The organism is Streptacidiphilus cavernicola (genome assembly GCF_042510955.1).
Taxonomy (GTDB): Bacteria; Actinomycetota; Actinomycetes; order Streptomycetales; family Streptomycetaceae; genus Streptacidiphilus; species Streptacidiphilus cavernicola.
On the sequence record NZ_JBHFAB010000005.1, the window covers coordinates 247,473 to 337,122 of the forward strand.

At 72.0% G+C, this 89,650-nt stretch carries 80 protein-coding genes, 1 tRNA gene and 1 pseudogene (1 of these 82 running past the window's edge); 56 read left to right on the plus strand and 26 right to left on the minus strand.

Going from position 1 to position 89,650, the window contains the following annotated elements:
• The 12 genes from ACEZDE_RS09300 to ACEZDE_RS09355 all read left to right on the plus strand — a co-directional run.
• A protein-coding gene (locus ACEZDE_RS09300; RefSeq protein WP_380534407.1) for a UDP-N-acetylmuramoyl-tripeptide--D-alanyl-D-alanine ligase crosses the window boundary here: on the plus strand, nt 1-378 show its final stretch. The gene continues 1,038 nt to the left of window position 1, outside the view; 378 of the gene's 1,416 nt are visible here — the last part of the coding sequence; its start codon lies beyond the left edge, outside the window; its stop codon occupies nt 376-378.
• Between the two features lie 59 nt (nt 379-437).
• Nucleotides 438-1,499 (plus strand): phospho-N-acetylmuramoyl-pentapeptide-transferase, encoded by a 1,062-nt coding sequence (gene mraY / locus ACEZDE_RS09305; protein WP_380534571.1) that lies wholly within the window; start codon nt 438-440, stop codon nt 1,497-1,499.
• The gene (gene murD / locus ACEZDE_RS09310; RefSeq protein ID WP_380534410.1) at nt 1,484-3,001 is read left to right on the plus strand and encodes a UDP-N-acetylmuramoyl-L-alanine--D-glutamate ligase; all 1,518 of its coding nucleotides are present in this window, start codon (nt 1,484-1,486) and stop codon (nt 2,999-3,001) included. Before mraY ends, murD begins: the two co-directional genes overlap by 16 nt.
• A gap of 74 nt (nt 3,002-3,075) precedes the next feature.
• Nucleotides 3,076-4,434 carry a putative lipid II flippase FtsW gene (ftsW, locus tag ACEZDE_RS09315; RefSeq protein WP_380534411.1) on the plus strand — a complete coding sequence of 453 codons (1,359 nt, stop codon included), beginning with the start codon at nt 3,076-3,078 and terminating at the stop codon, nt 4,432-4,434.
• 6 nt (nt 4,435-4,440) lie between these two features.
• Entirely contained in the window at nt 4,441-5,535 is a 1,095-nt protein-coding gene (murG, locus tag ACEZDE_RS09320) for an undecaprenyldiphospho-muramoylpentapeptide beta-N-acetylglucosaminyltransferase (protein WP_380534413.1), read from the plus strand.
• Nucleotides 5,528-6,343, plus strand: coding sequence for a cell division protein FtsQ/DivIB (locus tag ACEZDE_RS09325; protein WP_380534415.1), 816 nt, complete (start codon nt 5,528-5,530; stop codon nt 6,341-6,343). The genes murG and ACEZDE_RS09325 overlap by 8 nt, the downstream gene beginning before the upstream one ends.
• A 263-nt stretch (nt 6,344-6,606) precedes the next feature.
• Nucleotides 6,607-7,845 (plus strand): cell division protein FtsZ, encoded by a 1,239-nt coding sequence (ftsZ, locus tag ACEZDE_RS09330; protein WP_380534417.1) that lies wholly within the window; start codon nt 6,607-6,609, stop codon nt 7,843-7,845.
• A 21-nt stretch (nt 7,846-7,866) separates the two neighbouring features.
• The gene (gene pgeF / locus ACEZDE_RS09335; protein WP_380534419.1) at nt 7,867-8,613 is read left to right on the plus strand and encodes a peptidoglycan editing factor PgeF; all 747 of its coding nucleotides are present in this window, start codon (nt 7,867-7,869) and stop codon (nt 8,611-8,613) included.
• A complete protein-coding gene (locus tag ACEZDE_RS09340) occupies nt 8,610-9,359 on the plus strand; it encodes a YggS family pyridoxal phosphate-dependent enzyme (RefSeq protein ID WP_380534421.1) in 750 nt (249 codons plus the stop codon). The genes pgeF and ACEZDE_RS09340 overlap by 4 nt, the downstream gene beginning before the upstream one ends.
• 156 nt (nt 9,360-9,515) lie before the next feature.
• Entirely contained in the window at nt 9,516-10,097 is a 582-nt protein-coding gene (locus ACEZDE_RS09345; protein ID WP_380513064.1) for a cell division protein SepF, read from the plus strand.
• Nucleotides 10,098-10,221: 124 nt separating this feature from the next.
• Nucleotides 10,222-10,509, plus strand: a complete 288-nt coding sequence (locus tag ACEZDE_RS09350; protein ID WP_380534423.1) for a YggT family protein — start codon at nt 10,222-10,224, stop codon at nt 10,507-10,509.
• A gap of 46 nt (nt 10,510-10,555) precedes the next feature.
• Nucleotides 10,556-11,800, plus strand: a complete 1,245-nt coding sequence (locus ACEZDE_RS09355; RefSeq protein ID WP_380534425.1) for a DivIVA domain-containing protein — start codon at nt 10,556-10,558, stop codon at nt 11,798-11,800.
• 103 nt (nt 11,801-11,903) lie between these two features.
• Here the strand turns inward: ACEZDE_RS09355 and ACEZDE_RS09360 are convergent, their stop codons facing one another.
• Nucleotides 11,904-12,449, minus strand: coding sequence for a Uma2 family endonuclease (locus ACEZDE_RS09360; RefSeq protein ID WP_380534427.1), 546 nt, complete (start codon nt 12,447-12,449; stop codon nt 11,904-11,906).
• Nucleotides 12,450-12,564: 115 nt separating this feature from the next.
• Nucleotides 12,565-15,699, minus strand: a complete 3,135-nt coding sequence (gene ileS / locus ACEZDE_RS09365) for an isoleucine--tRNA ligase (RefSeq protein WP_380534429.1) — start codon at nt 15,697-15,699, stop codon at nt 12,565-12,567.
• 614 nt (nt 15,700-16,313) lie between these two features.
• Between ileS and ACEZDE_RS09370 the strand changes: the two genes are divergently transcribed.
• The 8 genes from ACEZDE_RS09370 to ACEZDE_RS09405 all read left to right on the plus strand — a co-directional run bounded on the left by ACEZDE_RS09370 (nt 16,314) and on the right by ACEZDE_RS09405 (nt 26,860).
• Nucleotides 16,314-16,823 (plus strand): TraR/DksA family transcriptional regulator, encoded by a 510-nt coding sequence (locus ACEZDE_RS09370; RefSeq protein ID WP_380534431.1) that lies wholly within the window; start codon nt 16,314-16,316, stop codon nt 16,821-16,823.
• Nucleotides 16,824-16,930: 107 nt separating this feature from the next.
• The gene (lspA, locus tag ACEZDE_RS09375) at nt 16,931-17,647 is read left to right on the plus strand and encodes a signal peptidase II (RefSeq protein ID WP_380534573.1); all 717 of its coding nucleotides are present in this window, start codon (nt 16,931-16,933) and stop codon (nt 17,645-17,647) included.
• A gap of 39 nt (nt 17,648-17,686) precedes the next feature.
• Nucleotides 17,687-18,625 carry an RluA family pseudouridine synthase gene (locus ACEZDE_RS09380; RefSeq protein WP_380534432.1) on the plus strand — a complete coding sequence of 313 codons (939 nt, stop codon included), beginning with the start codon at nt 17,687-17,689 and terminating at the stop codon, nt 18,623-18,625.
• Complete coding sequence (locus ACEZDE_RS09385) at nt 18,612-19,103, plus strand: GNAT family N-acetyltransferase (protein ID WP_380534433.1); 492 nt, start codon at nt 18,612-18,614, stop codon at nt 19,101-19,103. The genes ACEZDE_RS09380 and ACEZDE_RS09385 overlap by 14 nt, the downstream gene beginning before the upstream one ends.
• A gap of 48 nt (nt 19,104-19,151) precedes the next feature.
• The gene (locus tag ACEZDE_RS09390; protein WP_380534435.1) at nt 19,152-20,744 is read left to right on the plus strand and encodes a Na+/H+ antiporter; all 1,593 of its coding nucleotides are present in this window, start codon (nt 19,152-19,154) and stop codon (nt 20,742-20,744) included.
• Nucleotides 20,745-20,997: 253 nt separating this feature from the next.
• The gene (locus ACEZDE_RS09395; RefSeq protein WP_380534437.1) at nt 20,998-24,912 is read left to right on the plus strand and encodes a Pls/PosA family non-ribosomal peptide synthetase; all 3,915 of its coding nucleotides are present in this window, start codon (nt 20,998-21,000) and stop codon (nt 24,910-24,912) included.
• A gap of 42 nt (nt 24,913-24,954) precedes the next feature.
• A complete protein-coding gene (locus ACEZDE_RS09400; RefSeq protein WP_380534439.1) occupies nt 24,955-26,286 on the plus strand; it encodes a M1 family metallopeptidase in 1,332 nt (443 codons plus the stop codon).
• Nucleotides 26,287-26,296: 10 nt separating this feature from the next.
• The gene (locus ACEZDE_RS09405) at nt 26,297-26,860 is read left to right on the plus strand and encodes a Uma2 family endonuclease (RefSeq protein WP_380534441.1); all 564 of its coding nucleotides are present in this window, start codon (nt 26,297-26,299) and stop codon (nt 26,858-26,860) included.
• A 7-nt stretch (nt 26,861-26,867) separates the two neighbouring features.
• Here ACEZDE_RS09405 and dnaE read toward each other — a convergent pair whose 3' ends face one another.
• From dnaE to ACEZDE_RS09430, 5 genes are all read right to left on the minus strand, one after another.
• Nucleotides 26,868-30,422 carry a DNA polymerase III subunit alpha gene (dnaE, locus tag ACEZDE_RS09410; protein WP_380534443.1) on the minus strand — a complete coding sequence of 1,185 codons (3,555 nt, stop codon included), beginning with the start codon at nt 30,420-30,422 and terminating at the stop codon, nt 26,868-26,870.
• 59 nt (nt 30,423-30,481) lie between these two features.
• Nucleotides 30,482-31,246: a hypothetical protein gene (locus ACEZDE_RS09415; RefSeq protein ID WP_380534445.1), complete on the minus strand. Its 765-nt coding sequence runs from the start codon at nt 31,244-31,246 to the stop codon at nt 30,482-30,484.
• Between the two features lie 24 nt (nt 31,247-31,270).
• The gene (locus ACEZDE_RS09420; protein WP_380534447.1) at nt 31,271-32,044 is read right to left on the minus strand and encodes an ABC transporter permease; all 774 of its coding nucleotides are present in this window, start codon (nt 32,042-32,044) and stop codon (nt 31,271-31,273) included.
• Nucleotides 32,041-33,018 carry an ABC transporter ATP-binding protein gene (locus ACEZDE_RS09425; protein WP_380534449.1) on the minus strand — a complete coding sequence of 326 codons (978 nt, stop codon included), beginning with the start codon at nt 33,016-33,018 and terminating at the stop codon, nt 32,041-32,043. The genes ACEZDE_RS09420 and ACEZDE_RS09425 overlap by 4 nt, the downstream gene beginning before the upstream one ends.
• 109 nt (nt 33,019-33,127) lie before the next feature.
• Nucleotides 33,128-34,315, minus strand: coding sequence for an NYN domain-containing protein (locus tag ACEZDE_RS09430; RefSeq protein ID WP_380534451.1), 1,188 nt, complete (start codon nt 34,313-34,315; stop codon nt 33,128-33,130).
• Between the two features lie 149 nt (nt 34,316-34,464).
• Here ACEZDE_RS09430 and ACEZDE_RS09435 point away from each other — a divergent pair, with 149 nt between their 5' ends.
• Nucleotides 34,465-35,223, plus strand: coding sequence for a hypothetical protein (locus ACEZDE_RS09435; protein ID WP_380534453.1), 759 nt, complete (start codon nt 34,465-34,467; stop codon nt 35,221-35,223).
• An 8-nt stretch (nt 35,224-35,231) separates the two neighbouring features.
• Here ACEZDE_RS09435 and ACEZDE_RS09440 read toward each other — a convergent pair whose 3' ends face one another.
• Nucleotides 35,232-35,942 carry an LON peptidase substrate-binding domain-containing protein gene (locus ACEZDE_RS09440; RefSeq protein ID WP_380534455.1) on the minus strand — a complete coding sequence of 237 codons (711 nt, stop codon included), beginning with the start codon at nt 35,940-35,942 and terminating at the stop codon, nt 35,232-35,234.
• 215 nt (nt 35,943-36,157) lie between these two features.
• On the opposite strand from ACEZDE_RS09440, the gene hisD reads away from it, so the two are divergent.
• The 8 genes from hisD to hisF are packed head-to-tail and all read left to right on the plus strand — an operon-like array spanning nt 36,158 to nt 41,977.
• Complete coding sequence (gene hisD / locus ACEZDE_RS09445; RefSeq protein ID WP_380534457.1) at nt 36,158-37,477, plus strand: histidinol dehydrogenase; 1,320 nt, start codon at nt 36,158-36,160, stop codon at nt 37,475-37,477.
• Complete coding sequence (locus ACEZDE_RS09450; protein ID WP_380534459.1) at nt 37,474-38,580, plus strand: histidinol-phosphate transaminase; 1,107 nt, start codon at nt 37,474-37,476, stop codon at nt 38,578-38,580. Before hisD ends, ACEZDE_RS09450 begins: the two co-directional genes overlap by 4 nt.
• A complete protein-coding gene (gene hisB, locus ACEZDE_RS09455) occupies nt 38,577-39,170 on the plus strand; it encodes an imidazoleglycerol-phosphate dehydratase HisB (RefSeq protein WP_380534461.1) in 594 nt (197 codons plus the stop codon). The genes ACEZDE_RS09450 and hisB overlap by 4 nt, the downstream gene beginning before the upstream one ends.
• A gap of 3 nt (nt 39,171-39,173) precedes the next feature.
• On the plus strand, nt 39,174-39,329 hold the full coding sequence (locus ACEZDE_RS09460) for a hypothetical protein (RefSeq protein ID WP_380534463.1): 156 nt from the start codon (nt 39,174-39,176) through the stop codon (nt 39,327-39,329).
• A gap of 46 nt (nt 39,330-39,375) precedes the next feature.
• The gene (hisH, locus tag ACEZDE_RS09465) at nt 39,376-40,008 is read left to right on the plus strand and encodes an imidazole glycerol phosphate synthase subunit HisH (protein WP_380534464.1); all 633 of its coding nucleotides are present in this window, start codon (nt 39,376-39,378) and stop codon (nt 40,006-40,008) included.
• On the plus strand, nt 40,005-40,742 hold the full coding sequence (gene priA / locus ACEZDE_RS09470; protein ID WP_380534466.1) for a bifunctional 1-(5-phosphoribosyl)-5-((5-phosphoribosylamino)methylideneamino)imidazole-4-carboxamide isomerase/phosphoribosylanthranilate isomerase PriA: 738 nt from the start codon (nt 40,005-40,007) through the stop codon (nt 40,740-40,742). The genes hisH and priA overlap by 4 nt, the downstream gene beginning before the upstream one ends.
• Before the next feature lie 27 nt (nt 40,743-40,769).
• Nucleotides 40,770-41,189 carry a RidA family protein gene (locus tag ACEZDE_RS09475; protein WP_380534468.1) on the plus strand — a complete coding sequence of 140 codons (420 nt, stop codon included), beginning with the start codon at nt 40,770-40,772 and terminating at the stop codon, nt 41,187-41,189.
• Nucleotides 41,186-41,977 (plus strand): imidazole glycerol phosphate synthase subunit HisF, encoded by a 792-nt coding sequence (hisF, locus tag ACEZDE_RS09480; RefSeq protein WP_380534470.1) that lies wholly within the window; start codon nt 41,186-41,188, stop codon nt 41,975-41,977. Before ACEZDE_RS09475 ends, hisF begins: the two co-directional genes overlap by 4 nt.
• 21 nt (nt 41,978-41,998) lie before the next feature.
• On the opposite strand, the gene ACEZDE_RS09485 is transcribed toward hisF, so the two are convergent.
• Nucleotides 41,999-42,631, minus strand: a complete 633-nt coding sequence (locus tag ACEZDE_RS09485; protein ID WP_380534472.1) for a TIGR03085 family metal-binding protein — start codon at nt 42,629-42,631, stop codon at nt 41,999-42,001.
• A 27-nt stretch (nt 42,632-42,658) separates the two neighbouring features.
• Entirely contained in the window at nt 42,659-43,234 is a 576-nt protein-coding gene (locus tag ACEZDE_RS09490; protein WP_380534474.1) for a hypothetical protein, read from the minus strand.
• A gap of 143 nt (nt 43,235-43,377) precedes the next feature.
• Here ACEZDE_RS09490 and hisI point away from each other — a divergent pair, with 143 nt between their 5' ends.
• The 12 genes from hisI to ACEZDE_RS09550 all read left to right on the plus strand — a co-directional run bounded on the left by hisI (nt 43,378) and on the right by ACEZDE_RS09550 (nt 52,651).
• Nucleotides 43,378-43,785: a phosphoribosyl-AMP cyclohydrolase gene (gene hisI / locus ACEZDE_RS09495; RefSeq protein WP_380534476.1), complete on the plus strand. Its 408-nt coding sequence runs from the start codon at nt 43,378-43,380 to the stop codon at nt 43,783-43,785.
• Between the two features lie 11 nt (nt 43,786-43,796).
• Nucleotides 43,797-45,374, plus strand: a complete 1,578-nt coding sequence (locus ACEZDE_RS09500) for an anthranilate synthase component I (protein WP_380534478.1) — start codon at nt 43,797-43,799, stop codon at nt 45,372-45,374.
• Nucleotides 45,371-46,048 (plus strand): TIGR02234 family membrane protein, encoded by a 678-nt coding sequence (locus tag ACEZDE_RS09505; RefSeq protein ID WP_380534480.1) that lies wholly within the window; start codon nt 45,371-45,373, stop codon nt 46,046-46,048. The genes ACEZDE_RS09500 and ACEZDE_RS09505 overlap by 4 nt, the downstream gene beginning before the upstream one ends.
• 87 nt (nt 46,049-46,135) lie before the next feature.
• Entirely contained in the window at nt 46,136-46,390 is a 255-nt protein-coding gene (locus ACEZDE_RS09510; protein ID WP_380534482.1) for an HGxxPAAW family protein, read from the plus strand.
• A 34-nt stretch (nt 46,391-46,424) separates the two neighbouring features.
• The gene (locus tag ACEZDE_RS09515; protein ID WP_380534484.1) at nt 46,425-46,856 is read left to right on the plus strand and encodes a DUF2752 domain-containing protein; all 432 of its coding nucleotides are present in this window, start codon (nt 46,425-46,427) and stop codon (nt 46,854-46,856) included.
• Between the two features lie 161 nt (nt 46,857-47,017).
• A complete protein-coding gene (gene trpC, locus ACEZDE_RS09520) occupies nt 47,018-47,827 on the plus strand; it encodes an indole-3-glycerol phosphate synthase TrpC (RefSeq protein ID WP_380534486.1) in 810 nt (269 codons plus the stop codon).
• A 17-nt stretch (nt 47,828-47,844) separates the two neighbouring features.
• Nucleotides 47,845-47,991, plus strand: a complete 147-nt coding sequence (trpM, locus tag ACEZDE_RS09525) for a tryptophan biosynthesis modulator TrpM (protein WP_380534488.1) — start codon at nt 47,845-47,847, stop codon at nt 47,989-47,991.
• Nucleotides 47,992-48,043: 52 nt separating this feature from the next.
• Nucleotides 48,044-49,282: a tryptophan synthase subunit beta gene (trpB, locus tag ACEZDE_RS09530; protein ID WP_380534490.1), complete on the plus strand. Its 1,239-nt coding sequence runs from the start codon at nt 48,044-48,046 to the stop codon at nt 49,280-49,282.
• Nucleotides 49,279-50,082, plus strand: a complete 804-nt coding sequence (gene trpA / locus ACEZDE_RS09535) for a tryptophan synthase subunit alpha (RefSeq protein ID WP_380534492.1) — start codon at nt 49,279-49,281, stop codon at nt 50,080-50,082. The genes trpB and trpA overlap by 4 nt, the downstream gene beginning before the upstream one ends.
• Nucleotides 50,083-50,266: 184 nt before the next feature.
• Nucleotides 50,267-51,175 carry a DsbA family protein gene (locus ACEZDE_RS09540; RefSeq protein WP_380534497.1) on the plus strand — a complete coding sequence of 303 codons (909 nt, stop codon included), beginning with the start codon at nt 50,267-50,269 and terminating at the stop codon, nt 51,173-51,175.
• A 52-nt stretch (nt 51,176-51,227) separates the two neighbouring features.
• Complete coding sequence (locus tag ACEZDE_RS09545) at nt 51,228-51,749, plus strand: MauE/DoxX family redox-associated membrane protein (protein ID WP_380534499.1); 522 nt, start codon at nt 51,228-51,230, stop codon at nt 51,747-51,749.
• Nucleotides 51,750-51,802: 53 nt separating this feature from the next.
• The gene (locus ACEZDE_RS09550) at nt 51,803-52,651 is read left to right on the plus strand and encodes a DsbA family protein (RefSeq protein ID WP_380534501.1); all 849 of its coding nucleotides are present in this window, start codon (nt 51,803-51,805) and stop codon (nt 52,649-52,651) included.
• Nucleotides 52,652-52,684: 33 nt separating this feature from the next.
• Here ACEZDE_RS09550 and ACEZDE_RS09555 read toward each other — a convergent pair whose 3' ends face one another.
• Both ACEZDE_RS09555 and ACEZDE_RS09560 read right to left on the minus strand, forming a co-directional pair.
• Complete coding sequence (locus tag ACEZDE_RS09555; RefSeq protein ID WP_380534503.1) at nt 52,685-53,329, minus strand: response regulator; 645 nt, start codon at nt 53,327-53,329, stop codon at nt 52,685-52,687.
• On the minus strand, nt 53,326-54,522 hold the full coding sequence (locus ACEZDE_RS09560; RefSeq protein ID WP_380534505.1) for a sensor histidine kinase: 1,197 nt from the start codon (nt 54,520-54,522) through the stop codon (nt 53,326-53,328). The genes ACEZDE_RS09555 and ACEZDE_RS09560 overlap by 4 nt, the downstream gene beginning before the upstream one ends.
• Nucleotides 54,523-54,676: 154 nt before the next feature.
• On the opposite strand from ACEZDE_RS09560, the gene ACEZDE_RS09565 reads away from it, so the two are divergent.
• The 7 genes from ACEZDE_RS09565 (at nt 54,677) to ACEZDE_RS09595 (ending at nt 64,933) form a co-directional block, all read left to right on the plus strand.
• Nucleotides 54,677-55,738, plus strand: a complete 1,062-nt coding sequence (locus ACEZDE_RS09565; RefSeq protein WP_380534507.1) for an FtsX-like permease family protein — start codon at nt 54,677-54,679, stop codon at nt 55,736-55,738.
• Nucleotides 55,735-56,427 carry an ABC transporter ATP-binding protein gene (locus tag ACEZDE_RS09570; RefSeq protein WP_380534509.1) on the plus strand — a complete coding sequence of 231 codons (693 nt, stop codon included), beginning with the start codon at nt 55,735-55,737 and terminating at the stop codon, nt 56,425-56,427. Before ACEZDE_RS09565 ends, ACEZDE_RS09570 begins: the two co-directional genes overlap by 4 nt.
• A 38-nt stretch (nt 56,428-56,465) precedes the next feature.
• Nucleotides 56,466-57,029, plus strand: a complete 564-nt coding sequence (locus ACEZDE_RS09575) for a Uma2 family endonuclease (RefSeq protein ID WP_380534511.1) — start codon at nt 56,466-56,468, stop codon at nt 57,027-57,029.
• A gap of 6 nt (nt 57,030-57,035) precedes the next feature.
• The gene (locus tag ACEZDE_RS09580) at nt 57,036-57,722 is read left to right on the plus strand and encodes a nucleotidyltransferase domain-containing protein (RefSeq protein ID WP_380534514.1); all 687 of its coding nucleotides are present in this window, start codon (nt 57,036-57,038) and stop codon (nt 57,720-57,722) included.
• Nucleotides 57,723-57,864: 142 nt separating this feature from the next.
• Nucleotides 57,865-58,572 carry a VIT1/CCC1 transporter family protein gene (locus ACEZDE_RS09585; RefSeq protein WP_380534575.1) on the plus strand — a complete coding sequence of 236 codons (708 nt, stop codon included), beginning with the start codon at nt 57,865-57,867 and terminating at the stop codon, nt 58,570-58,572.
• Between the two features lie 285 nt (nt 58,573-58,857).
• Complete coding sequence (gene gltB / locus ACEZDE_RS09590) at nt 58,858-63,477, plus strand: glutamate synthase large subunit (RefSeq protein ID WP_380534516.1); 4,620 nt, start codon at nt 58,858-58,860, stop codon at nt 63,475-63,477.
• Nucleotides 63,470-64,933 carry a glutamate synthase subunit beta gene (locus tag ACEZDE_RS09595; RefSeq protein ID WP_380534518.1) on the plus strand — a complete coding sequence of 488 codons (1,464 nt, stop codon included), beginning with the start codon at nt 63,470-63,472 and terminating at the stop codon, nt 64,931-64,933. The genes gltB and ACEZDE_RS09595 overlap by 8 nt, the downstream gene beginning before the upstream one ends.
• Before the next feature lie 181 nt (nt 64,934-65,114).
• Here ACEZDE_RS09595 and ACEZDE_RS09600 read toward each other — a convergent pair whose 3' ends face one another.
• The 4 genes from ACEZDE_RS09600 to ACEZDE_RS09615 all read right to left on the minus strand — a co-directional run bounded on the left by ACEZDE_RS09600 (nt 65,115) and on the right by ACEZDE_RS09615 (nt 69,949).
• Nucleotides 65,115-65,309, minus strand: coding sequence for a hypothetical protein (locus tag ACEZDE_RS09600; protein WP_380534520.1), 195 nt, complete (start codon nt 65,307-65,309; stop codon nt 65,115-65,117).
• A 115-nt stretch (nt 65,310-65,424) separates the two neighbouring features.
• Nucleotides 65,425-67,317 carry a phospholipase C gene (locus ACEZDE_RS09605; protein WP_380534522.1) on the minus strand — a complete coding sequence of 631 codons (1,893 nt, stop codon included), beginning with the start codon at nt 67,315-67,317 and terminating at the stop codon, nt 65,425-65,427.
• 146 nt (nt 67,318-67,463) lie between these two features.
• Entirely contained in the window at nt 67,464-68,723 is a 1,260-nt protein-coding gene (gene efeB / locus ACEZDE_RS09610; RefSeq protein WP_380534524.1) for an iron uptake transporter deferrochelatase/peroxidase subunit, read from the minus strand.
• The gene (locus tag ACEZDE_RS09615; RefSeq protein ID WP_380534525.1) at nt 68,720-69,949 is read right to left on the minus strand and encodes an EfeM/EfeO family lipoprotein; all 1,230 of its coding nucleotides are present in this window, start codon (nt 69,947-69,949) and stop codon (nt 68,720-68,722) included. Before ACEZDE_RS09615 ends, efeB begins: the two co-directional genes overlap by 4 nt.
• Before the next feature lie 243 nt (nt 69,950-70,192).
• Here ACEZDE_RS09615 and pyk point away from each other — a divergent pair, with 243 nt between their 5' ends.
• On the plus strand, nt 70,193-71,644 hold the full coding sequence (gene pyk, locus ACEZDE_RS09620; protein WP_380534526.1) for a pyruvate kinase: 1,452 nt from the start codon (nt 70,193-70,195) through the stop codon (nt 71,642-71,644).
• A gap of 70 nt (nt 71,645-71,714) precedes the next feature.
• Here the strand turns inward: pyk and ACEZDE_RS09625 are convergent, their stop codons facing one another.
• Nucleotides 71,715-73,373 carry an APC family permease gene (locus tag ACEZDE_RS09625; RefSeq protein WP_380534528.1) on the minus strand — a complete coding sequence of 553 codons (1,659 nt, stop codon included), beginning with the start codon at nt 73,371-73,373 and terminating at the stop codon, nt 71,715-71,717.
• A 193-nt stretch (nt 73,374-73,566) separates the two neighbouring features.
• Between ACEZDE_RS09625 and ACEZDE_RS09630 the strand changes: the two genes are divergently transcribed.
• Both ACEZDE_RS09630 and ACEZDE_RS09635 read left to right on the plus strand, forming a co-directional pair.
• Nucleotides 73,567-73,989 (plus strand): helix-turn-helix transcriptional regulator, encoded by a 423-nt coding sequence (locus ACEZDE_RS09630; protein WP_380534529.1) that lies wholly within the window; start codon nt 73,567-73,569, stop codon nt 73,987-73,989.
• 5 nt (nt 73,990-73,994) lie between these two features.
• Entirely contained in the window at nt 73,995-74,408 is a 414-nt protein-coding gene (locus tag ACEZDE_RS09635) for a VOC family protein (protein WP_380534531.1), read from the plus strand.
• 36 nt (nt 74,409-74,444) lie between these two features.
• On the opposite strand, the gene ACEZDE_RS09640 is transcribed toward ACEZDE_RS09635, so the two are convergent.
• Nucleotides 74,445-74,519: transfer RNA gene (locus tag ACEZDE_RS09640), tRNA-Leu, on the minus strand.
• A gap of 95 nt (nt 74,520-74,614) precedes the next feature.
• Between ACEZDE_RS09640 and ACEZDE_RS09645 the strand changes: the two genes are divergently transcribed.
• Nucleotides 74,615-75,286, plus strand: a complete 672-nt coding sequence (locus tag ACEZDE_RS09645) for an ANTAR domain-containing response regulator (protein ID WP_380534533.1) — start codon at nt 74,615-74,617, stop codon at nt 75,284-75,286.
• Nucleotides 75,287-75,345: 59 nt separating this feature from the next.
• On the opposite strand, the gene ACEZDE_RS09650 is transcribed toward ACEZDE_RS09645, so the two are convergent.
• The 7 genes from ACEZDE_RS09650 to ACEZDE_RS09680 all read right to left on the minus strand — a co-directional run bounded on the left by ACEZDE_RS09650 (nt 75,346) and on the right by ACEZDE_RS09680 (nt 82,622).
• Nucleotides 75,346-76,062: an ABC transporter ATP-binding protein gene (locus ACEZDE_RS09650; RefSeq protein ID WP_380534536.1), complete on the minus strand. Its 717-nt coding sequence runs from the start codon at nt 76,060-76,062 to the stop codon at nt 75,346-75,348.
• Nucleotides 76,059-76,925: an ABC transporter ATP-binding protein gene (locus ACEZDE_RS09655; RefSeq protein WP_380534537.1), complete on the minus strand. Its 867-nt coding sequence runs from the start codon at nt 76,923-76,925 to the stop codon at nt 76,059-76,061. The genes ACEZDE_RS09650 and ACEZDE_RS09655 overlap by 4 nt, the downstream gene beginning before the upstream one ends.
• 5 nt (nt 76,926-76,930) lie before the next feature.
• Nucleotides 76,931-78,784 carry a branched-chain amino acid ABC transporter permease gene (locus tag ACEZDE_RS09660; RefSeq protein WP_380534539.1) on the minus strand — a complete coding sequence of 618 codons (1,854 nt, stop codon included), beginning with the start codon at nt 78,782-78,784 and terminating at the stop codon, nt 76,931-76,933.
• 5 nt (nt 78,785-78,789) lie between these two features.
• Nucleotides 78,790-79,719 carry a branched-chain amino acid ABC transporter permease gene (locus tag ACEZDE_RS09665; RefSeq protein ID WP_380534540.1) on the minus strand — a complete coding sequence of 310 codons (930 nt, stop codon included), beginning with the start codon at nt 79,717-79,719 and terminating at the stop codon, nt 78,790-78,792.
• 137 nt (nt 79,720-79,856) lie between these two features.
• Nucleotides 79,857-81,092 carry a branched-chain amino acid ABC transporter substrate-binding protein gene (locus tag ACEZDE_RS09670; RefSeq protein ID WP_380534542.1) on the minus strand — a complete coding sequence of 412 codons (1,236 nt, stop codon included), beginning with the start codon at nt 81,090-81,092 and terminating at the stop codon, nt 79,857-79,859.
• A gap of 243 nt (nt 81,093-81,335) precedes the next feature.
• Complete coding sequence (locus tag ACEZDE_RS09675) at nt 81,336-82,067, minus strand: hypothetical protein (protein ID WP_380534544.1); 732 nt, start codon at nt 82,065-82,067, stop codon at nt 81,336-81,338.
• Between the two features lie 90 nt (nt 82,068-82,157).
• Nucleotides 82,158-82,622: a PaaI family thioesterase gene (locus ACEZDE_RS09680; RefSeq protein ID WP_380534546.1), complete on the minus strand. Its 465-nt coding sequence runs from the start codon at nt 82,620-82,622 to the stop codon at nt 82,158-82,160.
• 147 nt (nt 82,623-82,769) lie between these two features.
• Here ACEZDE_RS09680 and polA point away from each other — a divergent pair, with 147 nt between their 5' ends.
• From polA to ACEZDE_RS09695, 3 genes and pseudogenes are all read left to right on the plus strand, one after another.
• On the plus strand, nt 82,770-85,520 hold the full coding sequence (polA, locus tag ACEZDE_RS09685) for a DNA polymerase I (RefSeq protein ID WP_380534548.1): 2,751 nt from the start codon (nt 82,770-82,772) through the stop codon (nt 85,518-85,520).
• Between the two features lie 102 nt (nt 85,521-85,622).
• The gene (locus tag ACEZDE_RS09690; RefSeq protein ID WP_380534550.1) at nt 85,623-85,757 is read left to right on the plus strand and encodes an SPW_0924 family protein; all 135 of its coding nucleotides are present in this window, start codon (nt 85,623-85,625) and stop codon (nt 85,755-85,757) included.
• 11 nt (nt 85,758-85,768) lie between these two features.
• Nucleotides 85,769-86,626 (plus strand): annotated as a pseudogene (locus ACEZDE_RS09695) (DUF3068 domain-containing protein); the annotation flags it as partial.
• Nucleotides 86,627-86,734: 108 nt separating this feature from the next.
• Here the strand turns inward: ACEZDE_RS09695 and ACEZDE_RS09700 are convergent.
• On the minus strand, nt 86,735-87,631 hold the full coding sequence (locus ACEZDE_RS09700; protein ID WP_380534552.1) for a class I SAM-dependent methyltransferase: 897 nt from the start codon (nt 87,629-87,631) through the stop codon (nt 86,735-86,737).
• Nucleotides 87,632-87,964: 333 nt separating this feature from the next.
• On the opposite strand from ACEZDE_RS09700, the gene rpsA reads away from it, so the two are divergent.
• Nucleotides 87,965-89,482, plus strand: a complete 1,518-nt coding sequence (rpsA, locus tag ACEZDE_RS09705) for a 30S ribosomal protein S1 (protein ID WP_380534553.1) — start codon at nt 87,965-87,967, stop codon at nt 89,480-89,482.
• The last annotated feature ends 168 nt before the right edge of the window (nt 89,483-89,650 follow it).

Below are 89,650 nucleotides of genomic sequence, written 5' to 3' on the forward strand. Positions count from 1 at the left end.
CTGCGCGCGCTCGCCGCGATCGGGGGCAGGGGGCCCGGCGCCCGCCGTACCTGGGCGGTGCTGGGGGAGATGCGGGAACTCGGCGGGGAATCCCTCGACGAGCACGATGCGGTGGGCCGGCTCGCGGTCAGGCTGAACATCGCGACCCTGGTGGCTGTCGGCGGCAGGGAAGCGGCCTGCATGGAGCTGGGCGCGAGGAACGAAGGTTCTTGGGGTGAGGAGTCGGTGCTGGTGCCCGATGTGGATACGGCGGTCGAGTTGCTGCGTGCGCGGGTCCGTCCGGGGGACGTGGTCCTGGTGAAGGCGTCCCGTTCGGTGGGCCTGGAGCGCGTCGCCGAGGCGCTGCTCGCCGATGGTGCGAACGGAGCGGCCCAGTGAGCCAGGCCCTCGCGGCTCATGCCGCGACCGTCCAGCTGGCCGTGTCCAGCGGCTCGCCGATGCGTCAGATCCTGTTCGCCGCGGCCATCGCGCTGGTGCTGTCGCTGGTCGGCACCCCGGTGCTGATCCGGATCCTGGCCCGGCACGGCTACGGCCAGATGATCCGCGACGACGGCCCCAAGGCGCACCACAGCAAGCGCGGCACGCCCACCATGGGCGGCATCGCGTTCATCCTGGCCACCCTGGTCGCCTACGGGCTGACCAAGCTGCTGGTCGGCTCCGCGCCGACGCCGTCCGGGCTGCTGGTGCTGTTCCTGATGACCGGGATGGGCCTGGTCGGCTTCCTGGACGACTACATCAAGATCGTCAAGCAGCGCTCGCTGGGCCTGCGGGCCAAGGCGAAGATGGCCGGGCAGCTGATCGTCGGCATCGTCTTCGCGGTCGGCTCGCTGCGCTTCGCGGACTCCTCCGGAGTCACCCCGGCCTCGACCAAGCTCTCCTTCGTCACCGACTTCGGCTGGTCGCTCGGCCCGGTGCTGTTCGCGCTCTGGGCCATCTTCATGATCCTGGCGATGTCCAACGGGGTGAACCTGACCGACGGCCTGGACGGCCTGGCCACCGGCGCCTCGGTGATGGTGTTCGGCGCCTACGTCTTCATCGGCATCTGGGAGTACGGCCAGACCTGCGGCTCCGCCGCCACCGCCGGACCCAACTGCTACTCGGTGGAGAACCCGCTGGACCTGGCGGTGGTCGGGGCCGCGCTGATGGGCGCCTGCTTCGGCTTCCTGTGGTGGAACACCTCGCCGGCCAAGATCTTCATGGGCGACACCGGCTCGCTGGCCCTCGGCGGCGCGCTGGCCGGTCTTGCGATCTGCTCGCACACCGAGATGCTGCTGGCGATCCTCGGCGGGCTGTTCGTGCTGATCACGCTGTCGGTGGTGATCCAGGTCGGCTCGTTCCGGATGACCGGCAAGCGGGTCTTCAAGATGGCGCCGCTGCAGCACCACTTCGAGCTCAAGGGCTGGTCCGAAGTCCTGATCGTGGTCCGGTTCTGGATCATCCAGGGGCTGTGCGTCGCGGTCGGCCTCGGCCTCTTCTACGCGGGATGGGTGACCAATTGACCCTGCCTCAGGACACCCCGGAGTGGAAGGGCCTGCGGGTCACCGTGGCCGGGCTCGGCGTGTCGGGCCCGCCCGCCGCCCGGGTGCTGCACGGCCTCGGCGCCGAGGTGACCGTGGTGGACGGCGGCGAGGGCCCGCGGCAGCAGGCCCAGGCCGCGGAGCTGCGCGGGCTCGGCGTGACGGTCCGGCTCGGCGACGGGCAGAGCCTGCCCGAGGGCGCCGACCTGGTGGTCACCTCGCCCGGCTGGCCGCCGACCGCGCCGCTGCTGGTCACCGCCGCCGCGGCCGGTATCCCGGTCTGGGGCGACGTCGAACTGGCCTGGCGGCTGCGCCGTCCGCTGGCCGCCACCGGCGAGCCGGCCCCCTGGCTGGCCGTCACCGGCACCAACGGCAAGACCACCACGGTGCAGATGCTCGCCTCGATCCTCGCCGCGGACGGAAAGCGCACGGCCGCGGTCGGCAACGTCGGGGTGTCGGTGCTGGACGCGGTGCTGGCCGAGGAGCCGTACGACGTGCTCGCGGTGGAGCTCTCCAGCTACCAGCTGCACTGGGCCCCTTCGCTGCGCCCGCACTCCGCGGTGGTGCTCAACATCGCCGCCGACCACCTGGACTGGCACGGCTCGATGGAGGCCTACGCGGCCGACAAGGGCCGGATCTACCAGGGCAACCAGGTCGCCTGCGTCTACAACACCGCCGACCCGGCCACCGAGGAGCTGGTCCGCGCGGCCGACGTGGAGGAGGGCGCGCGGGCCGTCGGCTTCACCCTCGGCCCGCCCGCGGTCTCCCAGTTCGGCGTGGTCGACGGCCTGCTGGTGGACCGCGCCTTCGTGACCGACCGTCATAAGAACGCCCGCCCGTCGCCCGCCGCCACCCCTGTCGGAGCCGCTCCGCGGCACACCGCCACGGAACTCGCGTCGGTGGACGACATCCGGCCCCCCGCCCCGCACAACATCGCCGATGCGCTGGCCGCCGCCGCGCTGGCCCGCGCCTACGGCGTGGAACCGCGCGCGGTCCGGGACGGACTGCGCGCCTTCCGCCCCGACGCGCACCGGATCGCCCTGGCGGCCGAGGTCGACGGGGTCGCCTACGTCGACGACTCCAAGGCCACCAACCCGCACGCCGCCGCTGCCTCGCTGGCCGCCTACCAGCCGGTGGTCTGGATCGCCGGCGGCCTGGCCAAGGGCGCCGACATGGACGCCCTGGTCGCCGGCGCGGCGCCGCGGCTCCGGGCCGCGGTGCTGATCGGCGCCGACCGCGGGCTGATCCGCGAGGCGCTGGCGCGACACGCGCCCCAGGTCCCGGTGATCGAGCCCGCGGACGGACAGACTGGTGCCCCGGCCATGGACGCGGTGGTGCGCGCCGCCGCCGGGCTCGCCAGGCCTGGTGACACCGTGCTGCTCGCCCCGGCCTGTGCCTCGATGGACATGTTCAGCAACTACGGTGAGCGCGGCGACCTCTTCGCCGCCGCGGCCCGCGCCCTCGCCGGGTCGGGCTCCGCGTAGCACCGGGCTCCGGGCAGTACCAGGCTTCGAGCAGCACCAGGCTCCGAGCAGCACCAGGGGAGAGGGGACCGCCCATGGCGGACGCAGCCGAGCGGCCGGGCACCCGGCAGCGTCCCGGCGTCGGCACGACCTCGGTGGCGGTCTTCCGCTCCCGCGGCCGGCTGACCGGGCCCGCCGCCGCGCTACGGCGCTTCCAGCGCGGCCTGGAGCGTCCGCTGACGCCCTATTACCTGATCCTGGGGTCGGCGGCGCTGATCCTGGTGCTCGGTCTGGTGATGGTGTTCTCCGCCTCGCAGATCGAGGCCAGGAGCGACGGCCTGCCGTTCGCGTACTTCTTCGACAAGCAGCTCACCTCGGTCTGCATCGGCGCGGTGCTGATGTACGTGGCCGCCCGGCTGCCGGTGAAGCTGCACCGGGCGCTGGCGTACCCGCTGCTGCTCGCGGTGATCGGGCTGCTGCTGCTGGTCGCCGTGCCCGGCGTCGGCACCTCGGTCAACGGCAACCAGAACTGGCTCCGGCTCGGCGGCCCGATCCAGATCCAGCCGTCCGAGTTCGCCAAGCTGGCGCTGGTGCTCTGGGGCGCCGACCTGATGGCCCGCAAGGCGCAGCTGAAGATGCTGGACCAGTGGAAGCACCTGCTGATCCCGCTGGTGCCGATGGGCGTGCTGCTGCTGACCCTGGTCCTGGCCGGCGGCGACATGGGCACCGCGATGATCATCTGCGCGCTGCTGTTCGGGCTGCTCTGGATCTCCGGGGCGCCGGTGCGGATGTTCGCCGCGGTGGGCGGCGTCGCCGCGGCCATCGGCACGCTGCTGATCGCCTTCGTGCCGCACCGGCTGAACCGGCTCTCCTGCATCGGCGTCACCACGCTGCCGTCCGACGGCTCCTGCTGGCAGGGCGTGCACGGGATCCAGGCGCTGGCGGGCGGCGGGCTGTTCGGCCGCGGACTCGGCGCAAGTGTGGAGAAATGGGGGCAACTCCCGGAGCCGCACACCGACTTCATCTTCGCGGTGACCGGTGAGGAGCTGGGCCTGGCGGGGACGCTGTCGGTGCTCGCCCTCTTCGCGGCACTAGGGTATGCGGGTATCCGCGTCGCAGGACGCACGCAGGACCCCTTCATCAGGTACGCGGCAGCAGGCGCCACCACCTGGATCATGGCCCAGTCCATGATCAACATTGGTGCGGTGCTGGGACTCCTCCCCATTGCGGGAGTCCCGCTGCCGATGTTCTCCTACGGGGGTTCGGCGCTGCTGCCGACCATGTTCGCGGTGGGGATGCTGCTCTGCTTCGCACGCAGCGAACCCGGTGCGAAGGCGGCGCTCGCGGCCCGCAGGAAGAAGACTCGCAACAAGCAGGATCGGGGCGGACTCGTCGGTCTGCCCGGACGGACCATCGCGCGGCTGGGGAAGGCCCGGCAGCGCAGGGAGCGGTGAATTTCGGTGCATGTCGTACTCGCCGGCGGGGGGACCGCCGGTCACATCGAGCCCGCGCTCGCCCTTGCGGACGCACTGCGCAGGAACGACCCCACGGTCGGGATCACCGCGCTCGGGACCGAGAGCGGCCTGGAGACCAGACTGGTCCCCGAGCGCGGCTACGAACTGGCACTGATCCCGAAGGTCGCGCTGCCGCGCAAGGCGACCCCCGAACTGATCACCCTGCCCGGCCGGCTGCGCGGCACGGTCAAGGCGGTCCAGGACGTGCTGGACCGCACCAAGGCGGACGTGGTGGTCGGCTTCGGCGGCTACGTCGCCATGTCCGCCTACCTGGCCGCCAAGCGGTCCGGGGTGCCGATCGTGGTGCACGAGGCCAACGCCCGTCCCGGCGTGGCCAACAAGATCGGGGCCCGCTACAGCGACTTCGTCGCGGTCAGCACCCCGGACAGCAAGCTGCGGGACGCCCGCTACGTCGGCATCCCGCTGCGCCGCACCATCGCCACCCTGGACCGGAACGCGGCCCGTCCGGAGGCCCGCGCCTACTTCGGCCTGGACCAGCGGCTGCCCACGCTGCTGGTGTCCGGCGGCTCCCAGGGCGCCCGCAGGCTGAACGAGACGGTGCAGACCATAGCGCCCCGGCTGCAGCAGTACGGGGTGCAGATCCTGCACGCGGTCGGCCCCAAGAACGAACTGCCGGTGATCGACGACATCCCCGGGATGCCGCCGTACCGGGTGGTCCCGTACCTGGACCGGATGGACCTCGCCTACGCCGCCGCCGACATGATGCTCTGCCGGGCCGGGGCGATGACCGTGGCCGAGCTGTCCGCGGTCGGCCTGCCCGGCGCCTACGTCCCGCTGCCGATCGGCAACGGCGAGCAGCGGCTGAACGCCCAGCCCGTGGTCAGGGCCGGCGGCGGGCTGCTGGTCGACGACGCCGAGCTGAGCCCGGAGTGGGTGCTCAGCCATCTGCTGCCGGTGCTGACGGACCCTCAGCGGCTCTGGGACATGAGCCGGGCCGCGGCCGAGTTCGGCCGCCGCGACGCCGACGAGCTGCTGGTGGCGATGGTCTACGAGGCCATCGCCGCGCACCGCCGTGCCTGAGCCCGGCGCCGCGGGCGCGGCGGGCACCGCGGCGGTCGGCGGCCCCGACCCCGACGCCGACGTCCAGGGGCCGACCGCGGAGCCGGCCCCCCGGGTCCGGCTGCGGCTGTCCCGACGCGGCGTCGCGGTGCTGAGCGGGTTCGTCGCGGTGCTGCTCGGCACGGTCTGCTGGCTGGTCTGGTTCTCCTCGGTGCTGGATGTGAGGACGGTCACGGTCAGCGGGACCCGGGTGCTGACACCGGATCAGGTGCTGGCCGCGGCGGCCGTCCCGCTCGGCGGCCCGCTGGAGCGGTTGGACACCGGCGCGGCCGAGGCCCGGGTGGCGAAGGCGCTGCCCCGGGTGGCCGAGGTGTCGGTGAGCACCTCGCTGCCGCACACGGTGCGGGTGCGGATCACCGAGCGGGTGCCGATCGCCGCGGTCAAGGGCGCGGACGGGCAGTTCACCCAGGTCGACGTGACCGGGGTGGGCTTCGCCACCGGTCCGACCGCCCCGGTCGGCGTCCCGGTGGTCCAACTCGCGCTCTCCGCCGCCGGGAAGGCCGCGCTCGGGAGCTTCCCGCAGCAGGTTCTGGTGGCGGCCGCGGTGGATGTGGCCAAAGCCCTTCCGGCGGCGGTGGCGCGGAGAACCAGTTCGGTCGTGGTGCATTCGTACGACGATCTGGAACTGCAACTCACCGATGGTTCACATGTGCTGTGGGGAAGCACGGAACGCGACTCGCGTAAAGCAGTCGTACTGAACGCCCTGCTGCGGCAGAAGGCGACGAGCTACGACGTCAGCGCCCCGGACGATCCCGCGGTAAGGCATTGACGGAAGGGCTGTTCCTCCCCGAATCTGGTGGGCCACCCCCGGTGAAAGCCCGGATGTTTGATCACATAGGCTCACAAGAAAAATGCGCGGGCCCGGCGTGTCCGTTGAATGGACAGGCCAGGAGACCTAGTGTCCTGTGACAAGTAACCGTGAAAGAGTGACACAGCATCAACCCTAAACCTCAGGGTCAGGGTTCGGGTCGGGGCCCGCTAGCGGCCCCCTGCCCCTTCGGCACCGTACATCCGAGGCGAGAGGCCTTCGACGTGGCAGCACCCCAGAACTACCTCGCAGTCATCAAAGTCGTCGGCATCGGCGGCGGTGGCGTGAACGCCATCAACCGGATGATCGAGGTCGGGCTCAAGGGCGTCGAGTTCATCGCGATCAACACCGATGCGCAGGCCCTGCTGATGAGCGACGCGGACGTCAAGCTCGACGTCGGCCGCGAACTCACCCGCGGCCTCGGCGCCGGTGCCAACCCGGACGTCGGCGCCAAGGCGGCCGAGGACCACCGCGAGGAGATCGAGGAGGTCCTCAAGGGGGCCGACATGGTCTTCGTCACCGCGGGCGAGGGCGGCGGCACCGGCACCGGCGGCGCGCCCGTGGTCGCCAACATCGCCCGCACCCTCGGCGCGCTCACCATCGGCGTGGTCACCCGGCCGTTCACCTTCGAGGGCCGCCGCCGCGCCAACCAGGCCGAGGACGGCATCGCGCAGCTGCGCGAAGAGGTCGACACCCTCATCGTCATCCCCAACGACCGGCTGCTGTCCATCTCGGACCGCCAGGTCAGCGTGCTGGACGCGTTCCGTTCCGCCGACCAGGTGCTGCTCTCCGGCGTCCAGGGGATCACCGACCTGATCACCACCCCGGGCCTGATCAACCTGGACTTCGCCGACGTCAAGTCGGTGATGTCGGACGCCGGTTCGGCGCTGATGGGGATCGGCTCCGCCCGCGGCGAGGACCGGGCCAAGGCCGCGGCGATCATGGCGATCTCCTCGCCGCTGCTGGAGGCCTCGATCGACGGCGCCCGCGGCGTGCTGCTCTCCATCTCCGGAGGCTCCGACCTCGGCCTGTTCGAGATCAACGAGTCGGCGCAGCTGGTCGCCGAGGCCGCGCACCCCGAGGCCAACATCATCTTCGGCGCGGTGATCGACGACGCGCTCGGCGACGAGGTCCGGGTCACCGTGATCGCGGCCGGCTTCGACGGCGGCGCCCCGCCCACCATCGTCCGCGACCCGGTGGTGCGTTCGACCAACGCCAACGCCGGCAGCGCGGGCGCCCCGCCGCAGCAGGCGCCGGAGCGCTCGGGCGGCGAGTACACCAACCGCGGCGACTTCAACCGGGCCGGCTCCACCGCCGCCGGGCGCAGCGTCCACACCATCGGCAGCGTCCCGCGCGCCGAGGAGCCGCCGGCCCCGCCGGTCGCCCCGCACGTTCCGCAGACCCGGCCGCCGTACGTGGACAGCCAGGCCGAGGAACTGGATGTGCCGGACTTCCTGAAGTAGCGAGCCACTAGGCTGATCACCATGATCAGCCGGCGTACCGATCTCGACGACAGTGCTCACTTCGCCTTCACCGACCGGTGGGGCGGGGTGAGCACTTCGCCGTTCCAGGAGCTGAACCTCGGCGGCGCGGTCGGCGACGACGCCGCGGCCGTCCGGGAGAACCGGCGGCTCGCCGCCTCGGCCGGGCTCGGGCTCGACCCGGCCGACGTGGTCTGGATGAACCAGGTGCACGGCAGCGCCGTCGCCGTGGTCACCGGGCGCCAGCCGGACGGCACCGCCCCGGAGGTGGACGCGCTGGTGACCGACCGGTGCGGCCTCGCGCTGGCGGTGCTCACCGCGGACTGCGTCCCGGTGCTGCTCGCGGACCCGGTGGCCGGGGTGGTCGGCGCCGCGCACGCGGGGCGGCCGGGGCTGGCCGCCGGGGTGGTCCCGGCCGCGGTCGCCGCGATGGCCGAGCTGGGCGCCCGCCCCGAGCGGATCACCGCGGCGGTCGGGCCCTCGGTCTGCGGACGGTGCTACGAAGTGCCGGCCGCGCTCCGCGACGAGATCAGTGCCCTCGAACCGGACGCCCGCTCACAGACCAGCTGGGGCACTCCGGCCCTCGACCTGCCGGCCGGGGTCCGGGCCCAACTGACCAGGGCCGGGGTGATCCGGCATGAGATGTCCCACATCTGCACCCTGGAGTCGGCCGACCACTTCTCCTACCGCCGGGACCGGCGCACCGGCCGGCTGGCCGGCTACGTCTGGCTGGACGGGGCCGCCGCGTGAACGCCCTCGGACCCGAGCCGGCCCCGGCCGAAGGGGCGCGCCTCGACGTGCTGCGCTCCAACCTCACCGCGGTGGAGCAGCGCATCGCCGCCGCGTGCGCCGCCGCCGGACGCCCGCGCTCCGACGTCACCCTGATCGTGGTCACCAAGACCTATCCCGCCGCGGACACCCGGCTCCTCTCCGCGCTCGGCGTCACCGACGTCGCCGAGAATCGTGACCAGGACGCGGCCCCGAAAGCCGAGGAATGCAAGAACCTCCCCCTTCTCTGGCATTTTGTCGGCCAATTGCAAACCAATAAGGTCCGTTCCGTTCTGAAGTACGCCGACCGAGTGCACTCGGTCGACCGGACGCGTCTGGTCTCGGCGCTCTCCGCGGAAGTCGGAAAGACCGGGCGCCCGGTATTGGGATGCCTGGTGCAGGTCGCCCTGGAGGGCGACCCGGCGGCCACTCGCGGCGGGGCCCTCCCGGCCGACGTCCCGGCCCTGGCCGAAGCGCTGGCAGCCGCGCCCGGCCTGCGACTTGACGGGGTGATGGCGGTCGCGCCGCTCACCGGGCCTTTCGCCGGGGACCCGGTCCGGGCATTCGACCGGCTCGCGGAAATCTCATCTCTGCTACGCCGGGAGCATCCTGCTGCCACGATGGTCTCCGCGGGTATGAGCGGCGATCTCGAAGCGGCGGTGGCGGCCGGGGCGACACATGTGCGCGTCGGTACGGCGGTACTGGGTGTCCGGCCGCCCCTCGGGTAACGTCACCGGTTAGAAGATCAGATCGCAGAACAAATCAGGACAAGAAGGAATATCCCCTGCATCGCGGGGTCAGACCGTGGATCGTAGAACCACTCCGCGACAAGCGGGGCTGTGCCGGTGACGGACCCGATCCACCACAGAGCGGAGGACAGGAGTATGGCCAGCGCACTGCGCAGGATGGCGGAATACCTCGGCCTCGTGGAGGACGAACGCTACGACGTTCAGGGCTACGACCCGGACGACGAGGACTACGGCCCCGAGCCCGAGCCGCTACGCAACACCGCCAGGACCGAGGAGGTGCCCCGTCCCGCGCCCGCGCCTGTTGCACAGCCGGCGGCGGTGGTCGCCCCGATGCGGGCGGAACCCAGGATGGCGCCAGTGTCGTCCATCACACCTGAACGCCGTCACGTGGAGAAGAGTGCCCCGGTGATCATGCCCAAGGCCGCCTCCGAGCGGGAGCCCTACCGCATCACCACACTTCACCCCCGAACCTACAACGAAGCCCGTACCATCGGGGAGCACTTCCGCGAGAGTACGCCCGTGATCATGAATCTGACCGAGATGGACGACACGGACGCCAAGCGCCTCGTAGACTTCGCGGCTGGGCTGGTCTTCGGTCTCCACGGCAGCATCGAGCGGGTGACGCAGAAGGTGTTCCTTCTGTCTCCTGCTAACGTCGATGTCACGGCGGAGGACAAGGCCAGGATCGCCGAGGGTGGGTTCTTCAACCAGAGCTGACCCCAGCGGGACGCAGTATGACGAAACGTGAGGATCGCGTGACGCCGGGTAGTGGGCCACCCGCTCCCGGCGGGCAGGCCGGCAGGACGAGTTCGACGTTCGAACCGAAACGAGGGGAAGCGCAGTGAACGTTGTATGGCAAGTGCTGTACATCGCGCTGGTGTGCTTCTTCATCGTGCTGCTGGCTCGCCTGGTGATGGACTGGGTGCAGCAACTGGCCCGCGAGTGGCGACCTTCCAACCGCGGGTTGATCGTCGCGCTCGAATGCGTCTACACCGTCACGGATCCGCCGCTCAAGCTGCTGCGGCGGTTCATCCCGCCGCTGCGCTTCGGAGGCGTGGCGCTCGACCTGTCCTTCCTCGTACTGATCATTATTGTTTCGATCCTGATCTCCGTCGTGGCGGGCCTGTGAACCACGCAGACGTCCGGTTGTCCGACGATCACGTTGAGGTGAAGAGATGCCATTGACCCCCGAGGACGTGCGGAACAAGCAGTTCACGACCGTCCGCCTCCGCGAAGGCTATGACGAGGACGAGGTCGATGCCTTCCTCGACGAGGTCGAAGGAGAGCTGACCCGACTGCTCCGCGAGAACGAGGACCTGCGCGCCAAGCTGGCCGCCGCGACTCGTGCGGCCGCGCAGAACCAGCAGAACATGCGCAAGGAGCAGGACCAGCACCAGCGTCCCGGCCCGCCGGTCCCGGCGGCCATATCCGGACCGCCGGTGCCCCAGCAGGGCATGCCTCCGCAGATGCAGCAGCAGGGCCAGCAGCAGATGGGCCACCCCGGCCCGCCGCAGCTGCCGAGCGGCCAGCCCCAACTCCAGGGCCCCCCGCAGCTCCAGGGCGGCGGCATGGGCACCATGGGCGGCCAGCAGTCCTTCGGCGGCCAGATGCAGCCGCAGGGCCCCGGGCCGATGCAGCAGCAGGGCCCCGGCCAGATGCAGCCCGCGCAGATGCAGCCGCAGCACATGGGCGGCCTGCAGCAGATGCAGCAGCAGCCGCACTTCCCGCAGCAGCAGCAGGCTCCCAACGATAGCGCCGCCCGGGTCCTGGCGCTCGCCCAGCAGACGGCCGACCAGGCCATCTCCGAGGCGCGCTCCGAGGCCAACAAGATCGTCGGTGAGGCCCGCAGTCGCGCCGAAGGTCTGGAGCGGGACGCCCGTGCCAAGGCCGACGCCCTGGAGCGGGACGCGCAGGAGAAGCACCGCGTCGCGATGGGCTCGCTGGAGTCCGCCCGCGCCACGCTGGAGCGCAAGGTCGAGGACCTGCGCGCCTTCGAGCGCGAGTACCGGACGCGGCTGAAGTCCTACCTGGAGACCCAGCTGCGCCAGCTGGAGTCGCAGGCGGACGACTCGCTCGCCCCGCCGCGGCAGCCCGCGACCGCGTCGCTCCCGCCGTCCTCGATGTCGCAGCCGTCGCTGTCGCAGCCCTCGATGACCCCGGTCGGCGCCTCGCCGATGGGCGGCCAGACGTTCGGCGGCCAGCAGGGCTTCGGCGGCAACGGCCAGAGCTTCGGCGGCGGCCAGAGCTTCGGCGGCAACAGCTTCAACCCCGGCGCCCAGCAGCACCAGAGCGCCGGCGGCCAGCAGCAGATGGCTCCGGCCATGACCCAGCCGATGGCCGCGGTCCGCCCGCAGCCGCCGCTGCAGCAGGCCCCGCAGCCGATGCGCGGCTTCCTGATCGACCAGGACGACGAGGGCTGAGTCTCCCTCACCGTCCTCGCATCGCCACGCTGCCCCTTGCCGGAACGTTCCGGCAAGGGGCAGCGGCATGTCCCGCACGACTCACAGTCCTCAGCTGCCCCCGCTAGTAGGGCAGCAGGGCGCCGGTCTCCAGGATGAAGTCGAACGGGGCGGGAACGTGGATGGTCTCCCCGAAGGCGGCGTCCTCGCGGCGGCGGTAGCGGCCGTTCTCCGGCTCGCTCAGCAGGGTGACGGTCTTCTGCCGCGCGTCGACCAGCAGGTAGAGCGGGATGTGCATCAGCGGATAGTCGCGGACCTTCCCCTCCCAGTCGTTCTCCGGGTTGGACGGGGAGACGATCTCCACGGCGATGAGCGCGAGCTCGGCGGGCAGCGCGCTGTCCGTGGTGGTCATCGCCTCCTCGGGCAGGTAGGTCAGGTCCGGATTCCGCAGCTTGCTGATCGCGGGTGACTCGAGGTCGGTGTTCCCCGTGTCGACATACCCGTCCGGAACATGGGCCTCGAACTGCCTCCGGACGATGCTCAGGTTCCGCTGGTGGATCGCCGAGGGCGATGCCTGCATGGTGATGGTGTCGCCGGAGAACTCCGCCTTCACATGGGAGTCGGTGATCTGCCGGAGCTGCTCGACGAGCTCGCGGTGCTGTGGCTGCATGCTTCTCATGGTAGAGCGGCGGCCACCCCTCAGGGGCGCGGGGAACTGCGCGAACAGGTGCCACCACCGAGCTGCACCCGCCCGCTGAGCAGTTGCCCGCGCCCCCGCACCGCGGCTACGCCTTCCGCAGCCAGAAGGTCAGCCCCAGGCCCTCGTCCGTGAACGCCACCGCGTCCCCCCACTCCGCCTCGCCGGAGGCGAAGTCCGTGGCGAGGACCTCGTCGGCGATCAACTCGCTGTGCGCCCAGAGCGCCTCCGCGGTGTCGTCGCTCGCCGTCCAGCGCAGTTGGATCCGGTCGGCGACGTCCAGCCCGCTGTTCTTGCGGGCCTCCTGGACCTGGCGGATGGCGTCCCTGGCGATGCCCGCGAGCCGCAGCTCCGGGGTGATGTGCAGGTCGAGCGCGACCGTCGCGCCGGACTCGTTGGCGACCGCCCAGCCCTCGCGCGGGGTCTCGGTCACGATCACCTCCTCCGGCGTCAGCTCGACCGGCTCGCCGTTCAGCAGCACCGTCGCCGTCCCGCCGCTCCGCAGCGCCGCGTTCAGCTCGGCCGCGTCGGCGGCGGCGACCGCCTTGGCGACGTCCTGCACGCCCTTGCCGAAACGCTTGCCCAGCGCCCGGAAGTTGGCCTTGGCGGTGGTGTCCACCAGCGAGCCGCCCACCTCGGACAGCGACTCCAGCGCCGAGACGTTCAGCTCCTCGGCGACCTGCGCCAGCAGCTCGTCCGGGAGTTCGGCGAAGCCCTGGGCCGCGACCAGCGCCCGCGACAGCGGCTGACGGGTCTTCACCCCGGAGTCGGCGCGGGTCGCCCGGCCCAGCTCCACCAGCCGCCGGACCAGCGCCATGTGCCGGGACAGGCCGGTGTCGATCAGCGCCTCGTCGGCCACCGGGTAGTCGGCGAGGTGCACCGACTCCGGGGCGTCGGGCGCCACCGGCACGACCAGGTCCTGCCAGACCTGCTCGGTGATGAACGGGGTCAGCGGGGCCATCAGCCGGGTGACCGTCTCCAGCGCCTCGTGCAGCGTCGCCAGCGCGGCCGGCTCGCCCTGCCAGAAGCGGCGACGGCCGCGCCGGACGTACCAGTTGGAGAGGTCGTCGACGAAGGCGGACAGCAGCTTGCCGGCCCGCTGGGTGTCGAACGCGTCCAGCGCCGCGTCGGTCTCCCGGACCAGCAGGTTCAGTTCGGACAGCAGCCACTTGTCCAGCAGCGGGCGCTCGGCCGGGGCCGGGTCGGCGGCGGACGGCGCCCATCCGGCGGTACGGGCGTAGAGGGCCTGGAAGGCCACCGTGTTCCAGTAGGTCAGCAGGGTCTTCCTGACCACCTCCTGGATGGTGTTGTGGCCGACCCGGCGCGCGGACCAGGGCGAGCCGCCGGCCGCCATGAACCAGCGCACGGCGTCGGCCCCGTGCTGGTCCATCAGCGCGATCGGCTCCAGGATGTTGCCGAGGTGCTTGGACATCTTCCGGCCGTCCTCGGCCAGGATGTGGCCCAGGCAGACCACGTTCTCGTACGCCGACTTGTCGAACACCAGGGTGCCGACCGCCATCAGCGTGTAGAACCAGCCGCGGGTCTGGTCGATCGCCTCGGAGATGAACTGGGCCGGGTAGCGCTGCTCGAACAGGTCGGCGTTCTTCAGCGGGTAGCCGTACTGCGCGAACGGCATCGAGCCCGAGTCGTACCAGGCGTCGATCACCTCGGGCACCCGCACCGCCTCCGCCGAGCAGCCCTCGGCGGTGCAGCCGAAGGTGACCTCGTCGATGAACGGCCGGTGCGGGTCCAGGTCGGAGAGGTCGCGCCCGGTCAGCTCGCTCAGCTCGGCCAGCGAGCCGACGCAGCTGAGGTGGTCCTGCTCGCAACGCCAGATCGGCAGCGGGGTGCCCCAGTAGCGGTTGCGGGAGAGCGCCCAGTCGATGTTGTTGTTGAGCCAGTCGCCGAAGCGGCCGTACTTCACGTTCTCGGGGAACCAGTTGGTGCCCTCGTTCTCGCGCAGCAGCGCGTCCTTGACCGCGGTGGTGCGGACGTACCAGGACGGCTGCGCGTAGTAGAGCAGCGCGGTGTGGCAGCGCCAGCAGTGCGGGTAGCTGTGCTCGTACGGGACGTGACGGAACAGCAGGCCGCGCGCGTCCAGGTCGGCGACCAGGGCCTCGTCCGCCTTCTTGAAGAACTGCCCGCCGACCAGCGGCAGGTCGGGCTCGAAGGTGCCGTCGGCGAGCACCGGGTTGACCATCGGCAGGCCGTAGCCGCGGCAGGTGGCGAGGTCGTCCGCGCCGAAGGCGGGGGACTGGTGCACCAGGCCCGAGCCGTCCTCGGTGGTCACGTACTCGGCGTTGACCACGTAGTGCGCGCCCTCGACCGGGACCAGCTCGAACGGCCGCTGGTAGTTCCAGCGCTCCATCTCGGCGCCGGTGAAGCGCTCGCCGGTGGCGGTCCAGCCCTCGCCCAGCGACTTCTCCAGCAGCGGTTCGGCGACCACGAGCCGCTCGTTGCCGTCCGTGGCGACCACGTAGTCCACCCCGGGGTGCGCGGCCACGGCGACGTTGGAGACCAGGGTCCACGGGGTGGTGGTCCACACCAGCAGCGAAGCCGACCCGGCCAACGGGCCCGAGGTGAGCGGGAAGCGGACGTAGACGGACGGGTCGACGATGGTCTCGTAGCCCTGCGCCAGCTCGTGGTCGGACAGGCCGGTGCCGCAGCGCGGGCACCAGGGGGCCACCCGGAAGTCCTGGACCAGCAGGCCCTTGTCGAAGATCTGCTTCAGCGACCACCAGACCGACTGGATGTAGTCCGGGTCCATGGTGCGGTAGGCGTCGTCCAGGTCGACCCAGTAGCCCATGCGCTGGGTCAGCTCCGCGAAGGCGTCGGTGTGCCGGGTCACCGAGGCGCGGCAGCGCTCGTTGAACTCGGCGATGCCGTAGGCCTCGATGTCCTGCTTGCCGGAGAAGCCGAGCTCCTTCTCCACGGCCAGCTCGACCGGCAGGCCGTGGCAGTCCCAGCCGGCCTTGCGGGCGACGTGGTGGCCCTTCATGGTCTTGTACCGGGGGAAGACGTCCTTGAAGACCCGGGCCTCGATGTGGTGCGCGCCGGGCATGCCGTTGGCGGTGGGCGGACCCTCGTAGAACACCCACTCCGGGCGGCCCTGCGACTGCTCCAGGCTGCGCTGGAAGACCTTGTTGTCGCCCCAGAAGGAGAGAATCCGTCGTTCGAGCGCCGGCAGGTCGACCTGGGCTGGGACGTGGCGGTACTGGGTCATGCGGTCCTCCGGCGGGGCGCGGTCACGGCGTGCGGCTTCCGACGGAGGGACGAGGCCGTGTGCGGGCCCCGCGGTACCACCCTCCTTGGCCGTCCGGCACCTGCGTGCGCGTCCGACCCCCTCATTAGGGGTTGCGGCCGGTTCTACCGGGCCCCCGGTACCGGCGGGCCGTTCCTCCGGCGGCTCCGGGGTGATCTTCCCGTCGCGCTCACCCCCGGGCTCACACCATCCCCGGGTCGCTCACGGCTGCGTACGGCGGTACTCGTCCCCATCCTCGCCCTGCGCGAGCAGTCTATAGCCCGGGGCAACCGGATTCCGCGCGGTCCGGGGCGGTGACGCGCCAGTAACGACGGCGGAGGGCGATTTGCCGGGTCTGGTTCTGGGCACACATCGGACGAGCCGCCGCAGCGGGCCGGAGAAACCGAAGACGCCTCGTACGGTATGTCCCATTGTGGTGGGATTCGTTACGCATTATCTTTCCGGCACCACGTTGTGCTGGCTGCAACAGCCGCAGGAAACGCGAAGGGGTCAGACGCATGGCGGACAAGGCAAGGAGCGGGGCCGCGGGTACGCGCCGCGCGGGAGCGTCCGTGGCAGACCCGGGGGAGGGGACAGTGACCCGACACAAGACCGAGGCCGCCACCAGGCCGGCCGGCGCCGCGGCCAGGAGCGCCGGCGCCCGCAGCACCGGAGCCAGGGGCCCCGGCGGCGGTAGCGGCGCGCGCGCCGCCGCGTCCTACCCGGTGCGGTCCGGCGAGGAGCCGTGGACCGACGCCGAGGTGACCGAGCTGCAGCAGGAGCTGACCGCCGAGGCGGCCGGCCTGCGGGCCGAGATCTCCGCCTCCGAGCAGGCGGTCAGCGGTCTGATGCGGGACTCCGGCGACGGCGCGGGCGACGACCAGGTCGACGCCGGGACCAAGAACATCTCCCGCGAGCACGAGCTGTCGCTGGCCGCCAACGCGCGCGACATGCTGGCCCAGACCGAGCGGGCGCTGGCGCGGATGGCGGAGGCCGGCTTCGGCCTGTGCGAGTCCTGCGGCGAGCCGATCGGCAAGGCGCGGGTCCAGGCGTTCCCCCGGGCCACCCTCTGCGTCGGCTGCAAGTCCAAGCAGGAACGCCGCTAGCGGGCTCGGCCTGCAACGATTCGGCGGCGTGGACCGGTCCGCGCCGCCGCCCTGGCGTACCGTACGCTCGACCCCGGAAGTCCACCCGACTCGGTTCAGCGGAGCGCATCATCAGTACCCCAGGTTTCCAGAAGGCCCCGGCGGACGACGCTGCCTCCGGTTCCGACGCCGCGCCCGAGACCGTCGAGCCCGGAACCGCGGCGGCCGGGGCGACCCGGGTGTCGGCGCGCAGGCGGCGGATCGGCGTGCTGCTGTCGGTCGCCCTGCTCGCCTACCTGCTGGACCTCGGCAGCAAGCTGCTGGTCGTGGCCAAGCTGGAGTACCACGACCCGATCCGGATCGCCGGTGACTGGGTGATGCTGCAGGCCACCCGCAACCCCGGCGCCGCCTTCGGCATGGGCGCGGCGATGACCATCGTGTTCACCCTGATCGCGGCGACCGTGGTGGTGGTGATCTGCCGGATCGCCCGCAAGCTCTACAGCCTGCCCTGGGCGATCGCGCTGGGCCTGCTGCTCGGCGGCGCCTTCGGCAACCTGACGGACCGTATCTTCCGCTCGCCCTCGGTCTTCCGCGGCGAGGTGGTGGACTTCATCTCGGTGAAGCACTTCGCGGTGTTCAACCTGGCCGACTCGGCGATCGTCTGCGGCGGCATCCTGGTGGTGCTGCTCTCCTTCCTGGGCACCAACCCGGACGGCACCACCATGCGCGACGCCAAGGCCGAGGCAGGCCCGAAGGACGGCGCGGACGCGACCGGCGCGGAGGGCGGCACGGACGCCGCCGACGCCCCGGCGGCCGACGGTGGGGCCCCCGAAGCAAAGGCCTGATGGCGGGCCGGACCCCGCCGGTCCGGCATACTCGTTCAGGTGAGCACCGTTCCGCAGATCCGAAACCTTCCCGTACCCGACGGCCTTGAGGGCGAGCGGGTCGACGCCGCCATCGCCCGGATGTTCGGGTTCTCCCGCACCAAGGCCGCCGAGCTGGCCGCCGACGGCAAGGTGACGCTGGACGGCTCGGTGGTCGGCAAGTCCGACCGGGTGATGGCCGGGTCCTGGATGGAGGTCGAGATCCCGGCCCCGCCCGCGCCGGTGCAGATCGTCGCCGAGCGGATCGACGACATGCGGATCGTGCACGACGACGAGCACCTGGTCGTGGTCGACAAGCCGGTCGGCGTCGCCGCGCACCCCAGCCCCGGCTGGACCGGACCCACCGTCATCGGCGGCCTGGCCGGAGCCGGCTACCGGATCTCCACCTCCGGCGCGGCCGAGCGCCAGGGCGTGGTGCACCGGCTGGACGTCGGCACCTCCGGGCTGATGGTGGTCGCCAAGTCCGAGCAGGCCTACACCCTGCTCAAGGCCCAGTTCCGGGACCGGGTGGTGGAGAAGAAGTACAACGCGCTGGTCCAGGGCCACCCCGACCCGATGTCCGGCACCGTGGACGCCCCGATCGACCGGCACCCCAGCAGCGACTGGAAGTGGGCCGTGGTCGCCGACGGCAAGCCCTCGGTGACCCACTACGACCTGATCGAGGCGTACCGGGCGGCCTCGCTGCTGGACATCAAGCTGGAGACCGGCCGCACCCACCAGATCCGGGTGCACATGTCCGCGCTGCGCCACCCCTGCGTCGGCGACCTCACCTACGGCGCGGACCCGACCCTGGCCAAGCGGCTGAAGCTGTCCCGGCAGTGGCTGCACGCGGTCGAGCTGGGCTTCGAGCACCCCTCGGACGGGCAGTGGGTGCGGTTCCGCAGCGAGTACCCGGAGGACCTCTCCCGCGCCCTGGAGATCATCAGTGCCGAAAGCTGACGCCGCGTCCGCCGACCTGGCCGGCATCCGGGTCGCCTCGTCCGCGGCGGAGCTGGGGACCGTGCACGCCATCCGGCGCGAGGTCTTCATCGAGGAGCAGGGCGTCCCGGCCGAGGAGGAGTGGGACGAGCTGGACGCCACCTCGGTCCACCTGCTGGCGCTGGACCGGGACGGCACCCCGCTCGGCACCGGCCGGCTGATCCACGGACCGCAGGCCCTGGCGATCACCGGCCGCCCCGGCGCCGTCCTGCTGGGCCGGCTGGCCGTGCTGAAGCGGGCCCGCGGCACCGGCCTGGGCGTCGCCCTGGTCCGCGCGGTCGAGGCGGAGGGCCGGGCCCGCGGCGCGACCGAGCTGGAACTGCACGCCCAGGTCCACGCGCTGGGCTTCTACACCCGCCTCGGCTACGTCGCCGAGGGCCCGGAGTACCTGGACGGCGGTATCCCGCACCGCACGATGACCCGCTCCCTGGCAGGCTGAGCTCCACAGGTCCCACAGGTTCCACGGCGACGAGGAGCGGCCGGCGGCATGGCACAGCTGATGCTCCTCTTCGTCGTGCTGCTGGCCGCGATCGTCACCACCCCGCTGGCGGGGCGGATCGGGCTGCCGCAGCCGGTGCTGATGACGCTGATCGGGATCGCGCTGGCGGTGATGCCCTGGGTGCCCAACATCGCGCTGGACCCGGACCTGATCCTGCCGCTGGTGCTGCCGCCGCTGATCTACGCGGCGGCGCAGCGCTCCACCACCCGCTACTTCCGGGCCAACGTCCGGGTGATCCTGCTGCTGGCGGTCGCCCTGGTGCTGGTCACCACGGCGGTGGTGGCGCTGGCGCTGCACTGGATCACGCCGGCCCTGCCGCTGGCGGCGGCGGTCGCGCTCGGCGTGATCATCTCCCCGCCGGACCCGATCGCCGCGGCGGCGGTGGCCGGCAGCGTCGGCCTGCCGCGCCGGCTGATGGGCATCCTGGAGACCGAGGGCCTGTTCAACGACGTCACCGCGCTGGTGGTGTACGGGCTGGCCGTGGACGCCGCGGTGAGCGGCCACTTCTCCACCCTGGAGGCGGTCGAGCGGCTGGTGCTGTCGGCGGTGCTCGCCCTGGTCATCGGGATCGGCCTGGGCTGGCTCAGCGGCCGGACGATGTCCCTGCTGGACGACCCGACGCTGCAGGTCGCGCTCAGCCTGCTGGTGCCCTTCGCCGCCTACGCCCTGGCCGAGGAGGCGCACGGCTCCGGGGTGCTGTCGGTGCTGGTCTGCTCGCTGTGGATCAACGACCGGACGGTCGGTGCGGACGACGTGGGCTACCGGCTGGTCGGCAGCGCCTTCTGGGACGTGCTGGAGCTGCTGATCTCGGGCACCGCCTTCGGCCTGATCGGTCTGGAACTGAGCGGCGTCCTCAAGGAGGCGGGCCGTTCCTGGACCTGGATGCTGGGGGACGCCGGGCTGGTCATCGTGGTGGTGGTCGGGGTCCGGCTGCTCTGGCTGCTGCCCGGGGCCTGGATCACCGCCCGCTGGGACCGCAGCCTGGGCGAGCGGGAGGAGGCGGCCCCGCTGAGCTGGCGCGAGTCCACGGTGCTGTGGTGGTCCGGGATGCGCGGCGTGGCCTCGGTCGCGCTGGCGCTGGCCATCCCGCTGACGGTCAAGGGCGGCGGCCCGTTCCCCGGCCGCGACGAGATCGTCTTCATCGCCTTCTGCGTCGTCCTGTTCACCCTGCTGGTGCAGGGCATGTCGCTGTCCTGGGTGGTCCGCAAGCTGCACCTGGGCCGGGACGAGGACGCCGAGGACGCCGCCGAGCGGCAGCTCTGGTACCGGGTCTCCAAGGCCGGGCTGCTCCGGCTCAAGGAGCTGGCCGCGGCCGAGGAGCTGCCGGAGGAGCTGGTGGACCGGCTCCGGCAGCGGCAGACCGACCGCCTGGCCCGGCAGCGCCCGGACATGTACGACGAGGACCAGCGCCGCGAGCTGAAGGAGCGGGTCCGGCAGGTGAAGGTGTTCCAGCAGGTCGAGGCGGAGATGCTGGCCGCCGGACGGGAGGAGATGCAGCTGGCCCGGATGGAGCCGGGGGCCGACCCGGAGCTGGTCGACCGGGTGATCCGGAGGCTCGACATCCGCAGTGCTCCGCAGTAGCGCCGCACGAGAAAGGGCGATTCGTTACCCTATGAAAGGATTCCCGCGTGTGTCATGGGTCTCATTTCAGAATTTTGCTGATGATCCGTCAGAAGCGACTGACTGGCCGTCAACTCCCGGGGCAATCAGTGTATTCAATAGCTGACGCAGCGTCAGATAGCCGTCCCGAAACGGGCTTTGCGCGCCTGATGCCGATTCCGTCCAGCTCCCGACAGGTCTAGCATCGGCCGGGTTGCATACGAGATGAGGATGTATGACCACGGTCGTGTTCGCCCCGCCGACGGAGGAAGCCGCCGCCCCCAGCGGGCTCGCGCTGTTCCCCGGACGCCCCGCGCACGCCCCGCGGACCCTGGTCGACATCCTGGACGCCGCGGTCGCCGCCCACCCGGACGAGCCCGCGCTCGACGACGGGCGCACCGCGCTCAGCTACCGCGCCCTCGCCGCCGAGGTGGACGCGCTGCGCCGGACCCTGGCCGCGGCCGGGGTCGGCGGCGGCGACCGGGTCGGCATCCGGGTCCCCTCCGGCAGCGCCGACCTCTACGTCTCCATCCTCGCGGTGCTCGCCGCGGGCGCCGCCTACGTCCCGGTGGACGCGGAGGACCCGGACGAGCGGGCTGCACTGGTCTTCGGCGAGGCGGGGGTCCGCGCCGTCCTCGGCGCGGACCGCGCGCTGACGCCGCACGGCGGCGAGCCCGGCGAGCCGGGGCAGGCCGCCGGGAGCCGGGCCGCCGCCGGGACCGCCGCCGCGGGCCGTCCCGGGCTGGACGACGACGCCTGGATCATCTTCACCTCCGGCTCCACCGGAAAGCCCAAGGGCGTCGCGGTCACCCACCGCAGCGCCGCCGCCTTCGTCGACGCCGAGGCCGCCCTGTTCCAGCAGGAGGAGCCGCTCGGCCCCGGCGACCGGGTGATGGCCGGGCTCTCGGTCGCCTTCGACGCCTCCTGCGAGGAGATGTGGCTGGCCTGGCGCTACGGCGCCTGCCTGGTCACCGTCCCGCGGGCGCAGGTCCGCAGCGGCGCCGACCTCGGGCCCTGGCTGGTCGAGCAGGAGATCACCGTGGTCTCCACCGTGCCGACGCTGGCCTCGCTCTGGCCCGCCGACGCGCTGGGCGACGTCCGGCTGCTGATCTTCGGCGGCGAGGCCTGCCCGCCCGAGCTGGCCGAGCGGCTGGCCACCGAGGGCCGCGAGGTCTGGAACACCTACGGCCCGACCGAGGCGACCGTGGTCGCCTGTGCCGCGCCGCTCACCGGCCGGGCCCCGGTCCGGATCGGCCTGCCGCTGGACGGCTGGGAGCTGGCTGTGGTGGACGAGCAGGGCCAGGTCGTCGCCATGGGTGAGAGCGGCCAGCTGGTCATCGGCGGCGTGGGCCTGGCCCGCTACCTGGACCCTACGATGGACGCCGCCACCTACGCCCCGCTGGAGTCCACCGGCTGGGAGCGCGCCTACCGCAGCGGCGACCTGGTGCTGGCCCAGCCCGAGGGCCTGGTCTTCCTCGGCCGCGCCGACGAGCAGATCAAGCTCGGCGGACGCCGGATCGAGCTGGGCGAGGTGGACGCCGTGCTGCAGGCGCTGCCCGGGGTGACCGGGGCCGCCGCCGCCGTCCGCACCGCGCGCAGCGGCAACCAGCTGCTGGTCGGCTACCTGGTCACCGAGCCCGGCTTCGACCAGGACGAGGCGGTGCGCCGGCTCAGGGCCGAGCTGCCGGCCGCGATGGTGCCGCTGCTGGCACCGGTCGAGGACCTGCCGGTGCGCACCTCCGGCAAGGTCGACCGGAACGCGCTGCCCTGGCCGCTGGCCCAGCTGGAGGGCAAGGGCGCGGCCGAGCAGCTCTACGGCACCGAGGCCTGGCTCGCCGAGCAGTGGGCCGAGGTGCTGGGCGTGCCGGTCGGCGGGGCCAAGGACGACTTCTTCGCGATCGGCGGCAGCAGCCTCGGCGCGGCCCGGCTGGTCACCCTGATCCGCACCCGCTACCCCGCCATCGCGGTCAGCGACCTCTACCAGGCGCCGGTGCTGCGCGAGCTGGCCCGCAGGCTGGAGACCTCGGCCCAGGGCGGCGGCCCGGTCCGCGAGATCGCGCCCACCCCGCGCCGCGCCGGAATCCTGCAGACCCTGCTCACCGTCCCGCTGCTGACCGTGGTCGGCCTGCGCTGGACCGTCGCCCTCGGCGCGCTGGGCAGCCTGTTCGGCTGGGGCCTCGGCGCCTCCTGGTGGCTGCTGGCGCCCGCCGCGCTGCTGCTGTGGAGCCCGCTCGGCCGGATCGGCATCGCCGCGGGCGGGGCCAGGCTGCTGCTGCGCGGCGTCCGGCCGGGCAGCCACCCGCGCGGCGGCGGCGTGCACCTGCGGCTGTGGACCGCGGAGCGGCTGGTCGAACTGTCCGGCGCGACCCAGCTCTCCGGCGCCTGGCTGACCCGCTACGCCCGCGCGCTGGGCGCCAAGGTCGGCCCGGACGTCGACCTGCACACCCTGCCGCCGGTCACCGGCCTGCTCAAGCTCGGCAAGGGCTGCGCGGTCGAGGCCGACGTGGACCTCAGCGGCTGGTGGCTGGACGGCGACCTGCTGCACCTCGGCCCGGTCCGGGTCGGCGCGGGCGCGACCGTCGGCACCCGCAGCATCCTGTTCCCGGGCGCCCGGGTCGGCAAGCGCGCCGAGATCGGCGCGGGCTCCGCCGTCACCGGCGCCGTCCCCACCGGCCAGCGCTGGTCCGGCGCGCCCGCCACCAAGACCGGCCGGGCCGACCACGCCTGGCCCAAGGCCCGTCCGCCGCGCACCAACGTCTGGGCCGCGATGTACGGGGCCAGCGGGATCGCGCTGACCCTGCTGCCGCTGCTCGCCGCCGTCCCCGCGGTGCTGGTGCTGGCGGCGTTCGTCGACCCGGGCACGCCCGGCGCGATGCTGGCGCAGGCGCTGCCCGCGGTCCCACTGGCCACCCTGGCCGGGTTCGCCGCATACGCGCTGCTGGTGCTGGTCGCGGTGCGGCTGCTCGGGATCGGCCTGAAGGCCGGGCACCACCCGCTGCACAGCCGTACCGCCTGGCAGGCCTGGACCGTGATACAGCTGATGGACCTGGCCCGGGGCAGCCTGTTCCCGCTCTACGCCAGCCTGTTCACCCCGGCCTGGCTGCGGGCGCTGGGGATGCGGGTCGGCCAGAACGTCGAGGCGTCCACGGTGCTGGCGCTGCCCGGCATGACCACCGTCGGCGACGGCGCCTTCCTCGCCGACGACACCCTGATCGCCCCCTACGAGCTGGGCGGCGGCTGGCTCCGGATCGACGAGGCCGAGATCGGCCGGCGCGCCTTCCTCGGCAACTCCGGGATGACCGCCCCCGGCCGCTCGGTACCGGACCGCGGGCTGGTCGGCGTGCTGTCGGCCACCCCCAAGAAGGCCAAGAAGGGCAGCTCCTACCTCGGCATGCCGCCGATGAAGCTGCCGCGCCGGGCCCAGGGCGGCGACCAGAGCCTCACCTACGCCCCGTCCGCGCGGCTGCGCCGGCTGCGCGGCACGGTGGAGCTGTTCCGGATCGTGCCGGTGATGATCTCGGTGGCGCTGGGCCTGACCGTGCTGGCGCTGCTGGCGGAGGTCTCCCGCGCGGTCGGCGGCGGCACCGCGGGGCTGCTGCTCGCCGCGGTCTGCTCCGGGGCGCTGCTGCTGGCCGCGGGCGTCGCCGCCTGCGTCGTCTCGCTGGCCGCGAAGTGGCTGCTGATCGGCCGCTTCAGCGCGGTCGAGCACCCGCTGTGGAGCGGCCACGTCTGGCGCAACGAACTGGCCGACACCTTCACCGAGGTACTGGCCGCCCCCTGGCTGCTGAACTCCGTCCCCGGCACCCCGCTGCTGAACCTCTGGCTGCGCGGCCTCGGCGCGCGGATCGGGCGCGGCGTCTGGACCGAGAGCTACTGGCTGCCGGAGGCCGACCTGGTCACCCTGGGCGAGGGCGCCAGCGTCAACCGCGGCTGCGTGATCCAGACCCACCTGTTCCACGACCGGATCATGCGGATGGACGAGGTGGTGCTGCGGGAGGGCGCGACGCTCGGCCCGCACGGTATCGTCCTGCCCGGGGCCGTCATCGGCGCCCGCACCACCCTGGGCCCCGCGTCCCTGGTGATGCGCGGCGAGTCCGTCCCGGCGGACAGCCGCTGGCTCGGCAACCCCATCGCGCCCTGGGTCCCGTAGTCCGGTACGCCCTCGCCACCACCGCAGTGGAGCAGAACAGCTTTGAGCCCCAAGTCGTCGCCCCCGCCCCACTCCCCGCAACTGCTCGCTGACCCGTACTTCCCGAGCCACGGCGACGCCCGCTACCACGTCCACCGCTACGAGCTGGCGCTCGACTACCGGCCGGGGCCGAACCGGCTCACCGGGAGCGCCCGGCTGACCTGCCTCAACGGCTCCGCCGCGCTGGCCGAGATCGTGCTCGACTTCGCCGGCTTCCGGATCTCCAAGATCCTGGTCGACGGCCGCGCCGCGCGCTGGAGCCAGCGGGCCGGAAAGCTGCGGCTGCGCCCGGCCCGCCCGCTGGCGGCCGGGGCGGCGTTCACCGTGGAGGTCGGCTACGGCGGCAACCCGCGCCCGGTCCGCAGCGAGTGGGGCACCCTGGGCTGGGAGGAGCTGGAGGACGGCTCGCTGGTGGCCAGTCAGCCGATCGGCGCGCCGTCCTGGTACCCGTGCAACGACCGGCCCGCCGACAAGGCCGCCTACCAGGTGTCGGTCACCGCGCCCAGCCCGTACACCGTGGTCGCCAACGGACGGCTGCTCACCCGCACCGTCCGGGCCGGTGCCACCACCTGGGTGTACGAGCAGACCGCGCCGACGCCCAGCTACCTGGCCACCGTCCAGGTCGGCCGCTACCAGCAGCTGCGGCTGGCCGCGGGGCCGGTCCCGCAGACCGTCCACGCCCCGTCCCGGCTGGTCGCCGCCTGCGTCACCGACTTCGCCCGGCAGCCGCGGATGATGGAGCTGTTCAGCGAGCTGTTCGGGCCCTACCCGTTCGGCGAGTACGTCGCCGTGGTCACCGACGAGGAGCTGGACGTCCCGGTGGAGGCCCAGGGGCTGTCCACCTTCGGCGCCAACCACGTGGACGGGCACCGGGGTTCGGAGCGGCTGGTGGCGCACGAGCTGGCCCACCAGTGGTTCGGAAACAGCGTCACCATCGCCGACTGGCGGCACATCTGGCTGAACGAGGGCTTCGCCAAGTACGCGGAGTGGCTCTGGTCCGAACGCTCCGGCGGGCGCAGCGCGGCCCAGCACGCGGCGCACGCCCACGCCGGGCTGAGCGCGCTGCCGCAGGACCTGGTGCTGGCCAACCCCGGCCGCGGCCTGATGTTCGACGACCGGCTCTACCAGCGCGGCGGCCTGGTCATGCACGCGCTGCGCGGTGCCCTCGGCGACCCGGCCTTCTTCGCGCTGCTGAGGGAGTGGGCCACCGAACACCGCCACGGCGTGGTCGCCACCGCCGACTTCACCACCCTGGCCCAACGCCACAGCCGCCACCCCCTGCACGACTTCTTCAGCACCTGGCTGTACGGCACGGCGCTGCCGCCGCTGGGGTGATAATTCGGGTATGGACTACGCGCGGATGGTGGAGATCGCGGACGAGCTGGCGAAGCTGCCCGAGTCATGGGCAGTGGAGATCTCCGGGGACAACGTCATCGTGATAATGGCTCCGAGCAATCCGCACGAGCTCAATGTCCGCCGTGCCCGCCAGCAGCTCGACCCGCAGGTCCAGCGAACCCGTCCGGGGTGGGTCGCGGAGAACGGTCCGGAAGTCGCCGTTCCCGGCGTCAAGCGCAAGCGCCGCCCCGACCTCGTGGTCTGCCGGGAGAGCGCGCTCGAACACGGGACGGCGCTGAACGTCGCGGACGTCCTGCTGGTCCTGGAGGTCGTCTCGCCGGGCAACCCCGAGAGCGACTACGCGGACAAGGCCGTGGACTACCCGACGATGGGCATCGGGGAGTACGTCATCCTCGACCCCCGGAAGGGCACCGTGGTCCGGCACCACGGCCCCGCCGAGGGCGAGGACGGCCCGCGCTACCAGTACTCCAGCACGGTGCCCTTCGGGGAACCGCTGCACCTCGGTGAGTGGGTGCTGGAGACCGACACCTTCCTCCGCTACAACCAGGACTGACGAAGGCTCAGGCCGCGGCCCACACCCCCGGGCCGAGGAGGCCCTTGATGTCGCTGGCGAAGCCGCTCTCCGGGTCGACGGTGAAGCCGAGTTCGAACAGGACGCTCTTGACCCGGCCCTCCATCAGCAGCCGGACCGGCACCTCGCCCGGGTGCGCCCGCATGGTGCGGCGGAGCTCGGCGACCAGCTGCGGGGTGATCTTCCGCTCCGGGATCCGCAGCTGGATCGGCGGCCGGCCGCCGTGCTCGGCGGAGGAGATGTCCAGCGGGGCCATCTCCGAGCCGAAGATCGACAGCGCGCCGTCCCGCTCGTTCAGCCGGCCCTTGACCGCGACCACGTTGTCCTCGATCAGCTCCTGCTGGATCAGCATGTAGTTCTTGGGGAAGAACAGCACCTCGACCGAGCCGTCCCGGTCGGCCAGGGTGACGATGGCCCAGGCGTTCCCCGCCTTGTTGATCCGCCGGTCCACGCCGGTGATCAGCCCGGCCAGGGTGACCTCGCCCTCGTTGCGGCCCGAGCCCAGCAGCTCGGCGATGGAGACGTCGCGCTTCCGCGACAGGATGTGCTCGGCGCCGTCCAGCGGGTGGCTGGAGACGTAGAGGCCGAGCATCTCCCGCTCCAGGCTGAGCAGGTGCTTGCGCGGCCACTCCCGGTCGGAGAGCTCGAAGTCCAGGCCGATGGAGGCGCTGCTGTCGCCGCCGGTGTCGATCGAGCCGAAGAGGTCGTCCTGGCCGATGGCCTGCTGCTTCTTCAGGCCGGTGACCGAGTCGATGGCGTTCTCGTGCACCGCGGAGAGCGACTGCCGGGTGTGGTTCAGCGAGTCGAACGCGCCCGCCTTGATCAGCGAGTCGACCGTGCGCTTGTTGCAGACCGGCAGCTCGACCTTGTCCAGGAAGTCGGCGAAGGAGGTGTACTTGCCCTTCTCGGTGCGGGTGGCGACCAGGGACTCGATCACCGGGATGCCGACGTTGCGGACCGCCTTCAGCCCGAACCGGACGTCGTCGCCGACGGCGGTGAAGTCGACCACGGACTCGTTCACGTCCGGGGACAGGATCTTGATGCCCAGTCGGCGGCACTCGGCGAGGTAGATCGCCATCTTGTCCTTGTCGTCGGACACCGACGTGAGCAGCGCGGCCATGTACTCGGCCGGGTAGTTGGCCTTGAGGAAGGCGGTCCAGTAGGAGACCAGTCCGTACGCGGCGGAGTGCGACTTGTTGAAGGCGTACCCGGCGAACGGGACCAGCACGTCCCAGACCGCCTGGATCGCCTCGTCCGAGTAGCCGCGCTCCTTGCAGCCCGCGTGGAACGGGACGAACTCCTGCTCCAGGACTTCCTTCTTCTTCTTGCCCATGGCCCGGCGGAGCAGGTCGGCCTGTCCCAGGCTGTAGCCGGCCAGCACCTGCGCGGCTCGCTGCACCTGCTCCTGGTAGACGATCAGGCCGTAGGTGGGGCCGAGCACCTCGCGCAGCGGCTCTTCCAGCTCCGGGTGGATCGGGGTGATCTCCTGGCGGGCGTTCTTGCGGTCGGCGTAGTTGTTGTGCGAGTTCATGCCCATCGGGCCGGGCCGGTACAGCGCCGAGACGGCGGAGATGTCGGCGAACTCGGACGGCTTCATCGACTTCAGCAGCGCCCGCATGGGCCCGCCGTCCAGCTGGAACACGCCCAGGGTGTCGCCGCGGGCGAGCAGCTCGTAGGTGGTGGGGTCGTCGAGCGGCATCTGCTCGGTGGCGACCTCGACGCCGCGGTTCTGCTTCACGATCTTGATGCAGTGGTCGATGATTCCCAGGTTCCGCAGACCCAGGAAGTCCATCTTGATCAGCCCCATGTTCTCGCATGAGGGGTAGTCGAACCCGGTGATGATCACGCCGTCCTTGTCACGGCGGTGCAGCGGGATCAGTTCCAGCAGCGGGGTGGACGAGAGGATCACCGCGGCGGCGTGCACGCCGGTGCCGCGGGTCAGGCCCTCGATGCCCTTGCCGGTGTCGATGATCTTCCGGACGTCGGGCTCGTTCTCGTACATCGCCCGGATCTCGGTGCCCTCGGAGTACCGCGGGTGCGACTCGTCGAACAGCGCGTACAGCGGGACGCCCTTGCCCATCACGTCCGGCGGCATCGCCTTGGTGATCCGGTCGCCCATCGAGAAGGGGTAGCCGAGGATCCGGTTGGCGTCCTTCACCGCGGCCTTGGCCTTGATCGTGCCGAAGGTGTTGACCTGCGCGGTGTAGGCCTCGCCGTACTTCTCGGTGACGTAGCGCACCATCTGGTCGCGCTGGCGGTCGTCGAAGTCGATGTCGACGTCGGGCGGGTTGATCCGCTCCGGGTTGAGGAAGCGCTCGAACAGCAGGTCGTGCTCGATCGGGTCCAGCTCGGTGATCCGGGTCAGGTAGGCGACCATCGAGCCGGCCGCGGAGCCACGGCCGGGGCCGACCGGGATGCCGTTGTCGCGGGCGTACTGGCAGATGTCGGCGACCACGAGGAAGTAGGCGTCGAAGCCCATCGGGGAGATGACGCCCATCTCCAGCTCGATCCGGTCCAGCACCTCCTGGCCCGGGTTGTCGCCGTAGCGGACCTTGAGCCCGGCCGCGATCTTCTGCCGCAGGTAGGAGGCCTGGGTCTCGCCCTCCGGCACGTCGAACTGCGGCATCCGGTCGACGTAGCTGAAGACCTCCTCGTACGACTGCACCCGCTCGCCGATGCCGAGGGTGTTGTCGCAGGCCTCGGGCAGCTCGCGGAACAGCTCGCGCATCTGCTCGGCGGTCTTGATGTAGTAGCCGGAGCCGTTGAACTTGAACCGGTTCGGGTCGTCCTTGTTCTTGCCGACGCCGATGCAGAGCAGGTTGTCGTGCGCGTCGGCCTGGTCCTCGGTGACGTAGTGCGAGTCGTTGGTGGCGAGGAGCGGGATCCGCAGCTCCTTGGCCAGCCGGAGCAGGTCCTCGCGGACGTTGCGCTCGATGTCCAGGCCGTGGTCCATCAGCTCAAGGAAGTAGTTCTCCCTGCCGAAGATGTCCTGGTAGGCGGAGGCGGCCTTGATCGCCTCGTCGTACTGGCCGAGCCGGAGCCGGGTCTGCACCTCGCCGGAGGGGCAGCCGGTGGTGGCGATGATCCCGGCGGCGTTCTCGGCGATCAGCTCGCGGTCCATCCGGGGCTTCATGTAGTAGCCCTCGATGGACGCCAGCGAGGAGAGCTTGAAGAGGTTGCGCAGCCCCTGCGCGTTCTCCGCCCACATGGTCATGTGGGTGTACCGGCCGCCGCCGGAGACGTCCTTGCCGCCCTCGCCGTCGGTGTTGGCGCTGCGCTGCCCGCCCGGGGCCCAGAACATCGGCTTCTTCTCGAACCGCGAACCGGGGGCGACGTACGCCTCGATCCCGATGATCGGCTTGACCCCGCTCTTGGCGCCGATCTGCTGGAACTCGTACGCGCCGAACATGTTGCCGTGGTCCGACATCGCCACCGCGGGCATGCCGAGGCGCTCCACCTCGCCGATCAGCTTGCCGTTCTTCGCGGCCCCGTCCAGCATCGAGTACTCGGTGTGGACATGCAGGTGAACGAAGCTGTCGGCCACGGTGCGGGCGCTCCTCGGGCAGGGGGCGGAAGCGGGAGAGGCTCCACCCTAGCGCGCCGCTAGGGCCTCTCGGGACCGTCCTGGCGAGGTGTCTGCAGAGGCGTCCGGGGTTCCTGGGGTTCCTGACCCGGCGTCGGCCGGGGATCCTGAACCGGTGCCTGCCGGGGGTCCTGGGACGGCTTCTGGAAGGGGTCCTGCGGCGGCGCCGGGGCGAACGGGTCGACCGGTTCCGGCCAGACCGGCTGGGGGGCCGCCGGGCGGGGGGTGAAGAGGCCGACCAGGGCCAGCAGCAGGAGCAGCGCCGCCATCGGCCAGATCAGCACCACGGCCTTGGTGGTCAGCTGCAGCGGCCCGTGGAAGGTGTGCCCGGTGGGCACCGACTTGGCCAGCTTCAGCACCGCGTTCTGGTACGCCTTGGCCGACTGCCCGCCGCCCCAGGCGAGGTAGGAGCCGAGCAGCCCGCCCCCGGCGAGCCCGACCGCCACGCCCACGCCGCCCTGCCTGCGCCGGGTCAGCAGATATGCGACCAGCGCGCTGACCAGGCCGAAGCCCGCGCCGAGCAGGGCGAAGGTGCCGTCCGCGCCGATCGCCTGCTCGCCCTCCGGGTCGTTCAGGTAGACCGCGCTGGAGTCCGCGTGCATCGGCACCTTGGGCGCCAGCCAGTGCCAGCACACCCCCATCAGCAGCCCGAGCAGGGCCGAGCCGGCGATCAGCAGCAGGGCCAGGCCCGCTTCGTGGCCCAGGGGGCGCAGGTCGCGCCGGGCCCGCGCGGCGAGCGCGGGGGAGTCCTGGGGGGAGTCCTGGAAGGTGTCGGGTGCGGTCACCGCGTCATCGTCGCACGGACCTGCTCAGGCCCGCGTGGCGGCACGGCGGTAGGCCCAGGTGGCCAGGGTCAGCGAGAGCGCCCCGACCGCCGCGCAGACCCCGAGGTCGGCGCCGACGGCGGCCCAGTCGGGTCGCGCGGCGAAGCTCCGGGACAGCGCCTCGACCCCGTACGTCGACGGCAGCAGGTCGCGCAGCCAGCGGATCGGGACCGGCATGTGACTGGCCGGCAGCACCCCGAGCAGCAGCGCCGCCGACATCCCGAGCTGCCCCAGCAGGGTGGCGATCTCCTGCCGGTCCGCCAGCAGCCCGCAGGCCGCGCCGAGGCCGGACAGCGCCGCCCCGGCCAGCGGCACCACCAGCAGCAGCACCCACAGGTGCACCCAGCCGAGCTGGAACAGCGCGCAGCCGACCACGGCGGTCAGCAGCGTCCCCGGCACCGTGAACGAGGCGTACGCGGCGGCGGTGCCCAGCACCACCGAGGCGGCGGGCACCGGCAGCGTCGCGTAGTGGTCCAGGCCGCCGCCGGCCCGCAGCCGTCCGAAGTACTGCGCCAGCAGGTTCAGCGCGACGAAGGCCACCACCAGCACGCTGGACCCGGCGACCACGTCCCTGACCGCCTCGGTGTCGCTGGTGCTGACCACGCCGCGCAGCATCACCATGATCCCCAGCGACTGGAAGGTGGCGACGAACAGCAGCGGGATCCGGGAGACCCGGGCCCGGGAGAGCTGGGCCCGGTAGACCGCGCCGAGCGAGGGCAGCAGCGGGGAGCGGGGCGCCAGGACGGCGGCGGTGGTCATCGGGCGAGCCCTTCGTGTCGGCCGCCGAGCAGCAGGTAGACGTCCTCCAGGCTGGGCGTGGTCAGCGAGAAGTCGTCCAGCGCGGCGAAGGCGGGGCCCGAGGTGACCTCGGCGACCAGCTCGCGGGCCTCCTCCGGGGTGGCCCGCACGGTCCAGCGGCGGCCGTTCCTGACCGCGCGGGCGGCCAGCGCGGCGACCGGCGGGAGGTGCTGCGGGGCCTCCTCGCGCCAGACCAGGTCCAGCCGGACGTCCCCGTCCACCAGGGCCTTCAGCCGGCCGGGGGTGTCGCAGGCGATGATCCGGCCCTCGTCCACCACGGCGACCCGGTCCAGCACCGTCTCCGCCTCGATCACATTGTGGGTGACCAGCAGCACGGTCGCGCCCAGCTCGGCGCGGCGGCGGTCCACGGCGGCCCAGACCGCGCGGCGGGCCACCGGGTCCATGCCGGTGGTGGGCTCGTCCAGGACCAGCAGCGGCCGGGCGCCGACCAGCACGGTCGCGAAGCAGGCGAGCCGGCGCTGACCGCCGGAGAGCTTGGCCAGCGGACGGTCGGCCAGCGGCTCCAGGGCCAGCTCGGCGAGTACCGCGTCGCGCTCGGCGCGGGCGCGGGCGCGCGGGAGGCCGCGCAGCCTGGCGGTGGTCTCCACGGCCAGCGAGACGGTCAACTCGTCCAGGGCGGTGGACTCCTGGCCCAGGTAGCCGAGGAGCCGGGCGGCCCGCTCCGGGTGCCGGACGATGTCGTGGCCGAGGATGTCGATGCTGCCGCGGTCGGGCTTCAGCAGCCCGGTGAGCTGGCGGACCAGGGTGGACTTCCCGGCGCCGTTGGGTCCGAGCAGGCCGAAGACCTCGCCACGGCGGATGTCCAGCGAGACGTCGCTGTTGGCGAGGACGGTCGCGCCGCGGCCGGTCCGGTACTCCTTGGTCAGGCCGCGGATGCTGCAGCATGCCACCGCGGGGGGTGCTTCGGTGTCCACGGTGCGACTGTACCCGCCGGGCGGAGAGGGATTTCCCGCCGGGTTTGCGGGTACCGGCAGCGGGATGGCCGTTCGCGCAGTTCCCCGCGCCCCTGGGGCTGCGACCGTGTCAGCCGTCCACCGGCACCCCGTCGCCCCCCGGCACCCGCAACGCGAGCTCCCGCCAGAACCCCGCGCGGATCGCGTAGCGGTCGTGCTCGTCGATCTGGTCGTCCTTGTGCGCCAGCAGCCCGAACCTGGCCGCGTACCGCAACAGCTCGCCGTCCACCCGGTGCGGGATCCGGGGGTAGTCCGGCCAGAGCACGGCCAGCCGGGCCGGGTCGCCGAGCCGGTCGGTCCAGCGGCGGGCGAACACCTGGCCGACCTCGGTCGGGTCCCCGCCGACCGCGGTGATGTCCTCCTCGCGGTCGGCCCACTTCTGCTCCGCGGTGGTGAGCTGCGCCAGCGTGGGGACGGCCTCGGCCGCCCCGCCGCCCTCGCCGGCCCGGTCCGTCAGCCCGCGCTCGGAGGACCACCGCAGCAGCGACGGCGCGGGCGGCGCGGCGACCCGTCCGGAGGCCAGCCCGGCGGCGATCTCCTTGGGCGTCGGCACCTTCGGCCGGACCGCCTCGCCCTCGGCCGAGAGCGCCGCCGCCAGCCCCGCCGCGACCAGCTGCTCCGGCAGCTCCGCCACCTCCGCCTCGGGCGGGACGGAGAGGATGGCGGCGAAGTCCGGCCGCGGATCGCTCGGCGCGCAGTACGGCGCGGCCTCGCGCAGCCGGACCGAGCGGGTGATCCACTCCCGGTCCAGCACCCGGCGCTCGTCCGCCTCGGCGACCAGGTCCTCGGACTGGTTGAAGTCGCCGTCGGCGGCCTGCACCGCCCACAGGTGCACCGCGACCCCGTAGTCCTTGGCCGCGGTCATCCCCGGCAGCAGGTCGCCGTCCCCGGTGACCAGCACCACGTCGGCGCAGGCCCGGTTGCGGGCCAGCTCGGACAGCTCGGCGTGCATCGCCGCGTCCACGCCCTTCTGCACCAGCCGGCCCTCGGCCCGGGTCAGCGCGCCCAGCCGGACCGTCACCCGGGGCATCACCCGGAGCCGCCGGTGCTCCGGCAGCGGCCTGCGGTCGGGGGCGGCGTCGAACCAGTAGATCCGCAGCAGCGGCAGCCCGGTCTCGGCCTCGGCCCGCTCCCGCAGCTGTCCGATCAGCCCGCCGAGCTCCACCGAGATCCGGGACCGCGCGCTCTCCCCGGCGAGCAGGCTGGCGGCAGCCCCGAGCAGGTATCCGGCATCCACCAGCACGACACAGCGGTCCACGTCCCACACCAGCTTCCTTGGGGCCCCCGGTGATGACCCCCCTACCCAACCGGAACGCAGCGTATCCGGCGGGCGCGGCGAGTCGACCCGTACACGCGGGTGACAATGGTGCGGAGCGGGGAGTCGGAGACAGGGCGGTACGGGAGATCATGCGTAGACGGTCGGCGGCGCTGCTGGCGTCCGGGGCACTGGCGGTGGGCGGCCTGCTGCTGCCGGGCATCCAGCGGCACGAGTCCAGCGGCGACGCGCGCTTCCTCGGGGTCTCGGTGAACGGCGACAACCCGGTCGTGCTGGGCCCCGACGGCAGCTCCGACATCAGCTTCAGCATCACCGCCGAGGACGGCTCCGGCGTCGCCTCGGTGGACCGGGTCGGCCTGTGGGGCCCCAACCAGGCGGTGCTCCCGGCGAGCGCCACCCACTGCACCGCCAAGACCGCCAAGATCTCGGTCTGCACCGGGACCTCGTCGGTGGACGTCTCCAAGAAGCAGATCTTCGACGACATGGCCGGCCAGTGGTACGTCCAGGCCACCGTGCACGGCCGGAACGGGGACGAGCGGACGGTGCAGAAGGCCGGCCGCTTCTCGATCAAGAAGGACGGCCAGCTCACCGAGTTCGGCACGCCGCACACCGCGGAGAAGGGCAGCCAGTTCACCATCGGCGGCCAGCTGAAGCGGCCGGACTGGGACCACGGGACCTGGGTGGTCAGCCCGTTCCAGGAGGTCCTGGTGGAGTTCTGCGCCAAGGGCTGCACCACCGAGACCAGGGTCGCCGCCGGGTACACCGACGCCAACGGCCTGATCACGGCGACGGTCCGGGCCACCGAGACCGGGATCTACACGCTGACCTACCAGGGCAAGTTCTGGGCCGAGCCGGTGCAGTCCACCCCGGCCCAGGTCACCGTCGACTAGCGGCCGGGCTAGTTCGGGTTGAAGGCCTGCCGGGTCAGCTCCACCGCCGGCAGCGACGGCAGCTTCGCCAGCACTGCGTTCTCCCGGCGCAGCAGCGCCAGCTCCGCGGTGAGCCGCTCGCTCGCCGAGTCCGCCGCGAGCAGCCGCTGCTTGTCCCCGGTGTCCAGCACCGACGCCGCGGCGACCAGGTAGGAGAGCACCATCGGGTCGTCCGGCAGCTCCTGCACCCCGGAGACGGTGCTCTCACGGGCCCCCGCCAGCCGCTTCTGGTAGGCCCGGAACAGCCGCTCCACGGCCTGCGCCAGCACCGCCGCCTCGTCCCCGGGCTGCTCGGCGACCCGGCTGACCTCGGCGGTCAGATAGGGGCCGGTGGCGTCGAAGGACTCGACCCGGAACCGGGTGGTGCCGGTGGCGATCAGGTCGTAGCCGCCGTCCTTGCGCTGCTCGACGGTGGCGATCTCGGCGACGCAGCCCAGGTCGTACAGGGCGTGCGCCGGGTCGGAGCCGAGCCCGGCCAGGGCCTGGTTGCCCGGGTCCACCCCGGTCGGGGCGACGTCGCGGCCGTCCCGGATGGCCAGTACGCCGAAGCGGTACGGCTCGTCGCCCGCGACCAGGTCGGCGACCAGGCGGCGGTAGCGCTCCTCGAAGACGTTCAGGGGCAGGACCAGGCCCGGGTAGAGCACTGTGCCCAGGGGGAAGAGGGGGAGCCGTTCGGTCACGAGCGCAAGAGTACGGGTCCGCGGGCCCGCGACGCGCGGTGCCCGTACCGGTTCGCGCTCGTGGCAGCTCACCGGTACGGGCGTCCGGGGGGCCGCCCACGGGCGACAGCGTGTCAGCGGCGGTGACCGCCGGCCACCGGGCGGACCCGAACGGGGGCGTCCCACGAAGTGGTACAGCGTCACAGGGGCCCCGGCCGCTCCGTAGACTGGGGCCTGTGATTTCGCGAATCGACCTCAGAGGATCCATCGACGACCCGCGCGCCGTACTCCCGCGTGCCGAGCTCGACGTCGAGGCCGCCCTGGACCGGGTGCGGCCGATCTGCGAGGACGTGCGCCATCGCGGCGTCGAGGCGCTGGTCGAGATCACCGAGCGGTTCGACGGGGTCCGGCTGACCGACATCCGGGTCCCGAAGGCCGCCATCACCGCCGCCCTGGAGCAGCTGGACCCGGCCGTCCGGGCCGCACTGGAGGAGTCGATCCGCCGCGCCCGCCTGGTCCACCGCGAGCAGCGCCGCACCGACCACACCACCCGGGTCGCGCCCGGCGGCACGGTCACCGAGCGCTGGGTCCCGGTCGACCGGGTCGGGCTGTACGTGCCCGGCGGCCTGGCGCCGCTGTCGTCCTCGGTGGTGATGAACGCGGTCCCGGCGCAGGAGGCCGGGGTGCCCAGCCTGGCGCTGGCCTCCCCGCCGCAGAAGGAGCACGGCGGCCTGCCGCACCCGACCATCCTGGCCGCCTGCGCGCTGCTCGGCGTGGACGAGGTGTACGCCGTCGGCGGCGCCCAGGCCATCGCCATGTTCGCCTACGGCGCGGGCGAGGGCGAGAGCCGCTGCGCGCCGGTCAACCTGGTCACCGGCCCCGGCAACATCTACGTCGCCGCCGCCAAGCGGCTGCTCAAGGGCCGGATCGGGATCGACGCCGAGGCCGGCACCACCGAGATCGCCATCCTCGCCGACGACACCGCCGACCCACGGCACGTCGCCGCCGACCTGATCAGCCAGGCCGAGCACGACCCCAGCGCCGCGTCGGTCCTGGTCACCGACTCGGTCGCGCTGGCCGAGGCGGTCGAGGGCGAGCTGAAGACCCAGGTCGCGGCGACCCGGCACGAGGCCCGGGTGCGCCAGGCGCTGGGCGGCAAGCAGTCCGGGATCATCCTGGTCGACTCGGTCGACCAGGGCCTGGACGTGGTCAACGCCTACGCCGCCGAGCACCTGGAGATCCAGACCGCCGACGCCGCCGCGGTGGCGGCCCGGGTCCGCAACGCGGGCGCGGTGTTCGTCGGCGCGTTCTCGCCGGTCTCGCTCGGCGACTACGCCGCCGGGTCCAACCACGTGCTGCCGACCGGCGGCTGCGCCTGCCACAGCTCGGGGCTCAGCGTGCAGAGCTTCCTGCGCGGCATCCACGTGGTGGACTACTCCCGCGAGGCGCTGGCCGACGTCGCCAGGCACGTGGTCACCTTCGCCGACGCCGAGGACCTGCCCGGCCACGGCGACGCCGTACGCGCCCGCTTCGATTGGACGGTACCCGGCGCATGAACCTCGACGACCTGCCCGTCCGCGATGAGCTGCGCGGCAAATCCCCTTACGGCGCACCGCAGTTGGACGTCCCGGTGCTGCTCAACACCAATGAGAACCCGTACCCGCTGCCGGAGCCGCTGGTCCGCCGGATCGCCGAGCGGGTCGCCGAGGCCGCCCGGCACCTCAACCGCTACCCGGACCGGGACGCGGTCGAGCTGCGCGAGGCCCTGGCCGGGTACCTGACCAGCTCGACCGGACACGCCGTCGGCCGGGAGCAGGTCTGGGCCGCCAACGGCTCCAACGAGATCCTGCAGCAGCTGCTGCAGACCTTCGGCGGCCCCGGCCGTACCGCCCTGGGCTTCGCGCCGACCTACCAGATGCACGACCTGATCGCCCGCGGCACCGGCACCCACTGGACCCAGGGCCCGCGCGGCGACGACTTCACCGTCGACCTGGACGTCGCCCTGGCCGCCATCGCGGTGCAGCGCCCCGACGTGCTGTTCGTCTGCTCGCCGAACAACCCGACCGGCACCGCCGTCCCGCGCGAGACCGTGCTCGCCCTGTACGAGGCGGCGCAGGCGGTCAAGCCGACCATCGTGATCGTCGACGAGGCGTACACCGAGTTCTCGCACCAGCCGTCGCTGCTGCCGCTGCTCGAAGGCCGCCCGCTGCTGGTGGTCACCAGGACCATGTCCAAGGCCTTCGGCGCGGCCGGGCTGCGGCTCGGCTACCTGGCCGCCGACCCGGCCGTGGTGGACGCGGTGCAGCTGGTCCGGCTGCCGTACCACCTGTCCGCGGTCACCCAGGCCACCGCGCTGGCGGCGCTGGAGTTCACCGACACCCTGCTCGGCTACGTCGAGCGGCTGAAGGCCGAACGCGACCGGATCGTCACCGAACTCCGGGCGCTGGGCCTGGAGGTGACCGACTCGGACGCCAACTTCGTCCAGTTCGGCGTCTTCCCGAACAGCCACGCGATGTGGCAGGCGATCCTCGACAAGGGCGTGCTGGTCCGCGACAACGGAGTGCCCGGACGGCTCCGGGTCACCGCGGGCACCCCGGCCGAGAACGACGCCTTCCTCGACGCCGTCCGCACCTCGCTCAAGGAGCTTCCCACCTCATGACCCGGATCGGGCGCGTCGAGCGCACCACCAAGGAGACCTCGGTCAAGGTCGAGATCGACCTCGACGGCCGCGGAAAGACCGACATCAGCACCGGCGTCGGCTTCTACGACCACATGCTGGACCAGCTCGGCCGGCACGGCCTGTTCGACCTCACCGTCAAGACCGACGGTGACCTGCACATCGACACCCACCACACGATCGAGGACACCGCGCTCGCGCTGGGCGCCGCGTTCAAGCAGGCGCTGGGCGACAAGGTCGGCATCTACCGCTTCGGCAACTGCACCGTCCCGCTGGACGAGTCGCTGGCCCAGGTCACCGTGGACCTCTCCGGCCGCCCCTACCTGGTGCACACCGAGCCGGAGAACATGGCGCCGATGATCGGCTCCTACGACACCACGATGACCCGGCACATCCTGGAGTCCTTCGTGGCCCAGGCGCAGATCGCGCTGCACGTCCACGTACCGTATGGACGCAATGCCCACCACATTGTCGAGTGCCAGTTCAAGGCGCTCGCTCGGGCGCTGCGGTACGCCAGCGAGCTGGACCCGCGTGCGGCCGGGATCCTCCCGTCGACCAAGGGCGCGCTGTAAGCCATGAACACCTCGACCATCGTCATCCTCTTCCTCGGCCTGTTCCTGCTCGGCGGGGTGATCTCGTTCTGGAAGCAGAAGCTGCCCCGGGGCATCACCCTGCTGCTCGCCCTCGGCTCCGGCATGTGCCTCGCCACCGCGCTGATGCGGATCGCCTGATGCGGAACCCCTGGCTGAGGAACCCCTGGAAGAAAGGCCGGTCCTGATGGCCAAGCGAGTGGTCGTGCTCGACTACGGCTCGGGCAACCTCCGCTCGGCGCAGCGCGCGCTGGAGCGGGTCGGCGCCGAGGTCGAGGTGACCTCAGACTTCCAGACCGCGCTGGACGCCGACGGCCTGCTGGTCCCCGGCGTCGGCGCGTTCGCCGCCTGCATGGAGGGGCTGCGCGCGGTCCGCGGCGAGCGGGTGATCGGCCGTCGGCTCTCCGGCGGACGCCCGGTGCTGGGCATCTGCGTCGGGATGCAGATCCTGTTCGCCCGCGGCGTCGAGCACGGCACCGAGACCGAGGGCTGCGACGAGTGGCCCGGCACGGTCGAGCCGCTGCAGGCGCCGATCGTCCCGCACATGGGCTGGAACACGGTCAAGGCGGCCGAGGGCAGCACCCTGTTCGCCGGTCTGGACGCCGACGCCCGCTACTACTTCGTGCACTCCTACGCCGTCCGGCACTGGGAGCTGCAGCCGATCGAGCAGCTGCGCCCGCCGCTGGTCACCTGGGCTGAGCACGGCGAGCCGTTCGTCGCCGCGGTCGAGAACGGGCCGCTGGCCGCCACGCAGTTCCACCCCGAGAAGTCCGGCGACGCCGGCGCGACCCTGCTGAAGAACTGGACCGACTCGCTGTGACCTCCGCTACCGCTGACAAGCTCGTCCTGCTGCCCGCCGTGGACGTCCGGGACGGCCAGGCCGTGCGCCTGGTCAAGGGCGCCTCCGGCTCGGAGACCTCCTACGGCGAGCCGCTGGCCGCCGCGCTGGCCTGGCAGACGGCCGGCGCCGAGTGGATCCACCTGGTCGACCTGGACGCCGCCTTCGGCACCGGCGACAACCGGGCGCTGCTGGCCGAGGTCACCGGCCGGCTGGACGTGAAGGTCGAGCTGTCCGGCGGCATCCGCGACGACGACTCGCTGCGGGCCGCGCTGGCCACCGGCTGCGCCCGGGTCAACCTCGGCACCGCCGCGCTGGAGTCCCCGGAGTGGGTCGCCAAGGCCATCGCCGAGTACGGCGACCGGATCGCGGTCGGCCTGGACGTGGTCGGCACCACCCTCCGCGGCCGGGGCTGGACCAGCGAGGGCGGCGACCTCTACGAGGCGCTGGCCCGGCTGGACGCCGAGGGCTGCGCCCGCTACGTGGTCACCGACGTGGACAAGGACGGCACCCTCACCGGACCCAACCTGGAGCTGCTGCGCAACGTCTGCGCCGCGACCGACCGGGCCGTCGTCGCCAGCGGCGGCGTGTCCTCCCTGCAGGACCTGCGTGACATCGCCACGCTGGTCGGCAGCGGAGTGGAGGGCGCGATCGTCGGGAAGGCCCTCTACGCTCAGGCATTCACCCTCGAAGAGGCACTGGCCACGGTGTCCTGAGGGTCCTCCGACAGGAATGGATCCGGCATGACGGAGCGTCAGGACCTGCAACCGGTACGAGTGAACGGGCACAGCCCCTGGGAGGACCAGTTCGGCTTCTCCCGGGCGGTCGCGGTCGGCGACTTCGTGTTCGTCTCCGGCTGCACCGCCTGGGACGACGGCCGGATCCTGTTCGAGGGCTCGCCGCACGACCAGGCCCGCACCGCGTTCGGGGTCGCCCTCACCGCCCTGGCCGGCTTCGGCCTCACCGCCGCCGACGTGGTCCGCACCCGGATGTACGTCACCCACGCCCGCGACGTCGACGAGGTCGGCCGGGTGCACAAGGAGCTGTTCGGCGCGGTGCGGCCGGCCGCCACCATCGTCGTCGTCAGCGCCCTGCTCGACTCCCGGATGGCCGTGGAGGTCGAGGTCGAGGCCTACAAGAAGAACCCGGAGTCCTCCGCATGACCCTCGCCGTCCGTGTGATCCCCTGCCTCGACGTCGACGCCGGGCGGGTGGTCAAAGGCGTCAACTTCCAGAACCTGCGCGACGCCGGGGACCCGGTCGAGATGGCCAGGCTCTACGACGCCGAGGGTGCCGACGAGCTGACCTTCCTGGACATCACCGCGTCCTCCGGCTCCCGGGAGACCACCTACGACGTGGTCCGCCGCACCGCCGAGCAGGTCTTCATCCCGCTCACGGTGGGCGGCGGCGTCCGCGAGCCCGAGGACGTCAACCGGCTGCTCCGGGCCGGGGCGGACAAGGTCGGCGTCAACACCGCGGCGATCGCCCGGCCCGAGCTGGTCCGGGAGATCGCCCACCGCTTCGGCAGTCAGGTGCTGGTGCTCTCCATCGACGCGCGGCGGGTGGCCGAGGGCGCCGTGGTATCAGGGGCGGGGACCGACTCCGGCTTCGAGGTCACCACCCACGGCGGGCGCCGCGGCACCGGCCTGGACGCGGTCGCCTGGGCGGTGCGCGCGGCCGAGCTGGGCGCGGGCGAGATCCTGCTCAACTCCATGGACGCCGACGGCACCAAGGACGGCTACGACCTGGAGCTGCTCCGGGCGGTCCGCAAGGCGGTCGGCATCCCGGTCATCGCCAGCGGCGGCGCGGGCCGCCTGGCCGACTTCGCCCCGGCGGTCGAGGCGGGCGCGGACGCGGTCCTGGCGGCGAGCGTGTTCCACTTCGGCGACCTTCGCATCGGCGAGGTCAAGCAGGCGCTGCGCGAGGCGGGACACCCGGTCCGCCAGGCCTGACCGGCCGGGCCACCGGGCTCCTTACATGCCCAGCTCTGCTGTCTGCACCTTGCCGATGGCGTCCTCGTCGCCCTCCAGCGAGACGTCGGCGCGGGACTGGCGGCCCATCGCGAACAGCAGCAGCTCGGCGGGCTCGCCGGTGACGGTCACCACCGGCGCGCCCTTGCGCGCCACCGCGGTCTGCCCGTCCGGGCGGCGCAGCACCAGGCCGGACGGCGACCGGCGACCGCTCAGCGGGGCCATCCGGGCCAGTCGCTTCCACAGCACCTCGGCGAACTCGGCGTCCAGCACCCGCGGCGCCCAGCCGTCCTGCGCCCGGCGCACGTCCTCGCCGTGGACGTAGAACTCCACGGTGTTGCTGACCTCGTCCGCGCCGGGGATGCCGAACAGCGAGAGCTTCGGCGGCCCGGTCCTGATCAGTTCGAGCAGCTGCTCGTACGGCTTGGCCGCGAACTCGCCCTGCACCTTGGCGAGGCGCGCCGCCAGCGGCTTGATCATGATGCCGCCCGCGGCGTCGGGCCGTCGCTCCCGCACCACCACGTGCGCGGCGAGGTCCCGGGTGGTCCAGCCCTTGCACAGGGTAGGCGCGTCGGGACCCACGCTCTCCAGCAGATCGGCCAGCAGCAGGCGTTCACGTCGGGCATGGTTCGACATAGGGGCAAGCGTACGACTGATGCCCCGTCATTGCGTCAGCGGCGCGTGCAGTTTGGCCGCGCCCGCGGCTATCTCCAGCATGCAGGTCGCGGTATGCCGACCTGCTCTGTAGTCGGCCAGATCCGGGAAGTACGCGCCCTCGTTGAGGCTGCTCGACCGGCTGCCCTGCTTGTGCCAGGCCGTGTCGTTGAGCGTCTTGCAGAGCTTTTTGGCCTGCTGCACGATGGCCGGTTCGGCGGTCAGCCCGTCCGGGAGCTGCATCCGGCCGGTGATCTCGGCGTCGTGGGGGGTGGCGCAGTCGTGCTTCACCAGCTTCTTGAGGCTGGTGCTGACGCTCGGGTCGCTGACGCAGTCACCGGTGTGCAGGGCGATGTAGGCGAAGGTCTGCGGGTCTGCGCTCGGCGTCGGGCTCGGTGGGGGTGGGGCGGGGGCTGAGGTGGTGGTCGGGGCCGCGGCGGGCGGTTTGTGCTTGCCGCCCCCCGACAGCGCCACGACCAGTACCACCACGACGACCAGCACCCCCAGCACCCCTGCGGCGACCACCGCGGTGCGACGCTGCGGACCCCTGCGCGGGGAGGTTGCGGGTGGCTCCTCGGCACTCATGCGCACCAGGATGCCCGCAACACAGGCCCGTTCACCATGGGGCGTCCCAGCAGCGCCCCCGAAGCCGCCCCAGCAGCCGCCCCAGAGCCGCCCCGGCAGCCACCCCCTGGCGCGTCCCCGCGGGCAACGCGGCCTGCGGCAGAATGGGACCCATGTCTGACACCGCCGCAGCCCCCGCCCCGCCGGGCAGCACCGCGCTCGACCCCGCCGTCGCCGCCCGGCTCAAGCGCGACCCGCAGGGCCTGGTCCCCGCCGTCGCGCAGCAGTACGACACCGGCGAGGTGCTGATGCTGGGGTGGATGGACGACGAGGCGCTGCACCGCACCCTCACCACCGGCCGCTGCACCTACTGGTCCCGCAGCCGCCGCGAGTACTGGGTCAAGGGCGACACCTCCGGCCACCTCCAGCTGGTGAAGTCGGTGGCCCTGGACTGTGACGGCGACACCCTGCTGGTGAAGGTGGACCAGGTCGGCGCGGCCTGCCACACCGGCGACCGGACCTGCTTCGACGCCGGTGGCATCCCCGTCCTCCCGGCCCCCGCCGACCAGTAGGCTCAGCGACCATGACCACCGGCACCGTCACCCCCGACCTCGATACCTTCCGCAAGCTGGCCGTCGACCGCCGGGTGGTCCCGGTCGTCCGACGGCTGCTCGCGGACGGGGACACCCCCGTCGGCCTGTACCGCAAGCTGGCCGGCGAGCGGCCGAACACCTTCCTGCTGGAGTCCGCCGAGCAGGGCCGCTCCTGGTCCCGCTACTCCTTCGTCGGGGTCCGCTGCAGCGCCGCGCTGACGGTGGACCAGGACGGCGGCGCGCGCTGGCTCGGCGAGCCGCCCGTCGGCGTCCCGGTCGAGGGCGACCCGCTGCAGGTGCTCCGGGCCACCATCGAGGCCCTGCACACCCCGCGCGACCTGCACCGGAGCGGCGAACTCCCGCCGTTCACCGGCGGCATGGTCGGCTACCTCGGCTACGACGTGGTCCGCAGGCTGGAGAAGCTGCCGGTGCTCGCCCCGGACGACCTCCGGCTGCCCGAGCTGACCATGCTGCTGGCCACCGACCTGGCCGTGCTCGACCACGCCAGCGGCAGCGTCGTCCTGATCGCCAACGCGGTCAACCACGACGACCGCGACACCGGTGTGGACGCCGCCTACGCGGACGCGGTGGCCCGGCTGGACGCGATGACCGCCGACCTGGCCCGCCCGGTCGCGGCCGGGGCCGCCGCGCTGGTGCCGGTGGCCTCGGTGGACGCGGTGTCGCCGTTCGGCGGGGCGCCGTACCGGGCCGCGGTCGAGGAGGTCAAGGAGCGGATCCGGGCCGGCGAGGCGTTCCAGGTGGTGCCCTCGCAGCGGTTCGAGGTGCCCTGCGCGGCCAGCGCGCTGGACGTCTACCGGGTGCTGCGGACCACCAACCCGAGCCCCTACATGTACCTGTTCCGGTTCGACGGTTTCGACGTGGTCGGGTCCAGCCCGGAGGCCCTGGTCAAGGTCGAGGACGGCCGGGCCATGGTGCACCCGATCGCCGGCACCCGGCACCGCGGCGCCACCCCGGAGGAGGACGCCGACCTGGCCGCCGAGCTGCTGGCCGACCCCAAGGAGCGGGCCGAGCACCTGATGCTGGTCGACCTGGGCCGCAACGACCTGGGCCGGGTCTGCGCGCCCGGCAGCGTCGAGGTGGTCGAGTTCATGACGGTGGAGCGGTACAGCCACGTCATGCACATCGTCTCCACGGTCACCGGGCAGGTCGCCGCGGGCCGCACCGCCTTCGACGTGCTGACCGCCTGCTTCCCGGCCGGGACGCTGTCCGGCGCGCCGAAGCCGCGGGCGATGCAGATCATCGAGGAGTTGGAGCCCACCCGGCGCGGCCTGTACGGCGGCTGCGTCGGCTACCTGGACTTCGCCGGGGACTCCGACACCGCGATCGCCATCCGCACCGCGCTGATCCGGGACGGACGGGCATACGTCCAGGCCGGCGCGGGCGTGGTGGCGGACTCGGTGCCCGAGAGCGAGGACGCCGAGTGCCGCAACAAGGCCGCCGCGGTGCTGCGGGCGGTCGCCAGTGCGGGCGGCCTGCGCGAGATCCGGCCCGCGGCCGACCCCCTGGGTCGGGCCGACCCGGAGGCGCAGGGCACACTGGAACGGTGACCGCTCTGCCGCAGCCCCGCACCACCGCCGACGCCACCGCACCCGCCACCGAGCCCGCCACGCCCGCCGCCCCGCGGCGTGGCGGGATGCGCAGCCTGGCGGCGATGCTGCTGTGCAGCGTCGCCGGTGCGACCGTGGTGCTGGTGGCCGCCGGGCAGACCTGGGCGCACGGCAGTGCCGCGTTCCAGAGCTCGTTGCTGAAGGTCTCCGCCACCGGCTCCGAGACCAGCGGGCTGCCCGGCGCGCTGGCCCTGGTCGGGCTGGCCTCCGCGGTCGCGGTGTTCGCGGTGCGCGGCCCGGCCCGCAAGCTGCTGGGCCTGCTGCTGGCGCTGGCCGGAGCCGGGACCGTCGCGTCCGCGCTGGCCTCCGCCACCGCTACCGGGGCGCTGGACGAGCGTGCGGCGCGGGCGATAGGCCTGACCCGGGCCACCGCGACCGGCGTCGGCCACACCGGCTGGCCCTGGGCCGCCGCCCTCGGCGGTGTGCTGCTGCTGCTGGCCGGCCTGCTGGTGGTCGCCAGGGGCCGGGACTGGCCCGGCATGTCCTCCCGCTACGACGCCCCCGGCGCGGCCGGAACCCCCGCCCCGGCCCGCCGCAGGGCCGCCGCGCCCGGCCCGGAGACCCCGGCCGACCTGTGGAAGGCGATGGACCGGGGCGAGGACCCGACACGCTGAACCGTCAGGGTGCCACCCCGTACGGCGACACGGACCGCCGTACGGAACAATGTCTGTCGAGAGCCCACGTTCAACCTAGGAGCAGCAATGTCGGGTAGCGCCCACGGACACACCACCGCAGCCTGGACCGGGGTGACGATCTGCTTCATCGGCTTCATGGTCGCTGGTGTGGCCATGGTCATTCCCGTGCCCTGGCTGGTCGTCGCCGGTCTGGTCGTCGCGGTGGTCGGCCCGCTGATCGGCAAGGCGCTGGCCGCCGCCGGTTTCGGGAAGAAGCCGGACTCCGGCCACCTCGCCCCCGCCGCGCCGAAGGCCTCGGTCGGCTCGGGCGTCTCCTCCTGACGACTCCTGACGACGCGACAGGCCCGGTGCCGGTATGTCGGTGACGGCGGGTCAGCCCGCCTCCTCGCGCAGGCTCGTCGCGCCGGCGGTCGCCCTGGCGACCGCCGCCGCGGCGACCGCGTATGTGGGCGCGGTGTCGCCGGACCGCCCCGGCCACTACCCGGTCTGCCCGTTCCTGCGGGTCACCGGCTGGTGGTGCCCGGCCTGCGGCGGCCTGCGCTGCGTGCACGCGCTGACCCGGGGCGATCTGGCGGCGGCGCTGCACGACAATGCGCTGCTGGTGGTCGCCGGGACGGCGGCGGCGGTGCTGTGGGCGCGCTGGACCTACCGCTCCTGGCGCGGCCTGCCCACCGAGCCGCCGACCCTGAGCCGCGGCTGGACCTGGGCGGTGCTGGGCGCCCTGCTGGTCTTCGCGGTGCTGCGGAACACCCCGTACGGCGGCTGGCTGGCCCCGCCGGTGGTCTGACCAGCGCGGTCGTGGCGCGGTCAGGTCCAGTGGGCGAGATCGCGGCGGTGTGGATGCGAGCGTCGGACGCTGTGGCGGATACCATCGCATCAGGCTGTACGCAGCCGAACAGCTGTGCTGAAACTCCGCAGTCCCGAACACACCAGAAGGGGGCATCCAGCGTGAGCGTGCTCGATGACATCATCGCCGGGGTCCGTGAGGACCTCGAGGAGCGCATGAGCCGGGTGTCCCTGGACCAGCTCAAGGAGCTCGCGACCCGCGCGCCGGACGCCAAGGACGGCGTGGCCGCCCTGCGCGGCGACAGCGTCCGGGTGATCTGCGAGGTCAAGCGGTCCAGCCCGTCCAAGGGCGCGCTGGCCGCCATCGCCGACCCGGCGGCGCTGGCCGCCGACTACGCGGCGGGCGGCGCGGCGGCGATCTCGGTGCTGACCGAGCAGCGCCGCTTCGGCGGCTCGCTGGCCGACCTCAAGGCCGTCCGCGCCGCCGTGGACACGCCGGTGCTGCGCAAGGACTTCATCGTCACCGCCTACCAGCTGTGGGAGGCCCGCGCCCACGGCGCCGACCTGGCGCTGCTGATCGTCGCCGCGCTGGAGCAGCCCGCGCTGGAGTCGCTGATCGAGCGGGCCCAGTCGATCGGGCTGACCCCGCTGGTCGAGGTGCACGACGAGGAGGAGGTGGCCCGCGCGGTCGACGCGGGGGCCCGGATCATCGGCGTCAACGCCCGCAACCTCAAGGACCTCAAGGTCGACCGGGACACCTTCGCCAATGTCGCGCCGTCGATCCCGGACCACGTGGTCCGGGTCGCCGAGTCCGGTGTCCGCGGCCCGCACGACCTGATCGCCTACGCCAACGAGGGCGCGGACGCGGTGCTGGTCGGCGAGTCCCTGGTGACCGGGCGCGACCCGAGGACCGCGGTCGCCGACCTGGTCGCCGCGGGCGCGCATCCGGCGATTCGCCACGGCCGGGGCTGAGCACTACCCTCATGGCCATGTCCGCACGTCTCCAGCCCGGCTGCAAGCCCCGCGGCTGCCGCGCGCCCGCGCGCCGGGTGCTGGGACGGCGCGTGCGCTACGTGATCGGTGCGGAGCCGGGCCAGGTGCCGGGCGCCCGATGGCAGGGACCCGACGGCCAGTAGGTCGTTCTGTCTTTGTCACCCATCGGCTCACACACCTGAGGGACCATCACCCATGTCGTCCAACGACATCACCCCAGACGTCAGCACCCCTGACGCGCGCGGCTACTTCGGCGCGTACGGCGGGCGCTTCATCCCGGAGGCGCTGGTCGCCGCCGTCGAGCAGGTCGCCGACGAGTACGAGAAGGCGAAGGCCGACCCGGCCTTCGCCGCCGAGCTCTCCGGCCTGCTGAAGGACTACACCGGCCGTCCCAGCCCGCTCACCGACGTGCACCGCTTCTCGGCCGAGGCCGGCGGCGCGCGGGTGCTGCTCAAGCGCGAGGACCTGAACCACACCGGCTCACACAAGATCAACAATGTGCTGGGCCAGGCCCTGCTGACCCGCCGGATGGGCAAGACCCGGCTGATCGCCGAGACCGGCGCGGGCCAGCACGGCGTGGCCACCGCCACCGCCGCCGCGCTGTTCGGCCTGGAATGCACCATCTACATGGGCGAGGTCGACACCCAGCGGCAGGCCCTGAACGTGGCCCGGATGCGGATGCTCGGCGCCGAGGTGGTGCCGGTGAAGTCCGGTAGCCGCACCCTCAAGGACGCCATCAACGAGGCGTTCCGGGACTGGGTCGCCAACGTCGACTCCACCCACTACCTGTTCGGCACGGTCGCCGGACCGCACCCGTTCCCGATGATGGTCCGCGACTTCCACCGGGTGATCGGCATCGAGGCCAGGGCCCAGGTGCTGGACCGCACCGGAAAGCTCCCGGACGCGGTCGTCGCCTGCGTCGGCGGCGGCTCCAACGCGATGGGGATCTTCTACGACTTCATCCCGGACGCCGGTGTCCGGCTGGTCGGCATCGAGGCGGCCGGCGAGGGCGTGGACACCCCCCGCCACGCGGCCACCCTCACCAAGGGCGACCCGGGCGTGCTGCACGGCTCGCGCACCTACGTGCTGCAGGACGAGGACGGCCAGACCATCGAGAGCCACAGCATCTCGGCCGGTCTGGACTACCCCGGCGTCGGCCCGGAGCACTCCTACCTCAAGGACGTCGGCCGGGCCGAGTACCGCCCGTGCACCGACGCCGCCGCCATGGAGGCGCTGCGGCTGCTCTCCCGCACCGAGGGCATCATCCCGGCGATCGAGAGCGCGCACGCGCTGGCCGGGGCGTTGGAGCTGGGCCGAGAGCTGGGCCCGGACGCGACCGTCCTGGTCAGCCTCTCCGGCCGCGGGGACAAGGACATGCACACCGCCGCCGAGTACTTCGGCCTGCTCAACGACTTCGCGGGGGGTTCCCAGTGACGCTGCTCGACACCACCCTCGCCGCGGCGAAGGCCGAGAACCGGGCCGCGCTGATCGGCTACCTCCCGGCCGGCTTCCCGACCATCGCCGGCGCGACCGACGCGGTGCAGGCGCTGATCGACGGCGGCTGCGACGTGGTCGAGATCGGCCTGCCGCACAGCGACCCGGTGCTGGACGGACCGGTGATCCAGACCGCCGACGACATCGCGCTGCGCAACGGCATCCGGATCACCGACGTGCTGGAGACGGTCCGTCAGGTCACCGCCGCCAACCCGGCTGTGCCGGTGCTGGTGATGACCTACTGGAACCCGGTGGACCGGTACGGGGCCGCGCGCTTCGCCGCGGACCTGGCCGCGGCCGGGGGCGCGGGCTGCATCCTGCCCGACCTGCCGGTCGAGGAGTCCACGGCCTGGACCGAGGCGGCGGCTGAACTGGGCCTGGCCACGGTCTTCGTGGTGGCCCCGTCCAGCCGGGACGAGCGGCTGGCGACGATCACCGCGCACGGCACCGGCTTCGTCTACGCCGCCGCGGTGATGGGCGTGACCGGCAGCCGGGCCCAGGTCGGCGAGCTGGCCGAGGACCTGGTCAAGCGCACCCGGGCGACCACCGAGCTGCCGGTCTGCGTCGGCCTCGGCGTCTCCACGGCGGCCCAGGCCGCCGAGGTGTCGGCGTTCGCCGACGGGGTGATCGTCGGCTCGGCCTTCGTCCAGCGCATCCTGGACGCGGCCTCGGCCGAGGCCGGGTACACCGCGGTCCGCGAGCTGGCCGCGGAACTCGCCCAGGGCGTCCGCAAGCGCTGACGCCCGCGGGCCGCCGGTTGCGGCCCGCATTCCCGCAGGTCCCGCCGCGCGGTCACTCGTTCAGGTGAGTGGCCGCGTGGCGCGTGCCCCCCGGGCTGTTCTCCTCGTTGATGATCCGGCAGGTGGTGCCTTTCGGCGCCGCCCGTGCGCGCATTCGCACGACCGCGATCCGAGGAGGTCCGCCGTGGCTGCTTCACCCCGTGTCCGGATGGCCAAGGCCGCTGTCGCCGCCGTCGCCCTGGCCGTCGCCGTCGGCGGCGAGGCCACCGTGGCGAAGGCCCTGTCCGAGGGCGGGCAGCGCGGCTCGTCCGCCGTCCCGGCCGCCGACCGGCGCCCCGTCCCGGTCGCCGCCGACCGCGACCTGCTCCGGGCGCCGCTGGTCACCCCGCACGGCAAGCAGCACGCCAAACCGGGCGCCAAGCCCGCCGCCACGAAGCCGCAGGCCAGACCGCAGGCCAAGCCGCACGCTCAGGCCGCGGTCGCCGACGTGGCCCAGCGGGCGGTGCTACTCGGCCTCCCGGCCCGGCTCTCGCCGGACGGGGCCGGGATCGACGTCGGCTATGCCGACGCCCCGACCGTGCTCACCCTGTTCGAGGACTTCCGCTGCTCGACCACCGCCGCGTTCGAGTCGGCCCAGGGCGCCGAACTGGCGAAGCTCGCCGCCGCCCACACCGTGCTGCTGCGCTATGTGCTGGAGTCCTCGCTGGACCAGCGCCTGCCCGGCCCCGGCGCGCTGATGGCCACCAACGCCGCCCGCTCCGCGCTGGCCCACGGCGGCTTCCCGGAGTACCACGCGCTGCTGTTCGCCAACCAGTCCGACGAGTCGGTGGACGGCTTCACCGAGGCCAGGCTGCTGCAGTTGGCCTCCGCGGTGCCGAAGCTGCGCGGAGCCGCGTTCGACGCCGAGGTGCACGACCTCTGGTACCGGAGCTGGGTGAACCAGGCCCAGCAGGCCTACACCGACGCGAAGGTGCACCACGGCACCCCCTCGATGCTGCTGGACGGCCAGGAGGTCGACCTCGGGGCGCACCCCGAACTGCTGACCGACCCGGCCGCGCTGGCGGCCCTCGTCAAGGGAGCGCCGCATCAGTAGCAGACGGCAGACAGGCAGCACGCCGTACGGATCGCAGGGAGGCGATGACGAGATGGTCGCGGATCAACTGGCCCGCACGGGCCGCCGGGTGACACCGGGGGGCACCGGCCGCGGGCAGGCCGCCGCGGACTGGATCGGCACGGCCGCCAGGGTCGGCCTGGCCGTGGTCTGGGGCTGGGCCGGCTACGCCAAGATCGGCGACCCGGAGGCGGCGGCGCAGGCGGTCCGGGCCTACCGGCTGCTACCGGAGGCCCTGGTCAAGCCGTTCGGCTACGGCCTGCCGTTCCTGGAGATGGCGCTGGCCCTGCTGCTGCTGGTGGGCCTCGGCACCAGGATCGCGGCGATGGTCTCCGGGCTGCTGCTGGTGGTCTACATCGGCTCCATCGCCTCGGTCTGGGCCCGCGGCATCTCCATCGACTGCGGCTGCTTCGGCGGCGGCGGCGCGGTGAGCGCGTCCAAGACCGCCTACCTCCAGGAGATCCTCCGCGACCTGGGGTTCCTGCTGGTGGCCGCCTGGCTGATCCGGCGGCCCCGCTCCCGGCTCTCCCTGGACGGGCTGCTCGCCGCCCCCTGACCGCCTTTCCCGAGCAGTTGACCCTGTCCCCTCGCAGTTGGTGATGAAGCAACATGAGTCAGAAGAACACCGAGGCCAAGCGCAGCGCGCGCGACCGGATGCAGGAGGAGCGTGCCGCCCAGGAGGCCAAGGCCAGGCGGCTGCGCCAGTTCGGCATCATCGGGACCGTGCTCGCGGTCCTGGTCGTCGCGGTCGTGGTCGGCGTCCTGGTGATGAACCACAAGACCAGCTCCTACACGGCGGCCACCGACGCGCCGAAGGGGACGGCGGGGGCCAACAGCCTGGTCATCCCGGTCGGCGCGGACGCCGCGCCGTCCACCCTGACGGTGTACGAGGACCCGCGCTGCCCGGCCTGCGGTGAGTTCGAGAAGGAGTTCCACGGCACGGTCAACCAGCTGCTGAGCCAGGGCAAGCTCAAGATCCAGTACCACGTGGTGTCCTTCATCGACCGGCACGACCAGGGCAGCGGCTCCAAGAACGCGGCCAACGCGCTGGCCTGCGCGCAGAACGTGGGGGCCTTCCACAACTTCCACGACGTGGTCTACGCGAACCAGCCGGACGAGACCGACGACGCCTGGGCCGACAAGAACGTGCTGATCACCCTGGGCAAGCAGGTCCCGGCGCTGAACAACCCGGCCTTCGCGTCCTGCGTCAACGGCAACACCTTCGGCTCCTGGGTGACCGCGGTGCAGACCGCCTTCGACAAGTCGGGCTTCAGCTCCACGCCGACCATCCTGCTCAACGGCACCTCGGCCTACCCGACCTACAACGGTGAGCAGATCAGCGCGGCCAACCTGGTGAAGTGGGTGGACGCGGCGAACAAGGGCAAGACCCCGGCCGTGCTCACCCCGGCCTCCGCCGCGGCGCTGGCCTCGCCGACGGCGGGCAACAGCAAGCCGTAGCCGGGCGGCCCCGACCGGGGCCGGGGGTGGAGGTCAGGACCGCCGGATCAGACCGCGCCGCAGGCCGGCCGCGATCGCGGCGGTCCTGCTGTCCACCCCGAGCTTGTCGTAGAGGTGCACCAGATGGGTCTTCACGGTGGCCTCGCTGATGAACAGGCGCTTGGAGATCTGACGGTTCGCCAGCCCCTCGGCCAGCAGCCCGAGGATCTCCTCCTCCCGCGGCGAGAGCCGCGGCCCGTCGGCCCGTACCCGTCCCAGCAGTCGGGCCGCGACCGGTGGGGCGAGCACCGTCTCGCCGCGGGCGGCGGCCAGGACCGCGGCGGCCAGGTCCTCCGGCGGGGCGTCCTTGAGCAGGTAGCCGGTGGCCCCGGCCTCGACCGCGGCCAGGATGTCGGCGTCGGTGCTGTAGGTGGTGAGGATCAGCACCGAGGGGGCGTCGGGACGGGCGCTGATCCGGCCGGTGGCCTCGACCCCGTGCATGCCCTCGCCCATCTGAAGGTCCATCAGCACCACGTCCACCGGGGGTCCGCCGGCCGCGTCCAGCTGGTCCAGCAGCCGTAGCGCGGCGGCGCCGTCGGCGGCCTCGCCGACCGGCTGCACCCCGGGCAGCTCCTCCAGCAGCGCCCGCAGCCCGCGCCGCACCACCGGGTGGTCGTCCACCAGCAGCACCCGGATCACCGCGCACCGCCGTCCACCGCGGCCAGCGGCAGGGAGACGGCGACGGCGGTGCCCTCGCCCGGGGCGGACTCGATCGAGAGCACCCCGCCGAGGTCGGCGATCCGCTCCCGCATCCCGTGCAGCCCGAACCGCGGGCCCCGCCGCGCCGACACCGCCTCCTGGTCGAAGCCGCGGCCGTCGTCGTAGACGTCCAGGGTGACCTGGTCGTCCAAGTAGCAGAGGGTGACCGCGGCGCGCTCGGCCCCGGCGTGCCGCCGGACGTTGGCCAGCGCCTCCTGGGTCAGCCGGAGCAGCGCCACCTCCGCCTCCACCGGCAGCGGGTACGCCGTCCCGTCCAGCTGGAACGCCACCTCGGGGACCGGCCCGTACCCGGCGGCGACCCGGCGCAGCGCCTCGGGCAGGGTCGCGTCCCGCAGCGACGGAGGGGTGAGCGCGGCGACGAAGCGCCGGGCCTCGGCCAGGTTCTCCGCGGCGGTCGCGCCGATCTCGCGGATCCGGTCCGCCGCGGCGCCGGACCCCGGCGGCAGCGCGCGCTCCGCGCTCCGGGAGAGCAGGACGATGCTGGAAAGGCCCTGGGCCAGGGTGTCGTGGATCTCCCGGGCCAGCCGCTGCCGTTCGGCCAGCCGCCCGGCCTCGCGCTGGGTGGCGGCCAGCTCGTCGCGGGTCCGGACCAGGTCGTCGATCAGCTGCTGCCGCCGGCTGCTCTCCTGGTAGAGCACCGCGTAGCCGTACGCGGTGAGCACCGCGACCAGCGCCCCTATGCACGGGCCGAGCACCTTCGCGGTGGTCAGCCCACCGGGCGTGGTCGCCTGCGCGGCCACCACCACCCCGGTCATCGCGGCGACCGCGGGCAGCGCCCAGGCCCGCGGCAGCAGGTGCAGGCAGATCAGGAACAGCGGGAAGACGACGTAGCCGACCGCCGGGTCCAGCGCGGTCAGCGCCGCCCAGACCAGGACCACCCCGCCCAGCCACCAGCGCGCCGCGACCCGGCCGGACCGCACCCGGGGCAGCCCGCCCGCGGCGTAGGCCAGCCCGAGCAGCGCCCCCAGCAGCACGGCGAGCGGGCCGCCGCCGTTGAGCAGCCCGGCGACCAGCAGCGCGTAGAACATGGCGTGCAGCAGCGCGCCCATCACCCGCAGCGCGGGCAGGTGGACGGAGCCGGGGGCCGGGGTCGGGGCGTCGGTGCTGGTCACAACCGTCGAGCCTACGGGGGAGCGGCGGCTGCGCGGGCGCTGCGCGGCATCAACCTTTCGATGGATTCGGGACCAGTCCTCTCCCTGATGGATCGGGGCGGCGGTTCCCGGAGGGTGGAGGAGTCAGCCACCCCGCCCGTCCCCGGAGGACCCCTTGTTCGTCGCCCTGCGTGACATCCGCTTCGCCCGGGGGCGGTTCGCCCTGATGGGTGTGGTGGTCATGCTGATCAGCACCCTGGTGGTGCTGCTCTACGGCCTCACCGGCGGCCTCGCGGCCGGCGCCTCCTCGGCGGTCTCCGGGCTCCCGGCCCGGGACGTGGTCTTCGGCGCGCCCCCGGGCGCACCGGCCGAGGTGTCCTTCAGCAACAGCGGCATCGACGCCGCCCAGCTGGCCGCCTGGCGGTCCGCGCCGGGGGTGGGCGCGGTGGCGCCGCTGGGCGTCGCGATGTCCCGGCTCGGCGCCGCGGGGACGGTCACCTCGGTCAGCGTCCTGGGCGTCCCGGCCGCGCTGCTGCCGCCGCTGCGGTCCGGCACGGCGCCGGGCGAGGGCCAGGTCGCGGTGGGCGCGGCGACCGGGGCCGCGCTCGGCAGCACGGTCACCGTCGGCACCAGGACCCTCACCGTCTCCGGGATCACCGCCGACCGCTCCTACGGCCATGCCCCCAGCGTCTGGACCACCGAGCCCACCTGGCAGCGGATCAGCGGCGCGACCGGCCCCGGCGCGCTGGCCGTCGACCCGGGCAGCGCCGACACCCGCCGGCTGGACCGGATCGCCAACACCCGCACCGTCAGCCGCTCCGACGCGCTCGGCGGGATCGACGGCTTCTCCGCCGAACAGGGCAGCCTGCGGATGATCCAGGGATTTCTGTTCGCGGTGAGCGCGCTGGTCGTCGGCGCCTTCTTCACCGTCTGGACGGTGCAGCGCCGCACCGACATCGCCGTGCTCAAGGCGGTCGGGGCGGCCAGCGGCTACCTGGTCCGGGACGCCCTCGGCCAGGCGCTGGTGCTGCTGCTCGGCGGCGCGCTCACCGGGGCCGCGCTCGGCCTGAGCGGCGGGGCGCTGCTCAGCGGCAACGGCCTGCCGTTCGCCGCGGGCTTCGGCACCGTGGCCGTGCCGGTGCTGGCGATGGTGCTGCTCGGCCTCGCCGGGGCGGCCCTCGCCGTCCACCGGATCACCTCCGTCGACCCGCTGACCGCCCTGGGAGCCAACCGATGACCAGCACCGCCGTCGCCACTGACGGTCTCACCCTTCGAGACGTCGTTCTCACCTATCCGGACGGCGACCGCAGACTCACCGCGCTGGACGCGGTCAGCCTGCGGGCCGTCCCCGGCGAGCTGACCGCGATCGTCGGCCCGTCGGGGTCGGGGAAGTCCAGCCTGCTGGCGGTCGCCGCGACGCTGCTGCGGCCGGACTCCGGGCAGCTGGTCGTCGCGGGCCAGGACACCGCCGGGCTCTCCGCCAAGCAGGCCACCGCGCTGCGCAGGGAGCAGATCGGCATCGTGTTCCAGCAGGCCAACCTGCTGTCGTCGCTGACCGCGCTGGAGCAGCTGCTGGCGGTGGCCCACCTGCGCGGGATCCGCCCGGGGCGGGCCCGCGCCCGCGCCGAGCAGCTGCTCGCCTCGGTCGGCCTCGGCGACGGCAAGCAGCACCGCCGCCCGCACCAGCTCTCCGGCGGCGAGCGCCAGCGGGTCAACATCGCCCGCGCGCTGTTCGCCGAACCCGCGGTACTGCTGGTCGACGAACCCACCTCGGCCCTGGACCACGAACGCGGCGCCCAGATCATCGACCTCCTCGCCGGAATCACCCGCGAACGCCGCACCGCCACCCTCCTGGTCACCCACGACCACGACCTGCTCTCCCGAGCCGACCACCTCCTCCAACTGACGGACGGCCGCCTGCACTGACAGCCCGGCCGACCGGAAGCCCTTGGTAACGTTCGGGTATGGCGACCGATCCCCCCGCTCCGAGCGGCAGCGTCAGCAACCGCCTGATCCAGGCGTGGCACGACCTGGAGATCCCGGCGGGACTGTACGTGGAACTGCTGGACGGCGAGCTCGTCATGCAGGCGAACCCCGGGTCGATCCACGATCTGCCCGGTCGTGCCTTCGTCCGGCAGACACCGGAGCCGTTCGCGGCCTGGTCGGAGCGGGGGATCTACCTGGCGGACGACTACCAGCCGCGGGCCGACGCGGTTGTGGTCCGGGCCGAGGACACCCCGCTGACGATGGGCGACTGGCCCGCGGACATCCTGCTCGCGGTGGTCGAGACGGTGTCCACGACCCGTGCCGCCATCAAGCGCGACTGGGAGGACAAGCGGCTGCGCTACGCCGACGCCCGGGTCCCGGTCTACGTGATCATCGACCCCAACGACGGCAGCTGGCACGTGCTGGAACTGGACGGCAGCCGCTACGTCGAGACCTCGGCCGGGATCTTCGGCCAGTCCCTGACCATGCCCGAGCCCATGGGCTTCCCGATCGACACCCGTGGCTGGCACCCCTACGCCTGATATTCGGTGGCCCCGTGCCGCCGGTTCGGCGAGGCTCTGGGGATGGAGATCCTGTTGGGCGGTGTCGTCGGTTCGACCGCGTACGGGCTGGCGCATGCCGGGTCCGACGTCGACCGGATGGGCATGTTCGCGGTGCCGACCGAGCAGCTGTTCGGGCTGCACCGGCCGAAGGAGTCGCTGGTCACCACCAGTCCTGATCGCACCCTGCACGAGGCCGGGAAGGCCCTGCGGCTGATGCTGTCGAGCAACCCCACCGCGAGCGAGCTGCTCTGGCTGGAGTCGTACGAGACGGCCGCCCCGCTGGGACAGGAGCTGATCGGGCTGCGCCGCTCGCTGCACTCGGCGCGCGCGGTCCGCAACGCCTACCTCGGCTACGCCGACCAGCAGTTCCGCAAGCTGCAGGGCCACCGCCCGGAGCAGCGGGCGAAGGGCGCCAAGCACGCCCGGCACCTGGTCCGGCTGCTGCGCCAGGCCGAGCAGCTGCACACCACCGGCGAGCTGACGCTGCGTCTGCCGGACCCGGACGCGGTGCGCCGGCTCGGCGAGGCCATCGCCGAGCAGCCGGAGCGGGCCCGCCCGCTGCTGGCCCGCGCCGAGGCGGCGCTGGACCGTCCCGGGGTGCTGCCGGAGGCGCCGGACACCGCCGCCGCGGACGCCTGGCTGCGTCGGGTCCGGCGGGCCTTCTACCGCTGAAGGCAAGCCTTACCTTGCAGGTCAGAAGGGGTGGTAAGGCAGCACTGCCTTGCTGGAACAAAAAGTTGACGCAGGCTATTTTCCTGGTGTGACCACGACGACCGTACCTGCCGACAACCCCTCCGTCCCCTCCGCCGAGTCCATAGCCGCCACCGCCGAGGCCTACGCGCACACCCACCGCGACGTGAACGGCGGCTGGCTGCGTCCGGCGGTGTTCGGGGCGATGGACGGCCTGGTGTCGAACTTCGCGCTGATGGCCGGGGTCGTCGGCGGGAACGTCGGCCACCAGGCGATCGTGCTGACCGGCCTGGCCGGGCTCGCGGCCGGCGCGTTCTCGATGGCGGCGGGGGAGTACACCTCGGTGGCCTCGCAGCGCGAGCTGGTCCAGGCCGAGCTGGAGATCGAGCGGATCGAGCTGCGCCGCAACCCGACCGAGGAGCTGGCCGAGCTGGCCCAGCTGTATGTGGAGCGCGGGGTGGAGCCGCGGCTGGCGTTCGAGGTGGCCCAGCAGCTGACCGCCGACCCGGACCGCGCGCTGGAGGTGCACGCCCGCGAGGAGCTGGGCATCGACGTGGAGGACCTGCCCTCGCCGCTGCTGGCGGCCGGGTCCTCGTTCCTGGCCTTCGCCCTGGGCGCGCTGCTGCCGCTGCTGCCGTACCTGCTGGGTGCGGCCAGCCTGCTGCCGTCGCTGGGTCTGGCGCTGGTCGGCCTGTTCGGCTGCGGCGCGGTGGTGAGCCGGGTGACCGCCAGGACCTGGTGGTTCAGTGGCCTGCGGCAGCTGGCGCTGGGCAGCGCGGCGGCGGCGATCACTTTCGCGCTGGGCAGCCTGATCGGCGCCCAGGTCGGCTGAGCCGCCCGGCCCGGTTCGATGATCGCGTGGTGTTACTCACACAGTGCGACCGGGTAAACCCACTGTTTCGTAGGGCATCCGTTCGGGCACACTTGCGAGGACGTCCGAGTGGTCACCAGACAAGGGCCCTGACCTGCTGGGTTGTCCACATGGTGGACTAGAGAATCCACTTGGTGGAATCTTGGGCATCATGTAACCTGCACGAAATCGCAGAGGGCCAGCGTCGTCCCGGATGCGCATGTGAATTGTGACCATGCCGAACACGACGACACGACGGGAGAGCCGATGCTGTCTGCGTCCCCGCACTCCGCCCCTGGCGCCAACCGGGCCCCTCAGCCCTACTGGGCTCTGGCGGACGCGCGCCCCGCTCAGCAGGGCCTGTACGACCCCAGCAACGAGCACGACGCATGCGGCGTCGGCTTTGTGGCGACGCTCACCGGCAAGGCCGAGCACCGCATCGTCGAGCAGGCCCTGACGGTCCTCCGCAACCTGGAGCACCGCGGCGCCACCGGAGCGGAGCCCGACTCCGGCGACGGCGCCGGCATCCTGACGCAGATCCCGGACGCCTTCTTCCGCGGCAGGGTCGGCTTCGAGCTGCCCGCCGCCGGCTCCTACGCGGTCGGCATCGCCTTCCTCCCCGACGACGACGCCGCCGACGCGGCCGCTGTGGCCGGTATCGAGGCCGTCGCCGCCGAGGAGGGCCTGACCGTCCTCGGCTGGCGCGACGTCCCGGTCACCCCCGACCTGCTGGGCGACACCGCCCGCTCGGTGATGCCCCGGTTCCGCCAGCTGTTCGTCAGCGACGCCGCGGGCGAGCGGACCGGTCTGGAGCTGGACCGGATCGCCTTCGTGCTGCGCAAGCGCGCCGAACGCGAGCACGGCCTCTACTTCCCCTCGCTGTCCGCCCGCACCCTGGTCTACAAGGGCATGCTCACCACCGGGCAGCTGGAGCCGTTCTTCCCCGACCTCTCCGACCGCAGCTTCGCCTCCGCGATCGGCCTGGTGCACTCCCGCTTCTCCACCAACACCTTCCCGAGCTGGCCGCTGGCCCACCCGTACCGGTTCATCGCGCACAACGGCGAGATCAACACGGTCAAGGGCAACCGCAACTGGATGACCGCGCGCGAGTCCCAGCTGGCCACCGAGCTGATCCCGGCCAACAGCAAGGGACAGGGCCTGGACCGGATCTTCCCGATCTGCACCCCGGACCACTCGGACACCGCGTCCTTCGACGAGGTGCTGGAGCTGCTGCACCTCGGCGGACGCTCGCTGCCGCACTCGGTGCTGATGATGATCCCGGAGGCGTGGGAGAACCACGCCACCATGGAGCCGGCCCGCCGCGCCTTCTACCAGTTCCACGCGAACCTGATCGAGCCGTGGGACGGCCCGGCCTGCGTCACCTTCTCCGACGGCACCCAGATCGGCGCGGTGCTGGACCGCAACGGCCTGCGCCCGGCCCGGTACTGGATCACCGAGGACGGCCTGGTCGTACTGGCCTCCGAGGTCGGCGTGCTGGACATCCCGCAGGACCAGGTGGTCCGCAAGGGCCGGCTGCAGCCCGGCAAGATGTTCCTGATCGACACCGCCCAGGGCCGGATCATCGAGGACGAGGAGATCAAGTCCTCCCTCGCCGCCGAGAACCCGTACCAGGAGTGGCTGCACGCCGGCTCGATCACCCTGGACGCGCTGCCCGAGCGCGAGCACATCGCGCACACCCACGCCTCGGTCACCCGGCGCCAGCAGACCTTCGGCTACACCGAGGAGGAGCTGCGGATCATCCTCGCGCCGATGGCCACCAGCGGCGGCGAGCCGCTCGGCTCGATGGGCACCGACTCGCCCATCGCCGCGCTCTCGGAGAAGCCCCGGCTGCTGTTCGACTACTTCACCCAGCTGTTCGCGCAGGTCACCAACCCGCCGCTGGACGCCATCCGGGAGGAGCTGGTCACCTCGCTGTCCAGCAACCTCGGCCCGGAGGGCAACCTGCTGCACGCCGAGGCGGCCTCCTGCCGCACGGTCACCGTGCCGTTCCCGGTGATAGACAACGACGAGCTGGCCAAGCTCGTGCACATCAACGCGGACGGCGACCTGCCCGGCCTCAAGGCGGTCACCCTCTCCGGCCTCTACAAGGTCGGCGGCGGCGGCGCGGCCCTGGCCGCCCGGCTGACCGAGATCGCCGCCGAGGCCGACGCCGCGATCGCCGACGGCGCCCGGATCATCGTGCTCTCCGACCGGCACTCCGACGCCGAGCACGCGCCGATCCCGTCGCTGCTGCTCACCGCGGCCGTGCACCACCACCTGATCCGCACCAAGCAGCGCACCCACGTCGGCCTGATCGTCGAGGCCGGGGACGTCCGTGAGGTGCACCACGTGGCGCTGCTGATCGGCTACGGCGCCGGCGCGGTCAACCCGTACCTGGCCATGGAGTCGGTCGAGGACATGGCGGGGGAGGGCAACTTCATCCAGGGCGTCGAGCCCGAGAAGGCCATCCGCAACCTGATCTACGCGCTCGGCAAGGGCGTCCTCAAGGTGATGTCCAAGATGGGCATCTCCACCGTCGCCTCCTACCGCGGCGCGCAGGTCTTCGAGGCGATCGGCCTCTCCCAGGAGCTGGTGGACACCTACTTCGCCGGCACCACCACCAAGCTCGGCGGTATCACCCTGGACCAGGTCGCCCAGGAGACCGCCGCCCGGCACGCCCAGGCCTACCCGGTCTCCGGCATCTCCCCGGCGCACCGCCGGCTGGAGATCGGCGGCGAGTACCAGTGGCGCCGCGAGGGCGAGCCGCACCTGTTCGACCCGGAGACGGTGTTCCGGCTGCAGCACTCCACCCGCACCAAGCGCTACGACATCTTCAAGCAGTACACCGCGCGGGTGAACGAGCAGTCCGAGCGGCTGATGACGCTGCGCGGCCTGTTCGGCTTCCACACCGAGGGCCGCGAGCCGGTCTCCATCGACGAGGTCGAGTCGGTCGCCGACATCGTCAAGCGCTTCTCCACCGGCGCGATGTCCTACGGCTCCATCTCGATGGAGGCGCACGAGACCCTCGCCATCGCGATGAACAGCATCGGCGGCAAGTCCAACACCGGCGAGGGCGGCGAGGACCCGGAACGGCTGCACGACCCGGCCCGCCGCTCCTCGATCAAGCAGGTCGCCTCCGGCCGCTTCGGCGTCACCAGCGAGTACCTGGTCAACTCCGACGACATCCAGATCAAGATGGCGCAGGGCGCCAAGCCCGGCGAGGGCGGCCAGCTGCCAGGACACAAGGTCTACCCGTGGGTGGCCAGGACCCGGCACAGCACCCCCGGCGTGGGCCTGATCTCCCCGCCGCCGCACCACGACATCTACTCCATCGAGGACCTGGCCCAGCTGATCCACGACCTCAAGAACGCCAACCCGGCGGCCCGCATCCATGTGAAGCTGGTCTCCGAGGTCGGCGTCGGCACGGTCGCGGCGGGCGTCTCCAAGGCGCACGCGGACGTGGTCCTGGTCTCCGGCCACGACGGCGGCACCGGCGCCTCGCCGCTCACCTCGCTGAAGCACGCGGGCGGCCCCTGGGAGCTGGGCCTCGCCGAGACCCAGCAGACGCTGCTGCTCAACGGCCTGCGCGACCGCATCGTCGTCCAGACCGACGGCCAGCTCAAGACCGGCCGGGACGTCGTCATCGCCGCCCTGCTCGGCGCCGAGGAGTTCGGCTTCGCCACCGCGCCGCTGGTCGTCTCCGGCTGCGTCATGATGCGGGTCTGCCACCTGGACACCTGTCCGGTCGGCGTGGCCACCCAGAACCCGGTGCTGCGCGAGCGCTTCAGCGGCAAGCCCGAGTTCGTGGTGAACTTCTTCGAGTTCATCGCCGAGGAGGTCCGCGAGATCCTGGCCGAGCTGGGCTTCCGCAGCATCGAGGAGGCCGTCGGCCACGCCGAGCTGATCGACTCCGCCAAGGCGGTCCAGCACTGGAAGGCCGACGGGCTCGACATCGCCCCGCTGCTGCACGTCCCGGCGCTGCCCGAGGGCGCGTCGCTGCACCAGACCGTCGCCCAGGACCACGGCCTGGACAAGGCCCTCGACAACCAGCTGATCGAGCTGGCCGAGCAGGCCCTGCTGCACGGCGAGGCGGTCCGGGCCCAGGTCCCGATCCGCAACGTCAACCGCACCGTCGGCACCATGCTGGGCCACGAGGTGACCAAGCGCTACAAGGGCGAGGGCCTGCCCGAGGGCACCATCGACATCACCTTCACCGGCTCGGCCGGGCAGTCCTTCGGCGCCTTCGTCCCGCGCGGCATCACGCTGCGGTTGGAGGGCGACGCCAACGACTACGTCGGCAAGGGCCTGTCTGGCGGCGTGGTGGTCGTCCGCCCGTCCCGGGACGCCGCCGCCATCGGTGCCGACGCCCAGCAGCACGTGATCGCCGGCAACACCATCGGCTACGGCGCCACCAACGGCCGGATCCACCTGCGCGGCAAGGCCGGCGAGCGGTTCGCGGTCCGCAACTCCGGGGCCACCCTGGTGGTCGAGGGCGTGGGCGACCACGGCCTGGAGTACATGACCGGCGGACGGGTCGTCATCCTCGGCGAGACCGGGCGCAACCTGGCGGCCGGCATGTCCGGCGGCATCGCCTACGTGCTGGACATGCGCCCCAACAACGTCAACACCGGCATGGTGGGCATCGAGGCCCCCGACGCCAACGACCGCGAGTGGCTGCGGGAGACCGTCCAGCAGCACTACGAGGAGACCGGCTCCACCGTGGCCGCCGAGCTGCTCGCCGACTGGGGCGGCGGGGTCTCCCGCTTCTCCAAGATCATGCCCCGTGACTACAAGGCCGTGCTCGCCGCCAAGGACGCCGCCGAGCGAGACGGGCTCTCCGAGTCCGAGACCACCGCGAAGATGATGGAGGCTGCCAACCGTGGCTGACCCCAAGGGCTTCCTCACCACGCCCAAGCAACTCGCCGAGCGACGCCCCGTCGACGTCCGCATCAGGGACTGGAACGAGGTCTACGTCGAACGCAGCCTCCTGCCCATCATCACCAAGCAGGCCGGCCGCTGCATGGACTGCGGCATCCCGTTCTGCCACAACGGCTGCCCGCTCGGGAACCTCATCCCCGAGTGGAACGACCTGGCCTACCGGGACGACTGGAGCGGCGCCATCGAGCGGCTGCACGCGACCAACAACTTCCCGGAGTTCACCGGGCGGCTGTGCCCCGCGCCGTGCGAGTCCGCCTGCGTCCTGGGCATCAACCAGGACCCGGTGACCATCAAGAACGTCGAGGTCACCATCATCGACAAGGCCTGGGACAACGGCGGCGTCGCCCCGCAGCCGCCCGAGCGCCTGTCCGGCAAGACCGTCGCCGTGGTCGGCTCGGGCCCGGCCGGTCTGGCCGCCGCCCAGCAGCTCACCCGGGCCGGCCACACCGTGGTGGTGTACGAGCGCGCCGACCGCATCGGCGGCCTGCTGCGCTACGGCATCCCCGAGTTCAAGATGGAGAAGCGCCACATCAACCGGCGGGTCGAGCAGATGCGCGCCGAGGGCACCCGGTTCCGCACCGGGGTCGAGGTCGGCGTCGACATCACCGGCCGCCAGCTGCGCGAGCGCTTCGACGCGGTCGTGGTCGCGGCCGGCGCCACCACCGCCCGCGACCTGCCCGTCCCCGGGCGCGAGCTCAAGGGCATCCACCAGGCGATGGAGTACCTGCCGCTGTCCAACAAGGTGCAGGAGGGCGACTACGTCGACTCCCCGATCAGCGCCCAGGGCAAGCACGTCATCGTCATCGGCGGTGGCGACACCGGCGCGGACTGCCTCGGCACCGCGCTGCGCCAGGGCGCGGCCTCGGTCACCCAGCTGGAGATCATGCCCCGCCCCAGCGACGACCGCCCGGCCAACCAGCCCTGGCCGTCGATGCCGATGGTCTACAAGGTCACCTCGGCGCACGAGGAGGGCGGCGACCGCGTCTACGCCGTCAACACCACGCACTTCACCGGCGACGAGGACGGTAACGTCCAGGAACTGCACCTGGTCGAGGTCGAGTTCAAGGCCGGCCGGTTCGAGCCGGTGCCCGGCACCGAGCGCTCCATCCCGGCCCAGCTGGTCACCCTGGCCATGGGCTTCACCGGCACCGACGTGCAGAACGGCCTGGTCGAGCAGCTCGGCGCGGACCTGGACGCCCGCGGAAACGTCGGCCGGGACGCCAAGTTCGCGACCAACGTCGACGGCGTCTTCGTCGCCGGTGACGCCGGTCGCGGCCAGTCGCTGATCGTCTGGGCGATCGCCGAGGGCCGCTCCGCGGCCAAGGCGGTCGACAGCTACCTCTCCGGCCGCGCCTCCACGCTGCCGGCCCCGATCCGCCCGACGGACCGCCCCCTGACCGTGTGACCCCCGTGTCACACTGACAGAACAGGGGCGGCCCGCACGGGCTGCACCACCGCGTCCCCGCCAGCGCCGCCGGATCGCACGCGGAGAACCACCAAGGCACCTGCCTCTCGTCCCCGACCAAGGCTGAGAGGCAGGTGCCGCCGCTTTTCCCGCCGCGCGGAGCAGACGTGCGGCGCAGACCCTAGGCCCGCAGCGGGTCGCCGGTGGCGGCGTCGATGACGGCGCGAGTGCCCAGCGGTGCGGCCAGGTGCACCTTCACCGTGCTGTCCTCCATCACCGTGATGGCCGACGGGTGCGCCGTCGCCCCGGCGGCGGAGGCGCAGCCGGCCAGGGCGAGGACCGGTACGGCGATGAGAGCGGAAAGACCTGTACGCATCCGAAGCCCCTTGCGGTGAGCCGACTGTGACGCTTCGACGGCTCATCGACCGGTTCGGTTCCGCGCAGGCGGGGCCGCGCACGCGGGAGGGCCCGGACGCTCGGCGTCCGGGCCCTCAGTGGTGCCTGTGCCGTGCCGACGAGGAGGAGGCGTTCGCGCGGCGGCGGTTGCGCCGCGAGACCGTGAAGCCGGTGCCCAGCGCGGCCAGCGCGGCTGCGCCGAGACCGGCCGACAGCAGCGCCGAGGAGCCGGTGCCCGAGGTGGAGGCGGCGATGTCGCCCACCGCGAAGCTGGCCGGGGTGTCCCGGTCGTCACGGTGGCTGATCTTCTTGACCGAGGCCACCGAGCCGTTGGCGTTCAGCAGCACCTGCTCGTTGTTCGGGCAGCGGAAGTCGAAGGCCGAGTCCAGCGAGCCCGAGGTCGCGTCGAACGACCCGTCGCCGACCTTCTTGGTCTTCCAGTTCTGCTCGATGAACGAGGTGATCGAGGACTGGGTGGTGAAGGTGTGGTCGATCTGGTTGCTCTTGGCGTACGGCGAGACGACCAGCAGCGGCTGGCGCGGGCCGGGGCCGCAGCGGTCGGCGTAGCCCTTCAGCGGGGCGGTGTGCTTGTTGGCCGCGGCGGCGATGCAGGAGGCCGCGTCCATGCCGGCCGCGGTGTCGGCGGAGCCGTTGGTGGGCGCGTGGTAGACGTGGTCGTACCAGCCGTCGGAGTCGTCGTACGCGATCACGACCGCGGTCGAGGACCACTCCGGCGACTTCTCCAGCGCGTTGATCTGCTTGATCAGGAAGTTCTGCTCGTCGGTCGGGTCGGAGTAGCCGGCGTGGCCGTCCTGGTACTCGGCGGCCTTGAGGAAGCTGACGGCCGGGAGCTTGTCCGCGGCGACGGCCTGGTCGAAGTACGACAGGTCGTAGTTGTGGTTCGCCGGGCCCGCGTGGCCGATCTCGTTCAGGCTGGTCGGCAGCACGTGGTGCGGGTTGGCGGTCGACTTGTAGTACGCGAACGGGTTGTGGTGCGCGCTGTAGTCGACCGAGGCCGCGCCGCCGATGTTGGCGTGGGTGGTCCCGAGGCAGGAGGCGTAGGTGCCGGCCTTGCCGGTGTACGCGGTGCTCGGGCTGAAGCCGCCCTGGAACCAGCCCCAGGTCACGTTCTTGGCGTTGAGCAGGTCGCCGATGTTCTGGCCCTTGAGCTCCGCCAGCGCGCTGGTGCTGGTGTGCGAGTTGTCCGCGCAGTCGTCGTACGCCGGGTCCGGGTCGCCGGTGACCGTGCCGACGCCCTTGGCGTCCGGCGAGTGCACCGTGTAGGTGTCCGGGGTGGCGGTCTGCACCGGGTCGGTGGTGCTGCCGGTGCCGCTGACCGAGATCACGCCGTGGGTCTGGCCGGAGATCACGTTGAGCGCACCGGGGGTCGACGGACCGTAGGTGTCGCTGAACGAGTTGTCGGCCAGCACGCCGTGCTGCGCGTAGTTCCACAGCGCCGTCACGGTGTTGCCGTCGTAGTAGTCCATGCCCAGGCCGGGGGCCGCGTACAGGCCGCCGGAGCAGGTGTCGGTGTCGGTGTGCTGGACGAACAGGTCCGCCTTGCCACCGTTGTAGGAGAGCTGCTCCGGGCCGTAGTTGTGGTTCTGGTCGCAGGTCAGCGCCTGCGAGGAGGAGAGCCGCTGCGGCGCGTAGAGGTTCGGGTTCTTCTTCAGCAGGCCTGAGTTGACCAGGTTGTTCACATTCTTCGGGGTGCTCTTGGCGGCGTGGAACGGGGTGCCGTCCGTGTTCGCCGCCTGCGGGTAGGTCCCGAAGTAGTGGTCGAACGAGACGTTCTCGTCGTAGATCACCACCAGGTGCTTGATCGGGGTCGCCGTCTTCACGTGGACCGGGGGAGCCGGACGGTGGTGCCCGCCGCCGTCCCGTGCCCACGCCGGGGAGGTCCCGGCCGCCGCCACCAGTGCCGCAGCACCCGCCAGGGCCGCCAGACGGGCGCCCCGCCTACCGCTACTACCAGCCACTATCGCCATTCGAGGTCCCTCCACAGGACGCAAAGTCCGCACACTGTCGTCCCGCATCCTTCGCCGTACGCGCGACCGCCCGCGTGCCGCAGGATGACGGCCGGATGAACGCCGTGTGAGAAAAAAGCTCATCAGCGCGCGTAGATGAGCCGCCCTCAGCTCAGCAGGCCGCGGCCGAGCCAGTCCTCGGCGCTGCGGACCCCCGGCAGCACGAAGAAGTACCCGCCGCCGAACGGGGTGATGTAGTCCACCAGCGGTTCGCCCGCCAGCTTCTGCTGCACGGCGATGAACTGACGGTCCAGATCCTGCTGGAAGGCGCAGAACACCAGCCCCATGTCGAGGTTGCCGTTGCCGTCGGTGCCCCGGTCGTAGTTGAAGCCGCGGCGCAGCATCCGCAGCTTGTCGGTCCCGGCCGTGCGCGGGTTCGCCAGCCGGATGTGACTGTCCATCGGGATCACGTCGCCGGTCGGGTCGGCCGCGTAGCGCGGGGCGTCGGTCTCCACCCGGCCGTCCAGCGGCGCGCCGGAGGCCTTGGCCCGGCCGAACATCCGCTCCTGCTCGTTCAGCGAGACCCGGTCCCAGAACTCCACCAGCATCCGGATCAGCCGCACCGCCAGGTACGACCCGTCCACCGCCCAGGCGGGCTCGCCCGCACCCGGGCCGACCCAGACCACCTGGTCCATCGCCCGGGTGTCGGCGGTGTCCGGGTTGGCCGTGCCGTCCCGGAAGCCGAGCAGGTTGCGCGGGGTCCCGGCCGGCCGCGGCGGGGAGGAGAAGCCGTCGATCCGCCAGCGCACCTGCATCCCGCCGCGGGTGTGCTGGGCCAGGTCGCGCAGCGCGTGCGCGACCGTGTCGGCGTTGTCCGCGCCGAGTTGCAGCAGCAGGTCGCCCTGGCACTGGGCCGGGTCCAGGTCGTCGTCGGGGAACGACTCCATCGGCTTCAGCCGTAGCGGCTTCCGCGCGGCCAGACCGAACCGGCCGTCGAACAGCGAGGAGCCCACCGCCAGCGTCGCGGTCAGCCCGTCCGTCGGCACCACCGGGCCGAGCACCCCGGAGTCCGACGGCGGCGCGCTGATCCCCAGCGGCTCCGGCACCCCGCCCGCGGTCAGGAACCGCAGCCGCTCGGTCAGAGTCCGGAACAGACCGGTCAGCCCTGCCCGGTCGGCGGCGGTCACATCGAACGCGACAAAGGCCGCGCAGCGCTGCTTCGGCGTCAGCACCCCGGACTGGTGCACCCCCTCGAACGGGTACGCGCTGTCACCGGCGCTGTCCCCGGTACCCGCGCCGGCGCCGAGGGCCGGTGTCGCGCCCGCCGCGCCCGCCGTCCCGGCCACCGCAGCCGCCGTGGTCAGCGCCGCCGCGCCCCGCAGCACCGAACGCCGACCCACACCCGCACCCGCACCGCTGTCCGTCACGACGTCCTCCGCACATCACATACCGCCGCCACCGGCGCCAACTCGGTCACCAGCTCCCCGAACACCGCGTTCAGCCGCTCCCGGTCGCCGGTGGACAGCGACGCCAGCGGCACCCCGGCCGGCTTCCCCGCGCCCAGCGCCGTCAGCTCCGCCGAGGCCGCCGTCATCGCCGCGTCGATCCTCGGCAGCGCGGGCATCCGCGGCGCCAGCAGCGGGCGCAGCAGCTTCAGCGTCTCCGCGGTGCCCTGCAGATTCGCCTGCGCGGTGGCCAGGTTGGAGCCGCTGCCGTAGTCGGTGCGCGCGGTCAGCTCGAACTGGATGGTGTTCTCCACGATCTCGTGTGCCCGCAGCCCCAGGTCCAGCGGGTCCATCTGCTCCGACGCCCACTGCTTGCGCAGCGTCGCCACGTCCGCGGCCAGCTGCCCGGCAGCCGGCTTCAGCGCCGCCGCCGACTGGCCGTGCCACAGCCCGTACTCCAGCCGGTGGAAGCCGGTGAAGCCGGGGTCGGTCAGCCCGCCGGGCAGGCCCTTGGTGGTGCCGTTGATGCTGCCGTCCAGGTCCCCGAAGGTCCCGTAGGCGGCGCCGAGGCGCTCGTAGTCGAGGTGCGCCGGGAGCCAGGCGGCGCGGGCCGCGGCCAGGTCGCCGCGGTCCACCGCGGCCCTGAGCGCGTCCACCGCGGTGGCCAGGCCGGGCAACTGCCCGGCCACCCAGGCCTGGTAGGCGATCGTCGGCGGCTCCAGGTCGTGCTGGTTCACCGGCAGCACGGCGGGGGTGCCGGCCGTGCCGCCGCCGCTGACCCTCACCGTCGGCCCGTTCTCCGCCTCCACGTCCTGCGCCAGGCAGGTGAAGGAGTAGCTGCCGGCCGGCAGCCGTACCAGCAGCGGGCGGGAGCGGCCCGGGGCCAGGCCCTCGACCTCGCCCAGCACGGCCCCGCTCGCGGCGTCCTTCAGGTAGACGTCCTCGGCGCCGATGCCGGTGTCGCTGACGTCGAACACCTGCAGCCCCGGCTGCGGACGGGTCCAGCCGGCGCCGCAGCCGCCGGGCGCCACCGAGACCGCGGTGTGCGGCAGGCCGGGGTAGCCGTCGTCGGCGGTGGCGGCTGCCGCCGAGCCACCGCCCGTCCCGCTCCCGGCGGCCTCGACCCAGAACGCGGCCCCTCCGCCGCACACCGCGATCGCGGCCGCCGTCCCGACGACCACCCAGGGCCGTCCCAGCCTGCGAACCACGCCACCCACCTGCCCGACACCCGCACCGACAACGCCTCCGACCTGCGTCCGAGGCCTGATGTCAGACATCCTCAAGGAGAGCCCGGTGGTCCGGACAGACATCGCTCCCAGAGTTCCGCCGCCGTTCATCTGCGCGCAAAGGAGCGGATCGCACCGAAATGTTCAAGCAGAGGTCACGCAGCGGACATCTGACGACCCATGAGGGCTTCTTCACTACTCGCCGGTAAGACCTACGCTCGATCCATGCGCCGAGCAAAAATTGTCTGTACGCTAGGCCCCGCCACCGACTCGTACGACCAGATCAAGTCCCTGGTCGACGCCGGGATGGACGTGGCCCGCCTGAATCTCAGTCATGGCTCCTACGCCGAGCACGAGGAGCGTTACCACCGGGTCCGCAAGGCCGCCGACGAGGCGGGCCGCAGTGTCGGCATCCTCGTCGACCTGCAGGGTCCGAAGATCCGATTGGAAACCTTCGAGGAAGGACCGGTCCTGCTGGAGCGCGGTGACGAGTTCACCATCTCCACCGAGGACATCCCCGGCACCCGCCTCGCCTGCGGAACCACCTACAAGGGCCTGTGCGGTGACGTCACCCCGGGCGAACGCATCCTGATCGACGACGGCAGGGTCTGCCTGGAGGTCGTCGCCGTGGACGGCCCGCACGTCCGCTGCACCGTGGTCGAGGGCGGGATGGTGTCCGACCACAAGGGCATCAACCTCCCCGGAGTCGCCGTCAGTGTCCCCGCGCTCAGCGACAAGGACGTCGCCGACCTGCGCTGGGGACTTCGCATCGGAGCCGATGTCATCGCGCTCTCCTTCGTCCGCAGCGCCGCCGACATCACCGACGTGCACGCGGTGATGCGCCAGGAGGGACGTTTCGTCCCGGTCATCGCCAAGGTCGAGAAGCCGCAGGCGGTGGAGAACCTGGAGGGCATCGTCAACGCCTTCGACGGGGTCATGGTTGCCCGCGGCGACCTCGGCGTGGAGATGCCGCTGGAGCAGGTCCCGCTGGTGCAGAAGCGCGCCATCAAGCTCTGCCGCCGCAATGCCAAGCCGGTGATCGTGGCCACCCAGATGCTGGACTCCATGATCAGCGCCTCCCGGCCGACCCGGGCCGAGGCCTCCGACGTCGCCAACGCCGTCCTGGACGGCACCGACGCGGTGATGCTCTCCGGCGAGACCAGCGTCGGCAAGTACCCCTCCGAGACCGTCCGCACCATGGCCCGGATCATCTGCGCGGCCGAGGAGGACCTGATCGAGGGCGGGCTGCCGCCGCTCACCGAGAGCAACAAGCCGCGGACCCAGGGCGGGGCGGTCGCCCGCGCCGCCGCCGAGATCGGCGACTTCCTGGGCGCCCGGTACCTGGTCGCCTTCACCCAGTCCGGCGACACCGCCCGGCGGCTGTCCCGCTACCGCTCGCCGATCCCGGTGCTGGCCTTCACCTACGAGCCCGCAGTCCGCAGCCAGCTCTCGGTGAGCTGGGGCGTGGAGACCTTCATGGGCCCGCTGGTGGAGACCACCGACGAGATGATCGCCCAGGTCGACGCGGCGCTGCTGGCCATCGGCCGCTGCGAGCGCGGCGACATCGTGGTCATCACGGCCGGCTCCCCGCCCGGACTGGCCGGCTCCACCAACCTGGTCCGGGTGCACCACGTCGGCGAGGACGACAGCCCTTCCCCCGCCGCTCCCGCGCTCTGACCGCGACACCGACCGCGGGGCCCGCCCGGACGAACCGTCCGGGCGGGCCCCGCGGTCGTCGTACCGGAGGTCAGTGCCCGCCCGCGTCCACGACCTGGACCTCCTCGATGTTCCGCTCGATCACCTCGGACCTGAGCCCCACCGCGACCGCCCAGTAGTACACCGCCAGCGCGAACACCGTGATCACCCCGATGTCCCACCACAGCGGCAGGTTGTCCGCCGCGCCGCAGCCGGTCTTGGAACAGAAGCCGCCCTGCCAGGAGATCACGCCCATGCCGATCAGGTAGACCGGCAGCCACTGCGCCGCCCGCCAGTCCAGCTGCGGGGCGTTCGGCAGCCCCTTGCGGGTGGCGTACACGGCGTACGAGCCGAGCAGCGCGTATCCCAGCACGATGGCGACGCCCAGCCGCCACAGGGTGTCCCAGCCGGCCCAGTAGATGATCAGGCTGGCCACCACGAACGACAGCGGCGCGACCACCTGCCCGGCCGGCAGCCGGTACGGCCGCTCGCGGTCCGGCAGCCGGTTCCGCAGCACCCCGTAGGCCAGCGGCGCGCCCGCGTACATCAGCACGCTGGCCGAGGTGATGAAGCTGACCAGCTGCTGCCAGCTGGGGAACGGCAGGAAGCAGACCACGCCGGTGACGAAGGAGATGATCAGGCCGAACCAGGGCACTCCGCGCCGGTCGGTCGCCTCGAACAGCTGCGGGGCATAGCCGTTGCGGCTCAGCCCGTAGGAGATCCGGGAGGTGGAGGTGGTGTAGATCAGGCCGGTCCCGGCCGGGGAGATGATCGCGTCCAGGTAGAGGATCCAGGCCAGCCAGCCCAGCCCGATCACCGTCGCCAGCCCGGCGAACGGACCGCTGATGCCGGCGTAGGCCAGATTCGCCCAGCCGTGCGCGAAGGACGAGGCCGGCAGCGCGCCGATGAAGACGACCTGCAGCAGCAGGTAGATCAGCGCGCCGATGGCGACCGAGCCGAGCACCGCGCGGGGGATGTCCTTCTTGGGGTTGCGGCTCTCGCCGGAGAGCTGGATCGCCTGCTCGAAGCCCAGCAGCGCGAAGATGATCCCGCTGGTGCTGATCGCCGCCAGGATGCCCTTCGCCCCGAACGGCGCGAAGCCCTGCGAGGTGAAGTTGCCGCCGTGGAAGTGCCCGGCCGCCAGGACGAAGATCGCCAGCAGTGGGATCGCGATCTTCCACCAGGTCGCCGCGCTGTTGGTGCGCGCCAGCAGCCGCACCCCGAGGAAGTTCACCGCGACGAACACCGCCATCAGCACCAGCGCGACCACGAAGCCGGCCGCGGTGAGCGTCCCGTTGGCGTGCTGCAGGCCGTTGGCCCAGCTCCAGTGCCGGGCGTAGCCGATCATGGCCTCGACCTCGATCGGGGCCACGGTGGCCGCCTGCAGCCAGGAGAACCAGCCGAAGGACATCCCGGCCAGGCCGCCGAACGCGTAGTGCGGGTAGCGGGCGGTGCCGCCCGCGACCGGGAACATCCCGCCCAACTCGGCGTGCACCAGCGCCAGCAGCACGATCGCGACCGCGCCGATCCCCCAGGAGACGATCGCTGCGGGCCCGGCCACGACCACGGCCTCCTTGGCGCCGAACAGCCACCCCGAGCCGATGATCGACCCGACCGAGGCCCACATCAGCCCGATCAGCCCGATCTCCCGCCGGAGCGAACTCCCGGCGGGCGCCGGTGATTTCGACAACGTGTCTTCTGTGGTGGTCACGAGGGGCGCCGCCTTCATTCGCATTCGTTCATGCCGACTCTGAATAGATACGTTCTTCCGGGTACTCCCACACCCATGACGTGCGGAGTTCGTGAACGCTCACCCGCCTGCCCGCTGTTCGGAAATGCATTCCCCCGGAATTCCGCCGGGCGGCCGGTTTCGCGATCCCGACCCGGTCGGGCATCCTGGGGGCATGGACAGGGCGGATCTGGTGCGGCTGCGGCGCGCCCGCGACCGGATGGACCGCGACTACGCCCGCCCGCTGGACGTCCCGGCGCTCGCCCGCGAGGCGCTGATGTCGCCGGGCCACTTCTCCCGCAGCTTCCGGACGGCCTTCGGCGAGACCCCGTACGCCTATCTGATGACCCGCCGGATCGAGCGCGCGCAGGCGCTGTTGCGCCGGGGCGACCTCTCGGTGACCGAGGTCTGCATGGCGGTCGGCTGTTCCTCGCTGGGGTCGTTCAGCTCGCGTTTCACCCAACTGGTGGGGGAGACCCCGAGCGCCTACCGGGCCCGCGGCCACGCCGACCTGTCGGCGCTGCCGGCCTGCGTCGCGAAAGCGGTCACCCGGCCGGTCAGGAAAGCGGCCGGGCCGACCGGTCCTGCCGTAGCGTGACCGGTATGGACATCAAACTCTCGCACACCTTCCTCGCGGTCGACGACCACGACAAGGCCGTCGCGTTCTACCGCGACGTGCTCGGCCTGGAGGTCCGCAACGACGTCGGCTACGAGAAGATGCGCTGGGTCACCATCGGCTCGCCGTCCCAGCCCGAGGTCGACATCGTGCTCGAACCGCCGGCCGCCAATCCCAACATGTCGCCGGACGACCGCAGCGCCGTGGCCGACCTGATGGCCAAGGGCGTCTACGGGCGGGTGGTGTTCTGGACCGACGACTGCGACGCGACCTTCGACCGGGTGCACCGGGCCGGCGCGGACGTGGTCCAGGAGCCGACCGACCAGCCGTACGGGGTGCGGGACTGCGCCTTCCGCGATCCGGCCGGCAATGAGGTCAGATTCAACCAGGCGAAGAACTGAAGCCCTGCGGGCTAGCGCCTTTGAATCGAAGGAAAGTGCCCCGAGTCGGATTCGAACCGACACTGTATGGGTTTTGAATCCATTGCCTACTGCCAATTGGGCTACCGGGGCCTGCAAAAGGAAGGTTGAGCCCTCCCCTCTGTGTCACCAACATACCGTGTCTGGGTAGGCTCGTGCACGTACCCCCCGCGTCAACGAGGAGCACCGTGACCGCCGCCGACGAGCAGCATGAGCAGCATGTCCCGCCGACGACTACCCGTGTGGTCATCGCGGAGGACGAGGCGCTGATCCGCCTTGACCTCAAGGAGATGCTGGAGGAAGAGGGCTACACCGTCGTCGGCGAGGCCGGGGACGGGGCCGAGGCCGTGAAGCTGGCCACCGAGCTGCGGCCCGACCTGGTGATCCTTGACGTGAAGATGCCGATCCTGGACGGCCTCTCCGCCGCCGAGCAGATCCACGAGGCGCACATCGCGCCGACCCTGATGCTGACCGCCTTCTCCCAGCGCGAGCTGGTGGACCGGGCCAGGGACGCCGGGGCGATGGCCTACATCGTGAAGCCGTTCAACAAGAGCGACCTGGTCCCGGCCATCGAGATGGCCGTCTCCCGCTACAGCGAGATCCGCGCGCTGGAGTCGGAGATCGCCGACCTGAGCCTCCGGCTGGACACCCGCAAGCTGGTGGACCGCGCCAAGAGCGTGCTGCAGACCAAGTTCGGGCTGACCGAGCCGGCCGCGTTCCGCTGGATCCAGAAGACCTCGATGGACCGCCGGATGACCATGAAGGCCGTGGCCGAGGCGGTCATCGAGGAAGGCGCGGCGCAGGACGCCAAGAAGAAGGGCGCCCCGGCCGGACCGGCCGAGCCCGCCGCCGAGGCGTAGCAGCGCGAACGACGGAGGGCCGCCCCCCGACCGGGGGCGGCCCTCCGTCGTTCCGCGGGTCAGTCCTCGCCGAGGTAGGCCTTGCGGACCGACTCGTCGGTGAGCAGTTCGGAGCCGGGTCCGGAGAGCACGATCCGGCCGACCTCCATCACGTGCCCGGTGTCCGCCAGCGACAGCGCGGCCTGGGCGTTCTGCTCGACCAGCAGGATGGTGGTGCCCTGGCTGCGGAGTTCGACGATGGTCGCCATGATCTTCTGCATCATGATCGGCGACAGGCCCATCGACGGTTCGTCCAGCATCAGCAGCTTGGGGCGGGACATCAGCGCCCGGCCCATCGCCAGCATCTGCTGCTCGCCGCCGGAGAACAGCCCGGCGGCCTGCTTCCGGCGCTCCCCGAGGATCGGGAAGATGTCGTAGGCGCGGTTGACGTCGGCCTGGATGCCGTCCTTGTCCTTGCGCAGGAAGGCGCCGAGGAGCAGGTTCTCCTCGACCGTCATCCGGGGGAAGATGTGCCGGCCCTCGGGGGAGTGCGCGATCCCGAGTTCGACGATCTGGTGCGCGGGGACGTGGGCCAGCGGCTTGCCCTCGAAGGTGATGCTGCCGCTGAGCGGGGGGTGCAGTCCGGAGATGGTGCGCAGGGTGGTGGTCTTGCCGGCGCCGTTGGTGCCGATCAGGGTGACGACCTGTCCGGCTTCGATGCTGAAGGAGATCCCCTTCACGGCCTCGATCTTGCCGTAGGCGACGCGGAGGTCCTCCACTTCGAGAAGGGCGGTCACGTCTGGTCCTCCTCTTCGATGGTGCCGGTGCTGTCGGATGCGGGGGCGTCGGCCTCGTAGGGGGTGCCGAGGTAGGCGGCGATGACGCGCTCGTCGGCCTGGACGACCGCCGAGCTGCCCTCCACCAGCTTCTGTCCCTGGACCAGGACGGCGACGCGGTCGCACAGGTTGAAGATGAACCGCATGTCGTGCTCGATCACCAGGATGGCGATGCCCTGGTCCCGGATGGCGAAGACCAGTTCCTCGGTGGCCCGGGTCTCCTGCGGGTTCATCCCGGCGGTCGGCTCGTCCAGCAGCAGCAGGCCGGGGTCGCTGGCCAGGGCGCGGGCGATCTCCAGCTTGCGCTGCTCCCCGTAGGGGAGGTTGCGGGCCAGGTGCTCGGCCTTGTGCTCCAGGCCGATGAAGCGGAGCAGCTCCATCGCCCGGTCGCGGGCCTCGCGTTCGGCCCGGTGGTAGCCGGGGCCGCGGATCAGCGCGGAGATCAGGCCCTCGCGGGTGCGGGTGTGCCGCCCCACGATGACGTTCTCGACCACCGTCATGTTCTTGAACAGCCGGATGTTCTGGAAGGTGCGGGCCACTCCGGCGTCGGTGACCTTGTAGGGCTTGGGCGGAAGCACCTTGCCCTGGTAGCTGACGGTGCCTTCGGTGGGCACGTACAGGCCGGTCAGGCAGTTGAAGAAGGTGGTCTTGCCGGCCCCGTTGGGGCCGATCAGGCCGATGATCTCGCCGGTGTTGACGGTGAGGTCGATGTTGTTGACGGCGGTCAGGCCGCCGAACCGCATCACCACGCCCTTGGCCTCCAGCAGCGGGGTGCCGGGGGCGGCCGAGGGGGCGGGGGTGGTCTCGGTGGGGCTGGTGGTCATGGTGGTCACGCCCCTGCTTCGCTGAGGCCGCCGGTGACGGGGCGGGGTTGGACGGCTTCGACGTCGGCGAGGCTCTCGTTCTCGTCGTCCTCGTGGAACTCCAGCTTGTTCCGCTTGTTGGGGATGATCCCCTCGGGGCGGAAGCGCATCAGCAGGATCAGTGCGATGCCGAACAGCAGGAGTTGGTACTTGCCCAGGAACTCCAGCTTGTAGGGGATCAGGAACAGCAGCGTGGAGCCGAGGATCGGCCCGCTGACCGTGCCCATGCCGCCCAGGACGACGGCCGCGACCAGGAAGGCCGAGTTCGGCGGGACCGAGTAGGAGAACTGGTACGGGTCCGGGGTGACGCTGAACAGCACGTGCGCCCAGACCAGCCCGGCCAGCCCGGCCAGCGAGGCGCCGAGGGTGAAGGCGAGCAGCTTGAAGCGGAAGCCGTTGATGCCCATGGCCAGCGCGGCGGTCTCGTCCTCGCGGATGGCGACCCAGGCCCGGCCGATCCGGGAGCCCGCGGCCCGGATGAAGACGATCACGGTGATCGCCAGGAACAGCAGCATCAGCCAGTAGTAGTTGGAGAACCGGCCGATGCTGTGTCCCAGCACGGTGTGCGAGTCGCCGAGGTTGATGCCGAAGAACTCGATGTCGGGGATGTTGGGGATGCCGTTGGGGCCGCCGGTGAGCTTGGGCCCGGCGGTGCCGTCCATGTTGTTGACCGCGATCCGGAAGATCTCGCCGAAGCCCAGGGTGACGATGGCGAGGTAGTCGCCGCGCAGCCGCAGTGTCGGCGCGCCGATGATCAGTCCGGCCACGGCTGCCACCGCGGCGCCGCACAGGGCGGCGGCCCACCAGGGGAAGACCACGTGGAAGCGGGCGGTGGCGGCGCCGGAGACCAGGGCGGCGGTGTAGGCGCCGACGCCGAGGAAGGCGACGTACCCCAGGTCGAGCAGGCCGGTCAGGCCGACCACGACGTTCAGGCCCAGCGCGACCGCGCCGAAGACCAGGATGTTGGTCCCGATGCTGGAGTACTGGTCGGTGCTCTGGGTGAACGGGAAGGCCGCCGCGGTGATGAGCGCGCCGACGCCGACGGTGATCCCGTTGCGGCCGATGATCTGGGTGAGCCGCTCGTTGGCTCCGGAGCGGATCACCCCCCAGGCGATGAAGCCCGCGATGATCAGGAAACCGACGAAGATCTCGGCGTAGGCGGTGTCCACCCCGTACGCGAAGACTTCCAGTGCCGCGACCAGGACCACGATGATGATCAGCGTGTCGGCCCAGCGGGGCAGCGGCTTGGCAGGCCTGACGTCGGGTCGGGCGCCGAGGTAGTTGCGCAGCCTGTGCAGTGCGGTGGTGGCGCTGTCGACCAGGGGGTTGCCGCTGGTGCGGGCCGTTGCCTGGTGCGCGGCGCCGGTCTGCGGCAGCCCCAGGGCGCCGACCACGGCCAGCAGGGTGCCGAGGCCCGCGATCCAGGCGCCGGGGTTCCAGTTGGCGACGCCGCCGAGTTCGGAGGCGATCGCGATGATGGTGAACCAGGTGGTGGCGAAGGTGCCGAGGGCCAGCACCAGCAGGGCGGCGTTGGCGCCGGCCGGGGCCAGCCAGCGGGTGCCCCGCACGCCGTAGCCGGCGAGCACGTAGAGCAGCGTCACGATCGCGCCGACCAGGGTCAGCACCTGCAGCCCGCCCGGGTTGCCGTCGATGGTGAGGTCGCCGGGGAAGGCCGAGGTCCAGGTCCAGGACAGGAAGGTGGAGACGACCGCGGCCAGCGAGCCCGCCGCGGTCAGGCCGAGCGCCAGGCCCGGCGGCAGCGGTACGGCGCGGCGGGCGGCGGCAGTGGTGCCGGCGGATGTCTGCGAAAGAGTGGTCATCGGTGTCACGCCCTGTCCGCGACGCGTTCGCCCAGCAGGCCCTGGGGGCGCAGCAGGAGGATGAGGATGAGCAGGACGAAGGCCCAGACGTTGTCCCAGGCGCCGCCGCCGAGCTGCTGCATACCGGGCACGTTCTGGATGTACGCGGTGGTGAGCGCCTCGGCCAGGCCCAGCACGATGCCGCCGAGCATGGCGCCGTAGATGTTGCCGATGCCGCCGAGGACGGCCGCGGTGAAGGCCTTGAGGCCGTCGCTGTAGCCCATCTGGTAGTCGATCTGGCCGTAGCGCAGCCCGTGCGCCATACCGGCCACCGCGGCGAACGCGGCGCCGACGGCGAAGGCGACCACGATGATGCGGTCGGTGTTGATGCCCATCAGCTTCGCGGTGTCCGGGTCCTGGGCGGTGGCCTGCATGCCGCGCCCGGTCCTGGTGCGACCGACGAAGGTTCCGAGTATGACCATGGACACCGGCGCGGCCAGCAGGATGAAGATGTCCGCGGGCTCGATCGTGACCGAGCCGATGTGGTAGGGGCCGCCCGGGAGTTGCGGGAAGGTCCGGGGGTTGGTGGCGTTGGGGTACCAGGCCCAGATGGCCTGCTGCAGCGCCAGCGAGAGCCCGATCGCGGTGATCAGTGGCGCCAGTTTCGGCGCGTTGCGCAGTGGCCGGTAGGCGAAGCGCTCGGCCAGCATGGAGACCAGGACGGAGGCCAGGATGCCGCCGAGGAGCATCAGCGGCAGTGCCACCCAGATGCTCAGGCTGTGGGGAAGGTTGAGGTACACGGTCAGCGCGCCGAAGCCGCCGATCATGTAGATCTCACCGTGGGCGAAGTTGATGAGCTGGACGATGCCGTAGACCATCGTGTAGCCGATTGCGATCAGTCCGTAGAGCGAACCGAGAATCAGGCCGTTGACCAGCTGTTGCGGCAGTTCGTGCACCGCGTGGCCTCCGTGGGTGTCGCCGGGTGTGCCGTTGCGGTGTCGCCCGGGTGTGTTGGGTGCGGGGCGGGGGCTCCGCGAGGTGTGCAGAGCCCCCGCTGGTTGCGTCCGGCTGGTGCTGGTGCTGCGGGGAGCCGTCAGCCGGTGAAGGTGCCGGTCTTGGCCGCCACCCAGGCGCCGTTCTTGACCTCGTACACGGTGAGCTGCTTGTTGGTGGCGTCGCCGTACTGGTCGAAGGAGACCGTGCCGGTCACGCCGGAGAAGCTGACCTTGGACATGGCGTCCTCGATGGCCTGCCGCGGGTTGGCCGGGAGCTTGCCGTTGTTGGCCGCCGCGACGGCCTTGACCGCCTCGATGATCGCCCAGGCGCTGTCGTAGGAGTAGCCGCCGTACGCCGCGTAGGGGGAGGAGTACTTGGCCGCGTCGTAGTTGGCGATGAAGGTCTTGGCCGAGTCGAGGGTCTCGACCGGGGCGCCGACCGAGGTCGCGAAGTCGCCGTTGGCCTTGCCGTTGGCGGCGGCGATGTAGGCCGGGTCGTAGATGCCGTCGCCGCCGATCAGCGGGATGTTGTCGCCGGCCGACTTGAGCTGGCCGCTGAGCGGGCCCGCCTCGGGGTACTGGCCGCCGTAGTAGACCAGGTCGGCGCCGGAGGCCTTGATCTTGGAGACCAGGGCGGAGAAGTCCTTGGTGCCGTCGGTGACGTGGTCCTGCCCGGCCACGGTGCCGCCGAGGGTCTTGAACTCGCCCTCGAACGTGCCGACCAGGCCGACGCCGTAGGTGAGCTGGTCGTCGACCAGGAAGACCTTCTTCTTGCCGAGCGTGCTGTACGCGTACTGGGCCGCGAAGGGGCCCTGGATGGCGTCGGTGGTGGCGGTGCGGAAGTAGGACTTGAAGGGGCGGACCTTCGTGCCCTTCGCCCAGTCCGGGCCCTGGGTGAGGCTCGGGTTGGTGTTGGCGGGCGAGACCTCGACCAGGTTGGCGTTGTCGAAGACCTTCTGCATCGACTGGGCGACGCTGGAGTTCAGCGGGCCGACGACGCCGACCACGCTGGGGTCGGCGACCAGCTTGGCCGCGTTCTGCTGGCCGGAGGAGGGCTGGGCCTGGTCGTCGAGGGGCTCGATCTTGAAGGTGACGCCGGGCACCTCCTTGGTCTTGTTCGCGGTGTTGACCGCGAGGTCGACCGAGTTCTTGATGCCCTGGCCCAGCGCGGTCAGTGAACCGGTGAGCGGTGCGTCCACGCCGATGGTGACCGTGGTGTTGGCCGCCGCCGAGGAGCCGCTGCCGGAGGACCCTCCGCGGGAACCGCAGGCGGTGAGGCTGAGGGCGCCGGTGACGGCAAGAGTGGTTGCGATGAGCAGAGAACGGTTTCGCACGTTCAGTCCTTTCCTCTGGGCGAGGGTCGAACCGCGCGCAGGCCCCGACCTGTCGATCCGATGGCGCGGTGACTGGCCGTGACTTTAGGCCCCCATCAGCGGATTGGGCAGAGTTAACACGCCTTGTGTGATGTTCTTGTTATGACCTGAGGAAAACTTGAGGCTTGATCCGGACACCCTCCGACGGGGTGTTCGAAGCCCCGAACGTGCTTGAGCGGCACACGAGTTTGGTCGATGAGCAGGTCAGGGCACTGCCGGGGCCGATCGGGCAGCAGAATTGCCCGAAGGGGCCGCGGCCGGGGGACACGCCTTCAGGATTGCGGCGCGCAGATCCCGCGCGTACGCCGTCCCGAGAATTTCGCTTTGCGTCTGTATTGCGCGCGCGTTACTCAACGTTACGTCGATGAATGGCAGGACATCGGCTCGGGGCGTCAGCGAACAGTCCCGCACCGTCATTTGCACCCACACCGGCTGGGGCCGCCCCGGGAAGAGCCGCAGCGGGAGCAGCTGGGCGGTGGTCACGTCGACGCCCCGGTACGGCTGGGCGACCTGGAGCAGGGTCATCGTCGCGTCGCTGGTGTCGGTGACCGCGAGCCGGACCGTGAACCGGGCCGGGCCGCCGGTCGCGTCCAGGCCGGCGTAGTGCACCTCGACGGCCTGGCCGGGGAACGGCACCAGCGGCGGCACGGGGGTGCTGCCGCTCGGGTGCGGCAGCAGCGTCGCGCCCCAGAGCAGGCCCAGCGCCAGCCCGGCGGCGGCCAGCAGGCCGAGTCTTCGGCGGCGCTTGCCGAGGCGGTCCCACCAGGCCCGCAGCCGGCGCTCCAGGGACAGCCCGCGCGCCTCGACCACGGCGGTCGGCGGCGGCCCGAGGTAGTCCGGGTGGCCCGCCTCGCCGGGGGTCTGCACCGGTCCGACTGCCCCGGTCCGCGGTCCGACCGCCCCGGTCCGCCGGTCCGCCTCCTGGCTGCCGGGCATCGTCCCACCCCCTCTCCGCTGGGGCCAGCGATGCCCGGCCCGCGCGGGGGCGAAACCCCCCGCGCCGGACCGGTTTCCGGTCGTGTGCGATCAGGTGTCGCGCAGCATGCAGGTCAGTCGGCAGCTGGTGATCCTGCGCCCCTGGTCGTCGGTGATCGCGACCTCGTAGGTGGCCGCGGTACGGCCCCGGAACACCGCGGTGGCGACGCCGGTGACCAGACCCGAGGTGGCCGAGCGATGGTGCGTGGCGTTGAGGTCCACGCCGACCGCGTACCGCCCGGGACCGGCGTGCAGCATCGCGCCGATCGAGCCCAGGGTCTCCGCCAGCGCCGCCGACGCGCCGCCGTGCAGCAGCCCGTACGGCTGCCGCGCGCCCTCGACCGGCATGGTGCCGACGACACGTTCGGGTGACGCCTCGACGATCCGGATGCCCAGCCGCTCGCCCAGCTCGCCGCCGGAGAAGGTGGCGGGTTCCACGCCCAGCTTGGCGAAGTGGTCGATCACGTCCTGGGGGACGTTGAGGGTGGGGCCGGGCTCGGGCTTCGGCTCGGACATGGTGCTCCTGACGTCGGTGTCGCGGGGGAAGCGGCGGACAGCTGTGATCGTACGACCCGGGCTCAAGGTGTCATGGGGGACGGTGTCAGTGGCGGGCCATAGGATTTCGTCCGGCAGTGAAACGAGGCAGCGGAAGCGGTGGCAGTCATGGCGAGCAGGACCGGCAACAGCGGCAAGGGGGCGCGGCCCCGGCTGCTGCTCCTCGACGGCCACTCGATGGCCTACCGGGCCTTCTACGCGTTCCCCGCGGAGAACTTCGCCACCTCGACCGGCCAGCCCACCAACGCGGTCTACGGCTTCGCGTCGATGCTCGCCAACATCCTGCGGGACGAGGCCCCCACCCACTTCGCGGTGGCCTTCGACGTCTCCAGGAAGACCTTCAGGGCCGGGATCTACCCCGAGTACAAGGCGACCCGCTCGGCCTCCCCCGAGGAGTTCCGCGGCCAGGTCGAGCTGGTCGGCGAGCTGCTGGACGCGATGCGGGTGCCGCACCTGCGCTCGGCCGAGTACGAGGCCGACGACATCATCGCGACCCTGGCCACCCGCGCCGCCGCCGAGGGCTTCGAGGTGCTGATCCTCACCGGCGACCGGGACGCGCTGCAGCTGGTCGGCCCGGACGTCACCGTCCTCTACCCGACCAAGGGCGTCTCCGAGATGACCCGCTACACCCCCGAGAAGGTGTTCGAGAAGTACGGCGTCACCCCGGCCCAGTACCCGGACCTGGCCGCGCTGCGCGGCGACCCGTCCGACAACCTGCCCGGCATCCCCGGCGTCGGCGAGAAGACCGCCGCCAAGTGGATCTCCCAGTACGGCTCCTTCGCCGCGCTGGTGGAGCAGGCCGACGAGGTCAAGGGCAAGATCGGCGAGAAGCTGCGGGCCGGGCTGGACGCGGTGAAGCTCAACCGCGAGCTGACCGAGCTGATCCGGGACGTGGAACTGCCGCTGGGCGTCGGCGACCTGGGCCGTCGGCCGTACGACCACGACGCGACCGTGCTGCTGCTGGACACCCTGGAGTTCCGCAACCAGGCGCTGCGGGACCGGCTGTTCGCGGCCGACCCCGGCGCCGAGGACGCCGGGCCGAGCGCCGCCCCGGCCGCTCCCGGTATCGAGGTGGTCGGCGAACTGCTCTCCGCCGAGGGCGCGTTGGCAGCCTGGCTGGCCGAGCACGCGGCTGGCGCCGCCCGGACCGGCCTGGCCGCCGACTACGCCTGGGCGCTCGGCGAGGGCCGGGTCACCGCGGTGGCGCTGGCGGTCCAGGACGGCCCGGCCGCCTGGCTGGACCCGACCGCGCTGGGCGAGGCCGACGAGCAGGCCTTCGCAGCCTGGCTGGCCGACCCGGAGCGGCCCAAGGCGCTGCACATCGCCAAGCAGGTGATCCGGGCCTTCGCCGAGCACGGCTGGCCGATCGAGGGCGTGGTCGCGGACAGCGCCCTGGCCGCCTACCTGGAGAAGCCCGGCCGCCGCACCTACGGCCTGGACGTCCTGGCCGAGGAGTACCTGGGCCGCCAGCTCGGCACCGCGACCACCGCCGACAGCGGCCAGCTCGCCTTCGGCGAGGACGCCTCGGACGCCGACGACGCCGCCCTGGCCGCCGCCCAGCTGCTGATGGTGCACGCCCGCACGGTGCTGGACCTGGCCGAGGCGTTCGAGCCGCGGCTGGCCAAGGACGGCGCGCTGGACCTGATGCGGGACGTCGAGCTGCCGATCGCCGCGCTGCTGGCCCGGATGGAGCGCTCCGGCATCGCCGCCGACCGGGAGTGGCTCTCCCAGCTGGAGATCCAGTTCGGCGCGGCCGTGCAGCAGGCGGTGAAGGAGGCCCACCACGCGGTCGGGCACGAGTTCAACCTCGGCTCCCCGAAGCAGCTGCAGGAGATCCTCTTCACCGAGCTGGGCCTGCCCAGGACCAAGAAGATCAAGACCGGCTTCACCACCGACGCCGACGCGCTGACCTGGCTGGCCGCGCAGACCGAGCACGAGCTGCCGGTGCTGCTGCTCCGGCACCGGGACCAGACCCGGCTGCGCAGCACGGTCGAGGGCCTGATCAAGACCGTCGCCCCGGACGGCCGGATCCACACCACCTTCAACCAGATGGTCGCCGCGACCGGCCGGCTCTCCTCCACCGAGCCCAACCTGCAGAACATCCCGGTCCGCACCGAGGAGGGCCGGATGATCCGCCGGGCCTTCATCGTCGGCGAGGGCTACCAGGAGCTGCTGACCGCCGACTACAGCCAGATCGAGCTGCGGATCATGGCCCACCTGTCCGAGGACGCGGCCCTGCTCGCCGCCTTCGACAGCGGCGAGGACCTGCACACCACGGTCGGCTCCCAGGTCTTCTCGGTCGAACCGGCCGCGGTGGACGCGGAGATGCGCCGCAAGATCAAGGCGATGTCGTACGGGCTGGCCTACGGCCTGTCCGCGTTCGGCCTGTCCCAGCAGCTGAACATCGCCACCGGCGAGGCGCAGCGGCTGATGGACACCTACTTCGAGCGCTTCGGCGGGGTCCGCGACTACCTGCGCCGGGTGGTGGACGAGGCCAGGAACACCGGCTACACCGAGACCGTGCTCGGCCGCCGCCGCTACCTCCCGGACCTGACCAGCGACAACCGGCAGCGCCGGGAGATGGCCGAGCGGATGGCGCTGAACGCGCCGATCCAGGGCTCGGCCGCGGACATCGTCAAGATCGCGATGCTGAACGTCGACCGGGCGCTGACCGCGGCCGGGCTCGGCTCGCGGATGCTGCTCCAGGTGCACGACGAGATCGTGCTCGAAGTCGCCAAGGGCGAGCGCAAGAAGGTCGAGGAGCTGGTCCGCCGGGAGATGGCGGGCGCGTACCCGCTGCGCGCCCCGCTGGACGTCTCGGTCGGCTGCGGCCGGGACTGGGAGACCGCGGCGCACTGACCTCCGGAATAGCCTTTCTGACGATCCGTCAGTAGAACCTGTTCTCATTTCGCCGCCCCCGCGTTACCGTGCGGGGCGGCGGAACGAGGGAGGTGGTGGCCGGTGCGCACGGTGATGGCTGCGGTGCTGGGGGCGGTGCTCGCGCTGGGGGTCGCCCTGGCCCTGGTCCCGCTCGCCCACCAGGGCGGCGCGACCTCCCCCAAGCCCCTGCTGACCAGCGCCCCGGCGCATCCCTAGGGGGCCGGGCCATGCATCGGAGGAGCGCACTCGCACTGGTCGCCCTGGCAAGCCTGCTGGCCGTCCTCGGCCCGCTGCTGCACTGGTACGACTACCCGCGGGTGGTCGAGGTCCCAGCCAACGAGTACCAGACCGTGGTGCTGCAGGCGAAGGACGCCACCCTGATCGACTACGGCACGCTGACCGGCGTCCCGCACCAGACCGTCACCATCGTGGAGACCCTCAAGGGCGACAGCGCCGCAGCCGCCGCCGAGAAGAAGCGCACCGGACGCGACGTCGTGGTCTGGGACGCGCTGTCCTACGTGCTGGGCACCAGCGGGAAGATGATCTCGGTGATCCCCGAGGTCTACGTCTTCGACGCGCACACCCAGGAGCCGGTGCACTGCTGCGGCGAGAGCGTCGACGGCGACCCGGTGACCCGTACCGGGATCGAGTACAAGTTCCCGTTCGACACCCAGCCGCGCGACTACCTCTACTACGACCCGCAGACCCGCAGCTCCGCGCCGATCCGCTACACCGGCACCGAGACCTACCGGGGGATGCGGGTCTACCGGTTCGAGGAGACCGTCCCGTGGACCGAGGTCCCGTTCCCGAAGACGATGCCGGCCGGGATCGAGGGGCTGACCCCGGCCAGTATCGCCGCCTCCGGCCTGCAGCGCTGGTACACCACCGTGCGCACGTTCCTGGTCGACCCGGCCACCGGGGCGCCGGTCGACGGCGAGGAGCAGCACCGCGAGCAACTGCGCTTCCCGGCGAGCGCCCACAAGGCCCCGGTCACCATCTTCAACGGCGACGTGAAGATCCGCGGCGACTACCTCGACGCCACCGCCGCCCAGGTCAAGGGACAGCGGCAGCTGGTGCTGCTGCTCAGTACCTACCTGCCCTGGGGCCTGCCGGCGCTGGCGGTGCTGCTGCTGGGCGCCGCCCTGCTGCTGGAGTGGCGCAGCCGACGGCGTCCGGACGGGGCGCCGCCCGGGTCAGTCCCTGACCCCGACGAAGATCGCGGTGCCCGGCAGGTGCCGGCCGCGGAGCGGGCTCCAGCCGCCCCACTCCTGCGTGAGCCCGTCCGGCCACTCCGGCTCGACCAGGTCGACCAGCCGGAACCCGGCTGACACCAGCTCCCGCACCCGGTCGCCCAGGGTGCGGTGGTGCTCGACGTAGACGGCGTTGCCGTCGTCGTCCTGCTCCACGTAGGGGGTGCGGTCGAAGTAGGAGGACAGCGCGGTCAGCCCCTCCGGGCCCGGCTCGTCGGGGAAGGCCCAGCGGATCGGATGGGTGACCGAGAAGACCCAGCGCCCGCCGGGCCGCAGCACCCGGTGCACCTCGCGCATCAGCCGCAGCGTGTCCGCCGCGAACGGCACCGCGCCGTAGGCGGAGCAGGCCAGGTCGAAGCTGCCGTCGGCGAACGGCAGCACCGTGGCGTCGGCCTGGACCAGCGGGACCGGCCGGGCGCCGAGGCCCTGGTCGATCCGCAGCGAGTGCTGCAGCTGGCGGTGCGACAGGTCCAGCGCGACCGGCCTGGCGCCCTGCGCGGCGAGCCAGCGGGAGCACTGGGCGGCGCCCGCGCCGATCTCCAGCACGTCCCGTCCGCGCAGTTCGGCCGGGTCGCCGAGGAGCCGCGCCTGCTCCTCGTCCAGGCCCTCGGGGCACCAGGTGAAGCGGGCGTCGCCGAGGAAGGAGCCGTGCTCGTCCTGGTACTCGTCGGCGTTGCGGTCCCACCAGTGGCGGTTGGCGCTGCTGCTCTCGGCGGTCCCGGCGGTGCGGCGGACGGCTTCGGCGTCGTCGGCGGCGGGGCCGGGGCCGTCGTCGGGGTCGGCCGGACGGCCCGGCGGCGGAGTCTGTGCGGTCGGTGTGGGTGCGGTGTGCTCGGTCATCTCAGCCGTAGCGTAGCCTTGGTCCCGTAGCGTCGGGCGTCGCCGAAAGGGTCGCCGCGTATATGCCGGATCCGCCTGGTTCTTCCGGGTTCGGGTGGGGCTCTCCCGCCCTGCGGCATACCGCATTGACCGTGCATGGCTGGGCCCGTATGCTACAAGTTGCGCTGCGGACCTGCGCGCCTCGGACGGAGCAGGTCGCGCTCGCATCTGTTGAAGACCCACAGAATTCAGAGCTCTCGGGCTTTGCCCTGTCTCGTCTTCGGTGGAGCGATCACGGGTTCCCGGCGTAGTAGTACCTACGACTTCATGTCCGTATCCGGAGCCCCCTTCCTAATGACGACCAGTAGCACCGAGGCCCGTACCACCCCGCAGGTGGCGGTCAACGACATCGGCGACGCAGACGCTTTCCTCGCGGCGATCGACGAGACCATCAAGTACTTCAACGATGGCGACATCGTCGAGGGCATCATCGTGAAGGTCGACCGTGACGAGGTCCTCCTCGACATCGGTTACAAGACCGAGGGCGTCATCCCCTCCCGCGAGTTGTCCATCAAGCACGACGTCGATCCGCACGACGTCGTCAAGGTCGGCGACAACATCGAGGCCCTGGTTCTCCAGAAGGAGGACAAGGAGGGTCGTCTCATCCTGTCCAAGAAGCGGGCTCAGTACGAGCGCGCCTGGGGCACGATCGAGAAGATCAAGGAAGAGGACGGCATCGTCACCGGTACCGTCATCGAGGTCGTCAAGGGTGGTCTCATCCTCGACATCGGCCTCCGTGGCTTCCTGCCGGCCTCGCTGGTCGAGATGCGTCGTGTCCGCGACCTCCAGCCCTACGTGGGCAAGGAGCTCGAGGCCAAGATCATCGAGCTGGACAAGAACCGCAACAACGTGGTCCTGTCCCGCCGTGCCTGGCTGGAGCAGACGCAGAGCGAGGTCCGTCAGACCTTCCTCACCACCCTGCAGAAGGGCCAGGTGCGCTCCGGCGTCGTCTCCTCCATCGTCAACTTCGGTGCCTTCGTGGACCTGGGCGGCGTCGACGGCCTGGTGCACGTCTCCGAGCTGTCCTGGAAGCACATCGACCACCCGTCCGAGGTCGTCGAGGTCGGCCAGGAGGTCACCGTCGAGGTCCTCGACGTGGACATGGACCGCGAGCGCGTCTCCCTGTCGCTGAAGGCGACCCAGGAGGACCCGTGGCAGCAGTTCGCCCGGACCCACCAGATCGGCCAGGTCGTCCCCGGCAAGGTCACCAAGCTGGTTCCGTTCGGCGCGTTCGTGCGCGTGGACGAGGGCATCGAGGGCCTGGTCCACATCTCCGAGCTGGCCGAGCGCCACGTGGAGATCCCGGAGCAGGTCGTCCAGGTCGGCGACGAGATCTTCGTCAAGGTCATCGACATCGACCTGGAGCGTCGTCGGATCAGCCTCTCGCTGAAGCAGGCCAACGAGTCGCTCGGCGCCGACCCGGCGACGGTCGAGTTCGACCCGACCCTCTACGGCATGGCGGCGTCCTACGACGACGCGGGCAACTACATCTACCCGGAGGGCTTCGACCCCGAGGCGAACGACTGGCTGCCCGGCTTCGAGAAGCAGCGTGAGACCTGGGAGACCCAGTACGCCGAGGCGCAGCAGCGCTTCGAGCAGCACCAGGCCCAGGTCATCAAGAGCCGCGAGGCCGACGCCGAGGCCGCTGCGGCGGGCGAGGGCGCGGCTCCCGAGGCCGGTGCCGCTAGCGCCGGTGCGGGTGCCATCTCCGGTGGCTCGTACTCCTCCAGCAGCGACGAGACCTCGGGCGCCCTGGCGACCGACGAGGCCCTCGCCGCGCTCCGCGAGAAGCTCGCGGGCGGCCAGAGCTGAGCGCAGTGCGCTGAGCAGTAGCTGCTAGCTGAAGGACCCCTGACCGGTCACCCGGGCGGGGGTCCTTTCGCATGCACGACCTCGGGGGCGCGGGGAACTGCGTGGCCGGCCGGTCACGGAGGTGCATGGTTGGCGGCGCTACTTCGACAACCTGCCGCGCGCCCTGGT

What these genes read in the sequence shown, in the direction of transcription:
- mraY (WP_380534571.1), top strand. Translation starts at nt 438, where the DNA reads ATGCGTCAGATCCTGTTCGCCGCGGCCATCGCGCTGGTGCTGTCGCTG.
- murD (WP_380534410.1), top strand. Translation starts at nt 1,484, where the DNA reads ATGGGTGACCAATTGACCCTGCCTCAGGACACCCCGGAGTGGAAGGGC.
- ftsW (WP_380534411.1), top strand. Translation starts at nt 3,076, where the DNA reads ATGGCGGACGCAGCCGAGCGGCCGGGCACCCGGCAGCGTCCCGGCGTC.
- pgeF (WP_380534419.1), top strand. Translation starts at nt 7,867, where the DNA reads ATGATCAGCCGGCGTACCGATCTCGACGACAGTGCTCACTTCGCCTTC.
- ACEZDE_RS09345 (WP_380513064.1), top strand. Translation starts at nt 9,516, where the DNA reads ATGGCCAGCGCACTGCGCAGGATGGCGGAATACCTCGGCCTCGTGGAG.
- ACEZDE_RS09355 (WP_380534425.1), top strand. Translation starts at nt 10,556, where the DNA reads ATGCCATTGACCCCCGAGGACGTGCGGAACAAGCAGTTCACGACCGTC.
- ACEZDE_RS09360 (WP_380534427.1), bottom strand. Translation starts at nt 12,449, where the DNA reads ATGCAGCCACAGCACCGCGAGCTCGTCGAGCAGCTCCGGCAGATCACC.
- ileS (WP_380534429.1), bottom strand. Translation starts at nt 15,699, where the DNA reads ATGACCCAGTACCGCCACGTCCCAGCCCAGGTCGACCTGCCGGCGCTC.
- ACEZDE_RS09390 (WP_380534435.1), top strand. Translation starts at nt 19,152, where the DNA reads ATGGCACAGCTGATGCTCCTCTTCGTCGTGCTGCTGGCCGCGATCGTC.
- ACEZDE_RS09395 (WP_380534437.1), top strand. Translation starts at nt 20,998, where the DNA reads ATGACCACGGTCGTGTTCGCCCCGCCGACGGAGGAAGCCGCCGCCCCC.
- ACEZDE_RS09405 (WP_380534441.1), top strand. Translation starts at nt 26,297, where the DNA reads ATGGACTACGCGCGGATGGTGGAGATCGCGGACGAGCTGGCGAAGCTG.
- ACEZDE_RS09420 (WP_380534447.1), bottom strand. Translation starts at nt 32,044, where the DNA reads ATGACCACCGCCGCCGTCCTGGCGCCCCGCTCCCCGCTGCTGCCCTCG.
- ACEZDE_RS09435 (WP_380534453.1), top strand. Translation starts at nt 34,465, where the DNA reads ATGCGTAGACGGTCGGCGGCGCTGCTGGCGTCCGGGGCACTGGCGGTG.
- ACEZDE_RS09450 (WP_380534459.1), top strand. Translation starts at nt 37,474, where the DNA reads ATGAACCTCGACGACCTGCCCGTCCGCGATGAGCTGCGCGGCAAATCC.
- hisB (WP_380534461.1), top strand. Translation starts at nt 38,577, where the DNA reads ATGACCCGGATCGGGCGCGTCGAGCGCACCACCAAGGAGACCTCGGTC.
- ACEZDE_RS09460 (WP_380534463.1), top strand. Translation starts at nt 39,174, where the DNA reads ATGAACACCTCGACCATCGTCATCCTCTTCCTCGGCCTGTTCCTGCTC.
- hisH (WP_380534464.1), top strand. Translation starts at nt 39,376, where the DNA reads ATGGCCAAGCGAGTGGTCGTGCTCGACTACGGCTCGGGCAACCTCCGC.
- ACEZDE_RS09475 (WP_380534468.1), top strand. Translation starts at nt 40,770, where the DNA reads ATGACGGAGCGTCAGGACCTGCAACCGGTACGAGTGAACGGGCACAGC.
- hisF (WP_380534470.1), top strand. Translation starts at nt 41,186, where the DNA reads ATGACCCTCGCCGTCCGTGTGATCCCCTGCCTCGACGTCGACGCCGGG.
- ACEZDE_RS09485 (WP_380534472.1), bottom strand. Translation starts at nt 42,631, where the DNA reads ATGTCGAACCATGCCCGACGTGAACGCCTGCTGCTGGCCGATCTGCTG.
- ACEZDE_RS09490 (WP_380534474.1), bottom strand. Translation starts at nt 43,234, where the DNA reads ATGAGTGCCGAGGAGCCACCCGCAACCTCCCCGCGCAGGGGTCCGCAG.
- hisI (WP_380534476.1), top strand. Translation starts at nt 43,378, where the DNA reads ATGGGACCCATGTCTGACACCGCCGCAGCCCCCGCCCCGCCGGGCAGC.
- ACEZDE_RS09500 (WP_380534478.1), top strand. Translation starts at nt 43,797, where the DNA reads ATGACCACCGGCACCGTCACCCCCGACCTCGATACCTTCCGCAAGCTG.
- ACEZDE_RS09510 (WP_380534482.1), top strand. Translation starts at nt 46,136, where the DNA reads ATGTCGGGTAGCGCCCACGGACACACCACCGCAGCCTGGACCGGGGTG.
- ACEZDE_RS09515 (WP_380534484.1), top strand. Translation starts at nt 46,425, where the DNA reads ATGTCGGTGACGGCGGGTCAGCCCGCCTCCTCGCGCAGGCTCGTCGCG.
- trpM (WP_380534488.1), top strand. Translation starts at nt 47,845, where the DNA reads ATGTCCGCACGTCTCCAGCCCGGCTGCAAGCCCCGCGGCTGCCGCGCG.
- trpB (WP_380534490.1), top strand. Translation starts at nt 48,044, where the DNA reads ATGTCGTCCAACGACATCACCCCAGACGTCAGCACCCCTGACGCGCGC.
- ACEZDE_RS09545 (WP_380534499.1), top strand. Translation starts at nt 51,228, where the DNA reads ATGGTCGCGGATCAACTGGCCCGCACGGGCCGCCGGGTGACACCGGGG.
- ACEZDE_RS09550 (WP_380534501.1), top strand. Translation starts at nt 51,803, where the DNA reads ATGAGTCAGAAGAACACCGAGGCCAAGCGCAGCGCGCGCGACCGGATG.
- ACEZDE_RS09570 (WP_380534509.1), top strand. Translation starts at nt 55,735, where the DNA reads ATGACCAGCACCGCCGTCGCCACTGACGGTCTCACCCTTCGAGACGTC.
- ACEZDE_RS09575 (WP_380534511.1), top strand. Translation starts at nt 56,466, where the DNA reads ATGGCGACCGATCCCCCCGCTCCGAGCGGCAGCGTCAGCAACCGCCTG.
- gltB (WP_380534516.1), top strand. Translation starts at nt 58,858, where the DNA reads ATGCTGTCTGCGTCCCCGCACTCCGCCCCTGGCGCCAACCGGGCCCCT.
- ACEZDE_RS09600 (WP_380534520.1), bottom strand. Translation starts at nt 65,309, where the DNA reads ATGCGTACAGGTCTTTCCGCTCTCATCGCCGTACCGGTCCTCGCCCTG.
- ACEZDE_RS09605 (WP_380534522.1), bottom strand. Translation starts at nt 67,317, where the DNA reads ATGGCGATAGTGGCTGGTAGTAGCGGTAGGCGGGGCGCCCGTCTGGCG.
- pyk (WP_380534526.1), top strand. Translation starts at nt 70,193, where the DNA reads ATGCGCCGAGCAAAAATTGTCTGTACGCTAGGCCCCGCCACCGACTCG.
- ACEZDE_RS09630 (WP_380534529.1), top strand. Translation starts at nt 73,567, where the DNA reads ATGGACAGGGCGGATCTGGTGCGGCTGCGGCGCGCCCGCGACCGGATG.
- ACEZDE_RS09635 (WP_380534531.1), top strand. Translation starts at nt 73,995, where the DNA reads ATGGACATCAAACTCTCGCACACCTTCCTCGCGGTCGACGACCACGAC.
- ACEZDE_RS09655 (WP_380534537.1), bottom strand. Translation starts at nt 76,925, where the DNA reads ATGACCACCAGCCCCACCGAGACCACCCCCGCCCCCTCGGCCGCCCCC.
- ACEZDE_RS09660 (WP_380534539.1), bottom strand. Translation starts at nt 78,784, where the DNA reads ATGACCACTCTTTCGCAGACATCCGCCGGCACCACTGCCGCCGCCCGC.
- ACEZDE_RS09675 (WP_380534544.1), bottom strand. Translation starts at nt 82,067, where the DNA reads ATGCCCGGCAGCCAGGAGGCGGACCGGCGGACCGGGGCGGTCGGACCG.
- ACEZDE_RS09680 (WP_380534546.1), bottom strand. Translation starts at nt 82,622, where the DNA reads ATGTCCGAGCCGAAGCCCGAGCCCGGCCCCACCCTCAACGTCCCCCAG.
- polA (WP_380534548.1), top strand. Translation starts at nt 82,770, where the DNA reads ATGGCGAGCAGGACCGGCAACAGCGGCAAGGGGGCGCGGCCCCGGCTG.
- ACEZDE_RS09700 (WP_380534552.1), bottom strand. Translation starts at nt 87,631, where the DNA reads ATGACCGAGCACACCGCACCCACACCGACCGCACAGACTCCGCCGCCG.
- rpsA (WP_380534553.1), top strand. Translation starts at nt 87,965, where the DNA reads ATGACGACCAGTAGCACCGAGGCCCGTACCACCCCGCAGGTGGCGGTC.